We start from the raw sequence: 106,500 nt of genomic DNA on the forward strand, positions 1-106,500 counted from the left end.
GGTGCCGGTTTCTTCCTATGGCCATCGCGGACAAGGACACGCGGACACCACTCCCGAACGGAGCATGCCTTACTCCCTCCGCCGGGCCTAGCCTGCGGACAAAGACACAAGTGCGTCCGAAAACACCCCCCAGGAGCCCTCTATGACCGCTGTCCCGCAGGAGCGTCGCATCGTCACCGCGATCCCCGGCCCCAAGTCTCAGGAGCTGCAGGCCCGCCGCCTCGAGACGGTGGCCGGCGGCGTGGGCTCCGTGCTCCCCGTCTTCACGGCCCGCGCGGGCGGCGGCATCATCGAGGACGTCGACGGCAACCGCCTGATCGACTTCGGCTCCGGCATCGCCGTGACCTCGGTCGGCGCCTCCGCGGAGGCCGTGGTGCGCCGCGCGTCCGCGCAGCTCGCCGACTTCACGCACACCTGCTTCATGGTCACGCCGTACGAGGGCTACGTCGAGGTCTGCGAGGCGCTCGCCGAGCTGACCCCGGGCGACCACGCCAAGAAGTCGGCGCTGTTCAACTCGGGCGCCGAGGCCGTCGAGAACGCCGTCAAGATCGCCCGTTCGTACACCAAGCGCCAGGCCGTCGTCGTCTTCGACCACGGCTACCACGGCCGCACGAACCTGACGATGGCGCTGACCTCGAAGAACATGCCGTACAAGCAGGGCTTCGGTCCGTTCGCCCCCGAGGTCTACCGCGTCCCGGTCGCCTACGGCTACCGCTGGCCCACCGGTGCCGAGAACTGCGGCCCCGAGGCCGCCGCCCAGGCGATCGACCAGATCACCAAGCAGATCGGCGCCGACAACGTCGCCGCGATCATCATCGAGCCGGTCCTCGGCGAGGGCGGCTTCATCGAGCCCGCCAAGGGCTTCCTCCCGGCGATCGTGAAGTTCGCCAACGACAACGGCATCGTCTTCGTCGCCGACGAGATCCAGTCCGGCTTCTGCCGCACCGGCCAGTGGTTCGCGTGCGAGGACGAGGGCATCGTCCCGGACCTGATCACCACCGCCAAGGGCATCGCGGGCGGTCTGCCGCTCGCCGCCGTGACCGGCCGCGCCGAGATCATGGACTCCGCCCACGCGGGCGGCCTGGGCGGCACGTACGGCGGCAACCCGGTGGCGTGCGCCGGCGCGCTCGGCTCCATCGAGACCATGAAGGAGCTCGACCTCAACGCCGCGGCGAAGAAGATCGAGTCCGTCATGAAGGCCCGTCTGACGGCCATGCAGGAGAAGTACGAGATCATCGGCGACATCCGCGGCCGCGGCGCCATGATCGCGATCGAGCTGGTGAAGGACCCGGTCTCCAAGACCCCGTTCCCGGAGGCGGCCGGCGCGCTCGCCAAGGCCTGCCACGCCGAGGGCCTGCTCGTCCTCACCTGCGGCACCTACGGCAACGTGCTCCGCTTCCTGCCGCCGATCGTCATCGGCGAGGACCTGCTGAACGAGGGCCTGGACATCATCGAGGGTGCTTTCGCGGCCCTCTGACCGAACGTCAGTTTCGAAGGCCTAGAACGCCTGGACGCGGCGCCCGCCCCCTACCACCGGTAACGGGCGGGCGCTGTGAAGAAGCTGTGGGGGGCCGATGGCGGGAGCGCGTTCCCGCTGTCGGTCCCCCTTTCGCTGGCGTACGGTTTCTGCAGATGAGTGAGACAGACCGTTTCCGGGAGACCGGGGGCGACACCGGTACCGGGCTTCCCCAGCGCCGTACTGGTCATGCGTTCGCGCACACTCCTCGCAGATCGGACGGCCGTCCGCCCCAAACCCCCCGGGGCGAACGGCAACCCGGTCCGGGCGGCCGCCCCGGAACCATCCCCCCTGTTCCGGGGTGGCCGGCCATCCTCCCGACGGCCGTGTGCCTCGGCCTCTTCGCCCTGATCACCTGGCAGGTCCTGGTGTCGGGGCCGCTCCTGGTCCCGGACCACGCGCTCAGCCGCGCCCTCGTGCGCACCGTCCCCGACACGGTCACCGAGCGCCTCGCGGACCTGGGCAACGTCCCGGTCGCCGTCCCCGTCCTCGTGCTGGCCATGGCGTACGCCGCCTGGCGCGGCCGGCGCGTCGCCGCGCTCGCGGCCGGCCTGGCGATGGCCCTGCTGCCGGCGCTGATCGTCCCGCTCAAGGCCTGGACCGCCCGCCCGGGCCCGCTGGAGCCCTGGGCCTCCGGGTACTACCCCTCGGGCCACACGGCGACGGCCCTGACCGCCTACGTGGGCGCGGCGCTGCTCCTCGCCCCGTACACCCGCCGTCCCTGGCCGGTGGCGGCCGCCCTCACCCTGTCGGCGGCGACGGCCGCGGGCCTGGTCCTGCGCGGGTTCCACTGGCCCCTCGACGTGCTGGCCAGCGTCCTGCTGTGCGTGCCGCTGCTGCTGGGGGTGCGCCGGGCGGCCGGAGGCCGGGGCGGGAGCTGAGTCCCGGCCGCACCCGGGGGAGCCCGGTCCGCCGCCGGGGAGCGGCGGCGGCCGGGGCCCGCGGGGTCCGTGCGGTCAGGGCCTGCGGGGCTCCTCCGCCCGCGCCGCCGCGGCCTCGTGCAGCGCGAGCTCCAGCACCGCCGGGTCAGTGAGCGTGCCGCGCCCGTCCGGGACCTCCAGCCAGCGGACCCCGCCGGTCGCCCGGCCGGGGTACGGGACCACGATCCAGGTCCCGCGCCCGGCTCCCCGTACGCCCGTGCCGATCCAGCGGGCCGCCGTGCCCGGGGGCACGAAGAAACCCACCCTGGCGTCCTTGAAGTCGGCCAGCACCGGCCCGGGCGGACCGTACAGCAGGCGCAGCACGTCGAGGGCGGGCCGCCCCAGCTCCCCCGGCACGATCAGCACGTCCCACTGCCGGCCGGCCGGCAGCAGGGCGACCCCGAGGGGGTTGCGCTCCCATTCCCAGCGGCAGGCAGCCGGATCCGGTGCCGCCGAAACCAGCCATTCCACCGCGGTCCTCGCTCCCGGGAGCGTCATCGCCCGGCCTCCATCGTCTCGTTCTCGGTGTGGTTCTCACCGGGAGAGAGCGGGGCCGGGCGGGGCTATGACGCGGGTTGCGTTACTCCGTGGAGGTGAAGCGCATCCGGGCGGACCGCGGGCGTGCGCCGAGGCGTACGCGCGTGCCGGCGTACGCGTGTGCGCGGGGACGTACGGGGGGTCAGCTGTCGAAGCCGAGCCCGAGGCGGTCCAGCGTCCTGAGCCACAGGTTGCGGTGGCCACCCCGGGCGTCGGCGCGGGCCAGCGACCACTTGGTGAGGGCGATCCCGGTCCAGGCGAGGGGCTCGGGCGGGAACGGCATGGGCTTGGACCTCACCATCTCCAGCCGGGTGCGCTCGGTGGAGAGGCCGTCGAGCAGGTCCAGCATCACGTCGGCGCCGAAGCGGGTGGCCCCCACGCCCAGGCCGGTGTACCCGGCGGCGTAGGCCACCCTGCCGCGGTGCGCGGTGCCGAAGAAGGCCGAGAAGCGGGAGCAGGTGTCGATGGCCCCGCCCCAGGCGTGGCTGAAGCGCACCCCCTCCAGCTGCGGGAAGGCGGTGAAGAAGTGCTCGGCGAGCTTGAGGTAGGTCTCGGGGCGGTGGTCGTACTCGGAGTCGAGCTTCCCCCGGTAGGGGTAGACCGCGTCGTACCCGCCCCACAGGATCCGGTGGTCCCTGGTGATCCGGAAGTAGTGGAACTGGTTGGCGCTGTCGCCCAGTCCCTGGCGGTTCTTCCACCCGATCGAGGCCAGCTGTGCCTCGTCCAGCGGCTCGGTCATCAGCGCGTAGTCGTAGACCGGGACGGTGAAGGGGCGGATCCGGCGCACCAGCGACGGGAAGATGTTGGTGCCCAGCGCGACCCGGCGGGCGAGGATCGTGCCGTAGGGGGTCTCCACCGTCATCCCGGCGCCCGCCTGCGCCAGGTTCAGGCCGCGCGTGTTCTCGTAGATCCGCACGCCCTGCTCCAGGCAGGCCCGCTTCAGGCCCCAGGCGAGCTTCGCCGGGTTGAGCATGGCCACGCCGTCGCGGTCCCACAGGCCCGCGAGGAAGGTGGGCGAGTCGATCTCCGCGCGCAGCTCCTCCCCCTCCAGCCACTCGGAGCCGGCGCCGAGGCCCAGCCGGCGGGCCTGCTCGTGCAGTTCCCGCAGCTCCTCGACCTGGTGCGGCTCGGTGGCCACGTCGATCTCGCCGGTGCGCTCGAAGTCGCAGTCGATGCCGTAGCGGGCGACGGCCTCCTCGATGGCGTCGAGGTTGCGGGCGCCCAGCTCCTCCAGTTTGGCCAGCTCACCGGGCCAGCGGGCCAGGCCGTTGGCCAGGCCGTGGGTGAGGGAGGCCGCGCAGAAACCGCCGTTGCGGCCGGAGGCGGCCCAGCCCGCCTCCTTGCTCTCGATCAGTACGACGTCCCGTCCGGGGTCGCGCTCCTTGGCGAGCAGCGCGGTCCACAGGCCGCTGTAGCCGCCTCCGACGACCAGCAGGTCGCAGCGCTCGTCGGAGGTGAGGGCCGGCTGCGGAGCCGGGCGGCCGGGGTCGTCCAGCCAGTACGAGACCGGCTTCGCTTCGGAAAGGGATTTCGCAACACTACGCATGGCGACTGGGGCCATGTCTTCCAACTCCCTACGGGATCTACTTCGGTTGTGCCTTCTTGCGGCGGTTGCCGGCCCACTGGCCGGCGAGGACCACCAGCACCGCGATGAGGAACATCGCCGTGCCGATGACGTTGATCTGGACGGGCGTACCGCGCTGGGCCGATCCCCACACGAACATGGGGAAGGTGACGGTGTTGCCCGAGTTGAAGTTGGTGATGATGAAGTCGTCGAAGGAGAGCGCGAAGGACAGCAGCGCGCCCGCCGCGATTCCGGGGGCCGCGATCGGCAGGGTGACCCTCAGGAAGGTCTGCGCCGGTCCGGCGTAGAGGTCGCGGGCGGCCTCCTCCAGGCGCGGGTCCATCGACAGGACGCGTGCCTTGACGGCGGCGACGACGAAGCTGAGGCAGAACATCACGTGGGCGATGAGGATGGTCCAGAAGCCCAGCTGGATGCCCATGTTGAGGAAGAGGGCGAGCAGCGAGGCGGCCATCACGATCTCGGGCATGGCCATCGGCAGGAAGATCAGCGAGTTCACCGCACCGCGCGCCCGGAACCGGTACCGGACCAGCGCGAAGGCTATGGCGGTGCCGAGGACCGTGGCGCCGATGGTGGCCCACAGGGCGATCTGGAGGGAGAGCGCGAGGGAGCCGCACAGGTCGGCGACCCCGCAGGGGTCCTTCCAGGCGTCGAGGGAGAACTCCTGCCAGGCGTAGTTGAACCGTCCGGTGGGGTTGTTGAAGGAGAACACCGTCACGACGACGTTCGGCAGGATCAGGTACGCGAGCGTGGCGAGGCCCGCGATGACCACGAGATTGCGGCGGAGCCAACGCATCAGACCAGGTCCTCCGTCCCCGCTCGGCGGATGTAGATGGTGACCATGATCAGCACGATGGCCATGAGGATGAAGGACAGCGCGGCCGCTGTCGGGTAGTCGAGGATCCGCAGGTACTGCGACTGGATGACGTTGCCGATCATCCGGGTGTCGGTGGAGCCGAGCAGTTCGGCGTTCACGTAGTCGCCGCTCGCCGGGATGAAGGTGAGCAGGGTCCCGGAGACCACGCCCGGCATCGACAGCGGGAAGGTGACCTTGCGGAACACCGTGGCGGGGGTGGCGTACAGGTCGCCCGCGGCCTCGTGGAGGCGGGTGTCGATGCGCTCCAGCGAGGTGTAGAGCGGCAGGATCATGAAGGGGAGGAAGTTGTAGGTCAGGCCGCAGACCACCGCGAGCGGTGTGGCCAGGACCCGGTTCCCCTCGGTCATCCCGAGCCAGCTGGTGACGTCCAGGAAGCCCACCGCGTCGAGGGCGCCGACGACCGGGCCGCCGTCGGCCAGGATCGTCTTCCAGGCCAGGGTGCGGATCAGGAAGCTGGTGAAGAAGGGGGCGATGACGAGGACCAGCAGCAGGTTGCGCCAGCGGCCCGCCTTGAAGGCGATCAGGTAGGCCAGCGGGTAGCCGAGCAGCAGGCACAGCGCGGTCGCGGTGCCGGCGTAGAGCAGGGAGCGCAGGAACTGCGGGAGGTACTCGGTCAGGGCGTCCCAGTAGGTCCGGAAGTGCCAGGTGACCTCGAAGCCCTCTTCGAGCGAGCCGGTCTGCACCGAGGTGGAGGCCTGGTAGATCATCGGCAGCACGAAGAAGACGAGCAGCCACAGGATGCCGGGGAGCAGCAGCCAGTACGGGACCAGGCGCTTCTTCAGGGCCGCCCGGTGGACCGGGGGCCCGGCGGGCGCGGGGGCCTCGGGGGGCGCCGCGGTGGCCGTCATGCGCCCTCCTCGACCGTCTCGATGCCGGCCTCTATGTCCTGGGCGGCGTCCAGGCCGAAGCTGTGCTCCGGGTTCCAGTGCAGGACGACGTCGGCGCCGGGGACGAGGCGGCTGTCCCGCTCGATGTTCTGGACGTACACCTCCAGGCCCGGGCAGACCTGGCTGTCGATGACGAACTGGGTGGAGACGCCGATGAACGAGGAGTCGGCGATCTTGCCCGCGACCTTGTTGCGGCCGGCCGCGACGGCGGACTCCTCGGCCGCCGGGACCAGGGAGATCTTCTCGGGGCGCACGCCCACGAGGAGCTTTCCGCCCGCGCGGGGCGTGGTCGAGCACCGGGCGGCGGGCAGCCGCAGCGTGGTGCCCGAGGCGGAGACGGTCACGTCGGACCCGGTGGACTCGACGGAGGCCTCGATGAGGTTCGAGGTGCCGAGGAAGTTGGCGACGAAGGTGGTGCGCGGATTCTCGTACAGCTCGGCGGGGGCGCCCATCTGCTCGACGCGGCCGCCGTTCATCACGGCGACCGTGTCGGCCATGGTCATGGCCTCTTCCTGGTCGTGCGTGACGTGGACGAAGGTGATGCCCACCTCGGTCTGGATCCGCTTGAGCTCCAGCTGCATCTGGCGGCGCAGCTTGAGGTCGAGGGCTCCCAACGGCTCGTCGAGCAGGAGGACCTGGGGGTGGTTGATGAGGGCGCGGGCGACGGCCACGCGCTGCTGCTGCCCGCCGGAGAGCTGGTGCGGCTTCTTGCGGGCGTGCTCGCCGAGCTGGACGAGGCCGATCATCTCGTCGACCTGCTTCCTGACGGAGGCGACACCGCGGCGGCGCAGGCCGAACGCGATGTTCTCGAAGACGTCCATGTGCGGGAACAGGGCGTAGCTCTGGAAGACGGTGTTCACCGGGCGCTTGTACGGCGGCAGGTGGGTGACCTCGCGGTCGCCGAGGCGGATGGTGCCGGTGGAGGGCTCCTCCAGGCCGGCGATCATTCGCAGGGTGGTGGTCTTCCCGCAGCCCGAGGCGCCGAGCAGGGCGAAGAAGGAGCCCTGGGGGATGGTGAGGTCCAGCGGATGCACCGCGGTGAAGGAGCCGTAGTGCTTGCTGATCCCGGCGAGGCGTACGTCGCCGCTCGCGGTCTTGTCGGTCATGGGCCTGGGCCTTCGGTGGTGTGTCGGGGGAAGGGGACGGACGGGGCGCGGGTGGGGGTGCCGGTGCGTGGGCCCGGTCAGGCGCCGATGAGCTTGGCGAACTTCTCCTCGTACGCCGTCTCTTCCTCGCTGGTGAGGGAGCGGAAGGCGTGGGCCTTGGCTGCCATCTCCTTGTCCGGCACGATCAGCGGGTTGTCCGCGAGCGCCGGGTCGATCTTGGCGAGCTCTTCCCTGACGCCGTCGACGGGGCAGACGTAGCTGATGAACGCCGCCAGCCGGGCCGCGACCTCGGGCTGGTAGTAGTAGTCGATGAGCTTCTCGGCGTTGGCCTTGTGCCGGGCCTTGACGGGGACCAGCAGGTTGTCGCTGGAGGTGATGTATCCGGCGGCGGGGATCGCGTACTTGATGTCCGGGTTGCCGGCCTGGAGCTGGATGACGTCGCCCGCCCAGGCGAGACAGGCCGCCAGGTCGCCCTTGTCGAGGTCGGCGGTGTAGTCGTTGCCGGTGAAGCGGCGGATCTGCTGGGTGTCCACGCCCTTCTGGAGGCGGCCGATCGCCGTGTCGAAGTCCGCGGTGGTGAAGTTCGCCGGGTTCTTGCCCTGGTCGAGGAGGGTCATGCCGACGCTGTCGCGCATCTCGGTGAGGAAGCCCACTCGGCCCTTGAGCGAGGGGTCGTCGAGGAGCTGGGTGACGGAGTCGACCTTCTTGCCGTCGGTGGCCTTGGAGTTGTAGGCGATGACGGTGTCGATACCGGTCCAGGGGTAGCTGTGGGCGCGGCCCGGGTCCCAGTCGGGGTTGCGGAACTGCGGGATCAGGTTGGCGTAGGCGTGCGGGAGGTGGGAGGGGTCCAGCTTCTGCGCCCAGCCGAGGCGGATGATGCGGGCGGCGAGCCAGTCGGTGACGACGATCAGGTCCCGGCCGGTGTCCTGGCCGGCCGCGAGCTGCGGGCGGATTTTGCCGAAGAACTCGACGTTGTCGTTGATGTCCTCGGTGTACTTGACCTGGATCCCGGTCCGCTTGGTGAACTCTTCCAGCGTGGGACGGGTCTTCTCGTCGTCGCCGGTGTCCATGTACTCGGTCCAGTTGGAGAAGACGATCTCCTTCTCCTTGTCCGAGTGGTCGTCGGACGCCACGGCGCCGCCCTCCCGCTTGGCGGGCGGGATGCCGCAGGCGGTGAGGGCCGAGAGGCCGCCCAGGGTGAGCGCCCCGACACCGGAGGCGCGCAGCAGCGAGCGGCGGGTGAGGGCGCCCCGTCCGCTGCTGAGGCTGCGCCGCATCGCGGCGGTCTGCGCCGCCGAGAGGCGGTCGGGCTCGAACTGCTCCATACGCGTTGCCCTTTCGGGAGGAATGGCCACTGGTCAGACGGCCGGCTTCTGTCGGTCCCCGAAGATCGTGCGGTGCCAATCCTTCGCGGCCACCGCAGTATTGTCGAACATCACATGCTTGACCTGCGTGTACTCCTCGAACGAGTAGGCGCTCATGTCCTTTCCGAAGCCGCTCGCCTTGTAGCCGCCGTGCGGCATCTCGCTGATGATCGGAATGTGGTCGTTGACCCAGACGCAGCCCGCCTTGAGCTCGCGGGTGGCGCGGCCCGCCCGGTAGAGGTCGCGGGTCCAGGCGGAGGCCGCGAGACCGTACGGGGTGTCGTTGGCCAGGGCCAGGCCCTCGTCGTCGGTGTCGAAGGGCAGGACCACCAGGACCGGGCCGAAGATCTCGGACTGGACGGCCTCGCTGTCCTGCGCGGCGTCGCGGATGAGGGTCGGCCGGTAGTACGCGCCCGCGGCGAGGCTGGTCCCCCCTTCCCCGGTCCGCGGGATCTCGCCGCCGGTGACGACGGTGGCGTAGGAGCGGGCGCGCTCGACGAACGCGGCGACCCGGTCGCGCTGGGCGTGCGAGACGAGCGGGCCGAGGTCGGTGGCCGGGTCGAAGGGGTCGCCGAGGCGGACGGTCTCCATCAGCTCGGCGACACGCGCCGTGAAGGCGTCGTGGAGGGGGCGCTGCACGTAGGCGCGGGTGGCGGCGGTGCAGTCCTGGCCCGTGTTGATGAGCGAGGCGGCGACCGCGCCCTGGGCGGCGGCCTCCAGGTCGGCGTCGTCGAAGACGACGAAGGGCGCCTTGCCGCCGAGCTCCAGGTGTAGCCGCTTGACGGTGGCGGTCGCGATCTCGGCGACCCTCCTGCCGACCGCGGTGGAGCCGGTGAAGGAGGTCATCACCACGTCGGGGTGGCCGACGAGGTGCTCGCCGGCGTCGCGCCCGGCGCCGGTGACGATGTTGACCACGCCGTCGGGGATCCCCGCCTCCTTGGCCGCCTGGGCGAACATCAGGGAGGTCAGCGGGGTGAGCTCGGCGGGCTTGAGGACGATCGTGTTGCCCGCGGCAATGGCCGGGAGGATCTTCCAGGCCGCCATCTGGAGGGGGTAGTTCCAGGGGGCGATGGAGCCGACGACCCCGATGGCCTCCCGGCGCACGTAGGAGGTGTGGTCCGCCGAGTACTCGCCGGCCGCCTGGCCCTGGAGGTGGCGGGCCGCGCCGGCGAAGAAGGCGGTGTTGTCGATGGTCCCCGGCACGTCGAACTCCGTCGACAGCCTGAGCGGCTTGCCGCACTGGAGGGACTCGGCGTACGCGAAGTCCTCCGCCTGCTCCGCCAGTACGCCGGCCAGCCGGTGCAGGGCGTCCGAGCGCTCACCCGGAGTGGCGGCCGACCACGCCGGGAAGGCCCGCTTGGCGGCGGCCACCGCCTCGTCCACGTCCGCCGGGCCGGCCAGCACGTACGTGAGCACCTCCTCGCCGGTGGCGGGGTCGACCACGGTGTGCGACCGCCCCGAGGTGCCGGAGCGAAGCCGTCCGTCGATGTACTGCGCGCCGTCTGCGAAGCGGTCCTTGACCTGGAAGCGGTTACCCATCGCTCTCACGCTCTCCGTAGCTACAGCTCGAATTGAGTGCCGATCCTGGCAGAGGCGATCCCCCGCGCCAAGGGATTCCGTTGTTGCCTTTTGATCACGCGACGGAATCGGTCGACCAAATGTCGAGGCATCCCCGAAATCCCGTACGGAGTGTCCGTGGTCACTGCGACACTCGCGTGCATGGACATGTTGGACACGCTGATCGAGCAGGTCAGCCGGGGTCAGCGGGTGAAGTACCTGCCGTTCTGGGGGCACCGGCCGCGGCCCGACGGGAGGCTGGGGCCGAGCTGCCTGAGCCAGTGGTGGCCGTCTCCCTTCACGGTGGGTGACGTCCGCTACGCCACGGCCGAGCACTGGATGATGGCCGGGAAGGCGCGCCTGTTCGCAGACGCGGAAGCCGAGCGCGCCGCGCTGGAGGCCGGCAGTCCGGCGGCGGCGAAGAAGGCCGGACGGCTGGTGCGCCGGTTCGACGAGACGGTCTGGGAGCGGGAGCGGTTCGCGCTGGTCGTGGAGGGCAGCGTGCACAAGTTCGGCTCCGACCCGGCGCTGCGCTCCTACCTGCTGGGCACGGGGACGCGAGTGCTGGTCGAGGCGAGCCCCCTGGACCGGGTCTGGGGCATCGGGCTCGCCGCCGATGACGAGCGGGCGCTCCAGCCCGCCCGCTGGCGCGGCCTGAACCTGCTGGGCTTCGCCCTGATGGAGGCCCGGGAGCGACTGCGCGCGGAGGGGGCGTGACGCGGCGGCGTGTGGCGGCCGTCATCGTGCGCGACGGCCTCCTGCTGATGGTGCGCGAGCGGCATCGGGGGGCGTCCGGGCTCCATGACGGGGCGGAGTACTGGACGCTGCCCGGGGGCGGAGTGGAGCCCGGGGAGGAGATGGAGGCGGCGGTCCGGCGGGAGGTGGCCGAGGAGACGGGGCTGCGCCCCCTGGAGGTGCGGTACGCCTTCGAGGCGCCGTACCCGTCGGGGTGGACCACCTGCTTCCGGGTGGAGGTGGCGCCCGGGGATCCGGTCCTGGGGGTCGACGGGGACCTGGAGTGCCCGTGCCCCCGGATGGTGGGGCTGTCCTGGGTCCCGCTGACCCGCGCCGCCCCGGACGGGCCGTACATGGTGCCGACGCTGCTGTCGGCCGCCCCGCTCTGACCCGGAGGGGCGCAGCCGGGCGGCCCAGGGGCCGGAGTGCGGCTGCCGCTCAGACCCGTTCGCGGGACGTGTCGATCTGGGACACGGAGGAGGGGGAGTCGCTGCCGCCGTCGTAGTCCTCGAGTTCGGGAACGAGGAAGACGAGCAGCGTCATGCCTATGCCGAGCACGACCCCGACCGCGCCGAGGATGATGCCGGCCAGGGCCACACCGCCGTTGGTGGCTTCGCCGCGGGCGGCCTTGCCCCGGCCCAGCGCCCCGAAGACGATCGCCGCGATACCGAGGGCGATCGGGCCGACCATGGTGGCGCAGACGAACACCGACAGGATGCCGAGCACGAGGGCGGTGATCCCGAAGCCGTTGCTCGCGGGTGGCACGGCGTACGGGTACGGGTATCCCGGCCCGCCCGGATATCCGGGGTACCCCGGGTGACCGGGCTGGCCCGGGTAGCCGGGATAGCCCGGCGGTACGGGCGGGCCCGGGTAGGCGTACGCGCCGCCGGCCGGCTGCGCCGGGTACCCGTACGCGGACCCGGGGGCCGGCGGCCGCGGGTACGGAGCGGCGGCCGGCGGGACCGGCTGGGGCGGCGGATACCCGGAGGGGTCGGGCGCCGGGCTCGCGCCGGGCATGCCCGCCACCGTCGGCTGATCGTGCACCGGCGGCACCGGCGGGGCCGGCTGCGCCCCCGGCTGCTTCTCCGGGCCGGCCGCCGGCCGCTCGGGCGGCGCCCACGGGTCCCTCGGTTCAGGGCTGTGGTCGGTCATACGGCGCCCCCCTCTCTCGTACGGCCATGCTAAGCGCTGCCGCCGACACCGCCGGGGCCTGCCTACGATGAGGCCGAACCGCCCGACCCGTGTCCTCCCGGAGGCCCCCATGCCCGACCTGCACCCCTTCATCGCGGGGCTGCCCAAGGCCGAACTCCACGTCCACCACGTCGGCTCGGCGTCCCCGCGCATCGTGGCCGAACTCGCCTCCCGCCACCCCGACTCGAAGGTCCCCACCGACCCCGAGGCGCTGGCCGACTACTTCACCTTCACCGACTTCGCCCACTTCATCGAGGTCTACCTGTCGGTCGTCGACCTGGTCCGCACCCCGGACGACGTCCGCACCCTCACCTTCGAAGTGGCCCGTGACATGGCCCGGCAGAACATCCGCTACGCCGAACTCACCATCACCCCCTACTCCTCCACCCGCCGCGGCATCGACGAGCACGCCTTCATGGAGGCCATCGAGGACGCCCGCAAGGCGGCCGAGACCGAGCTCGGCGTCATCCTGCGCTGGTGCTTCGACATCCCCGGGGAGGCCGGCCCCGAGGCCGCCGCCGAGACCGCCCGCCTCGCGGTCGACCTGCGCCCCGAGGGCCTGGTCTCCTTCGGCCTGGGCGGCCCCGAGATCGGCGTCCCGCGCCCCCAGTTCAAGCCGTACTTCGACGCGGCCCGCGCCGCCGGGCTGCACAGCGTCCCGCACGCGGGCGAGAGCACCGGGCCGGAAACCATCTGGGACGCCATCCGCGTGCTGGGCGCCGAGCGCATCGGCCACGGCACCACCGCCCCGCAGGACCCGGAACTGCTGAAGTACCTGGCGGACAACCGGATCGCGGTGGAGGTCTGCCCGACCTCCAACATCGCCACCCGCGTGGTGACCGACCTCGACCGGCACCCCGTCAAGGAGATGGTGGCGGCGGGAGTGCTCGTCACCATCAACAGCGACGACCCGCCGATGTTCGGCACCGACCTCAACAACGAGTACGCGGTGGCCGCCCGCCTCCTCGGCCTCGACGAGCGCGGCCTCGCGCAGCTCGCCAAGAACGCCGTCGAGGCCTCCTTCCTGGACCCGGCCGGCAAGGCGGAGCTCGTCGCGGAGATCGACGCGTACACCGCCGAATGGCTCGCCCGCTGAGCCCACTTGATCCCCGCGCCCCCGAGAATGGGACGCATGAGCAACCTGACTGCCGTCGGTCACCGCGGCGATCCCTACCGGTTCCGTGAGAACACCCTCGCCTCCGTCCGCTCCGCCTTCGCCCGGGGGGCGGACGCGGTGGAGGTCGACGTGCGGCTGACCCGCGACGGCGTGCCGGTCCTGCTCCACGACGAGACGCTGGAGCGGCTGTGGGGGCACGACGTGCGGCTCGACGCCGTCACGGCGGCCCAGTTGAAGGAGCTCACGGACGGCCGGGTCCCGACGCTGCGCCAGGCACTGACGGAGGCCGGGGCCGAGGACGGACGGCTGATGATCGACCTGCCGGGTGCCTCGTACGAGACGGTGAAGACCGTCGTCGGCCTGGTGCGCGAGTGCGGGGCGCGCGACCGTACGTACTACTGCGCCGGGCCGAACACCATGCTGGCGGTCCGCGCCGCGGACCCGGGCGCGGAGATCGCGCTGACCTGGACCACCCTGTCGCCGCCGCGCCGCGTGCTGATCGACGCCGTGGCACCGCGGTGGCTCAACTACCGCTTCGGCCTGGTCAGCCGGGAGCTGACGCAGGCCCTGCACCGGGACGGGCTGCTGGTGTCGGCCTGGACGGCCGACACCAAGCGGTCGATGCGCCGCCTGCTGCGGGCCGGGGTGGACTCCGTCACCACGAACCGGGTGGACGCGCTGGCCGCCGTACGGGCCGAGCTCGGCCGGTGACCCGCCCGCCGGGCGGAGGGCTGCGCGGGCGGGTGCTGCGGGCAGACCCGCGCCGGCAGGACCTGGGGCTGGCGCTGCTGGTGCAGGTGGCGACGACCATCCCGTTCGTGGTGCCCCGCGACCCGCAGCATCCGCCGGCCACCTGGACCGCGTACCTGGTGACGACGCTGGGCACGCTGCCGCTGGTGTGGCGGCGGCGGGCTCCGGTGACGGCGGTGTTCGGGGTGATCGCGGCGGGCTCCGTCTACCAGCTGGGCCTGGACGGTCCCGGGCAGCCGCTGCCGTACGCCGGGCTGATCTGCGTCTACACGATCGCGCTGCTCAGCCCGGCGCGGGTGCGGCTCGTCATGGGCGGGCTCCTGACGGTGGTGATCGCCGTCTCCGTGGCGCTCAACACCGGGTCGGCGCGGGAGCTGCTGTTCTCACTGTTCGTCTTCGCGGCGGCCTTCGCACTGGGGCGGCTCCAGGCCACCCGGCAGGCCTACACCGCGGCCGTGGAGGACCGGGCGGCGCAGCTGGAGCGGGCGAACCGGGTCGAGGCCGAGCAGGCGGCGGCCCGCGAACGGGCCCGAATAGCCAGGGAGATGCACGACATCCTCTCGCACGCGGTCAGCATCATGATCGTGCAGGCGGAGGCCGGGCCGGTGGCGGTGCGCGCGGCCCCGGCCCGGGCGGAGGCCGCGTTCGAGGCCATCGCCGAGACGGGGCGGGACGCGATGGCGCAGCTGCGGACGATGCTGGGGGTGCTGCGGGCGGAGGAGCCGGCGGCGGCCCCGCGTGCGCCGCAGCCGGGTATCGGGGAGCTGCCGGTGCTCCTGGACCGGGTACGGGCCGGCGGGCTCACGGTGTCGTACGGACGGACGGGTGCGGTGCGCGACCTGCCGGCGGCACTGGAGGCGACGGTGCACCGGGTGGTGCAGGAGGCGCTGACGAACGTGGTGAAGCACGCGGGGGCCTCGCTGGTGGAGGTACGCCTGGAGTACGGGGTGGACGCGCTGACGGTGACGGTCACGGACGACGGCCGGGGCCCGGCGCCCACCGCGGGCGGAGGGCACGGGCACGGGCTGATCGGGCTCCGTGAGCGGGCGGCGGCGCACGGCGGGACGGCGCGGACCGGCCCGGGGGCGGGCGGGAGGGGCTTCACGGTGCGGGTGACCCTGCCGGCCTCGGTAGCCTCGCCGCTGGATGTGGGAATTGACGATCCGTGTGGTGGTGGCCGACGACCAGGAACTGGTGCGCAGCGGCTTCGCGATGATCCTGGACGCCCAGGAGGACATCGAGGTCGTGGCGGAGGCCGGCGACGGGGCGGCGGCGGTGGCGGCCGTGGAACGGCTCGCGCCGGACGTGGCGCTGCTGGACGTCCGGATGCCGGTGCTGGACGGGATCGAGGCCTGCCGGGCGATCTCGGCGGGCAGTGCGTGCCGGGTGGTGATGCTGACGACCTTCGACTCGGACGAGTACGTGTACGAGGCGCTGCACGCGGGGGCGAGCGGCTTCCTGCTGAAGGACGTGCGGCGGGACGACCTGGTGCACGCGGTACGCGTGGTCGCGGCGGGCGAGTCGCTGCTGGCGCCCTCGGTGGCGCGGAGGGTGATCGAGGAGTACACGGCGGCGACGGCCCGGCCGTCCGTTCCCGCGCTCGCCGCGGAGCGGCTGGAGGTGCTGACCGCGCGGGAGCGGGAGACGCTGCTGCACCTGGGACGGGGGCTGTCGAACGCGGAGATCGCGGCGGCGTTGGTGGTGAGCGAGCACACGGTGAAGTCGCACGTGGGGAACGTGCTGGCGAAGCTGGGGGTGCGGGACCGGATCCAGGCGGTGATCTGCGCGTACGAGACGGGGCTGATCGCGGCGGGCGCCGGGTTCTCTCCCTCGGGGGTTTCTCCCTCCGGCGAGGGAGGGCGCGGCGTGTCGGATCCCTCGAGCCGGTGAGTTGTCGTACCGCTGAAGACCCCCTCTCGTTGGTGATCCGCGACTGCTCCCGTGACCCGCAGCATTGAGGTCATCGGGGCAGTCGGCCCCGCGGAACGGACCGCACACAGGGGGAACCGTCATGCAGGCACGTACGCGCACGCTGATCGCCGCCGCTCTGGTCTTGGGAGCCGCCGCCGGACCGGTGGCCGCCGCGCAGGCCGCTCCGGCGCCGGCGCCCGTCTCGGCGGGCGTCGCCCCGCCCTCCTTCACCACGCCGCCGGACGCGGCGGCCCTGGAGAAGGCGATCGCGGGTGTCGGGGCGCGGAACGAGGACGCGACGGCGGCTCTGGTCCGGGTGGGCGGTACGAGCGGCGGCTGGCGCGGCAGCTCGGGCGTCGCCGACGTCCGCAGCGGGCGCGCCGCGATCGAGAACGCCCGCTTCCGGGCCGGATCGGTGACGAAGACCTTCACGGCGGCGGTGGTGCTCCAGCTCGCCGCGGAAGGCCGGGTGGACCTCGACCGGCCGGTGCAGGAGTTCCTCCCCGGGCTGCTGCCGGGTGGCCCGGGCGGCTTCAAGCCGGTCAAGGTGCGGGAACTGCTGGACTACACGAGCGGCCTGCGGTCCGCCGACGGCCCCGGAGACTCCTTCGAGGACGAGTACGCGCACCGGTTCGACGTGGTCGACCCGCGGGCGCTGATCGCCAACGCGGTGGCCAAGGGCCCCGAGTACGACCCGGGCAAGAAGCAGCGCTACAGCAACATCCACTACACGGTGCTGGGCGTGCTGATCGAGAGGCTGACGGGGACGACGTACGAGCAGGCCGTGTCCGACCGGATCACCAAACCGCTGGGCCTGCGCCACACCTCGTTCCCGTCCCGTACCCAGAACCGCATACCCGGCGCGCACAACCACGGCTACCAGGCGGTGGAGGGGGCCGACCGGAGCCGCTCGCTGGTGGACGTATCGGAGTGGAACTCCTCCTCCAACTGGGCCGCCGGGGACCTGATATCGACCACGGCGGACCTGGAGCGCTTCACGGTGGCGCTGTTCGGCGGCAAGGTCGTCCCGAAGGCGCAGCTCGAGGAGATGTTCACGGTGCCCGACGTGCCGGACGCCGCGAGCGAGACCGGGGCGCACGCCGTGCAGACGGCCGGCATGAAGGAGTTCCTCCTGGCGGACGGCACGAAGGTCTACGGCAAGACGGGGGCGCGCCACGGCTACAGCACGGTCATCGGCGGCACCCGCGACCTGTCCCGCACCCTCGTCTACTCGGTGAACTCCACCGACGCCAAGGGACCGGACATGAACCGGGTGACCTACGGCATCGTCGGAGCGGCGTTCGCCAAGTAGCCGGTGCAGCCGAGTCGGTGCCGCCCGAGTCGGTGCCGCACTCTCCCCGGGGGCGTGTCCGGCCGGACCGTCGTCACAGTCCGACGATCGCGTTCCGGCATCTGGCGAAGGAGGGGTGTTCGGCGGAGGAGATGTCCCGGGTGACGGCGTGGTGCGCGCATCGCCTCGTCGGGGAAGATCAGCGGGTTCTCGGCCAGTCGGGCGGTCTATGGACGAAGCGGGCGGCCATCCAGTCGCTGACCACGACCAGGTCGTGGCCGGTCGCCTGGTGGTTCCTCATGGCCGGGCCGACCTTGCCGAAGAACTCGTCGTTGTCGTTGACCTCCTCGGTGTAGCGGACCGCGATGCCGGTCCTGCGGGTGAAGGCTTCCAGCGTCGGACGGCTCTCCTCGTCCTGGTCGCCGGTGTCGATGTAGAGCGGCCAGTTGGAGAAGGCGAGGGCGCGGTCGCGGTCCGAGAGGTCCCGTTCCCCGCGCCGGTCCTCCGGGACGTACGCGGCGGGCACACCGCAGCCGGCCAGGGCGGCGAGCAGACCACGGCACCGAGGCCGCGCGGCGCCGCGCGGCGGGAGACGAGTTCAGGCATGGCCTCGCCCTCGGACAGCACGAAGGGGCGGGCAACAGACAAGATGTCCACTGCCCGCCCCGTCGGGGTCCTGCGGTGATCAGTGCGCCGCCGCCGGTGCGACGGCCGCGGATCAGGCGTCGAGCGAGGTCATCACGTGCTTGATGCGGGTGTAGTCCTCGAAGCCGTAGGCGGAGAGGTCCTTGCCGTAGCCGGACTTCTTGAAGCCGCCGTGCGGCATCTCGGCGACGAGCGGGATGTGGGTGTTGATCCACACGCAGCCGAAGTCGAGGTTCTTGGACATGCGCATGGCGCGCGCGTGGTCCTTGGTCCAGACGGAGGACGCGAGGGCGAACTCGACGCCGTTCGCGTACTCGAGGGCCTGGGCCTCGTCGGTGAAGGACTGGACCGTGATGACGGGGCCGAAGACCTCGTTCTGGATGATCTCGTCGTCCTGCTTGAGGCCGGAGACGACGGTCGGGGCGTAGAAGTAGCCCTTCTCGCCGACCCGGTGGCCGCCCGCCTCGACCTTGGCGTGGGCGGGGAGGCGCTCGATGAAGCCCGCGACCTGCTTGAGCTGGTTCGGGTTGTTCAGCGGGCCGTACAGCACGTCCTCGTCGTCCGGCTGGCCGGTCTTGGTGTCGGCGGCGGCCTTGGCGAGCGCGGAGACGAACTCGTCGTGGACGGACTCGTGGACGAGCACGCGGGTGGCGGCCGTGCAGTCCTGGCCGGCGTTGAAGTAGCCGGCGACCGCGATGTCCTCGACGGCCTTGGCCAGGTCGGCGTCCTCGAACACCACGACCGGGGCCTTGCCGCCGAGCTCCAGGTGGACGCGCTTGACGTCCTTGGAGGCGCTCTCGGCGACCTGCATGCCGGCGCGCACCGAGCCGGTGATGGAGGCCATCGCCGGGGTGGAGTGCTCGACCATGGCCTTGCCGGTGTCACGGTCGCCGCAGACGACGTTGAAGACGCCCTTGGGCAGGATCGAGTCGATGATCTCGGCCATCAGCACGGTCGAGGCCGGGGTGGTGTCCGAGGGCTTGAGGACGACGGTGTTGCCCGCGGCGATCGCCGGGGCGAACTTCCACACGGCCATCATCATCGGGTAGTTCCACGGCGCCACCTGGGCGCAGACACCGACCGGCTCACGGCGGATGATCGAGGTCATCCCCTCCATGTACTCGCCGGCCGAGCGGCCCTCGAGCAGGCGCGCGGCGCCCGCGAAGAAGCGGATCTGGTCCACCATCGGGGGCAGTTCCTCGCTGGCCGTCAGGGCCAGGGGCTTGCCGGTGTTCTGCGACTCGGCGGCGACCAGCTCGTCGGCGCGCGCCTCGAAGGCGTCCGCGATCTTCAGCAGCGCCTTCTGGCGCTCCGACGGCGTGGTGTCGCGCCAGCCCGGGAAGGCGGCCGCGGCGGCCGCCATGGCGGCGTCGACGTCGGCCTGGCCCGACAGCGGGGCGGTGGCGTACACCTCGCCGGTCGCGGGGTTGACCACGTCGGTGGTCCGCCCGTCAGCGGCGTCCTTGAACTCCCCGCCGATGTAGTTGCGCAGACGACGCAGTTCGGTGGTCACTACAGCCACTCTCCTGATCACATGTCCAACGAATGAGACGACCTGCCAAGCGTAGCCCCTCCGTCGACGCTTTCGACAGAGCCAGACGCCACCACCTACGAAATCCGTGTAATCGAAGACCCACCACAACGGATTTCATCGATTACGGGTTGCGGAACAGACGACTCCTCGTGCACAGTGAGGTCGTGGTCAGTCGAAGCGCAGATTCCAGGAACAGACAACCGTCCCCTTCGGTCGATGCTGTGTCCCTGGCGATCATCGAGCAACTGCAGGAGGACGGCCGCCGTCCCTATGCATCGATCGGCAAGGCCGTGGGCCTGTCCGAAGCGGCGGTGCGCCAGCGCGTGCAGAAGCTGCTCGACCAGGGCGTCATGCAGATCGTCGCCGTGACGGACCCGCTCACCGTGGGCCTGCGGCGTCAGGCAATGGTCGGCATCAACGTCGAGGGAGACCTCGACCCGGTGGCCGACGCCCTGACCGCCATGGCCGAGTGCGAGTACGTCGTGATGACCGCGGGGTCGTTCGACCTGATGGTGGAAATCGTCTGCGAGGACGACGACCACCTGCTCGAAACGATCAACAAGAAGATCCGCACGCTCCCCGGCGTGCGATCAACCGAAAGCTTCGTTTACCTGAAGCTGAAGAAGCAGACCTACATGTGGGGAACTCGATAGCCCGTGAGCCAGGACCTCTCCAAAACCGCGTACGACCACCTGTGGATGCACTTCACCCGCATGTCGTCGTACGAGAACGCGCCCGTCCCCACCATCGTGCGGGGTGAGGGCACCTACATCTTCGACGACAAGGGCAAGCGCTACCTGGACGGTCTCGCCGGACTGTTCGTGGTCAACGCCGGTCACGGCCGCAAGGAGCTGGCCGAGGTCGCCTACAAGCAGGCGCAGGAGCTCGCGTTCTTCCCCGTGTGGTCGTACGCGCACCCCAAGGCCGTCGAGCTCGCCGAGCGCCTGGCCGACTATGCCCCGGGCGACCTGAACAAGGTCTTCTTCACCACTGGTGGAGGCGAGGCCGTCGAGACCGCCTGGAAGCTCGCCAAGCAGTACTTCAAGCTGAAGGGCAAGCACACCAAGTACAAGGTCATCTCGCGTGCGGTCGCCTACCACGGCACCCCGCAGGGCGCCCTGTCCATCACCGGCCTGCCGGCACTGAAGGCCCCCTTCGAGCCGCTGGTCCCCGGCGCGCACAAGGTGCCCAACACCAACATCTACCGCGCCCCGATCCACGGCGACGACCCGGAGGCCTTCGGCCGCTGGGCCGCCGACCAGATCGAGCAGCAGATCCTCTTCGAGGGCCCCGACACCGTCGCGGCCGTCTTCCTGGAGCCCGTCCAGAACGCCGGCGGCTGCTTCCCGCCCCCGCCCGGCTACTTCCAGCGGGTGCGCGAGATCTGCGACACCTACGACGTGCTGCTCGTCTCCGACGAGACCATCTGCGCGTTCGGCCGCCTCGGCACGATGTTCGCCTGTGACAAGTTCGGCTACGTACCGGACATGATCACCTGCGCCAAGGGCATGACCTCGGGCTACTCCCCGATCGGCGCCTGCATCGTCTCGGACCGCATCGCGGAGCCCTTCTACAAGGGCGACAACACCTTCCTGCACGGCTACACCTTCGGCGGGCACCCGGTGTCCTCCGCAGTGGCCATCGCCAACCTCGACATCTTCGACAAGGAAGGCCTGAACCAGCACGTGCTGGACCAGGAGGGCAACTTCTTCGACACCCTGAAGAAGCTGCACGACCTTCCGATCGTCGGCGACGTCCGCGGCAACGGCTTCTTCTACGGCATCGAGCTCGTCAAGGACAAGGTCACCAAGGAGTCCTTCACGGACGAGGAGACCGAGCGCGTGCTCTACGGCTTCCTCTCCAAGGCGCTCTTCGACAACGGCCTGTACTGCCGCGCCGACGACCGCGGGGACCCGGTCATCCAGCTGGCCCCGCCGCTGATCGCCGACCAGGGCACCTTCGACGAGATCGAAGGCATCCTGCGCTCGGTGCTCACCGAGGCCTGGACCAAGCTCTAACCGGTCCGGAGCCGCACTGGCCCGAACACACGGCCCGGATCCTCCGTTCGAGTAGAACGCGGGGATCCGGGCCGTGTGCTGTCAGCATCCAAGACGTTCATCCCATTACATCTCCATGCGGCGCCAGTGACCGAAAGGGCTCCGCTTCGTTCCCCCGGACGGAGGTGTACGCCATGGTGGCTCCACCGGACAAGGCCCGGCACGACCATGCCCCGCCGCAGGACGACCTGCTCTGGGCCCGGTCCCTGCACTACTCCCACAGCGGTACGCCCGGCCTGATCGGTGTCTCCGCCGGAGTCCGCCAGGGCGAGATCCTCGCCGTGACCGGCCCGCGCGGCTGCGGCAAGAGCACCCTGCTGCGCTGTCTGGCCGGCCGGCTGCTGCCCGAGCAGGGCGAGGTCTGGTTCAACAGCGTCCCCGTCCACACCCTCGGCGCCGCCGCCCGCGAGCGCCTGCGCCGCGACCGGTTCGCCTGGCTCGGGCCCGAAGCACAGCTGCTGCCCGAGCTCAAGGTCTGGGAGAACGCCGCCCTGCCCCTGCTGCTCGCCGGCACCCCCCACCGCGCCGCCCGCCGTACCGCCTGCGCATGGCTGGAGCGCCTCGACCTCGACGTCTTCGCCCGCAAGCGCCCCGGCGCGCTGAACCGCGGCGAAGCCCAGCGGGTCGCCCTGGCCCGCGCCCTGATCGCCGAGCCCGCCGTCCTCTTCGCCGACGAGCCCACCGCCCCGCTGCACCGGGCCGAGCGCACGCTGCTGCTGCGCACCCTCACCACGGCCGCCCGCTCCCACGGCATCACCGTCCTGCTCGCCACCCACGACGAGGAGACCGCGGCCGCCGCCGACCGCCGTCTCGCCCTGCTCGACGGCCGCCCGGCAGGCGCCGCGGCCGCCGGCCCGACGACGGAGGACCAGGCCGCGTGCTCCCTCTCCGCCTAGTACGCGGCTCCCGCCCCCTGGTCCAGCTGCGCAGGCTGCTGGTCGCGGCCGCCTCCGCCGGCAGCGGGTTCCTCCTGCTGTACGTCCTCGCGGAGGCGACGGCCGTGCCCGCGGGATCGTTCCCCCGGCTGCTGTGGGCGCTGGTGCCGCTCGCCGCCACCGTGCAGTTCGCCGTCGCCGTCGCCCGCACCGACCCCGCGACCCGGCCCCGCGACGGGCTCGACGCCGCCGGGCTGGGCCCCGTACGGCTCACCCTCGTCGCGGCCGTCTCCACCGCCATCGCCTGCGCCCTCGGCGGCGCCCTGGCCCTGGCGGCCTTCCTCCACCTGCGGGGCGACCTCGCCGGACTGCCCTTCGACGGCGCCGCCGCCCGGCTGCTGCACGCCGACCGGCCGCTGCCGGTGGCCGCCGCACTCACCCTGCTGGCCCTGGTCCCGCTGACGGCCGCCACCGCCACCGCCCTGGCCCTGCGCCCCCGCCCGCCGCACTCCGGGCTGGCCCCGCAGACCGGCGTGCCGTGGGGGGTGGCGCTCACCGCCTGCGGGCTCGCCGCCCTGGCGTACGCCCGGCCGGCCGGAGCCGCCGTGCCGGCGGGCTGCGTACTGATCACGGTCGGGCTCGCCCTCGCCGGGCCCGGCCTGGCCTACGCCTGCGGGACCCTGGTGCAGTCACTGCGGCCGGGCCCGCTCCGGCTGCTGGCCGGGCGCGGGCTCCAGGAGGAGGCGCCCCGGCTGGGACGGCCGCTCGGAGTGCTCTGCGCCGTCGGCGCGGCCGCCCTCACCGCCCTCGCCCTGCGCGGCCAGGGCGAAACGGTCACCCCGCTCGGGCCGCTGACCGGCCCCGCCGCCGCCCTGGTGGCCCTGTGCGCGGCCGGGACCCTGCTCTTCTCGGCCGTCGAGGCCCGGCAGGCCCGCTCCGCCCAGCGGGCGGCGCTGGCCGGGCTCGGCACGCCGGGCACGGTGCTGCGTACCGCCGTGGCCCTGCGGGCGGTCGCGCTCCTCGGGGCGGCGGCGGGACTCGGCTGGGGTGTGGCGCAGCTGACGTCACTGGCGCTGACCCGCTGAGACGGCCGGCCCTTAGGGTGGGCCGAATGGTCAACGCAGACATCGAGATCGAGACGCTCGCCGAATTCGACCGGGTCGTCGCCGGCCGCTCACTGAGCGGCTACCGGATCCAGTCGCTCAACCTCCTGGAGCGGACCTTCGCCCTGCTGTCCGCCGACACCTCGGCGGCCGTGTTCCTGGGCTGCGCCATGGAGCCCGACGCCTCGGTGAAGGTCCGCGCGGACGGCGCCCTCGTCTTCCCGCCGATACCGGACCTGCCGTTCAACCCGTACCGGGGTCTGCTGTACACCGCCGAGGAGCTGTTCGCCGGACTGGACGAGGGCTACGGGGCGACCCCTGACGCGCGGACGTACGCCTGGTTCCAGGAGGCCGGGTCCGACGGCGACGTGTTCTCCTCCATGCTGCGCTCCCTCCACGACGACGCCGTCTCCGACGCCCTCGACGAACGCCTCGCCGGGTCCCGCGTCGTCGGTGTGATGGGCGGCCACGCCATGGCCCGGGGCGGTACGGCCTACCGCGGCGCGGCCGGTCTGGGCCGGGCCCTGTCCCGGTCCGGCCTGACGGTCGCCACCGGCGGCGGCCCCGGCGCGATGGAGGCCGCCAACCTCGGCGCGTACCTGGCGCCCGCGCCCGACGAGGCGCTGACCGAGGCGCTGGAGCTGCTGGCGGAGGTGCCCTCCTTCAGCCCGTCCGTCACCGACTGGGCGCGTGCGGCCTTCGCCGTGCGCGAGCGCTGGCCCGCGGGCGGCGACTCGGTCGGGATCCCCACCTGGTTCTACGGGCACGAGCCGCCGAACGCCTTCGCGGGGCAGATCGCCAAGTACTTCGCGAACGCCACCCGCGAGGACGGGCTGCTCGCCCGGTGCGACGCGGGCGTGGTCTTCCTGCCGGGCGCCGCCGGCACCGTGCAGGAGGTCTTCGACAACGCGACGCCGAACTACTACGAGTCGCGGTCCGAGCCGGCCCCGATGGTCCTGGTGGACCGTGCCCACTGGACCACCCGCCTGCCCGTGTGGCCGCTGCTGCGGGAACTGGCGCGGGGCCGGGCGATGGAGTCCCGGATCGCGCTGGTGGACTCGGTGGACGAGGTGCCGGACGCGCTCGCGGCCATGGCCTGAGCCCCGGACGGGCAAAGAACCGGTCAAAAGAAATCCCTTCCCGAGGCAACTTCCCGGCCGGATACGACGTCTGGCAGAGGTACCGCCTTTTCACCTGCCAGACGTTGAACGGAGCCCTCTGTGCTCATAGGCCTGCTGACCGCTGTCGCGGCGTCCATCTGCTACGGCACGGGCTCTGTCCTGCAAGCCGTGGGCTCGCGCCGCGCCGCCCGGATGTCCCCCGAGGCCGCCGGGGTGACCGCCCACGGCGGACCTAACCTGACCTCCACCGCCAAGGCCGCGATGACCTGGGAGTTCATCGTCGGCACCATCCTGGACTTCGTGGGCTTCGGACTGGGCGCGCTGGCGGCCCGCATGCTGCCCCTGTTCCTCTCCCAGACGGTGATCAGCGCCAACCTGGTGATCACCGCCATCCTCAGCGTGAAGATGCTGGGCATCCGCCTCACCCGCAAGGAATGGACCTCGATCGGGGTCGTCTGCGCGGCTCTGGTGCTGCTGGCGACCGCCGCCGGCCACGAGGGCGACCACTACGCCCCGATGTCCACGCACTGGTGGCTGCTGGCCGTGACCCTGGTGATCATCGTCGGCGGCACGGTGGCCGTGCGCTTCCTCGGCGGCCGGGCCGCGATCCTGGCGGGTCTGCTGTCGGGTCTGGCCTTCGGCGCGCTGGGCGTGGGCGTGCGCATCCTCGACGGCGTGGACCCCTTCGACCCGGTCACCTTCATCACGGACCCGGCGCTGTACGCCATCCTGGTGGCGGGCTTCGGCGGCATGTACCTGCACACGGTGGCCCTCCAGATCGGCTCGGTGAACGGCGCGACCGCCGCCCTGGTCGTCGGCGAGACGGTGCTTCCGGGAGCGATCGGCGTCCTGTGGCTCGGCGACGCGTCCCGCCCGGGCCTGGCGTGGCTCGCGGTGACCGGCTTCCTCCTGGCGGTCGCCGGCGCCGTCGCGGTGGCCTGGTACGGCAACCACGACGGGGCCGAGGAACCCGCCGAGGAGCCGGTTCCGGCACCGGTGGCCTGACCGGCGCTGATCGCTCCGCCGGGTCCCCGTACGCGGTGACCCGGCGGATACCGCCCGCCGGAGAGACGCAGGGCCCCACGAGCCGAGCCCGACGGCCTCCGGCGTCAGCCCCGCGGGAGGACGACGACCTCGGACGGGCTGAAGGCCACCGCGACCCGGTCCCCCACGGCCGGCGCGGCGGCCAGCTCGCACTCGGCGTCGAGCACCGGCCCCGACGCGGGCCTCAGCCGCAGGGCGACGTGCGTGCCGCGGAAGGTGCGGGACTCCACCACGCAGTCCAGGCCCGCCGCGCACAGCACCACCCCCGCCGGACGGATCAGCAGCCGCTGCTCCCCCTCGGGCGTGCCGGCCGGGACGGGCACCCGGCCCCACGCGGTGGCGGCGGCGGCACCCGCCACCGTCCCCGGGACCACGTTCTCGAAGCCGAGGAACCGGGCCACGAACTCCGACGCGGGCCGCTGCCACACTTCCAGCGGGGTCCCGGTCTGCGCGATCCGCCCGTCCCGCATCACCACCACCCGGTCGGCCAGCGCGAAGGCCTCCCCCTGGTCGTGGGTGACGGCGAGGACGGTGGTACCCAGCCGGGAGAAGAGCCCCTGGAGCTCGACCACCAGCCGCTCGCGCAGCCCCCGGTCCAGCTGGCCGAGCGGCTCGTCGAGCATCAGCAGCCGGGGCGAGGGGGCCAGTGCCCGGGCGAGGGCCACCCGCTGCTGCTCGCCGCCCGACAGCGAGGAGACGGCCCGCCGCTGGGCCCCCGGGAGCCCGACCAGTTCCAGCAGCTCCGCGACCTGGGCCTCGTACGACGCCTTCGCGGAACGCGAGCGGAACCCGGACCCCGCGCGGAGCCCCGCCTGCGGGCCCCGCATGCGCAGGCCGAAGGCGACGTTCCCGCCGACGTCCCGGTGCGGGAACAGCTGGTGATCCTGGAACATCAGGCCCACCCCCCGCCGGTGCACGGGCACTCCGGCCTGGTCGGCGCCGCCGAGCAGCACCCGCCCCCCGGACACCGGCTGGAGCCCGGCCACCACCCGCAGCAGGGTGGACTTGCCGCTGCCGCTCGGCCCCAGCACGCACACGGTCTCGTGCGCGGCGACCTCCAGGTCGACCGCGTCCACCACCGCCCGGTCACCGAAGCGGACCGAGACCCCTTCGAGCTGGAGCAGGGTCATCAGAACTCTCCCGAGGTCTTGTCGGGTCGCAGCCGCTCCAGCACCAGCAGGGACACCGCGCACACCAGCATCAGAATCGTGCTCAGGGCCATCGCCTGCCCGTAGTTCATCTCCCCGGCCCGCCCCAGCAGCCGTGCCACGGCCACCGGCAGCGTCGGGCGGTCCGGCCGGGCGATGAAGACGGTCGCGCCGAACTCGCCCAGCGAGACCGCGAAGGCGAAGCCCGCCGCGATCAGCAGCGCCCGCCGCACCAGCGGCAGGTCCACCTCCCGCCAGGCCCGAAGCGGCGAGGCCCCGAGCACGGCCGCCGCCTCCCGCAGCCGGCCGTCCACGGCCCGCAGCACCGGCAGCATGGTCCGTACGACGAAGGGCACCCCGACCAGCGCCTGCGCCAGCGGCACCAGGATCCACGAGGTCCTGAGGTCCAGCGGCGGCTCGTCCAGGGTGATCAGGAACCCGAAGCCCACGGTCACGGCGGACACCCCGAGCGGCAGCATCAGCAGCGCGTCGAAACCGCGTACGAAGCGGCCCGCGCGCCGGGTCAGGGCGGCGGCCGCGAGCCCGCCGACGACCAGGGCGATGGCGGTGGCGGCGAGGGCGTACTGGAGGGAGTTCCAGACGGCCTCCAGCGGCGGCACCAGAAACGTTCCGCCGCCGGAGCCCGCGTCCTGCAACGCCCGGTAGAAGCCGAAGCCGTAGCCGCCCGGCGCGTCGAAGGACCGTTCCACCAGCACGGCCAGCGGCGCCACCACCAGCAGGACCACCGACAGCAGCACCCCGCCCAGCAGGCCGCGCTGTCCCCAGCCGCGCGGCGGGCGCGCGGTGTGCGCCGGGTCCACGAGCCGCAGCGCGGTCTCCCGCCGGCGCACCGTGCGGGCGTGCACGGCGAGGACGGCGGCGATGGCCGCGAACTGGACCATCGTCAGCACGGCTGCGGTCGGCAGGTCCAGCAGCTGCGCCGTCTGCCGGTAGACCTCCACCTCCAGGGTGGCGTACGCGGGCCCGCCGAGGATCTGCACGACGCCGAAGGAGCTGAAGGTGAACAGGAACACCATCAGCGAGGCGGCGGCCACCGCCGGCGCGAGCGCGGGCAGCGTCACCCGCCGCCACGCCGTGATCCGCCCGGCGCCCAGCACCCGGGCGGCCTCCTCCTGGCGCGGGTCCAGCTGCGCCCACAGCCCGCCGACCGTCCGTACGACGACGGCGTAGTTGAAGAAGACGTGGGCGAGCAGGATCGCCCAGACGGTGGTGTCCAGCCGCACGCCCCACAGTTCGTCGAGCAGCCCGCCGCGCCCGACCAGCGCCAGGAAGGCACTGCCGACGACCACCGTCGGCAGGACGAAGGGGACGGTGACCAGCGCGCGCAGCAGCTGCTTGCCGGGGAACTCCAGGCGGGCGAAGACGTACGCGCCCGGCAGCGCGAGGAGCAGGGTGAGGGCGGTCGAGGCGAGCGCCTGCCAGGTGGTGAACCAGAGCACGCCGGCGATGTCGGGCCGGGCCAGGACCTCGCCGATCCGGCCGAACTGCCAGCCCGCGTCCGTCTTGAGCCCGCGGCCGACGATCGCGGCCACGGGAAAGGCGAAGAACACTCCGAAGAAGGCGAGCGGCACGGCCATCAGAGCGAGTCTGACGGCCGTGGCGCGCCCGCCCTCCGTGGGGAGGCGCTCTACTTCACGAGCGAGGACCACGTCTTGACCCACTGCTCACGGTTCTTGGCGATGGTCTCCGGAGCGACGTTCTCCGGCTTCTCGACCACCACGCCGTGCTTCGTGAACAGCTCCGGCAGCTTCGCGTCCTTGACGACCGGGTTCACGAACATCTGGAGCGGCATGTCCTCCTGGAACTTCTTGGAGACCAGGAAGTCGATGAGCGCCTTGCCGCCCTCCTCGTTCTTCGCGCCCTTCAGCAGGCCCGCGAACTCGACCTGGCGGAAGCAGGTGCCCGTGGCGACGCCCGTCGGGGCATCGGCCGGCTGCGGCTCGCCGTAGAGGACCTCGACCGGCGGGCTGGAGGCGTAGGAGACGACCAGCGGTCGGTCGCCCTTGGCCTTCTTGCCGCCGGCGGAGCCGGAGAAGCGCTCGTTGTAGGCCTGCTCCCAGCCGTCGACGACCTCGACGCCGTTGGCCTTGAGCTTGCTCCAGTAGTCCTTCCAGCCCTCCTCGCCGTACTTGCCGACGGAGGCGAGGAGGAAGCCGAGGCCGGGCGAGGAGGTCGCGGCGTTCTCGGTGACGAGGAGGTTCTTGTACTCCGGCTTGACCAGGTCGTCCAGCGTCTGCGGCGGGGCGATCCTCTTGTCGGCGAAGTAGGCCTTGTCGTAGTTGACGCAGATGTCGCCGGAGTCGACCGGGGTGACCCGGTGCTGCTGGTCGAGGACGAACTCGGGCTTCACCGTGTCCAGGCCCTTGGCGTCGTACGGGGTGAAGATGCCGTTGTCGAGGGCCCGCGAGAGCAGGGTGTTGTCGACGCCGAAGAAGACGTCGCCGCGCGGGGATCCCTTGGTGAGGATCTCCTGGTTGAGGGCCGCGCCCGCGTCGCCGGACTTCAGGACCTTGACGGTGTAGCCGCTCTGCTGCTCGAACTCCTTGAGGACCGTGGCGGTCACGTTGAAGGAGTCGTGGGAGACGAGCGTGACCGTCTTGGACTTGGGGGCGCCGGTCGCCTCGGACGTGTCCTTGCCCTCGCCGCCGCCGCAGGCGCCGAGGGTGGTGACGCCGAGCGCCGCCGCGAGCGCCGTGCCCGCGATCTTCCTGGTGGTGCTCACTGGTGTATTCCTCCTGGGATGACCAGGAGAAGACGCGGCCCCGCCCGGCGCTCTTCGCGAGCGGTCGCCGGGCAGGGCGCAACAGCTTGAGTGGTGACCGAACTTCCTACCCCGAATGACCGGGGCGAGGTTCAGAGGGTCTGCGGATGACGGGTACCGCACTCTCAGCGCTGTGGCGCTCCCCTGTCGGAATATGCAATTGGTTCGGCCACAGGGTACCCCGTGGCCGAATCGGGCAGGCCGCTGTCCGGAATGCAGCCGGAATCTATCGTTCCGAGGCGGCGAGCTGGCCGCAGGCGCCGTCGATCTCCTGGCCGCGGGTGTCGCGGACGGTCACGGGCACGCCGTGGCGGGCGATCGCCTCGACGAAGGCCTTCTCGTCCTCGGGGCGCGAGGCGGTCCACTTGGAGCCCGGCGTCGGGTTCAGCGGGATCAGGTTGACGTGTACGCGCTTGCCCTTGAGCAGGCGGCCGAGGAGGTCGCCGCGCCAGGCCTGGTCGTTGATGTCGCGGATCAGGGCGTACTCGATGGAGATGCGGCGGCCGGACTTCTCCGCGTACTCCCAGGCCGCGTCGAGGACCTCGCGGACCTTCCAGCGGGTGTTCACCGGGACGAGGGTGTCGCGCAGCTCGTCGTCCGGGGCGTGCAGGGAGACCGCGAGGCGGCACTTGAAGCCCTCGTCGGCGAAGCGCAGCATGGCCGGGACCAGGCCGACGGTGGAGACGGTGATGCCGCGCTGCGAGAGGCCGAGGCCGTCGGGCTCGGGGTCGGTGAGGCGGCGGATGGCTCCGACGACGCGCTTGTAGTTCGCCAGCGGCTCGCCCATGCCCATGAAGACGATGTTGGACAGGCGGGCGGGGCCGCCGGGGACCTCGCCGTCGCGCAGGGCGCGCATCCCGTCGACGATCTGGTGCACGATCTCGGCGGTGGAGAGGTTGCGGTCCAGGCCCGCCTGGCCGGTCGCGCAGAACGGGCAGTTCATTCCGCAGCCGGCCTGCGAGGAGATGCACATCGTCACCCGGTCCGGGTAACGCATCAGCACGGACTCGACGAGCGTGCCGTCGTGCAGCTTCCACAGGGTCTTGCGGGTGGTGTCGTCGTCACAGCTGATGTGCCGGACGACGTTCATGAGCTCCGGGAGCAGCTCCTGCTGGAGCTTCTCGCGCGAGGCCGCCGGAATGTCGGTCCACTCGGCCGGGTCGTGCGCGTAGCGGGCGAAGTAGTGCTGGGAGAGCTGCTTGGCCCGGAACGGCTTCTCGCCGATCGCGGCCACCGCCTCCCGGCGCTCGGCCGGGGTCAGGTCGGCGAGGTGCCGGGGCGGCTTCTTGACCCCGCGAGGGGCGACGAAGGTGAGCTCACCCGGAGCGGGACGGGGGGCCATGCGGTACTCCTCAGTACGACGGGGTGGGGGTCACCCCGCGCGTGCAGGGCCGGTCCGCGGCTCGGCCGCTGGACGGAAAGGGCGCGCCGCGTGAACACGGCGCGCCCTCCAGGATAACCCGGCCCGGACCCGTCAGCCGGTGGTCCGCCCCCTGGCCCGCGGCCCCGGAGCGACCGCTCAGCCGGTACCGACGAACGCCGCCAGCAGCAGCCAGACGACGGGAGCGGTCGGCAGCAGCGAGTCGAGCCGGTCCATGATGCCGCCGTGGCCCGGGAGCAGCGTGCCCATGTCCTTGATGCCCAGGTCACGCTTGATCATGGACTCGCCGAGGTCGCCCAGGGTGGCGCTGACCGCGACGGCGAGGCCGAGCAGCAGGCCCTGCCACCAGGCACCCCCGTCGATCAGGAACTCCATGCACAGGGCGCCGGCCGCCATCGCGAAGGCGACCGCTCCGAAGAGCCCCTCGCGGGTCTTGCCGGGGCTGATGCGCGGGGCGAGCTTGGTCTTGCCGAAGCGCCAGCCCACGGCGTAGGCCCCGGTGTCGCTGACCACGGTCAGGACCAGGAAGGTCACCACCCGCTGCGGACCGTCGTCCGGGGTCAGCAGCATCGCGACGAACGTGGCCAGGAAGGGCACGTAGAACGCCGCGAAGACGCCCGCGGTGACGTCCCTGAGGTAGTCCTCGGGCGGCTCGGTCATCCGCCACACGAGGACGGCCAGCGCGGTGAGGGCCATGGCCACCCACGCGCCCTCGGCCCCGCGGACGTATCCGGCGATGATCATCGCCGCTCCGCCGACCGCGAGGGGGACCAGCGGGGCCTTGATGCCCTTCTTCTCCTGGAGCCGGGAGGTGAGCTCCCACAGGCCGACCACGATCGCGACGACGATGACGCCGACGAAGACGGCCTTGACGATGAACAGCGAAGCGAAGACCACCGCGCCGAGGCCTACGCCGACCCCTATGGCGGCACGCAGATCCCGCCCCGCGCGCTTCTTCGGCGGCGGGGGCGAGGCGTCCTGCGGGGCCTGCGGTGGCGGAGGCGGGGGGCTGGGCATGGGCTCCTGCAACGGCGTCTCGGCGCGGAACGGGGGGCCGCCGGCGAAGGCGGCCCCCCGATCGCGTGCGTCCCGGTCGTCGAAGGCACGGCCGGCGGCATCGGGCACGATGGGCATGGGCGCAGTGTGCGGGCCCACCAGCGCATCGTATGCGGGACCCGCCGGAACCGGCTCCGCGGCCCAGGGAGAGTCGTTCATCAGACCTCGAGGAGCTCGGCTTCCTTGTGCTTGAGCAGCTCGTCCACCTGCGCGACGTACTTCGCGGTGGTGTCGTCGAGCTCCTTCTCGGCGCGGCGCACCTCGTCCTCGCCGGCCTCCTTGTCCTTGACCAGCTTGTCGAGGGCGTCCTTGGCCTTGCGGCGCACGGAGCGGATGGAGACCTTGGAGTCCTCGGCCTTGTTCTTGGCGACCTTGATGTACTCCTTGCGGCGGTCCTGCGTCAGCTCCGGGAAGGTCACCCGGATGATGCGGCCGTCGTTGCTCGGGTTGACACCGAGGTCGGAGTCGCGGATCGCCTGCTCGATGTTGCGCAGCGCCGAGGCGTCGAACGGCGTCACGATCGCCATGCGCGGCTCGGGCACGGCGAAGGAGGCGAGCTGGTTGATGGGCGTGATGGCACCGTAGTAGTCCGCCACGATCTTGTTGAACATCGCCGGGTGCGCACGGCCCGTGCGAATCGCGGCGAAGTCTTCCTTGGCGACGACGACGGCCTTCTCCATCTTCTCCTCGGCCTCGAGGAGGATTTCTTCGATCACCACGTGCTCCTGCATGTCAGATATGGATGGTTCAGGCGGGCGCGGGCGGTCCGGGCCGCCCGGACCGGGCCCCTGCGGGCCCGGCTCGGTGTGCTCAGACCCGGGTGCCCTGGTCGCTCACGAGCGTGCCGATCTTCTCACCCTTGACGGCGCGGGCGATATTGCCCTCGGCGAGCAGCTCGAAGACCAGGATCGGCAGCCGGTTGTCGCGGCACAGCGTGATGGCCGTGGCGTCGGCGACCTTGAGGTCCCGGGACAGCACCTCGCTGTACTCCAGCGCGTCGAACTTCACGGCGTCCGGGTTGGTCTTCGGGTCGGAGTCGTAGACCCCGTCGACGCCGTTCTTGCCCATGAGGAGGGCCTCGGCGTCGATCTCCAGGGCACGCTGGGCGGCCGTGGTGTCGGTGGAGAAGTAGGGCATGCCCATACCGGCGCCGAAGATGACGACGCGGCCCTTCTCCAGGTGGCGCACGGCGCGGAGCGGGATGTACGGCTCCGCGACCTGGCCCATGGTGATGGCGGTCTGGACGCGGCTGTCGATGCCTTCCTTCTCCAGGAAGTCCTGGAGGGCGAGGCAGTTCATGACGGTGCCGAGCATGCCCATGTAGTCGGACCGGGCCCGGTCCATGCCACGCTGCTGAAGCTCGGCGCCGCGGAAGAAGTTGCCGCCGCCGATGACGATCGCGATCTCGGCGCCGTCGCGGACCACGGCCGCGATCTCGCGGGCGATGGCGTGCACGACGTCGGGGTCGACACCCAGTCCGCCGCCGCCGGAGAAGGCTTCGCCGGACAGCTTCAGCATGAAGCGGCGACCCTTCTTCTCGTGGTCGCTCTTGTCGTCGGATGCGGTGTGGGGGTCCACGCCCTGATTCATGGAGATCTCCTCGTGCACATACGAAGAAGGCCATTGCCGGTGGGTCCTCGCGGTTCCCTCTGGGGCAATGGCCTCCTCGTCAGATCTGCGGTCGTCCTGCGCGGGCACGGACGACTGCTTCAGACCCTATAGGGGTCCGGTGTCCGTCGCGTACGGACGGACTCAGATGCCGACCTTGATGCGGGTGAAGCGCTTCAGGGTGACACCGGCCTCGTCCAGAACCTTCTGGACGGACTTCTTGTTGTCCAGCGCGTACGGCTGGCCGAGGAGCGTGACGTCCTTGAAGAAGCCGTTGACGCGACCCTCGACGATCTTGGCGATCGCGGCCTCGGGCTTGCCCTCGGCGCGGGTGACCTCTTCGGCGACGCGACGCTCGGACTCGACGACCTCGGCCGGAACGTCCTCGGCGGTCAGGTACTTCGGCGCGAAGGCGGCGATGTGCTGGGCGATGCCCTTGGCCAGCTCGGCGTCGGCCTTGTCCAGCTCGACCAGGACACCGATCTGCGGGGGCAGGTCGGGCATGGTGCGGTGCATGTAGGAGGCGACGAAAGCACCCTCGTACTGCGCGAAGCGGTCCAGGACGATCTTCTCGCCGAGGTTGGCGTTGGCCTCGTCCACGAACGCCTGGACGGTCTTGCCGGCCTCGATCTCGGACGCCAGCAGCGCCTCGATGTCCGCGGGCTTGGTCTCGGCCACGTGGGCGGCGAGCTGGTCGGCGACGGCCAGGAACTTCGGGCTCTTGGCCACGAAGTCGGTCTCGCACTTGAGCTCGAGGAGCACGCCGGAGGTGGCGTCCTCGGCGATCAGGGAGGTGACGGCACCGTTCTCGGCGGAACGGCCCTCGCGCTTGGCGACACCCTTCAGGCCCTTGACGCGCAGGATCTCGTTGGCCTTGGTGACGTCGCCGTCGGCCTCGACGAGCGCGTTCTTGCAGTCCAGCATGCCGGCGCCGGTGAGCTCGCGGAGCTTCTTGACGTCAGCGGCGGTGTAGTTCGCCATGAGTCTGTGATTCTCTCTCGAAGTCGTAGATCTACGGGTGAACAGCGGAGGAGCGCGCTCGTGGCGCGGCTCCCCCGCCGTCATCGTCCGTGCTGCGAATGCCCGGCGGATGAACGCCGGGCACTCTCAGTGGGTCAGGCCTGCTCGGCGGCCGGAGCCTCGGCCGCGGGGGCCTCGGCAGCCGGAGCCTCGGCCTCGGTGGCCTCGGCGGCCGGAGCCTCGGCCGCGGGGGCCTCGGCGTCGGCCTTCTTCTCGCCCTCGAGCAGGTCGCGCTCCCACTCGGCGAGGGGCTCGGCGGCGGCCTTCTCGCCCGGCTTCGAGTCACCGGTCGCAGCGCCGGAGCGGGCGATGAGGCCCTCGGCGACGGCGTCGGCGATCACGCGGGTGAGCAGGGTGACGGAACGGATCGCGTCGTCGTTGCCCGGGATCTTGTAGTCGACCTCGTCGGGGTCACAGTTGGTGTCGAGGATCGCGACGACCGGGATGTGCAGCTTGCGCGCCTCACCGACGGCGATGTGCTCCTTCTTGGTGTCGACGATCCAGACGGCGCTGGGAACCTTCGACATCTCGCGGATACCACCGAGGGTCTTCTCCAGCTTGGCCTTCTCGCGGGAGAGGACCAGGAGCTCCTTCTTGGTGAGACCCGAGGCGGCGACGTCCTCGAAGTCGATCGCCTCAAGCTCCTTCAGACGCTGGAGGCGCTTGTAGACGGTGGAGAAGTTGGTGAGCATGCCACCCAGCCAGCGCTGGTTGACGTACGGCATGCCGACGCGGGTCGCCTGCTCGGCGATGGCCTCCTGCGCCTGCTTCTTCGTACCGACGAACATGATGGAGCCACCGTGCGCGACGGTCTCCTTCACGAACTCGTAGGCGCGGTCGATGTACGACAGCGACTGGAGCAGGTCGATGATGTAGATGCCGTTGCGCTCGGTGAAGATGAAGCGCTTCATCTTCGGGTTCCAGCGACGGGTCTGGTGACCGAAGTGGACGCCGCTCTCCAGCAGCTCCCGCATCGTTACGACGGCCATGGCCATCTCCTTGGTTTCTCGGTTTGGTTCCTGACGCCCCGCCGCGCCCTGCCCCTGGAGGGACCGAGAGACGCTTTCACCTGACCGGAACCGGCCGGCGCTGGGGCGTGCGAAGTCGACCCGGTGACCCGGATCGCCACAAGAAGTGTACGGGACCCGGCGGTATGCGGGTGACGCCGTTGTCCACACCCCGTCGGCCGTCCACAGGCGCGAACCCGTCACGCCGCCCGCGCGGGATCCTGCGGGGCATGACGAAACTGCTGCTCATCCTGCTCCTGGCCCTGCCCCGGCCACTGCCCGGGCCGCCGTCCCCCGCCGTGCCGGCGGCCCCGGGTCCCGCGTCCGCGGGGCCCGGCGTACCGGTGCACGGGGCGGCGGGCCTGCGCGGGGCGCCACGAGTGCGCCCCCTGCCCGCGCCGCTGTCCGTGGCGCGCTGGTGGGATCCGCCGCCCACCCCGTACGCGGCCGGGCACCGCGGTGTGGACCTGTCGGCGCCGGCCGGGGCGCAGGTCCGGGCCGTGGGTCCCGGGCGGGTGCACTACGCGGGGCGGGTCGCGGGGCGGGGGGTGCTCTCGCTCACCCTCCCGGGCGGCCTGCGCACGACGTACGAACCGGTCCGGCCGCTGGTCGCGGAGGGGGAGACCGTCGCGACGGGCCAGGTGGTGGCCGTGCTCACGGAGGGCTCGCACTGCCCGGGCCCCTGCCTGCACTGGGGCCTCCTCACGGGCGAGGACACCTACCTCGACCCGCTGACCCTGCTCCCCCCGCCCACACCGCGACTGCTCCCGGCCGCCGCCGCGGGGGCTCCCTAGACGGCGACGCCCCTCAGCACCATGGCGACGGCCGTCTCGGTGATCACGGCCGGGTCCTCGGCGGCGCCGAGCTCGATGCGGCGGGCCGCGGCGTCCACGACGCCCTGGAGCAGCATCGCGGACAGGCGGGGCTCCGCCAGCCCGAGGGCGCCCAGGGCCTCGACGATCATCGCCACCAGGCCGCCGTGCGCGGCGCGGATCTTCTCCCGCGCGCCCCCGTCCAGCTCGCCGGCGGAGATGGCGACCACCGCGCGGTGGCGGCGGTCCCCCACCAGCCCCAGCTGGGTGCGCACGTACGCCTCGATCTTCGCTTCCGGGGTGGGCTCCCGCTCCATCGCCGCCTCGATCTCGGCGGCCCACACGGGGAAGTCCACCGCGCACAGCTCTTCGACGACGGCCGCGCGCGACCGGAAGTACTCGTACACGGAGGACCGGGCGAGCCCGGTCCGCTCCGCGAGGGCGGGGAAGGTCAGGGCTTCCGTCCCGCCTTCGGACAACAGGGCACGGGCGGCGTCCAACAGGGCGCCGCGCTGCATCGACCGGTGCTCGGCCACGGAGGCCGCTCGAATCCTGGGCACGTCACCACTGTACGGAGGTCCCGCAAGGCCTGTCCGCCGCGCTCCGGACGCCGCGGCTCAGCGGCCGACGTCGGCGAGCTTGGCGCGCAGCTGGAGGACGGACTTCGTGTGGATCTGGCTGACCCGGCTCTCGGTGACGCCCAGGACATTGCCGATCTCGGCGAGGGTCAGGCCCTCGTAGTAGTAGAGGGTCACCACGGTCTTCTCCCGTTCCGGGAGGGTGTTGATGGCCCGCGCGAGCAGGCGGCGCAACTCCCGGTCCTCGGCCACCTCGACCGGGTTGTCGGCGGCGGTGTCCTCCAGGGTGTCCATCAGGGAGAGGCGGTCGCCGCCCTCCCCGCCCACGTGCAGCAACTCCTCCAGGGCGACCACGTTGGCCAGGGACAACTGGCTGAAGACCGTGTGGAGTTCCTCCACCGCGATGCCCATCTCCCCCGCGACCTCGCACTCGGTGGGGGTGCGGCGCAGCTGGGCCTCCAGCGTCGCGTAGGCGCGTTCCACGGCCCGCGCCTTCTGCCGCACGGAGCGCGGGATCCAGTCCAGGGCGCGCAGCTCGTCGATCATCGCGCCGCGGATCCTGGTGATGGCGTACGTCTCGAACTTGATGGACCGCTCGATGTCGAACTTCTCGATCGCGTCGATCAGGCCGAAGACCCCGGAGGAGACGAAGTCGGCCTGTTCGACATTGGGCGGCAGGCCCACGCTGACCCGGCCCGCCACGTATTTGACCAGGGGCGAGTAGTGCAGGATCAGCTGCTCCCGCAGCCGTTCGTCGCCCGAGTCCTTGTATGAGCGCCAGAGCACCTCCAGGGACGAGGGCGCGGTGGACCGCACGCTGCGACGAGCAGCGGGGGGAACCGCGGCGCGGTCGGACCCTGAGGTGTGCTGGGGCATGCTTCGCCTTTGCCGGAGCGGGATTCCTTGGGAGCGTAGCGTGACGGAAGTGTCGCGGTGCGCGAAGAGTACGGGATGGCGCAGGGGCGCAGCGGCGTCCGTCCTCGCGCGGGCGGCCCGGGACCGGCGCCTCGCGCACGGTCCCGGCGAGCGCCACCGGGAGGACCGCGTCTGTCATCGCCGTCACTCTTTCACCGGAACGCACCAGGTCAACGACCGCCTCGCCGGTCGGCTCCGGAATGCACCCCCTCTCGCGACGTCCGCGGGGTCAACCGCCAGCCGTCGCCCTGCCGTTCGACGAACCCCAGAGAGTGAAGTTCGTACAGTCTGCCGATGACCTCATCCGTGCCCGTGGCCGCGGCGAGGGCGATCTCCTCCAGGCCCGCCGGGCGGCCCGCCGGGAGCGCTTCGAGGACCCGGGCGGCGCCGGGCTCCAGCAGGTCCCGGGCGAGGACCGGGCCTCGGCGTACGGGGGCCAGCTCGCCCATGGCTCCGACCAGTTCGACGATCTCGTCGGCGTCGGTGACGAGCACCGCCTCGCCGCGCAGCAGCTCGTGCACCCCGGCCGAGAGGCCGCTGGTGGCGGGTCCGGGGACGCCCATGGTGAGGCGGCCCAGCTCCTGTGCGCGGCGGGCGGTGACCAGGGAGCCGCTGCGGTGGGCGGCCTCCACGACCACGGTCCCCCGGGTGAGGGCCGCGATGACCCGGTTGCGCAGGACGAACCGGCTCGGAGTCGGATGGGTCCCGGGCGGCAGCTCGCCCAGCACCAGCCCCTGGCGGGTGATCCGGCCCAGGAGTCCGGCGTGGCCGCGCGGGTAGGCCACGTCCGCCCCGCAGGCCAGGACCGCCGCCGTGGCGCCGCCCGAGGCGAGGGCTCCCCGGTGGGCGGCGCCGTCGATCCCGTACGCCGCCCCGGAGACGACCACCCAGCCGCGCTCGGCGAGCCCGGCGGCCAGGGTCTGCGCCATGTGGGCGCCGTACGGGGTGCACGCCCGGGCCCCGACCACGGCGACCGACCGCAGGGCCCAGGTCCGCAGGTGGGGCCGGCCCCGCAGCCAGAGCCCGACGGGCCGGGCGTCGCCGAGGTCGTCCAGCTGGGTCGGCCACTCCGCCGAGCCGGGGCAGACGAACCGGCCACCCGCCCCGGCGGCGCTCTCCAGGTCCCGCAGGGGCTCCGCGGCGGCGGCCCGCCTGCGGTATCCGGCCAGCCGCTCGGGTCCCACCCCGGTCAGCGTCCCGGACTCCGGCTCGGGGCCGGTCAGGAGCCGTATCAGGCCGGCGGCCCCGAGCTCCCGGATCCAGCGCCCGCCGTGCTCGTCCCCCGGCTCCAGCACCCGGGTCAGCGCGGCCCGGGCCAGGTGCTCCGGGTCGTACCCGGCGGCGCTCACGACCCCGCCCCCATGGCCTGGGCCGCACCCCGGGCGATCCCGGTGCGCAGCTCCAGCGCGACGGCCGCGTCCAGGGCGTCGGGGCGGTCGCGGCCCCGCAGGTCGGCGACGGTCCAGGCGACCCGCAGCACCCGGTCCAGCCCCCGCGCGGTGAGCAGTCCGCGCTCCATGTCGCGCTCGGCCAGCGCCAGGGCCCCCGGCCCCGCGGGCCAGCGGGTGCGCAGCTCGTGCCCGGGCACCTCCGAGTTGAGCCGCCACGGGGTGTCGGCGAGCCGGGCGGCCGCCCGGTCCCGGGCCTCGCGGACGCGGTCGGCGACGGCGGCGGTGGCCTCGCCGCGACCGCCGCGGCCCAGCAGGTCGGCTCGGGTGACCGGCTCGACCTCGACCCGCAGGTCGACCCGGTCGAGCAGCGGCCCGGACAGCCGGGCCTGGTAGCGCCGGATCACCGAGGCGGGGCATTCGCAGCCGGACCCGTGCAGGGTGTGGCGGCCGCAGGGGCAGGGGTTCGCCGCGAGGACCATGAGGAAGCGGGCGGGAAGCCGTACCACTCCGGCGGCCCGGGCGATGACCACGTGCCCGGCTTCGAGGGGCTGCCGCAGGGCGTCCAGCACCTTCCCGCTGAACTCCGCGGCCTCGTCCAGGAAGAGCACCCCCTTGTGCGCCAGGGAGACCGCTCCGGGCCTGGGAATTCCGGCGCCGCCGCCGACCAGCGACTGCATGGTCGCGGAGTGGTGCGGGGCGCAGTACGGGGCCCTGCCGACGAGCGGTTCGCCGGGCGGCAGGATTCCCGCGACCGAGTGGACCGCCGTCACCTCCAGGGAGTCCCGTCGGGTGAGCGGCGGCAGGAGCCAGGGCAGCCGCTCGGCGAGCATCGTCTTGCCCGCGCCCGGGGGCCCGCTGAGGAAGAGGTGGTGGCCCCCGGAGGCCGCCACCTCCAGGGCCCGGCGGGCGCCGTGCTGCCCGGCGACGTCGGCGAGGTCGGGGAAGTCCGCGGCGTCACCCCGGCCCGAGAGGCCAGTCCCGAGCCCGGCGCCGGGCACGACCAGCCCGGCGAGCATCGGATCCGGGCGGCCGGTGTCCTGGGGCGGCTCCTCCTCGGGCACCTCCCCGCCGGTCAGCACCGCGATCAGCTGCCGCAGGCTGCGCACGCCCAGCACCGAGACGTCCGGGACGAGGGCGGCCTCGGCCGCGCACTGCTGCGGCACCACCACCTGCCGGTAGCCGGCCTCGGCGGCCGCGAGCACGGCGGGCAGGATCCCCCGGACGGGGCGCACCCGGCCGTCGAGGCCCAGTTCCCCGATGAGCACGAGGTCGGCGATCCTCACGGGGTCGACGACCTCGGCGGCGCCCAGGACGGCCGCGGCCACGGCCAGGTCGAAATGGGCGCCGGCCTTCGGCACGGACGCCGGGCTGAGTCCGACCGTGAGCTTCTTCTGCGGCCACGGGGCGCCGGAGTTCACCACCGCCGCCCGTACCCGGTCGCGGCTCTCCACCAGGGTCTTGTCGGGCAGCCCCACCAGGGTGAAGGCGGCCACCCCCGGCTCCAGATCGGCCTGTACCTCCACGAGTACGCCCTCGACGCCCACCAGGGCCACGGAGCAGGCCCGCGCGAACCCCATCAGGCCACCCCCCTGACGTGCTCCACCACGGGCGCCCCGCGCCTCGGCAGCAGGACTCCGACCAGGTCGATCCGCACCCCGCCCGGCGGCGGCCCCCCGTGGTCGGCGAGCCAGCGCCCGGCGAGCCGACGCAGCCGCTCGGCCTTGCCGGCCCGGACGGCGGCCATGGGGTGTTCGAAGCCGCCCGCGCGGCGCGTCTTGACCTCGCACACGACGAGGGCGTCCCCGTCGCGGGCGACGATGTCGATCTCCCCGGTCCGGCACCGCCAGTTCCTGGCGATCACCGTCATCCCGGACTCGGTCAGCCTCCGCGCGGCGAGCTCCTCGCCGTACCGCCCCAATGCCCGCTGTGCCACGCTCTTCGCGTCCATCCGGCACCACCTCCGGCACCGACGGTCCCGCGTCCCGGCCCACCGTGCGGATCTTGGTGGACAACCCGGGCGTTGTGGATATCCGGCTCACCCGCGAGGGTGAGCCGGCCCGTGGATCAGCCGGGGAGGTCGCCGCCCGGCAGTTCGAGGTCGTTCTTGTTGAGTTCTTCGATGTTCACGTCTTTGAAGGTCAGCACGCGGACCTGCTTGACGAAACGGGCCGGACGGTACATGTCCCAGACCCACGCGTCCGCCATGGAGACCTCGAAGAACACCTCGCCCTGGACCGAGTGCACCTGCATCTCGTAGTCGTTGGTCAGGTAGAAACGTCGCTCGGTCTCGATCACGTACTTGAACAGCCCGACGACGTCGCGGTACTCCCGATAGAGCTTCAGCTCCATCTCGGTCTCGTACTTCTCGAGGTCCTCGGCACTCATGGCATCTTCCCCTTCAGCCGTGCGTCCCCCTATTGTGCGCCAGCGTCGTACGCCCCTAAACGATTTCCGGGGCGAGGACCACCGGAGCGCCCGGAGGACCGTCGTCGAGCAGCGTCCGGAGCAGCTCGGCCAGTCTGGTCGGGTACACCGTCTCACGGGCCGCGAGGAGTTCCTCGGAGGTCCACCACCTGGCTCCCGTGACGCTGCGCCGCTCCAGCTCCGTGAGACCGCCCGTCTCGGTGGCGGTCTGGGCGGTGCGCGCCAGGAAGTACCACTCGTCCTGCTCCCAGCGCCTCCCGTCGAAGGGAAAGGCGCAGTACCGGTGCCACAGCACCGGCCCCAGTTCCACCTCTGTGATCCCGGTCTCCTCGGCGAGTTCGCGCAGCGCGGCCTGCTCGCGGGTCTCGGTGCCCTCCAGACCGCCCCCCGGGGTGAACCACCAGTCGTCGGCGGGGTCGTCCGGTTCGAAGCCGTGCAGCAGCAGGATCCGGTCCTCGGGGTCGAGCAGGATCACCCGGGAGACCTTCCGCGGGGGCGTCCCGGACGGCTCAGCGGCCATGGGAGCCCGCCCGCCCGCGCCCGCGCCCCATGAGCCGCGCGAGCGGCCCGTAGGCGGCGCCCAGCAGCACCAGCGCCGCGCCGGCCAGCACCGCGGTCACCTGGAGCCGCAGCGGCCCGGGAGCGGAGATCCCGCCGGGCAGGGCGGCGAAGATCCGCGGCCGCTCCAGCATCGTCATGGACGGCCACGCCACGGCGTCGACCCGGGCCTGGACCGCCGAGCGGGGCACCGTCCCCTGGCCGGCCTCCTGGAGGTGCGCCCGGGAGTCCAGGGACCCGCCGCGCCGGTCACCCATCAGGAAGAGGTTGCCCTCGGGCACCTTCACCTCGAACGAGGTGCTCCCCGCGGCCGCCGCCCCGTCGCCCTCACGGTCCACGTAGGGCTCGTCCAGCGGCGCGCCGTTCACGGTCACCCGGCCGCCCTGGCCGCAGCAGGCGACGGTGTCGCCGCCGACGGCCACGACCCGCTTGACCATGGGGGAACTGCTCCACACGGTGTCAGTGAAGACGACGACGTCGCCGCGCCGCACCTCGGCGCCGTCGATCCGCTGGGCCAGCACCCGGTCGCCCGGCCGTACGGTCGGCACCATCGAGTCCGTCGGCACCGTGTACGGCTGGTACACCAGCGCCCCCCAGCCGAAGCCGCCGAGGAAGAGCACGAAGCCGATGGCCACGGCGATCCCCGACAACGTGTTGCCGAGGCCTCCGTGGCCATCCCTGCGCGTGCGTGTTGCCTGCGTTCCGCCCATTGCGGCGCCCCCATGCTCGGAGATCGTCGACCTGGGCGGCACCCTACCGGGCGGTACGCCCCTTGGTCAGCCTCCGCCGGCGCCACAGGACGACGGGGACGGCCCCCGCGAGCCCCAGGGCGGCCGGCGCGATCCCGGCCGGGCCCACCCCGCTCGCCTGCGGCGAGTGCAGCGGCGCCGGGGGCTGCTTGCCGATGCCCGGCTGGTCGAAGGTGTCCGGGACGGGGAGCGTGGACCAGCGGGTGACCGGCCACGCCACGACCACGGCCCGGCCGACGACCTCCTTGACCGGGACGAAGCCCTGGGTGGAGTCCTGCTGGTGGTAGCGGGAGTCCTGGGAGTTCTGGCGGTGGTCGCCCATCACCCAGATCTTGCCCTTGGGCACCGTGATCGGGCCGAACGGGAAGTCGTCGCAGGCGGAGTTGCCGGGGAAGATGTACGGCTCGTCGAGCGCCTTGCCGTTGACGACGACCGGTCCGCCCTTCTTGCACTCCACCGTGTCCCCGCCGATGGCGATGGTCCGCTTGATCAAGTCCTTCTCGTCGGCGGACGGCATCAGACCGATCTTGCTGAGGATCTGCTGCGCGATGTTGGGCTCCGGGGTGGGCTCCCCGGCCAGCCAGTTCGCGGGGTCGTGGAAGACCACGACCTCGCCGCGCTCGGGCTCCGAGCCGAACCACGGGGTCAGCTTGTCCACCAGCACCCGGTCACCGCGCTGCAGGGTGTTCTGCATCGAGTCGGACGGGATCGAGAACGCCTGCACCAGGAAGGTCTTGATCAGCAGGGCCAGCAGCAGGGCGATACCGATGAGGAGCGGGAGCTCCTTCCAGAAGGAACGCTGCGGCCTGCCGGCCTCGGCGTCCTCCTCCCCGGTCTCGTGCCCGACGGCGTCGTCCGGCCGCTCCTCACCCTCATCGCGTCCGGATCGTGCGCCTACCGCCACATCCCCCACATCCACTCCTCACTCGGAAAACCGCCGCCCGCACCGGGATCAGACGCGGGCCCTCCCCTCCCTAACGATCGGGAGTTCCCTAAGGCGCGGGAGACCAAGGCCACACTATGCGAACGGCGCGCCCCGGCGGCGCCGACCGGGCCCGCGCCGCCGGCCGCCGCGTACGGGATCCGGCACCGACAGGAAGGTCGCCGGCTGGTCGAGTCCGCGCCAGTGACCGAACGGCCAGGCGATCACGACCGCCTGCCCGACCACGCCCTTCTCGTCGATGGTGCCCTCGAAGGCCTCGTCGAGGTGGTAGCGGGAATCGGCCGAATTCGCGCGGTGGTCGCCCATCACGAAGAGCCGCCCGGCCGGTACGCGCACCTCGAACCGGATCTCGGAAGGAGCGTTGCCGGGTGACACGTAAGGCTCATCGAGCGGCGCTCCGTTGACGGTCACCCGGCCCCGGCCGTCGCAGCACTTGACGGTGTCCCCGCCGACACCGATGACCCGCTTGATCAGGTCCTGCTCGTCCGCCGAGGGCAGCAGCCCGATGAAGGTGAGGACCTGCTTGACCTGCCTGACGCCCGCCGGGTCCGGAGCGGGCCTCGCGGCCTCGCCCTTGAGCCAGCCGCCCGGGTCCCTGAACACGACGACGTCGCCCCGCCGGATCTCCGACCCGAACCAGGGGGTGAGCTTGTCCACCAGCACCCGGTCGCCGATCCGGATCGTCTGCTCCATCGAGCCGGACGGGATGAAGAACGCCTGCACCAGGAACGTCTTGAGCACGAGGGCTATGCACAGCGCGACCGCCACCAGCAGCGGCAGCTCGCCCACCCGGCGCGTACGCCTGCGCCGGCGCACCCTGCGCGCCAGCCGGCGCCGCTCGGCCCGTCCGCCGGGCTCCGCGCCGTCGTCGGCGCCGGGCGCCGGCGCGGGCGGCACGGAAGCCCCCGACGCCTCCCGCGCGGGCGGCATCGCCTGCCTCGGCCGGGACCTGCGCCGCGGCCGCTCCGGCTCGGGTTCCCGCTCCGGCTCGGGCCGGCGTCCGCCCCTCGGGCGGCCCCGGCTACCCATGCGGGCCGTCCCCGGTCCGCGCCCCCGGCACCGGGCCCCAGCGCGACACGGGCCAGCCGATCCAGTCGGCCCGCCCGATCACCTTCTCGACCGGGACCATCCCGCCACCGGGCTCGCCCAGGTGGTCCCGGGAGTCCCGGGACTGGGAGCGGTGGTCGCCCATGACCCACAGGGTCCCCACGGGGACGGCTATCCGGAAGGGCACCTTCGAGGCGGAGTCCCCGGGGTACAGGTACGGCTCTTCGACCGGGGCCCCGTTGACCTGGATCCGGCCCCCCTGGTCGCAGCACACCACGTCGTCCCCGCCGACGCCCACGACCCGCTTCACGAAATGGGTGTCCGAGGGCTCCGCGAGCCCGAGCGCCGAGAACGCCCCGCGCACGGCGTCACCGACCGGGTTCCCGCCCGCGGGTTCGCGTACGAAGGACCCGGCACCGTCGAAGACCACCACGTCCCCCCGCTGCGGCACGGCGCCGAAACGGTACGCCAGCTTGTTGACCAGGACCCGGTCGCCCACCTCCAGGGTCGGCTCCATGGAACGGCTCGGGATCTGGAAGGGCTGGACGACGAAGTTGGCGAGGAGCAGCAGGAAGACGGCGCACACCGCGCCGAGCAGTCCGGCCCGCCGCCAGGAACGCGAACCGGCACCGGCACCGGCACCAGACCCGGACCCGGACCCGGACCCGGAAAAAGCAGAACGCGGCCGCCCCTCCCCCTGCTCGGGGGAGGAGTGGCCGCGTGGTGTGAGCTCTGCTTCGGTGTCCATCGGGTGCGAGCCTATCCGCCCGCCCCCGGGACCCGGAGGGGAGATCAGCGGTCGCGCTTCTCCTTGATCTTCGCGGCCTTGCCGCGGAGCTCACGGAGGAAGTACAGCTTGGCGCGACGCACGTCACCGCGGGTGACGAGCTCGATCTTCTCGAAGATCGGGGAGTGGACCGGGAAGGTGCGCTCCACGCCGACGCTGAAGGAGACCTTGCGGACGGTGAAGGTCTCGGAGACGCCAGAGCCCTGGCGACGGATGACAACGCCCTTGAACTGCTGGATACGGGAGCGGTTGCCCTCGATCACGCGGACGTGCACGTTGATGGTGTCACCGGGGCGGAAGGCCGGGACGTCCGTGCGCAGGGAGGCGGCGTTGACGCCATCGAGCAGGTGAGACATGTTGTTCGTCTGCTTTCTTCGCACGACGCCACAGGTCGCCGGTGCGGGTTTCCGGAGAGAATTCGGGAGCCGTGGCACTCCCCGTACGACGATCCCCCTGTGGCAGGAGCGTACGGAAGCACACAGCAGCCGCCTATTCTTCCACGGCCTCCGGCCTGCGCCAAAATCGGCCGTCCCCGGACGGCTTCCAGCCCAGGATGCTGAGGAGCTCGCGGTCCTTCTTGTCGAAGGCGGAGGCCTCGCAGCGCTCGATCAGGTCGGGGCGGTTCCGCGCGGTGCGGCGGAAGGCCTCGTCGCGGCGCCAGCGGGCGATCTTCCCGTGGTGGCCGCTGAGCAGCACCTCGGGGATGCCCCGGCCCCGCCACTGCGGCGGCTTGGTGTAGACGGGTCCCTCAAGGAGGTTGGCCATCTCGCCGGGGGCGAAGGAGTCGTCCCGGTGCGATTCGGCGTTGCCGAGCACGCCGGGCAGCAGCCGGGCCACGGCCTCGGTGACGACCAGTACGGCCGCCTCCCCGCCCGCCAGGACGTAGTCGCCGATGGAGACCTCGTAGACCGGCATGCGCGTCGCGTACTCGTCCATGACGCGGCGGTCGATGCCCTCGTACCGGGCCGGCGTGAAGATCAGCCAGGGGCGCTCGGAGAGCTCGACGGCCAGTTCCTGGGTGAAGGGCCGGCCGCTGGGCGTGGGCACCACCATGACCGGGCCGTGCGCGCCGGACTCGTAGCCGTCGGCGAGGACCGAGTCGAGGGCCTCTCCCCAGGGGTCGGTCTTCATGACCATGCCCGGACCGCCGCCGTACGGGGTGTCGTCGACGGTGTTGTGCCGGTCGTACGTCCACTCCCGCAGGTCGTGCACGTGTACGTCGAGCTGCCCACGGGCCCTCGCCTTGCCGACGAGGGAGACGTTCAGCGGCTCCAGGTACTCGGGGAAGATCGTGACGACGTCGAGCCGCATCAGTCGTCGTCCCCGGACTTCTCGGCGCCCTCGGTGTCCGCTGCCGCGGCCTCGTCACGCGCCGACGCGACCTCGGCGCGGTCGTCGATCAGCCCGGGCGGCGGGGTGATGACGCAGCGCTGCTCCTCCAGGTCGATCTCGGCGACGATCTCCCCGACGAAGGGGATCATGACCTCGCTGCCGTCCGGGCGCTCGACGATGAAGAGGTCCTGCGAGGGCAGGTGCGAGATCTCGGTGATCCGGCCGATCTCGGTGCCGTCCTCGAGTACGACGTCCAGGTCCATGAGCTGGTGGTCGTAGTACTCGTCCTCCTCCTCGGGCAGTTCCGCCGGGTCGACGTCGGCGATCAGGAGGGTGTTGCGCAGCGCCTCGGCGCCGGTGCGGTCCTTGACGCCCGCGAAGCGGAGCAGGAGCCGGCCGCTGTGCACCCGGCCCGTCTCGATGGTCAGCGGACCCGCCGACGCCGGTTCGGTCCGCAGCACGGCGCCGGGCGAGAGCCGCAGCTCCGGCTCGTCGGTCCGCACCTCGACGGTGACCTCACCCTTGATCCCGTGGGCGCGGCCAACCCGCGCGACTACCAGCTCCACCTTTAACTCCTGTTCGGAACGACAACGGGCCGGGGCGGGCACGTATGCCCTCCCCGGCCCGTGCCGGTGTTCAACTGCTCAGCGGACCTGGTCCACGTCGACGAGGTCGACGCGGATCCCCCGGCCGCCGATGGCGCCCACGACGGTACGCAGAGCACGTGCGGTGCGGCCGTTGCGACCGATCACCTTGCCGAGGTCGTCGGGGTGCACCCGGACCTCGAGCACCTGTCCGCGGCGCAGGTTGCGCGAGGCGACCTGCACGTCGTCGGGGTTGTCCACAATGCCCTTTACGAGGTGCTCAAGAGCCTCCTCGAGCATGCTCAGGCCTCGGTCGACTCGGCGGCGGCCTCAGCCTCGTCCGCCTTCTTGTCGGCCTTCTTCTTCTGCGTGATGGCCTCGCCCTTGCCCTCGCCGATGCCCTCGAGGGCCTTGGCGAACTCGTCGAAGGAACGACGCTTGTCTTCCTTCGTCGCCGGCTGCAGCAGCGGCGCCGGGGCCGGGAGGCCCTTGTGCGCCTGCCAGTCACCGGTGAGCTTCAGGATGGCGAGGACGGCCTCGGTGGGCTGGGCGCCCACGGACAGCCAGTACTGCGCGCGCTCGGCGTTGACCTCGATGCGCGAGGGGTTGTAGGTCGGCTGGTAGATGCCGATCTCCTCGATCGCGCGACCGTCCCGGCGGGTGCGGGCGTCGGCGACGACGATGCGGTAGTGCGGGGAGCGGATCTTACCGAGGCGCTTGAGCTTGATCTTGACTGCCACTGGAGTGGTGTCTCCTGAACTTGACGTGGTTGGGCACTTGAGATGCCACGTGGGGTTGCGGTACTCGGGTGCCCGATGGACGCGTCAGCCGGAGGAGAGAGGGGTCCTATGCGACTGTCGAGTACAGCTGCCCATTGTGCCACATGCCCGCGTCCCGCCCGACAGGCGGGATGCGCCGCCCCGCCCCGGCGGGACGGTCCGGTCGCCGGGTCCGTACGGCCGCCCCGCGGCCGCCCCCGGCCCGGTCCGGGCACGTCACCGCCCCGCCGGGGGGCGTCGCGTCAGGAGGCGGCCGCGATGGCGGCCTCGGGGATCCGGAAGGGCTTCATGCAGCCGCCGCACACGATCGGCGCCTGAGCCAGCACGGAGGGGACCACCCGGACGTTGCGGCCGCAGTCGCAGACCGCCTTGACCCGGACGCCGCCGCCCGAGGAGCCGTGCCGGGCGGCCGGACCCCGGAAGCTGCGCTTGGTGTCGGCCGAGGTGGCCGCCGTATGCGCCTTCAGGGCGCGCTGGAGCCGCTCGATGGTGGGACGGTAGCGCCTCTTGGCCTCGGGATTGAGGGTGACCAGGGAGAACCCGCTGCTGGCGTGCGGCTCCTCGGAATGGTCCAGCCCCATCTCCTCGGCGATCGCGAGGAATCTGCGGTTGTGGTAGCGGCCGGCGCGCGAGGTGTCGCGCACTCCGCGGGCGGCCGCGATGCCGTGGACTGCCTCGTGCAGCAGTCGCTCGAAGGAGAGCTCGGCGCCGCAGGCGGACGAGGACTCTCCGATCAGGGACTCGGGCGCGGCAAGGTCAGGCAGCTCGGGGTGGTACCGCTGAATGTCGGCCCACGCCTGCGCCAGCTCTGCGGCGAGAACAGGTGGTGTCGTGCTCACGTCGTGACAACGAGCTGGGGTGCCCCGGTGTTCCGATTCCGGGCCATTCCAAATTTTTTGCACGTACCAGTCAGTTCAGTCTGATGCGTCCTAGCGAGGACGGGTGCGCATATCCCCGGATGAGTCGGTACGTAACGAGGGGTATCGACGCCGACGCCCCCGGAGTGCGGGCCGGTGCCGCACGCCAGGGGCGTCAGGGGAAATCAGTAGGAACGCGCGACGATCGCGAGCGTACCGGGGGCGTCGTCGGCCACCGGGACCGACCCGTCCTCGGCGATCAGGCAGCGGACCGAGACGGCCTGCTCGCCCAGCTTGGCCTCGCCCTCGGGGCCGAGGTCGGCCCACGGGATGCGCGCCCAGCCGCCCGCGATCGCGGCCTCGGCGGCCTCCTCGATCGTGGTCACGTCGCTGGTACGGGACTCCCGGCGCTCGCGGGACTCGCGCAGCAGCTGCGCCTGGTCCTCGTCGAGCACCTTGGGCAGCAGGTCGGCGAGGGCGTCGATCTGCACCGGGCTCTTCCCGCCCGGGATCCGGCGGGCCAGCATCGCGGTGCCGGCCTCCAGGTCGCGGGGGCCGATCTCGATGCGCACCGGTACGCCCTTGAGCTCCCAGTCGACCGCGCGGCGGCCGAAGGGGGTGTCGACGCGGTCGTCGACGTGGACGCGGATGCCCGCGGCCTTGAGCTGGGCACCCAGCTCGCGGACCTTCGCCACGGCCTCGTCGCCCTTGATCGCCATGACGACGACCTGGACGTGCGCCAGGCGCGGCGGCACCCGCAGGCCGTTGTCGTCGCCGTGGGACATGATCAGACCGCCGACCATGCGGGTCGAGACGCCCCACGAGGTCTGCCAGACCAGCTCCTGCCGGCCCTCCTTCGAGAGGTACTGGGTGTTGAAGGCCTTGGCGAAGTTGGTGCCGAGCTCGTGGCTCGTACCCATCTGGAGGGCCTTGCCGTCACCCATCATGCCCTCGAGGGTGAGGGTGTTGATGGCGCCGGCGAAGCGCTCCTTGGCGGTCTTGCGGCCGAGCACGACGTCGATGCCGAGCACGTTCGTCATGAAGTCGCCGTAGACGTCGCGGTGGATGCGGGCGGCGTAGTCGCGGGCGTCCTCGTACGTGGCGTGGGCGGTGTGGCCCTCCTGCCAGAGGAACTCGCTCGTACGGAGGAACACGCGGGGGCGCATCTCCCAGCGCACCACGTTGGCCCACTGGTTGATCAGCAGGGGCAGGTCCCGGTAGCTCTGGACCCACTTGGAGAAGTAATCGTTGATGATCGTCTCGGAGGTGGGCCGGACGACGACCGGCTCTTCCAGCTCCTTGCCGCCGCCGTGGGTGACGACCGCGAGCTCGGGGGCGAAGCCCTCGACGTGCTCGGCCTCCCTCGTCAGGTACGACTGCGGGATGAACAGCGGGAAGTACGCGTTCTGGGCGCCGGCGTCCTTGATACGGGCGTCCATCTCCTGCTGCATCCGCTCCCACAGGCCGTAGCCGTACGGACGGATGACCATGGTGCCGCGGACCGGACCGTTGTCGGCCAGCTCGGCCTTGTTGATCAGATCCTGGTACCAGCGGGGGAAATCCTCCGCCTGCGGGGTGAGAACGGGTGCCTTTGCCATGGCGCGAATGGTACGGCGCCGGGCGGGTCGAGCGTGAATCGGGTGGCGCGCTCCTCTGGACGCGGGGGCGAATGGGGAGTTCCCTGGCAACGGGGGCATGGGGGCGACACGGAATCAGGAGCGCTCTTTCGATGACACCGACGCCGACGGCGACGCTCGCCGCCCGGGACTGGGCGGAGATCCAGGAACGGATGCTGGTACCGCTGTACGAGGCGGTCTACGACCGGCTGGAGATCGGGCCGGGTGACCGGCTGCTGGGCCTCGACTGCGGGGCCGGGTTGGCCCTGCTGCTGGCCGGCGGGCGGGGTGCCGCCGCCACCGGCGTGGAGGCGGATCCGGCCCGCCGGGCGCTGGCCCGCGAGCGGCTGCTGGAGGTGGTGCCGGTTCCCCCGGTGCCCCCCGCGCGGCCCTACGACGTCCTGCTGGCCTTCGCGCCCTCCCCGGGTGCCCTGGCCGCGGCCCTGCCGGCGGTCCGGCGGGGCGGCGCGGTGGTGCTGGCCGGCTGGGGCCCGCCGGAGCGGTGCACGGTGCCGGCGGTGCTGGGCGGCGGCCCGGCGGCCCTGGACCTGGACGCGCTGGCGGCGCGGGCGGGGCTGGTCCCCGACGGGTCGGGGCGGGTGTTCTGCCCGTTCGGGTACGCGGACGTGGACAGCGCGGTACGGGGCCTGCTGTCGACCGGGCTGTACGGCGCGGCGGATCCCGGCCAGGCGGAGAAGGAGCTGTCGGAGGCCCTTCACCCGTACGAGCGGGCCGACGGCGCCGTCTGGCTGCCGAACATCTTCCGCTACGTCGTCGCCCGCGTGGCCTGACCGGGGGCGCCGCCCGCCTCTCGGGGCGGGGGCGCCGCCTACTTCGCGAGGCGGGGGATGCCGGCCGCCGCGTACGCCGCCTGCTCGTCCAGGGTCTCGGCCGCCAGGAGGGCCTCGGCCAGGGCGTCGAGCTTCGGCCGGTGCTCGCGCAGCAGGCGACAGGCCTCCTCGTAGCACTCGTCCACGATCCGCCGCATCTCGTGGTCGACGGTGTCGAGGGTGGTGGGGGCGGCGGACAGGCCGTACGGCCCCTGTCCGTCGGACGGGATGGCGGTCAGCTTGCCGACGCGATCGCTCATGCCCCAGCGGCCGACCATCCCCCGGACGATGTTGGTGACCTGTTCGAGGTCGTTCTCCGCGCCGGTGGTGACCACGTGGTAGACGGTCTCCTCGGCCGCCATGCCGCCGAGCGCGCCGATGATGCGGCCCCGGAGGTACTGCTCCGTGTACGCGTACCGGTCCGCGTCCGGGGTGGAGAGGGTGACGCCGAGGGCCCGGCCCCGGGGCACGATGGTGATCTTGCGTACGGGGTCGGCGCCCGGCTGGAGCATGCCCAGCAGGGCGTGGCCGCTCTCGTGGTAGGCGGTGCGGCGCCGCTCCTCCAGCGGCATCACCAGGGGCCGTTCCGCGCCCAGCTGGACCTTTTCCAGGGCGTCGGAGAAGTCCGCCTGGCCGACTTCCCGCTGCTTGCGCTTGACGGCCAGCAGCGCGGCCTCGTTGGCCAGGTTGGCGAGCTCGGCCCCGGTCATCCCGGGGGTGGTCCGGGCCACCTGGGCGAGGTCGACCCCGGGGGCGAGCGGGATGTCGCGGGTGTGGATGCGCAGGATGGCCTCGCGGCCGCCGCGGTCGGGCGGGGAGACCACGACCGTGCGGTCGAAGCGGCCGGGCCGGGTCAGGGCCGGGTCGAGGACGTCCGCCCGGTTGGTGGCGGCGAGGACGACGACGCCCTCGGAGCCGGAGAAGCCGTCCATCTCGGTGAGGATCTGGTTGAGGGTCTGCTCGCGCTCGTCGTGGCCGCCCATGGCCGCGCCGCCGCCGCGCACCCGGCCGATGGTGTCGATCTCGTCGATGAAGACGATGGCGGGGGCCACCTTGCGCGCCTCGGCGAAGAGCTCCCTGACCCTGGAGGCGCCGACCCCGACGATCATCTCGATGAACTCGGACGCGGACGCGGAGAAGAACGGCACCCCGGCCTCGCCCGCGACCGCCCGCGCGAGCAGGGTCTTGCCGGTGCCGGGCGCACCGGCGAGGAGGACGCCGCCGGGCATCCGGGCGCCCATGTCGCGGTAGCGCTGCGGGTTTTTGAGGAAGTCGACGACGTCGTTGAGCTCGCCCTCCACCTCGTCGATGCCGGCGACGTCGTCGAAGGTGGTGCGCGGGGCGCCGGCCTGCAGTTCCACGGGCTTGGGCGGACCCTTGCGGCCCAGCCCGCCCATCCCGCCCATCGCCGATCCCATCCGGCGGGCGATGAACAGCCACAGGCCGACCAGGAGCAGCATCGGGGCGAGCGAGATGAGCAGGTTGGCCAGGAAGCTGCGCTGTACGACCACCGGGGAGGCGGTGACCGTGACGCCCTTGGCCGTGAGGCTGGACCACAGCTGGTCGTCGGCGAAGGCGGGCCGCTGGGTGACGAACTTGGTGTAGTCGCCCTTTCCGCCGGGAACGGGCCGCTCGCTCTTGAGCTGTCCCTGGATGGCGTCGCCCTTGGAGTAGATCTTCGAGACGTTGCCGTCGCCGACCTGCTTGCTGAACTCCGTGTACGAGATCGTCGGCTCGTCGCCCTCGTTGTAGAAGGACAGCACGAGGTTGGTCAGCAGGAAGACGATCAGGGCGGCGAGCACCAGTCCGCGCCAGCCGCCGCCGGGCATCTTCCGCTTGGCGGGCGGGGCGGGCGGGGCGCCCTCCGAGCGCCAGGGGGTGTCGGCCCGGTCGCGTGGCGGTACGGGGGTGGGGCTGGGCACGTGGGCCTCCTTATGCCGTCCTCCCGGCCGACCATAAGCGACAAAGCGCCCCACTGCGCGCGCAGACGGGGAGGGCCCCGGTCGCCTGGCGCCCGGGGCCCTTCGATGTCCGCTTGCGCGTCCCTTACTTCATGAACTTCTTGAACTCGTCCGGCAGGTCGAAGTCCTGACCCGGCTGCCCGCCGCCGGCGGGGAGCCCGAACGGGCTGCCGCCCGCGGCCGGAGCGCCGGGCTGCGGGCCCTGCTCGCGGCGGGCCGCGGCGGCGGCCTCCTCTTCCTTGCGCTTCATCGGGTTGCCGCTCTTGCGCTTGCCCTTGGCCTGCTTGACCTGCTTCTTCTGCCGGCCGGGGCCGCCGCCCATGCCCGGGATGCCGGGCATGCCGGGCATCCCGCCGCCCTGGGCCATGCGGGACATCATCTTGCGGGCCTCGAAGAAGCGCTCCACGAGCGACTTCACGGCGCTGACCTCGACACCGGAGCCCTTGGCGATACGGGCGCGGCGCGAGCCGTTGATGATGTGCGGGTCCTGGCGCTCGGCCGGGGTCATCGACTTGATGATCGCGGCGGTGCGGTCGACGTCCCGCTCGTCGATGTTGTTGATCTGGTCCTTGATCTGGCCCATGCCCGGCAGCATGCCGAGGAGCTTGGAGATGGAGCCCATCTTGCGGACCTGCTCCATCTGGGCCAGGAAGTCGTCGAGCGTGAACTCCTTCGGCCCCTTCGCCAGCTTGGCCGCCATCTTCTCGGCCTCGGCCTGGCTGAAGGTCTTCTCGGCCTGCTCGATGAGGGTGAGCATGTCACCCATGTCGAGGATCCGGCCCGCCATGCGGTCGGGGTGGAAGGCGTCGAAGTCGTCGAGCTTCTCGCCGTTCGAGGCGAACATGATCTGCTTGCCGGTGACGTGCGCGATGGAGAGCGCCGCACCGCCGCGGGCGTCGCCGTCGAGCTTGGACAGCACCACGCCGTCGAAGCCGACGCCGTCGCGGAAGGCCTCGGCGGTGTTGACCGCGTCCTGGCCGATCATGGCGTCGACGACGAAGAGGATCTCATTCGGCGAAACCGCGTCACGGATGTCCGCGGCCTGCTGCATCAGCTCCTGGTCGATGCCGAGGCGGCCGGCGGTGTCGACGATGACGATGTCGTGCTGCTTGGCACGGGCGTACTCGACGGAGTCCTTGGCCACCTGGACCGGGTCGCCGACGCCGTTGCCGGGCTGGGGGCCGTAGAAGCCGACGCCGGCGCGCTCGGCGACGATGCCGAGCTGGTTGACGGCGTTGGGGCGCTGGAGGTCGCAGGCGACGAGGAGCGGGGCGTGGCCCTGCCCCTTCAGCCAGAAGCCGAGCTTTCCGGCGAGGGTGGTCTTACCGGCACCCTGGAGACCGGCCAGCATGATCACGGTGGGCGCGGTCTTGGCGAAGCGCAGCCGGCGAGTCTCACCGCCGAGGATCGTGACGAGTTCGTCGTTCACGATCTTGAGCACCTGCTGGCCGGGATTCAGCGCCTTGCTGACCTCCTCGCCGCGTGCCCGCTCCTTGACGTTCGCGATGAACGAGCGGACGACGGGGAGGGCGACGTCGGCCTCAAGGAGAGCGATACGGATTTCCCGCGCCGCCGCGTCGATGTCCTGCTCGCTGAGGCGCCCCTTGCCACGGAGGCCCTTGAAAGTATTCGCCAGGCGGTCGGAGAGAGTATCGAACACGGCGCTCGTTGGTCCTTGGGGGTCGGGGGCGGTGGATCGCCCTCCAGGGTATCCGGCCCCGCAAACGAATCGGCCTCGCCCGCCGGATTCGGCGGGCGAGGCCGGTGGCCCCGGAGACCGGGGAGCACGCCGTGCCCCCCTTCACCGCGTGCCGCCCGGGCGGATCACCCCCACGGGTGCGGTGGTCACGGGCGTCACGCCAAGGCCGCCTCCACCCGTGCGGCCAGGGCGGCGGCCTCGGGCGGGAGGAGGGGTTTGCCGTCGCCGTCGACGACGTACACCGTGTCCACCGCGTTCGCGCCCAGCGTCGAGACGTGCGCGCTGCGCACCCGTACCCCCGCCGACTCCAGGGCCCGGCCGATCCGGTGCAGCAGCCCCACCGCGTCGGGCGCCCGCACCTCCACGACGGTGGCAAGGGAGGAGACCTCCGGCACCACCGTGACCCGGGGCGGCGGCGGGACCACGCCCCGCCGCCGGGGGTACGCCGCCTCGCGGGCGGCCAGCTTCGCCGGGACGTCCAGCGTGCCGTCCAGCGCCCGGACCAGGTCGGTCCGCAGCTGGGCGGCCTGCGGCAGCGCCCCGTACTCGGCCGCCACCCGCCAGCGCAGCACGATCACTTCGCCCGTCAAACCCGACGGCTCCAGGAAGCGCAGGTCGGCGGCCCGCACGGTCAGCCGGTGCAGCGCCAGCACTCCGGACACGGCCGGCAGCACCCCGGGCTGGTCCGGGACGGCGACGACCAGCTCGACCCCGACGGCGTCGTCCTCCTCCTGGCGGGCGTGCAGCGCGAGCACCGGCTCGCCCGTGCGCAGCGCCTCGACCGCCAGGCGCTCCTGTTCGGTGGTCGGTATCTCCGGCTCGGTGCCGGCGGGCGGGGTGCCTCGCAGCACGGCGGCGACCCGCCCCACGAGGTCGGCGACCAGCGAGCCCCGCCAGGTGCTCCAGGCGGCCGGGCCGGTGGCCAGGGCGTCGGCCTCCGTCAGGGCGTGCAGGACCTCCAGGGTGGAGAGGGAGCCGACGGCGTCCGCGACGGCCCGTACGGTCGCCGGGTCGTCCAGGTCGCGGCGGGTCGCGGTGTCCACGAGCAGCAGGTGGTGGCGTACGAGCGTGCCCAGCACGGCGACGTCCTCCGCGTCGAAGCCGACCCGCCCGGCCATGTCGCGGGCGATGGTCTCACCCACCAGGGAGTGGTCGCCGGGCCAGCCTTTGCCGATGTCGTGCAGCAGGGCCGCCATCAGCAGCAGGTCGGGGCGGCCCACGCGGCGGGCCAGCGCCGAGGCCCGCACCGCCGTCTCGATCAGGTGCCTGTCCACCGTCCAGGTGTGCACGGGGTTGTGCTGGGGGCGGCAGCGCACCCGCTCCCAGTCGGGGAGCAGTCGGCTGATCAGCCCCTCGGCCTCCAGCGCCTCCCACACCCCCACCATCGGCTCGCCCGCCCCCAGCAGGGTCAGCAGCTGCTCCCGCGCCTCCGCCGGCCACGGCACGGGCAGCGGTCTGGCCTGCGCCGCGAGCCGCCGTACGGCGTGCAGCGAGACGGGCAGGCCCGCCTGCGCGGCGGCCGCCCCGAACCGCAGGGGCAGTACGGGGTCCCGCTCGGGCCGCGCGGCCAGCGCCAGTACGGCCTCCCCGTCGGACTCCACCACCCCGTCGGCCAGCGGCGCCCGCTCGGGTGCCGCCGTGGCCCGGTTCCCGAGCAGTCCGCGCAGTCTCGGCCGGGCGGCCCGGGCGCGCAGTACCCGCCCGACCTCCCGCCAGGTGACGTCTGCGGCGTACGCGATCACCCGGGCGGCCTCGTACACCTCGCGCAGCAGCGCGTCGGCGTCGAGCAGTCCCAGCCGGGCGGCGACCTGGGGCTGTTCCTGGAGGGCGAGCCGGTCGGTGGCCCGGCCAGTCACCAGGTGCAGCGCGTCGCGCGCGTCCAGCAGCCGCCGCCGGGCCTCGGCCAGTCCCTCGCGCGGGGCGTCGGCCAGCCAGGACGCGGCGACGGCCCGCAGGACGGTGGCGTCGCGCAGGCCGCCGCGCGCCTCCTTGAGGTCGGGTTCCAGCAGGAAGCGCAGCTCCCCGGCCCGCTCGGCCCGCTCCCGGCACAGGGCGTGCAGCTGCGGGAGCCGCTTGGCGGCCTGGTTGCGCCAGTCGGCGAGCACCGAGGTGCGCAGCCCGGCCAGGAGTCCGGCGTCTCCGGAGACGAGCCGCGCGTCGAGCAGTCCGAGGTGGGCCTTGAGGTCCTCGGCGGCAGTCTTGCGGGCCTCGCCGGGGGTGCGTACGGAGTGGTCGAGGGCCAGGCCGAGGTCCCACACGGGGTACCAGAGCCGGTCGGCGAGCGCGCTCAGTTCGGCGGGGCGCGCCTTGCCGTCGTGGAGCAGCAGCAGGTCGAGGTCGCTGCGCGGGGAGAGGTCGGCGCGTCCGTAGCCGCCGACGGCGACGAGGGCGGCGCCCCGTACGCCGGTCTCCCGTGCGGCCCGCGCGAACTGTGCGTTCAGCCATTGGTCGGTCAGCCCGGAGAGGGCGGAACGCCGGGAGGGCCCGGACCGCGACTCCTCCTGGAGGAGTCGCAGCCGGGCCGCGGCGTAGCCGCCGGGACCGGAGCCGGCCGGGTCGTCCTGCGTGGTCTCTTCGACGCTCGTCACCCGGGGCTCCCGTCGTCTAGAGCGCGTCGGCGCCGCGCTCGCCGGTGCGGACCCGGACGACCGAGTCCACGGGGACGCTCCACACCTTGCCGTCGCCGATCTTCTCGGTCCGGGCGGCGCTGACGATGACGGAGATGAGCTCTTCGGCCTCCTCGTCCTCGACGAGCACCTCGATGCGGATCTTCGGTACGAGGTCCACGGTGTACTCGGCGCCGCGGTAGACCTCGGTGTGGCCGCGCTGGCGTCCGTAGCCGCTGGCCTCGGAGACGGTGAGGCCCTGGACTCCGAAGGCGTGGAGGGCTTCCTTGATCTCGTCCAGCTTGTAGGGCTTGACGATGGCGGTGATCAGCTTCATGCGTCGACCTTCTTGTGCGCGGCGGCTGCGGGGGCGGGTGCGGCGGTGTTCCGTGCGGAGATCCCGCCGCCGGCGCCGCTGAAGTCGTAGGCGGTCTCGGCGTGCTCGACCTGGTCGATGCCGGAGACCTCGACGTCCTCCGCGACCCGCATGCCCATGGTCCTGTCGAGGAGGAAGGCCAGGATCGCGGATACGACGAGGGAGTAGGCGAGGACGGCGAAGACCCCGATGGCCTGCTTGCCGAGCTGCTCCAGTCCGCCGCCGTAGAAGAGGCCCTTGGCCTCGGACTGGACGCCGCCGGTGGCGAAGAAGCCGACGAGCAGGGAGCCGGCGATGCCGCCGACCAGGTGGACGCCGATGACGTCGAGGGAGTCGTCGTAGCCGAACTTGTACTTCAGGCCGACGGCCATGGCGCACAGCACACCGGCGATGGCGCCGACGGCGATCGCGCCGAGCGGGCTGACGGAGCCGCCGGCCGGGGTGATGGCGACGAGGCCGGCGACGGCGCCGGAGGCGGCTCCGAGGGTGGTGAAGGAGCCGTGGCGCAGCTTCTCGTAGGCGAGCCAGGCGAGCATGGCGGCGGCGGTGGCGACCTGGGTGTTGACGAACATGACGGCGCCGACGCCGTCGTCGTTGCCGAGCCAGGATCCGGCGTTGAAGCCGAACCAGCCGAACCACAGCAGGCCGGCGCCGAGCATCACGAGGGGCAGGCTGTGCGGGCGCATCGGGTCCTTCTTGAAGCCGACGCGCTTGCCGATGACCAGGATGACGCCGAGGGCGGCGGCGCCGGCGTTGATGTGGACGGCGGTGCCGCCCGCGAAGTCGATGACGCCGAGCTCGAAGAGCCAGCCGCCGGAGCCCCACACCCAGTGGGCGACGGGGAAGTAGACGACGGTGACCCACAGGGCGGTGAAGAGCACCCAGGCGCTGAACTTGACGCGGTCGGCGAGGGCGCCGCTGATCAGGGCGGGGGTGATGACGGCGAACATCAGCTGGAAGACGGCGAAGACGTAGACCGGGATGGTGTAGCCGTCCCACAGCTCGGTGAGGCCGATGCCGCTGAGGCCGACGTAGTCGGAGTTCCAGCCGATCAGCGAGCCCGTGTCGGTGCCGAAGGCGAGGCTGAAGCCGTAGAGGACCCAGAGGATCGTGACGATCCCCAGGCTGATGAAGCTCATCATCAGCATGTTGAGGCTGCTCTTGACGCGGACCATGCCTCCGTAGAAGAAGGCGAGTCCCGGGGTCATCAGCATGACCAGGGCGGAGCAGATGAGCATGAACCCGGTGTTCGCGGCAGACAGGGTCGGGGCGTCTGCTGCGAGGGTCGTGATGGCTGATGCCATCGGCGTCTCCTCGTCGTCGGTACGTTCGCGTGCGGGCGATCGTGGGAAACCTGAGCGGCGGCGTAAGGGCTGGCCGGTTATTGGCCCTGAGATTCGCGCAGGAGGGTTTCCGGCGGCGCCGCTGGGTGTTTCGCGCCGATGACGAAGAGGTCTGGCGTGTTACGCCTCCATGAACCGGTGAAGTGCGGGTCCGGTCGGGGTCATGTACGGGTCAGGAGCGGGTCGGGGCCGGGTCAGGGGCTCGCCCGCACCGGGAGCGGGCTCAGACGGCCTCGGCGGCCTCGGGCAGCCGGGAGGCGAGGAGGTCGGTCAGCCGGACCACCTCGGCGACGTCCCCGTATTCACGGGCGGCGGTGTCGACGGTCTTACGGAGCCGGGTGTTCACCCGTTCGGACCGTACCTTTCTCGCCACGTCGAGGGCCTGGTCCACGAGGACGGTGGCCTGTTCCGGCTCGCGCTGGAGCAGGTGGACGGTGGCCATGCCGATGAGGTTCAGGGCGTACGAGCGCTGGTGCTCCTCGTCCTTGGCGAAGAGCTCCACGGCCCGTTCCATCACCGGTTCGGCGAGGGAGGCGTAGGTGGGGCTGCGCCCGGCGACGTAGGCCAGGTCCCGGTAGGAGTGGGAGTTCTCGCCGTTGAGCTCCGCCTCGGAGAAGAAGCGGATCCAGTCCGGTTCGGGCTCGGCGTCGAAGCCGACGTCGGAGAAGGTGTCCTCGGCCATGCGCACGGCCCGCTTGCAGCGGCTGGGCTGGCCCATGTTGGCGTAGGCCCGGGCCTCCATCGCGTACAGCATGGCCTGGGTGCGCGGTCCGGCGCAGTCGCGGCTGCCGTACTGGGCGAGGTGGATGAGCTCCAGCGCGTCCTCGGGGCGGCCCAGGTGGATCATCTGCCGGCTCATGCCGGACAGGATGTACGAGCCCAGGGGCTTGTCGCCGGCCTCCTTCGCGGCGTGCAGGGCGAGGACGAAGTACTTCTGCGCGGTGGGGTGCAGGCCGATGTCGTAGCTCATCCAGCCGGCGAGCTCGGCCAGTTCGGCGGCGACCTTGAAGAGCCGCTTGGCGACGGGGGCCGGGTGGCTCTCCTGGAGCAGGTCGGTGACCTCGTGGAGCTGGCCGACGACGGCCTTGCGGCGCAGTCCGCCGCCGCACTGGGCGTCCCACTGGCGGAACATCACCGTGGTGGCTTCGAGGAGGTCGAGCTCCGGCTCGGACAGCCGGGGCGGCCGGTGTCCGCCGAGAGCGCCCGACGGCCCGCTCTCGGGGCGCGGTCCGAGGTCGGCGGCCGGGGCCGGGACGAGCCAGCGCTGCATGGGCTCGATGAGGGCGGGGCCGGCGGAGAGGGCGAGCGAGGTCCCGAGGAAGCCCCGGCGGGCGAGCATCAGGTCGCTGCGGGAGAACTCGCTGAGCAGTTCCACGGTCTGCGGGCCCGCCCAGGGCAGGTCGACGCCGGACACGGAGGGGGTCTGGTGGGCGGTGCGCAGGCCGAGCTGTTCGATGGCGACGACGGAGCCGAAGCGCTCGGAGAAGAGCTCCGAGAGGATGCGCGGCACGGGCTCGCGGGGCTGTTCACCGTCGAGCCAGCGGCGCACCCGGGAGGTGTCGGTGCTGATGTGGTGGGCGCCCATCTGCCGGGCGCGGCGGTTGACCTGGCGGGCGAGTTCGCCCTTGGACCAGCCGCTGCGGACGAACCACGAGGTCAGCTGTTCGTTCCGGACAGCGGATTCGCCGCTCGCTCCGCTTGCGCCGTTGCCGCCCACTGGAACGCCCCCATCCGCATCGCCTCTTCACACGAAACCCTGACCGGTGTGGCCGGCGTGACCTGGGACCTTCACAGGTCCTCCACCGATTGCCTCCGGCATACCCACGGATGGGCCTGCCGACCGGCTTCGTGCACCGAAAGTAATCCTACGATCACCCCGTCAGCGAGGTCGATTCGGGAAACGCCACCATTCGCCACCCCTTTGAATGAACTCGTCGGCGGCCGGGCGCGATTCACTTGACACCAAGGCGAAACGGCAATGGTTGGACTGGAGTGCGCTCGGGGCGTGCGCGGCGAGGAGTGCGCCGGGCGTCCTCGGCGGAAGACGCGCCCCACCCGGCCTCCGACAGGTCTCGCCGACGTCGTAACCACCGGCGCGTCCGACCCGTTGGAGGGGGCATGGGCATGGGCTTCACGATTGGCGGCAGCCGCAGCACCAAGGAGTTCCGTTCCGGCGTCCGGCGCCGCGGGCGGACCGCGGAGTGCACGACGGTGGCGGAGTACACCGGGCTCTGGGGCTGGGACGCCGTCCCCGGGGCCCGCGCCGCGGGTCCGGGCCGCGACTGCTCCTGCGGTCATACGAACTGCGCCGCGCCGGGGGCGCACCCGCTGGACTTCGCTCCGACCGTCCCGGGAGGCGCCACCCTGGACGAGGTCTCCGAGATCTGGGGCGAGTATCCGGGCGCGGCGATCATGCTCCCGGTCGGCCGTGCCTTCGACGTCATCGAGGTCTCCGCCGAGGCCGGGCGGCGCGCCCTGGTCCGGCTGGAACGGATGGGCCTGCCGCTCGGGCCCGTGACGGCGACCCCGGACGGCCGGGCCCAGTTCTTCGTCGCCCCGGGCGCCGCCGCCGAGCTGCCGGAGCTGCTGTACCGGATGGGCTGGGACGACGCCGATCTGGACCTGCGCGCCCTGGGCCGCGGCGCCTTCCTGACCGCCCCGCCCTCCGACCGCGCGGGCCTGGGCCCGGCGGCCTGGCTGCGCGGGCCCGCGCTGGACAGCGCGGGCGGCCCCCCGCAGGCCCGGCTGCTGCTCGGCACCCTCGCCTACACCTGCCACCGCTTCCGCCGCTGACGGCCCCGCCCACGGCAGTGCCCCCGGGTCCTGGACGGACGCGGGGGCACTGGTCTGCGTAGATCCTCGGGACGGATCCTCCGGCGGCGGTGGCCGCCTCAGTCGCCGATGAGGGCGTCCACGAACGCCTCCGGCTCGAAGGGGGCCAGGTCGTCGGGGCCCTCGCCGAGGCCGATGAGCTTGACCGGGACGCCCAGCTCGCGCTGGACGGCGACGACGATGCCGCCCTTGGCCGTGCCGTCGAGCTTGGTCAGCACGATGCCGGTGATGTCCACGACCTCGGCGAAGACGCGGGCCTGGGTCAGGCCGTTCTGGCCGGTGGTGGCGTCGAGGACCAGCAGCACCTCGTCCAGCGGGCCGTGCTTCTCCACGACGCGCTTGACCTTGCCGAGCTCGTCCATGAGTCCGGTCTTGGTATGCAGCCGGCCGGCGGTGTCGATGAGCACCACGTCGGCGCCCTCGGCGATGCCCTCCTTGACCGCGTCGTAGGCGATGGAGGCGGGGTCGCCGCCCTCGGGGCCGCGGACGGTACGGGCGCCCACGCGCTCGCCCCAGGTCTGGAGCTGGTCGGCGGCGGCGGCGCGGAAGGTGTCGGCGGCGCCGAGCACCACGCTGCGGCCGTCGGCGACGAGCACCCGGGCGAGCTTGCCGGTTGTGGTGGTCTTGCCGGTGCCGTTGACGCCGACGACCATGACGACGCCGGGGGTGTCGGTGCCGCTCTCGGTCTTCACGGCACGGTCGAAGTCGGTGCCGACCAGGGTCAGCAGCTCCTCCTTCAGCAGGGTGCGCAGCTCGGCGGGGGTGCGGGTGCCGAGCACCTTGACCCGTTCGCGGAGCCGGTCCACCAGCTCCTGCGTCGGCGCGACACCGACGTCGGCGATCAGGAGGGTCTCCTCGATCTCCTCCCAGGTGTCCTCGTCGAGGTGCTCGCGCGACAGGAGCGTGAGGAGCCCCTTGCCGAGCGAGTTCTGCGAACGGGCGAGCCGCGCGCGCAGCCGGACCAGACGGCCGGCGGTGGGCTCGGGCACCTCGATCTCGGGCGCGGCCGGGGCGGCCTCCGCTACGGGCGCTTCCGCGACGGGGCTCTCGGGGGCCGCGGTCTCCGTCTCGGGGAGCACGACCTCCTCGATGGTCCGGCGCGGCTCTTCGACCGTCGGTGCGGAGTCCTCCCCCACCTGCGGTTCGGCGGGCGGGGCAGTGATGGTCGGCGTGGCCGGCGGCGCCGTGGGGGGCAGCTGCTTCTTCTTGCGGCTGCTGACCACGAGGCCGCTGATCGCGCCGACCGCGACCAGGGCGATGACTACGGCAAGGATGAGGATTTCCATAACGCTCCCAGTATCGGCCACGGCGGCCCCGGAGCCCGGACCTCGGCGGCCGTACCGGGCCCTAAGCCCCTATTTATGGTTTTCGGCGCAAATCTACGATGATGGGCGGCACTCCCCCGTCCCCGCACGCCCCACGGAGCAACCGCATGCCCGCCGAGCCCGCAGCCGGCGCGATACCGGCCCCCGCCGAGACCGCAGCCCAGGCCACCGGCAAGACCGCAGCAGAGACCCGCGGGCTGGAGCCCGTGCCCGACGCCGAGCGCACCGGCCGCGTGCGCGAGCTGGTCCCGACCTGGGTCGCCGCGAACATCAGCGTGCTGCTGCTCACCATGGGCGCCGGGCTGGTGATCTTCAACGGGCTCAACATCTGGCAGGTGCTCGTCGTCGCGCTCGCCGCGCCCGTGGTCTCGTACGGGATCGTCGGCCTGATCTCCATCGCAGGGAAGCGCGGCGGCGCGCCGGGCATGGCGCTCTCGCGAGCCGTCTTCGGCCAGCGCGGCAACCTCTTCCCCGGCGCCCTGATCTGGGTGGCGCGCTGGGGCTGGGAGACCATCAACGCGGTCAGCGGCGCCTACGCCGTACTGACGGTGCTCGACCTGCTGTTCGGCGTGAAGAGCAACACCGCGCTCATCGTCGTCACCCTGCTCTTCTTCGTGGGCTGCACCTTCGTGGTCTCGGGGCTCGGCATCAACGCGCTGCGCGTCTGCTCGAAGTGGTCGACGTACCTCTTCGGCGGCTTCAGCGTGCTCGTCCTCGGCTACCTGCTCTTCACCACCGACTGGTCCGCCGTCTTCGGCAAGCCCGCGGGCTCCACGGCGATGATGGTCGCGGGCATCGGCACCATCGCGGCGGGCGGCATCAGCTGGGTGCCGTCCGGCCCGGACTTCACCCGCTACCTGCCCCGCACCGCCTCCGCCCGGGGCATGGTCGGCGCGACGATCGGCGGTGCGGGCGTGGTGGTCCTGCCGATGGTGCTGATGGGCGCGGTGATGGCCGTCGGCACGCCGGACCTGGCGAGCGCGCAGGACCCGGTCTCCTTCATCGGCGAACTGCTGCCGACCTGGATCGCGGTGCCCTACCTGCTGATCGCCCTGATCGGGATGCTGTTGATCAACTCGATGTCGATGTACTCGGCCGGCTTCACCGCGCAGACTCTGGGCATCAAGGTGCCGCGCACGTGGGCAGTCAGCGTCAACGCCGCCATCAGCCTGGTCTTCGGCTTCCTGCTGATGGTGGTGGCGACCAGCTTCTTCGGTTCGTTCATCTCCTTCCTGACCCTGCTGGCCGTGGCGTTCTCCGCCTGGATCGGCGTCTTCGGCGTGGACATGCTGCGCCGCACCTCCTACGACGGCGCCGCGCTGCTGGACACGACGCCCGGCAGCGCCTACTGGTACCGGGGCGGTTTCGCCTGGCAGGCGATGACTGCCTGGGGCGCGGCCCTGGTGGCGGGGCTGCTCTTCACCAAGGTGGACTGGTTCAGCGGGCCGCTCGCCTCGACCTGGATCGGGCGGAACGGCCTCGGCTGGGTGACCGGCATCCTCGTGTCCGCCGCGCTGTACGCGGTACTGCCGCGTACCCCGGCGCCGGCGGCGCCGGTGTCCGGTGGGGAGCCCGAGCCGGCCGGAACCCTGTCCAACTGACGCTGCGTCAGCTAAGGTCCCCCCTCGCCCGCCCCGCCGCATCCGGCGCAGGGGCGCATCCGGCGAAGGGGGACCCTTCCATGCCCATCACCGTGGTCCGGTTCAACCTCGTCGACCCTGACGGCACCCCCGAGAGCCTCGGCGCCCGCTACAAGGCGGCGCTGGAGATGGCGCAGTACGCGGACGACCACGGGATCGACACCGTCCAGACGGAGGAGCACCACGGCGTCCCCGACAACTGGCTGCCCTCCCCCTTCGCCTTCGCCGGCGCGGTCTTCGGCGCCACCCGCCGGATCGCGGTCACCGTCTCGGCGATCATCGGGCCGCTCTACGACCCCCTGCGGGCCGCCGAGGAGATCGCGGTGCTCGACCTGCTGAGCGGGGGCCGGCTGGTCACCGTGGCGGGGATCGGCTACCGGCCGGAGGAGTACGCGCGGCAGGGCGTGGAGTGGGGCCGGCGCGGCCGGCTCCAGGACGAGCTGCTGGAGACCCTGCTGAAGGCGTGGACCGGCGAGCCGTTCGCCTTCCGCGGCCGGACGGTACGGGTCACCCCGCGCCCCTTCACCCGGCCGCACCCGCTGCTGCTGGTCGGCGGCAGCTCCAGGGCGGCGGCCCGCCGGGCGGCGCGGCTGGGCCTGCCCTTCTTCCCCAGCGCGCACCTGCCGGAGCTGGAGGCGTACTACCGGGAGCAGCTCGCGGAGCACGGCACGGAGGGCTTCTGCATGATGCCCGCGGCCGAGACCCCGCTGCTGCACGTCGCGGAGGACCCGGACCGGGTGTGGGCGGAGCACGGGGCGCGCTTCCTGCACGAAGCGGCCACGTACGCCTCGTGGCAGTCCGAGGGGATCCGCAGCGCCGTACGGTCGGCCGCGCGCTCGGTGGAGGAGCTGCGCGCGGAGGGCGTCTACCGGGTCCTGACCCCGGAGCAGGCGGTGGCGTACGCCCGCGCCGCGGGCGAGGCGGGGAACCTCGTGCTGCACCCGCTGTGCGGGGGCATGCCGGTGGACGAGGGCCGGCGCAGTCTGCGGTTGCTGTGCGAAAAGGTGCTGCCCCGGCTCAAGGACTGAGCCGGGGCAGCACCGCGGAGGGAGGGGTGGTGGCGGGGAGTTGTTACCCCATCTCCTCCAACGCCTTGCCCTTGGTCTCCGGCACCCACTTGAGGATGAACGGGATCGAGAGCGCGGCGAAGACCGTGTAGATGACGTACGCGCCGGACAGGTTCCAGTCCGACAGGTTCGGGAAGGTGACGGTGATGACCCAGTTGGCGACCCACTGGGCCGCGGCGGCGACGCCGAGGGCGGCGGCCCGGATCCGGTTCGGGAACATCTCGCCGAGCAGCACCCAGACCACCACGCCCCAGGACAGGGCGAAGAAGAGCACGAAGGCGTGCGCGGCGATCAGGGCGACCGTGCCCTGGGTGTCGGGCATGGAGATGCTGTCGCCGGTGCCGGTCTTGTACGAGAAGGCCCAGGCGCAGAGGCCGAGGGAGACGGCCATGCCCGCCGAGCCGATCAGCGCGAGCGGCTTGCGGCCGATCCGGTCGACGAAGATCATCGCGATCACCGTGCCGATGATGTTGATGATCGACGTGGTGAAGGAGTAGAGGAACGAGCTGGTCGGGTCGATGCCGACGGACTGCCACAGCGAGGAGCTGTAGTAGAAGATCACGTTGATGCCGACGAGCTGCTGGAAGACCGAGAGGCCGATGCCGATCCAGACGATGGGCATCAGGCCGAAGCGGCCGCCGAGCAGGTCCTTGAAGGTGGACTTGTGCTCGGAGTGCATGGCCGCCTCGATCTCGGCGACGCGCGCGTCCAGGTCGACGTGCGCGCCCTCGACCTCGGCCAGCACCTTCCGCGCCTCGGCGGTGCGGCCCGCGGAGATCAGGAAGCGGGGGGACTCGGGGATGACGAAGGACATCAGCCCGTAGAGCACGGCCGGGACCACCATCACGCCGAGCATCCACTGCCAGGCCTCCAGCCCGCCGACCTTCCCGCGCTGGTCACCGTCGGCGAGGTTGAGGATGCCCCAGTTGACCAGCTGCGAGATGGCGATGCCGATGACGATGGCGGCCTGCTGGAAGGAGGCCAGCCGGCCCCGGTAGGCGGGCGGGGACACCTCGGCGATGTAGGCGGGGCCGATGACGGACGCCATGCCGATGCCGAAGCCGCCGATGACGCGCCACATGGCGAGGTCCCAGAGCGCGAACGGGAGGGCCGAGCCGATGGCGCTCGCCGTGAAGAGGACGGCGGCGATCTGCATGCAGCGGATACGGCCGATCCGGTCGGCGATGCGGCCCGCGGTGGCGGCGCCGAGCGCGCAGCCGATCAGCGCGGCGGCGATCACCTGGGCCAGCGCGGCCGACCCGATGTCGAAGCGGTCGCGAATGGCGACGACGGCCCCGTTGATGACGGAGCTGTCGTATCCGAAGAGGAAACCGCCCATCGCGGCGGCCGCGGTGATGAAGATGACGTGCCCGAGGTGGTCGGGCTGGGACGCGCGTCCGCCGCCGGGTGCCGGTGCCTGCGCTGTGCTGCTGCTCAAGGTGTGCTCCGTGGGGGGTTTGTGTCCGTTCTCCTCAGTGGCGCACAGGTCAAGATCGGGCACCACTGGAAGGCGGGAGGCAGCACAGAGCCTATGTGTTCATTTCCTGAAGTCAATAGGTGATGTGAAGGTCTCATTAAGGTTGAGCGAGGGATCTTGATTTCATTTCTTGAAGTACCAGGTGGCTCAGCGGAGCCGCTGGCTGATCACCTTCGAGACTCCGTCGCCCTGCATCGAGACGCCGTAGAGCGCGTCGGCCACCTCCATCGTCCGCTTCTGGTGCGTGATGACGATCAGCTGCGAACTCTCCTGGAGCTCCTCCATGATGCGGATCAGCCGCTGGAGGTTGGTGTCGTCCAGGGCCGCCTCGACCTCGTCCATCACATAGAACGGGCTGGGCCGCGCCTTGAAGATGGAGACCAGCAGCGCCACGGCCGTCAGCGACCGCTCGCCGCCCGACAGCAGCGACAGCCGCTTGACCTTCTTGCCGGGCGGCCGGGCCTCGACGTCCACACCGGTGGCCAGCATGTCGTCCGGGTCGGTGAGCACCAGACGCCCCTCGCCGCCGGGGAACAGCCGCGAGAAGACCCCCTCGAACTCCCGGGCGGTATCGCGGTACGCCTCGGTGAAGACCTGCTCGACCCGCTGGTCGACCTCCTTCACCACTTGAAGGAGATCAGCCCGGGTCTTCCGCAGGTCCGCCAGCTGCTCGCTCAGGAACTGGTGGCGCTCCTCCAGCGCCGCGAATTCCTCCAGGGCCAGCGGGTTCACCTTGCCCAGCTGCTGGTAGGCCCGTTCGGCCGCCTTCAGCCGCTTCTCCTGCCGGGCGCGGTCGAAGGGGCCCGGCCGGTTGCGGGGGTGCTCCGGATCCTCCGGCAGCACCTCGCCCTCGGCGGGCGGGGACGGCGGAACCGGCTGGTCGGGCCCGTACTCCGCCACCAGAGCGGCCGGATCCACCCCCAGCTCCTCCAACGCCCGCGCCTCCAGCTGCTCGATCCGCAGCCGCTTCTCCGCGCCGAGCACCTCGCCCCGGTGCACGGAGTCCGTCAGCTTGTCGAGCTCGCCCTTGAGGTCACGGCCCCGGCCGCGGGCCTCGCCGAGCTCCTGCTCGCGCAGCCCCTTGGCCTGCTCGGCGGCCGCACGCTCCAGCTCCGCCCGGCCGATGGACACCTCCAGGTGCGCCAGCAGCTGCCGCGCCCCGTCGGCGACGGCCCGGCCCACCTCGGCCTCGTACCGCCGGCGCTCCCGGCGCCGCTCCGCGCGCGCCCGGGCCTCGCGTTCGGCGCGGGCGCCCCGGTCCAGCGCGTCCGCCCGGCCGGCCAGACCCTTCACCCGCTCCTCGTGGGTACGCAGCTGGAGGCGGGCCTCCATCTCGGTCTGCCGCGCGTTCGCCCCGTCGGCGGAGAGCCGGTCCCGGGCCGAGGTGTCGGGCTCCTCCGCCAGCGGCAGCTCCTCCGCCACCGCGAGCCGCTCCGCGCACTCCTCCACGTCGGCCCGCGCCCGCTCCAGCGCCTCCTGGGCGGTGGCCGCCGCCCGGGCACTGCGCTCGGCCTCGCCCAGAGCGCCCTTCGCTTGCCCGGCGAGCCGGCCGAGCTGCTGGGCGACCCCGGCCCGGGCCCGCTCCCCGGCCCGGCGCCGCTCCGCCAGCTCCTCGGCGAGGGCGGCCGCCTCGGCGTGCCGCCGCCGGGCGCCCTCCTCGGCCGCGGCCAGCTCCCGGCACTCGCCGTCCAGCCGCTCCAGTTCCGCCGCCGCCTCGTCGACGGCGGCCTGCACCTCGATCAGGCTGGGCGCGCCCGCCGAGCCGCCGTGCGCGAGGTGGGCGCCGAGCACGTCCCCGTCGGCGGTCACCGCGACCAGGTCCGGCCGCGCGGCGACGACGGCCTCGGCTTCCTCCAGGCTCCCGACCACCACGTGCTCCCGCAGCACCCACGCCACGGCCCGCCGCACCTCCTCGTCCCCGTGGACGAGCGAAGCGGCCTCCAGGTACGCGGGCGTCCCCGCCGCCACCGCGGGCGCCGTCGTCGTCCGGGGCTCGGGGCCCGGCCCGCACGGGAGCGGCTGACCGGCGCGGTGGGCGGCGGGGCCGGGCTGGGCGGCGGGCTGGGCGCTTCCCTCGACGGCGGTCCCGGCACCGGCCTCGGGGCCGCGGGCCTGCCCGGGCAGGCCCGCACCGCCCGGGGCGGCGGGGGCCGCCGGGGCCTGCCCCGGAATCACGGCGGCGGGCGGGGCGATCAGGAACGTCGCCCGCCCGGCGTCGGCCTCCCGCAGGTGCCGGATCGCACCGGCCGCCGCCCCCGCCGAGGCCACGGCCACCGCGTCGGCGGCGGAGCCCAGCGCGGCGGCCACCGCGGCCTCGTACCCCGCAGCCACCGTCACCCGCTCCGCCGCCGGTCCCAGCAGCCCCGCCAGCCGCTCGCGCGCGGCCAGCAGCGCCCCCGTGCCGTCCTTGCGCCGCAGCCCCAGCGCGAGCGCGTCCCGCCGCGCCGATACGGCCGCACGGGACCGCTCCGCCGAGGCCAGCGCCCGCCCGGCCGCCGCGAGCTCGGCCTCCGCCCCCGTCAGCCCGGCCTTCGCCGCCTCGTACTCCTCCTCCGCCGAAGGGTCCTCGAGCCCGCCGACCTCCGCGGCCAGTTCCTCGTACTCCTCCCGCGCGGCCACCGCCCGGGCCTCCGCCTCGTCCCGGGCCGCGACGAGCCGCTCGATCTCCGCCTGCGCGGCGCCCGCCCGCGACCGGGCCGCCCCCAGCCGCCCGGTGAGCCGGGCCAGTTCCTCACGCCGGTCGGCGATGGCCCGTGCGGCGTCCCGCAGCCGCCGCTCTTCCTCGGCGAGGGCCCGCTCCAGCCCGGCCCGGTGCGCGGCGGTGTCCTCCAGCGCCCGTTCGGCCGCCTCCAGCGCGGCGGTCAGCTCCGCCTCCTGCTCCCGGATCCGCGCGGCCTCCCGCTCCATCTCCTCGGGGTCCCGGCCGCGCCGCTCCTCCTCCACGGGCGCGGAGGCGCTCCTGACCCGGGCCTCGGCCAGGGAGGCCGTCCCGCGCACCCGCTCGGCCAGCTGCGACAGCTCGTACCAGGTCTGCTGGGCCCGCTGGAGCCGGGGCGCGAGGCGGCGTACCGATTCCTCCAGCTCGGCCTCCCGGCGCAGCGCGTCCGCGAGGTCCCGCTCGGCGGACTCCTTGCGCTCCTTCAGGGCGGCCTCGTCGGCGATCTCCGCGTCCAGCGCGCTCCGCAGCGCCACCAGGTCGTCGGCGAGCAGCCGCAGCTTCGCGTCGCGCAGGTCGGCCTGGATCACGGCGGCCCGGCGGGCGACCGCCGCCTGCCGGCCCAGCGGCTTGAGCTGACGGCGCAGTTCGTCGCTCAGGTCCTGCACCCGCGCGAGGTTGGCCTGCATCGCGTCGAGCTTCCGCAGCGCCTTCTCCTTGCGCTTGCGGTGCTTCAGTACGCCCGCGGCCTCCTCGATGAAGGCGCGCCGGCCCATCGGATCGGCGTGCAGGACGGAGTCGAGCTGCCCCTGTCCGACGATGACGTGCATCTCGCGGCCGATGCCGGAGTCGGACAGCAGCTCCTGGATGTCGAGGAGCCGGCAGGTGTCACCGTTGATCTGGTATTCGCTGCTGCCGCCGCGGAACATGATCCGCGTGATGGTGACCTCGGCGTAGTCGATCGGGAGCGCGCCGTCGGAGTTGTCGATGGTGAGGGAGACCTCGGCCCGTCCGAGCGGCGGGCGTCCCGTGGTGCCCGCGAAGATGACGTCTTCCATCTTTCCGCCACGCAGGGATTTGGCTCCCTGCTCCCCCATGACCCAGGACAGCGCGTCCACCACGTTGGACTTGCCGGATCCGTTCGGGCCGACGACGCAGGTGATCCCGGGTTCGAAGCGCAGGGTGGTGGCCGAGGCGAAGGATTTGAAGCCACGCAGGGTCAGGGACTTGAGGTGCACGCCGCCGGACTCTACCTTTCGCGTCCGGTTTCACCCATGAAGGTGCAGGGCAGATCAGACGTTGGAGGGATCACTCCCCCACCTGGCCCAATGGCCCCGCAAGACGCGGCGCGGGCGGCCCGGCGGAGGTCCGGTGGAAAGAAAGAAGGGACGCCGAGGCGTCCCTTGCAGATCATTCGGGGCTGGAATCGAGTGACGGGAGAGAGCGGATCAGGTGAGCGCAGGCTCCGCCTGGGGTACGTCGATCTCGATGCTGTCGAGCAGCGAGTCACCGTGCTGAGCGGCGGCCGCCGTCAGAGCGTCGTTCTCGGACTGGATCCGCCCGAGCTCGGACTCGAGGTCCTGGACGCGCTGCTGGAGCCGTCGCATCTCGGCGAGGAGTCGCGGGTCGGAACCGCCGACGTAACCGAGAAGCGCCTTTGCCATGATGGATGGTCCTCCACACTGAGTGACCGACCGAAGCGGTGTGGGTCGTGAGGGAATCGCACCCGCGGATGTCCGGCAGCGACGGACAATCACTGCACTAGCCAGTGCCACCACTGCCAAACAGCTCGGGTGCGCGGGGCTTCCAGCGTCTCACCAAAAAGTTTGACGGTCAACACGATCACGCCCCGTATCGGCGGGCGGCCCGGTCCGCGCGAGGGGCGGAGAGATCAACCTCGTGTCCGAGCCTTCCACGGATCGACCGCCGCGGCAACGTCTCGGCGGCGAATGCGCAGATCCGACCGGGTGCCGGCGTTCCGGACCGCGAATCGGTCCGTGACCGGCCGCCCGGTCACCGGATCTCGAAGCCGTCGTAGCCGCCGCGCGGTGTGCCCCAGATCTCCGTGACCCCGTCCACCCGTCCGGGCGTGTCGCCGGAGCGGAGCCATTCCAGGAGCCGGTGGCAATTCTCACGTTGACCTTCCGCCACGACCTGCACTCGGCCGTCGTCGAGGTTCAGCGCGAAGCCGGTCATCCCGCCGATCTCCAGAGCATTGGCCCTGGTGAACCAGCGGAAGCCCACTCCCTGTACACGGCCGCGCACCCAGGCGGTCATACGGACGTCTTCATTCATGCATGAACGCTAACCGGGCCGGGCGTTTGGGGGCTCCACGCCCCCCTTGGCCCATCGGCTACAGTCCCCCACCAATGAGTCACCCGTTCGGGTGAGCAAAGTTTGATCTTGCAAAGGGAAGGCACGGCACCCATGGGACGCCACCGACTCCACGCCGCACCTCGGCGCGGCGCCAAGCGCACCGCCGTGCGCACCGGGCTGCTCGGCGCGTCCGTGGCGGCGGCCCTCGGTACCGCGGCCGTGACGACCGGGTTCGTCCCGGTCGGCGGCTCCTTCCCGTACGTCGGCACGGGCGCCGGTGAGAAGACGCAGGCCCGCGCCGAGCCCTCGCCCGCCGCCTCCGGCAAGCGGGCGGAGCAGCCGAACGGCCTGGCGAACCTCTCGGGGCGGGCCTCCTCGGCCCCGGCGAGCGCGCCCCCGGGCACCCCCTCGGCCTCTCCCACCCCGTCGGCGTCTCCCTCCCCGTCGGCGTCGCCGACGGCCTCCGCCTCCCCGTCCCCTTCGGCCTCCACGAAGGCGCCGGAGCAGAGCACCCCCAAGCCGGCGGCCCCGAAGCCGGCGGCACCGAAGCCCGCCGCCCCCAAGCCCCCCGCGGCGCCCAAGCCGGTGGCGCCGACGGCCGCCGATGGGCACTCCGCCGAGGAGGCCGAGGTGCTCGCCCTTGTGAACCAGGAGCGCGCCCAGGCCGGCTGCGTACCGGTCCGGGCGAACCCGCCGCTCGCGGCGCTGGCCGGCGCCTTCAGCAAGGACATGGCCGTACGGGGCTTCTTCGACCACACCGACCCGGACGGGAACTCCCCCTGGCAGCGGGCCCAGAACGCGGGGATCTCCGGTATGGGCGGCGAGAACATCGCGCGCGGCCAGGGGGACGCGAGTTCCGTGATGCAGGCCTGGATGAACAGCCCGGGCCACAAGGCGAACATCCTCAACTGCGAATTCCGCACCCTGGGCGTCGGTGTCCACTTCGGCTCCGGCGGCCCCTGGTGGACCCAGGAATTCGGCTTCTGACCGGCCCGCCGAGGGCCGTGCCGTAGACCCGGCCGGCCCCGCGAGGCCACGCGATGGGCCGGCCGGGCAGCCGTCAGACGGCGGCCGCCGCCAGGGCCGCCCGGCCCGCCACGACCACGCGGGTGTGCTCGGCGACGCGCCGGCCCAGGTGCTCGGCGGTGGCGAGGTCGGCCTTGTGGACGCCCTCGGGACCCTCGTCCGCGTTGGTCTGGGCCGCCGCGCCGGAGGAGAACCCGAGGCGGTTGAGGTCGTACTCGCTGCCGGTGGTGGAGTTCCAGCCGGGCTTCAGGCCCAGGCTGACCCAGCTCATGCCGTGCTGGGAGGCCAGCATCTGGAAGAACTGCAGGGTGTTCAGCTTGTCTCCGGCCTTGGAGGCGGAGTTGGTGAAGCCCGCGGCGACCTTGTCGTGCCACACGTCACCGAACCAGCGCTTCGAGGTGGCCTCGGCGAAGACGTGGAAGGCGCCGGAAGCGGTGCCCATGTAGGTGGGCGAGCCGAAGACGATCGCGTCCGAGCCGTCCAGCAGCGCCCACTCGGCCTCGGTGATCTCGTCGACCTTGATCAGGTGGACCGTGGCGCCGGTGGCGGCGGCTCCCGCACGCACGGCTTCGGCGACGACGGCCGTGTGCCCGTAACCGGAGTGGTAGGCGATCGAGACGACGGGGGCGGGGACGTTCGCGGACATGACGGTTCTCCTCGAAAGCGTGGGGCGCCGAGTGCGACCGGCGCGTGGCGCATGGCTGCGCCCGAGGAAAGAGAAGCACTAACTTTTAGAAAGCGCAAGCAGACAGTTAGCGCTACCCGGGGGTACGCTTGCGGTATGGAGAACCCAGCCTGTACCGAAGCCGACCAGGCCGACCTGCCGTTCGACGTCTTCGCGCGCGCCTGCCCCTCGCGGGAAACCCTGGAGCACGTCACCGGGCGCTGGGGCAGCCTCACCGTGGGCGCGCTGCGCGAGGGCCCCTGCCGCTTCAACGAGCTGCGCCGCCGTGTCGACGGCGTGAGCGAGAAGATGCTCTCGCAGACCCTGCACGCCCTGGAGCGCGACGGCATCGTCCTGCGCGAGGCGCAGCCGACCAACCCGCCCCGCGTCGACTACGAGCTGACCCCCCTGGGCCGGGAGGTCGCCGACCGGCTGCTCGCCCTGATCCACTTCCTCGAGGGCAGCATGGACGAGGTACTCGTCTCGCGGGGGGCCTACGACGCGGCGCGCGGCGGCCGCTGACAGCGCGGGCAGAAGTAGCTGGACCGGTTCATCCACGCCCTCCGCCGCATCGGCGTACCGCAGCGGCGGCAGGGCTCGCCCTCGCGCCCGTACGCGTCGAGGGAGCGGTCGAAGTAGCCGGACTCGCCGTTCACGTTGACGTACAGGCTGTCGAAGCTGGTCCCGCCGACGGCGAGCGCGGCGTTCATGACCTCGCGGACATGGCCGAGGAGTTCCGCGCTCCGGGGGCGGGTGAGGGTGGCGGTGGGGCGCTCGTAGTGCAGCCTCGCCCGCCACAGGGCCTCGTCGGCGTAGATGTTGCCGACCCCGCTGATCAGCGACTGGTCCAGCAGCGCCCGTTTGACGGTGGTGCGCTTCGCGCGCAGCGCCAGGTGGTAGGCCCCCTCGTCGAAGAGCGGGTCCAGCGGGTCGCGGGCGATGTGGGCGATCACGTCCGGCAGGCCCTCGTCGCTGCCGGGGACGGTCTCGTGCAGTGAGAGCCCGCCGAAGGTGCGCTGGTCGACGAAGCGCAGCTCGGTGCCCGTGTCGTCGGCGAAGCGCAGCCGGATGCGCAGGTGCTTCTCGTCGGGGGCTGCGGCCGGCTGCACCAGCAGCTGCCCGCTCATCCCGAGGTGGCCGAGGACGGAGAGCTCGCACCCCTCCAGGGGCAGCCACAGGTACTTGCCCCGGCGCCGCGGCGTCCCGATGGTCCGGCCGGCCAGGCGCGCCGCGAAGTCGGGGCCGCCCGCGAGGTGCCTGCGGACGGCCCGGGGGTGGAGCACCTCCACCGCCTCGACGGTCCGCCCGGCCACCCAGCGCTCCAGGCCGCGCCGCACCACTTCGACTTCGGGGAGCTCGGGCATGGTGTTCCTCCTGGATGGGGCGTCGAACAGGAAACCCCGCCGCACCGGGGTGCGACGGGGTCACTGCGGAAGGGGAGCGGTCAGGCGTCCGGCACCGGATCGGCGGGCGTCGGCGCCCCGTCGTCCTGTGCCGGCGCGGCGACGGCTGCGGCTTCCGCCGCCTTCCGTTCGTCCGCGGCGGTGCGGATGCCGCGCCAGGCGGACTCCGCGGCCTGCTGCTCCGCTTCCTTCTTGCTGCGGCCGGTACCGGTGCCGTACGAGACACCACCGACGCGGGCAGCAGCTGTGAAGGTCTTCTCGTGGTCCGGTCCCGTCTCGGTGACCAGGTATTCCGGTACGCCGAGGCCCTCGGCCGCCGTGAGCTCCTGGAGACTGGTCTTCCAGTCCAGGCCGGCACCGAGGTTGGAGGACTTCTCGATGAGCGGGTCGAAGAGCCGGTGGACCAGCTCCGAGGCCGCGTCGAGGCCCTTGTCGAGGTAGACCGCGCCGATCACCGCTTCGAGGGTGTCGGCGAGGATGGAAGCCTTGTCCCGGCCACCCGTGCCCTCTTCGCCCCGGCCGAGCCGGATGAAGGAGCCGAGTTCGAGGCCGCGCCCGACCTCCGCCAGCGCACGAGAATTGACCACCGCGGCCCGCAGTTTGGCCAGCTGGCCTTCCGGCAGATCGGGGTGGGTGGTGTACAGCGTGTCCGTGACCACCAGGCCGAGCACGGAGTCCCCGAGGAACTCCAGCCGCTCGTTGGTGGGCAGACCGCCGTTCTCGTACGCGTACGAACGGTGGGTCAGCGCACGCACCAGAAGGGCGGACTCGAGTTGGTACCCGAGCCGCCCTTCCAGAAGCGTGTGGGACGAGGCCGCGTTGTTACTGTCTGCCTGCTTCTCAGCGTTGGACAGCTCAGACATTGCGCCTCTCACCAGCCGCTCAGACCTCGAGGACCTGGCGCTTGTTGTAGGTGCCGCAGCTCGGGCACGCGATGTGCTGGAGCTTCGGCTCCTGGCAACGCTCACACGAAACCAGGGTGGGGACCGCAGCCTTCCACTGCGACCGGCGGTGGCGCGTGTTGCTGCGCGACATCTTCCGCTTCGGAACAGCCACGGCTACTTCTCCTGCTTCTCGGCGGCGCTCTGAACGTCGTCAGATGCAGTGCCGCTCATGTTGTCCTTCTCGTCGTCCTGATCGGTCACGACGAGTTCCTGCAAAGCCGCCCAACGGATGTCGACGGCGTCGTGGTGGTGCTCCGGGTCGTCGTTCAGGCTGAGCCCGCAATCGGGACACAGTCCGAGACAGTCCTCCCGGCACACCGGCTGCATCGGCAGTGCGAGCACCACCGCGTCACGCAGCACGGGTTCGAGGTCGAACAAGCCGTCCTCGAGGAAGAGCATGTCCTCGTCGTCCTCGGCGTCGTCGGCCGGCTCCGCCTTGGCGCGGCCCCGGTCGTCGGCGTCAGGGTACGAGAACATCTCCTGGAAGTCCGCCTTGAGCTCGCGCTCGACGGTCTCCAGACACCTTACGCACTCCCCCACCGCCGATGCACGGACGGTGCCTGTGACAAGCACCCCTTCCATGACCGACTCGAGACGGAGGCTGAGCTTCAGCGGGGCGCCCTCCGGCACTCCGATGACGTCGACGAGACCGAAGTCCGCCGGCGCCGCGATCTCGCGGGACAGCCGCTGCATGGCGCCAGGACGCCGCCCCAGCTCGTGCGTGTCGAACACGAGGGGGTTGCGGTGGTCGAGGCGGGTGTTCAGGGCCGTTCCTGCTTTCACAGATCGCTGAAGATCAAAGATTCCGCCGCTCACGGGCAGCATGGATCGCGACGCATAGGCGCGACCGAACAGCCAGGATACCCGGCGCTTCGCCCTGAGCCCAATCCGGCCCTAACGCCCCTGCTCGTACTGGCGCAGCTGGTCCAGGTTGATCATGCTCGTGTCGAAGAAGCTGGTCTCGTCGAGGGCGGGCCGCGGGGGGTGCTCCGGCTGCTGGTACGCCGCGTAGGGGTCGGGCTGCTGCTGGTAGCCGCCGTACGGGTCCGGCTGCTGCTGGTAGCCCGCGTACGGGTCCTGGTAGGCGTAGCCGTCCTGCTGGGGGTGGACCGGCTGGCCGGGGTACGGGGCCGCGTAGGCCGCGGCGCAGGTGTCGTACGCGGGCTCCGGCCGTTCCGGGAACGGCAGCGGTCCGGGGCCCGGCTCCGCGAGGCCGGCCAGGAAGTCCGCGTCGCTGGACGGCCGGATCCCCTGGGGTCCGGCGGCGTCCTGGGCCGCCATGTGCGCGCCCAGGTCGTCGGCGGGGGCCCGGCCCAGGAGCTTCTGCCGGCCCCGTCCGACGGCCTCCAGGGTCTTGGCCAGCACCGCCTCGAAGGTCGCCAGCTTCCGGTCGACGTACGCGTCCGCCTGCTCGCGCCGGATCCGCGGGTCCGGGCTGGGCTCGGGGGCGTCGGTGTCGTCGGAGCCGGTGGGGTCCTGCCCGCCGGCTCCCGGGCCGCGGCCCAGGAGCTTCTCGCGGCCGCGGTCGACGGAGCCGATGGTCTTGCTGAGCACGACCTCGAAGTTGGCGAGCTTGCTGTCGACGTACTCGTCGGCCTCGGCCCGGATCTCGGCGGCCTCCCGGCGGGCTTCCGCCAGGATCCGTTCGGCCTCGCCCCGCGAGCGGCGGGCGATCTCGGTGTCGGAGATCAGGGAGCCGCGCTGCGCGTGCGCGGACTCGATGATGCGCTCCGCCTCCCGGCGGGCCTCCTCGACCATCTGCTCGCGCCCGCCGATGAGCTCACGGGCCTGGGCGAGCGAGCCCGGCAGGGCCTGGCGTACCTCTTCGAGCCACGCGAGGAGTTCCGCGCGGTTGATCACGCAGGAGGCCGACATCGGCATGGAGCGGGCGCCGCCCACGGCCGCGACGATCTCGTCCAGCTTCTTCTGTACGTCCATGGGGGGCTCGCGCTCTCTCTGCCTCGGACTGACGAGACGACTGTAGGGCCACCGGACGCACGGGCGGGACGAGCCGGCGAACCCCGGCCCGTCCGCCCCCGGGTCACTTCGCGCGCAGCCGTTCGACCAGTGCCGCGTGGACGTGCGCGGGCAGCAGGTGGGCGACGTCGCCGCCCCAGGCGGCGACCTCCTTGACCAGGGAGGACGACAGGAAGCTGTAGGTGGGGTTGGTCGGCACGAACAGGGTCTCGACCCCGGAGAGGCCCATGTTCATCTGGGCCATCTGGAGTTCGTAGTCGAAGTCGCTGACGGCGCGCAGGCCCTTGACGATGGCGGGGATGTCCCGCTGCTTGCAGAAGTCGACGAGCAGTCCGTGGAAGGACTCGACCTCGACGTTGCCGTAGTCGGCGGTCGCCTCGCGGATCATGTCGATCCGCTCTTCGACGGTGAACAGCCCCTTCTTAGACTGGTTGATCATCACGGCGACGTGCACGACGTCGTAGAGCCTGGAGGCCCGGCCGATGATGTCGAGGTGCCCGTTGGTGATGGGGTCGAACGACCCCGGACAGACGGCGCGGCGCAACTGAACTCCCTCGGTCTCCCGTGCGGGCATCATGAGTCTTCGCTGGTGAAGGCGGCGCGACCGTACCAAAGGGTGCCTTCGCCGTACTTGCGCGAACGCAGCGGCTCGAACCCCTCCGGCCACGGGAACGGACCGCTCCTGGTGCTGCGCTCCACGGTGACGAGCGCATCGCCGGTGAGCCAGCCATTGGCCCGGAGTGTGAGCAGGATCTCGCCAAGATCGCCGTGCTCGACGGCGTACGGCGGGTCCAGGAAGACGATGTCGTACGGGTCCCCGGGCGCGGCGGCGGCCACGACCTGCTCGGCCTTGCCCGCCCGGAATTCGGCGCCGGGCAGGCCCAGGGTCTTGATGTTGTCCCGGATGGCCTTGGACGCCTTGGCGTCGGCCTCGACCAGCAGGGTGTGGGCGGCGCCCCGGGAGAGGGCCTCCAGCCCGACGGCGCCGGAGCCGCCGTAGAGGTCGAGCACCCTGGAGCCTTCGACTCCGTGCAGGGACTCCCAGGTGGAGAAGAGCCCTTCGCGCATCCGGTCGGAGGTCGGGCGGGTGCCGGTGCCGGGCGGCACGGCCAGCCGCCGGCCGCCGGCGGTGCCGGCGATCACGCGGGTCATCTGGGGTCCTTCGCTGGGCGGTCGGGGGAGGTCCTGCGACCTCCGTCTGGCCTCCAACGATAGGTCGTGCGCCTCAGCCCTTCTCCAGGTACTGCTCGCGCTCGGTGTCCAGCAGGGCGTCGAGGGCGGTGCGCAGCCCCGGCAGGTGCTCCAGGCCGGGGTCGGCGGCGACCACGCGGGCGGCCTCCTCCCGCGCCTGGGCGATGACTTCCTCGTCCTCGATGACGGCGAGCATGCGCAGCGAGGAGCGGACACCGGACTGGGCCTGCCCGAGGACGTCGCCCTCGCGGCGCTGTTCCAGGTCGATCCGGGAGAGTTCGAAGCCGTCGAGGGTGGCGGCGACGGCGGCGAGCCGGGCGCGGGCGGGGCTGGCCTCGTGCATCTCGCTGACCAGCAGGCACAGACCCGGAGCGGATCCCCGGCCGACGCGGCCGCGCAGCTGGTGGAGCTGGGAGACGCCGAAGCGGTCCGCGTCCATGATCACCATGACGGTGGAGTTGGGGACGTTCACCCCGACCTCGATGACGGTGGTGGCGACCAGCACCTTGACCTCGCCGGAGGCGAAGCGGCGCATGACGTCGTCCTTGTCGGCCGGGTCCATGCGTCCGTGCAGGACCTCGACGGACAGTCCGGCGAGGGGGCCGCGGGTGAGCTGTTCGGCGATCTCCAGCACGGCCAGCGGCGGGCGCTTCTCGGCCTCGTCCTCGGCGGAGGCCTTCTTCTTGCCCTTGGGTTCGTCCTCGCCGTCGCCGATGCGCGGGCAGACCACGTAGGCCTGGTGGCCGTTCTCCACTTCCTCGCGGACCCGTTCCCAGGCGCGGGCGAGGAAGTGCGGCTTGTCCTTGGCGGGTACCACGTGGGTGGCGATCGGGGAGCGGCCGGCGGGCAGCTGGTCGAGGACGGAGGTCTCCAGGTCGCCGAAGACGGTCATCGCGACGGTGCGCGGGATCGGGGTGGCGGTCATGACCAGCAGGTGCGGGGGCTGCTTCCCCTTGGAGCGGAGCGCGTCGCGCTGCTCGACGCCGAAGCGGTGCTGTTCGTCGACGACGACCAGGCCGAGGTCGTGGAACTGCACCTTGTCCTCGATGAGGGCGTGCGTGCCGATGACGATGCCCGCCTCGCCGGTGACCAGGTCGAGCAGGGCCTGGCGGCGGGCGGCGGTACCCATGGAGCCGGTGAGCAGCACCACCTTGGTGCCCTGGTCGGAGCCGCCCAGCATGCCGCCCTCGGCGAGTTCGCCCATCATCTCGGTGATCGAGCGGTGGTGCTGCTGGGCGAGGACCTCGGTGGGCGCGAGCATCGCGGCCTGTCCGCCGGAGTCGACGACGGCGAGCATGGCCCGCAGGGCCACCATCGTCTTCCCGGAGCCCACTTCGCCCTGGAGGAGGCGGTGCATGGGGTGGCTGGTGGCGAGGTCGTCGAAGATCTCCTGGGAGACGGTCCGCTGGCCTTCGGTGAGGGTGAAGGGCAGTTTGGCGTCGAAGGAGTCGAGGAGGCCGCCGGGGGCGGCGCGGCGGGCGACCGCCGGGAGCTGGGAGTCCGCGTGCCGGCGGCGGGCCAGCGCGACCTGGAGGACGAAGGCCTCGTCCCACTTCAGGCGCTGACGGGCGTCCTCGACGTCGGCCTTGGTGGCGGGCCGGTGGATCTTGAGGAGGGCCTCGGGGAGCGGGACCAGTCCGCGGCCCTCCCGCAGGGCGGGCGGCAGCGGGTCGACGGCCTCCTGGGCGCGGGGCAGTACGGCGTCCACGCATTTGGCGATCTTCCAGGACTCCAGCTTGGCGCAGGCCGGGTAGATCGGGATCAGCCGGCCGGCGAAGGCGGTGGCCGCGTCCCGGTCGGAGGCGTCGGCGCCGAGGGGCTCGTACGCCGGGTGCGCGAGCTGGAGCTTGTGGTTGAAGCGGGAGACCTTGCCGGCGAACATGGCGCGGCTGCCCGGCAGCAGTTCCTTGTGCGGCTTGTGGACGCCCGCGCCGAAGAAGACCAGCTGGAGGCGGCCGCTGCCGTCGGTGATGGTGACTTCCAGGCGCTTGCCCCCGCCGCGGCTGCCCTGGTAGGTCAGCAGGCGGGCGTCGGCGACCTGGGCGACGACGGTGACGTGCTCGTCGAGCTGGTCGGCGAGGTCCGCCAGCGAGGTCAGCTCGCCGCGCTCGGCGTACCGCCGGGGGTAGTGGTGGAGCAGGTCCAGGGCCGTGTGCAGGCCGAGCTGCTCGGCCAGCACCTTGGCGGTGGCGGGGCCGAGGGTCTTCTTGAGGTCTTCGTCGAGCGCGGGCACGTGTTCCATTGCACACCATCGCGCTGACAAGCCGGCTATTCGACTCCGATGAGCAGGGGTGCCGACCAGCGGCCGCCGCGGTAGGTGACGGTGTCGACGGCCAGGTGCGCGTGCTGGACGTAAGCCTCCAGGCGCGCGGCGAGGGTGTCCGGCACCTCGGGTCCGAGGACGAGGGTGACCAGTTCGCCGCCGGAGCCGAGCATCCGTTCCAGGACGGCCTCGGCGGTCTCGGGCAGGCCGGCGCCGATGACGGCGACGTCGCCGTCGATGAGCCCGAGGACGTCCCCGGCCTGGCAGATGCCGGCGGAGGTGAAGGACTGCCGTTCGGCGACGGCGAGTTCCCCGTAGCGGGTGGCGCCGGCGGCCGCGGTCATGGCGACCACGTCCTCGTCGAAGCTGGCGTCCGGGTCGTGCACGGCGAGGGCGGCCAGGCCCTGGACCGCCGAGCGGGTGGGGATCACGGCCACCCGTACCCCCTCGGCACGGGCCCGCTCGGCGGCGGCCGCCGCGGCGGCGCGGGGCTCGGGGCCGCCGGGCAGCAGGACCACCTCGCGGGCGTGGGCCCGGCGTACGGCGTCGAGCAGTTCCAGGACGGCGGGCGGTTCCCCGGGGCGGGTCAGCACCGCGGTGGCGCCGGCCTCGTCGCACAGGGCGGCCAGGCCCTCCCCCTGGACGACGGCGACCACGGCCCGCTGGGTGCGGGGGGCGGTGGCGCGGCGGCGCTGGTCGCCGAAGTGGGTGATGCGGATCCGGTACGGCCGGCCGGCTTCCACCCCGGCCTCGACGGCCGCCCCGGGGTCGTCGACGTGCACGTGGACGTTCCACAGCCCGTCGCCGCCGACCACCACGAGGGAGTCGCCGAGCCGGTCGAGGCCGGCGCGGAGTCCGGCGACGGCCTCGTCGGAGGCCTCCAGCAGGTAGATCACCTCGTACGCGGGACCGCCCTGGTCCAGGTCGCAGGGCTCCGGGTCCAGCGGTACGGGTACGGGTACGGCGGGGCCGCGTACCGGGTCGGGGGCGGGTTCCCGGCCGGACAGCGCCTGCCACAGGGCCCCGAGTACGGCGACCAGTCCGCAGCCCCCGGCGTCGACCACTCCGGCCTTCCGCAGCGCGGGCAGCTGCCCCGGGGTCTCGGCGAGGGCGGCCCGGGCCCCCTCGTACGCGGCTCGGGCGACCTCGGCGGGGGCGGCCCCGGTCCCGGCGGCGGCCGCGGCCCGCGCGGCGGCGCCGGCGACGGTGAGCATGGTGCCCTCGACGGGGTGCGCGACGGCCCGGTAGGCCTCCTCGGCGGCGCGGCCGAGGGCCCGGGCGAGCAGCGGGCCCGGGCCGTGGCCGCCGGGGTCGGCGCCGAGGACGTCGGCGACTCCGCGCAGCAGTTGAGCGAGGATGGTCCCGGAGTTGCCCCGGGCGCCTATGAGGGCGCCGTGCGCGTAGGCCCGTACGGCCTCGGCGAGGGAGGCGGGTCCGGCTGTGCGGTCCGTCACTCCGGCGAGGGACTCGTCCAGGGCGCGGTCGGCGGCCTCGGCGGTGAGGTAGAGGTTGGTTCCGGTGTCGGCGTCGGCGACGGGGTAGACGTTGATCGCGTCGATGTCCTCGCGGGCCCGGCCCAGTGCGGCCAGGGCCAGTGAGCTCCAGGTGCGCACGGCTTCGGCGTCCAGGGTGTGCGGGCCAGGCTCGTGCGCCACCGGGCGTTCCTCCTTGTGCGGGCCAGGGTTCACCGCAGGGTAACGAAGGGAGCCCTCCGCTCGGGGGGCCCGGGGCGGAGCCGGGCCCCGTCGTGGTAGTTTTCTCGGACCCAAGCAGTCGTTGTATGCTGCTCAGGTTGCCCGTCGAGAGTCGGGTCATTCGTCCGGCAAGCCACTTCAGATCTCTGATTACGGTGTGCCGGATTCCACCGTAATTGCATCTGAAGTCTTGGAGTGACCTGTGGCTGCCAACTGCGACGTTTGCGCCAAGGGGCCGAGCTTCGGCAACAACATCTCCCACTCGCACCGCCGCACCTCGCGTCGCTGGAACCCGAACATCCAGCGCGTCCGTGCCGTGGTCAATGGGACGCCGAAGCGCCTCAACGCCTGCACCTCGTGCATCAAGGCCGGCAAGGTCTCGCGCTGACGCCTCCCGTCGTCGTAGCGCAGCCCTTTCCGGTTGCCAAGAAGGCCGGTTCACCTCTGGTGAACCGGCCTTTTGCCTTGTCCGGGCCCTGGTGGGCCGCCTCCTGACACCGGGAGGCGGCCCGGGTCAGCGCCACCGCCAGGCGTGGTCCACCGGTCCGATGCCCGCGCCCAGCGCGAAGCCGGCGGCGATGGCGCCGGTGACGTACTCCTTGGCCGCCGTGACGGCCTCCGGGACGGTCCGGCCCTTGGCCAGGCCCGCCGCGATCGCGCTGGCGAGCGTGCAGCCGGTGCCGTGGGTGTGCCGGTTGTCGTGCCGGGGCGCGCGCAGCCACAGCTCCTGGGAGCCGTCGCTCAGCAGGTCCACGGCCTCGTCGCCGTGCGCGGTGAGGTGGCCGCCCTTGATCAGCGCCCAGCGGGGGCCGTAGCCGAGGATCGCGTCGGCGGCCCGCCGCATGTCGTCCTCGGTCTCCACGGCCAGCCCGGTGAGCTGGGCCACCTCGTCCAGGTTGGGCGTCGCCACCGTGGCCCGGGGCAGCAGTTCCCGGCGTACGGCGTCCAGCGCCGAGGCGGCGAGCAGCGCGTCCCCGTGCTTGGAGACCCCGACGGGGTCCACCACGGCCGGCGCCGGGGTGTCCGCCAGCAGCCGCGCCACCGTCTCCACCAGTACGGCCGAGGACAGCATCCCGGTCTTGACGGCCCGCACCCCGATGTCGTCCGCCACGGCCCGGTACTGGGCCGTTACGGCCTCGGCGGGCAGCTCCCAGATCCCCTTCACGCCGAGCGAGTCCTGGGCGGTCACGGCGGTGATCACGCTCATGCCGTGCACGCCGAGCGCCAGCATGGTCTTGAGGTCGGCCTGGATGCCCGCGCCGCCGCCGGAGTCGGATCCGGCGACGGTCAGGCACGCCGGCGGGACGGCACCGGAGGCGCTCACGGGGTTTCCCCGCCGGCCGGGTCGGCGCCGAAGTGGTCCCAGCCGCCGGTGCTGGTCCAGGGGGCGCCGTCCACGGTCACCTGGGGCAGCGCGGAACGGTGCTGGACCGACCCGATGACCTTCCAGCGGGCCGGGAGCTTCACGTCCGGCGGGAAGGTGGCCACGATGGCGTGGTCCTCTCCCCCGGTGAGCACCCACTGGAGCGGGTCCACGCCGACGGCCTGCCCGATGTCGTGCATCTGGGTCGGGATGTCCACGGCCCCCGAGCGCACGTCGATGCGGACCTTGCTGGCCTCGGCGATGTGCCCGAGGTCGGCGATCAGGCCGTCGCTGACGTCGGTCATGGCGGTGGCGCCGAGCCCGGCGGCCGCGGGGCCGGCGTGGTAGGGCGGTTCGGGGCGCCGGTGCGCCTCGACGAAGGCCCGCGGGGAGCGGAAGCCGCGCGAGAGCACCGCGAAGCCGGCCGCGGACCAGCCGAGCCAGCCGGTGACGGCCACGACGTCCCCGGGCTGGGCGCCGGAACGCAGGACGGGCTCGTGGTTGCGCAGGTCCCCGAGGGCCGTGATGGAGACGGTGATGGTGTCTCCCCGGACGACGTCGCCGCCGACCACGGCGGCGCCCGCGACCTGGCACTCGTCGCGGATGCCGTCCATCAGCTCGGTGGGCCAGGTGACCGGCAGCTCGGCCGGGACGACGAGGCCGAGCAGCAGCGCGGTGGGCACGGCGCCCATGGCGGCGATGTCGGCCAGGTTCTGCGCGGCGGCCTTGCGGCCGACGTCGTACGCGGTGGACCAGTCGCGGCGGAAGTGCCTGCCCTCGAGCAGGATGTCCGTGCTGGCCACGACCCGCCGGTCGGGGGCCGACACCACCGCGGCGTCGTCGCCGGGTCCGAGCCGGACCGCCGGGGTGGTGGTGAGCCGTGAGGTGAGCTCCCGAATGAGCCCGAACTCCCCCAGCTCGCCCACAGTGCCCTTCATCGCTGTGCCCCTTCTTGGCAAGTCCGCTTGCGGTCGCGAGCCGTCACAGCTCTGGGTACCGTCAACAGATAGGTCAACTTCTGCTCTGCGTACGCCCCGCTGTGCGTGGCGCCGGGCCCCCGGGTCTCCCCGTGGCACGCGGCGACGCGGTACCGTGGCGTCCCTTCTTCCCCGGGCCCGCCCGATGTCCCCGGGCCCATCCGAAGGTTAGGGGAAATGATCCTCGTGGCCGCCCTGGAGGTTCCGTGGTACAGGCGTACATCCTCATCCAGACCGAGGTGGGCAAGGCGTCGGTCGTCGCCGAGTCCATCTCCAAGATCGCGGGGGTGATCCAGGCCGAGGACGTGACGGGGCCGTACGACGTGATCGTGCGCGCCCAGGCCGACACCGTCGACGATCTCGGCCGCATGGTGGTCGCCAAGGTCCAGCAGGTGGAGGGGATCACCCGCACCCTGACCTGCCCGGTGGTCCATCTGTAGCCCCCGTCTAGTCTTGGCCGGTGATGTCATTGCTGCACCGCCGGCCCCTCCGTGTACTGGCCCTGCCGGCCGTGCCGGCCTTCCTGGCCCTCGCGGGCTGTGCCCCGGCGGATTCCGGAGGCCGGGTGGATCCGCCGCCCGCTCCGCCCGCCGCGGTCGCGGAGCTCTGTGCCGCTCTGCACGAGGAGCTCCCGGAAACGGTGGACGGACTGGCGCGGACCCCCACCTCGCCGGAGTCGGATCTGACCGCCGCGTGGGGCGGCTCGGCGATCGTACTGCGGTGCGGTATCCCCAAACCCCCCAAGATGGCGGATCCCCAGCAGGACGGCGTCGAGGTCAACGGCGTCGCCTGGCTGGTGGAGAAGCCCGAGGAGGGCGGTCTGCGGTTCACCACCGGGGCGAGGCTGGCGTACACGGAGATCCGGGTCGCCAAGGAGCATGCCACGGATGCGAGCGTGCTGGTCGGTCTGTCCGCGGCCGTGGCCAGGACCGTCCCGGTGGGGATCTCCTCGTACTGACCGCGGGGGCCGCCCGGTCCCCCGCCGCGCGCACACCGCCGCCCGCCGGGTTTCCTCCCAGCGGGCGGTCGGCTGTACGGGGCCGGACGAGCGGCTACGTCGTCTCTTTCGGGTCTTGCCGGTCAAGCCCGCGGCGTCTGGTGCGGTGCCTCGCGAGGCGGAGGCACAGCGCGCGTACTGGACGTACTCGGCTGTGCCGACAACGCGGCGAGGTGCCGTGCCAGGCGTCGCGGGTCTGGGGGCACCTCCCAGCGGTAGCTGGGGAGCAAGATCCGGAAGAGACGGCCTGGGCCCAGTCGTCAAAGTCGCGCCTGGCCCGCGGCGTCCGGCGCTGCTTTGACGACAGGACCTAGCGCAGTCCGGTGGAGCGGCGCAGGGCCGCCTGGATCAGGAGGTCCACCAGCTCCTGGTACTCGATGCCGGACTCCTGCCACATCCGCGGGTACATCGAGATCGGCGTGAAGCCGGGCATGGTGTTGATCTCGTTGATGACGAAGTCACCGTCCTCGGTGAGGAAGAAGTCGGCGCGCACCAGGCCCTCGCAGGACGCGGCCTCGAAGGCCTCGATCGCGAGCCGCTGCACCTCGGCGGTCTGCTCCGGGGTCAGCGGGGCGGGCACGATCCCGGACGCGGAGTCGATGTACTTCGCCTCGAAGTCGTAGAAGTCGTGGCTGGAGACCGGGGGGATCTCGGCGGGGGCGCTGGCGCGCGGCCCGTCCTCGAACTCCAGGACGCCGCACTCGATCTCGCGGCCGCGCAGCAGCGCCTCCACGATGATCTTCGGGTCGTGGCGGCGCGCCTCCTGGACCGCCGCGTCGAGCCCGGAGGGGTCGTCGACCTTGGTGATGCCGATGGAGGAGCCGGCCCGGGCGGGCTTGACGAACAGCGGCCAGCCGTGCTCGCCGGCGAAGTCCAGGATCTTCGCCTTGGCCGCGGCCGGGTCGGCCTCCCACTCGCGGGGGCGGATGGTCACGTACGGGCCGACGCGCAGCCCGAAGGAGGTGAACACCCGCTTCATGTAGTCCTTGTCCTGGCCCACGGCCGAGGCGAGGACGCCGGAGCCGACGTAGGGGATCCCGGAGAGCTCCAGGAGGCCCTGGAGGGTGCCGTCCTCGCCGTAGGGGCCGTGCAGGACGGGGAAGACCACGTCGACCTCGCCCAGCGCCTTGGGGACGCTGCCCGGCTCGGTGTAGACGACCTCGCGGCTGGCGGGGTCCACGGGGAGCACGACGGTGCCCTCCGGGGACTCCCGCAGCGTCTCGACGCTCGGGAGCTGCCGGTCCGCGATGGCCATGCGCTCGGGCTCGTCGGCGGTCAGGGCCCACCGGCCGTCCGTGGTGATGCCGATGGGCAGCACCTCGTACTTGGCGCGGTCGATGGAGCGCAGCACCGCGCCCGCCGTGACGACCGAAATGGCGTGTTCCGAGCTGCGGCCGCCGAACACGACGGCCACGCGGGGCTTGCGGCCCTGCTGCTCAGGGGTCTGGGGGAGGTTCTCGCTGCTCATATCGCCACGAGGGTACCCGCTCACACGTCCGGAACAGAGTCAGCGGCGTTCCGGTTTGGCGCTGCGCCCCATCAGCTCCTTCAGCGCGACCAGTGGGGGCTTGCCGTGGTGCACGATCTCGACGACCGTGTCGGTGATCGGCATGTCCACTCCGTACCGCCGTGCCAGATCTGCCACGGACTGGCAGGACTTGACCCCTTCCGCGGTCTGGCTGGTGACCGCGATGGTCTCGGCCAGGGTCATTCCGCGGCCCAGGTTGGTGCCGAAGGTGTGGTTGCGGGAGAGCGGCGAGGAGCAGGTGGCGACGAGGTCGCCGAGCCCGGCGAGGCCGGAGAAGGTGAGCGGGTCGGCGCCCATCGCCACGCCCAGACGGGTCGCTTCGGCGAGTCCTCGGGTGATGAGGGAGCCCTTGGTGTTGTCGCCCAGACCCATGCCGTCCGCGATGCCGACGGCCAGGCCGATGACGTTCTTGACGGCGCCGCCGAGCTCGCAGCCGATGACGTCGGTGCTGGTGTACGGCCGGAAGTACGGGGTGTGGCAGGCGGCCTGGAGGCGCCGGGCCACGGCCTCGTCCACGCAGGCGACGACGGAGGCGGCGGGCTGCCGGGCGACGATCTCGCGGGCCAGGTTGGGGCCGGTGACGACGGCGACGCGCTCGGCGGGGACCTTGGCCACCTCCTCGATGACCTCGCTCATCCGCTTGGCGGTGCCGAGTTCGATGCCCTTCATCAGGGAGACGAGGACGGTGTCGGGCTCCAGCAGCGGGCCCCATTCGGCGAGGTTGCCGCGCAGGGTCTGGGAGGGGACGGACAGCACGGTGAAGTCGGCGCCGCGGGCGGCCTCGGCGGGGTCCGTGGTCGCGCGGAGGTTCGCCGGGAGCTCCACTCCGGGGAAGTAGTCCGGGTTGGTGCGTCCGGTGTTGATGGCGTCGGCCACCTCCCGGCGGCGGGCCCACAGGGTCACTTCGCAGCCGGCGTCGGCGAGCACCATGCCGAAGGCGGTGCCCCAGGAACCCGCCGAGAACACGGCGGCCTTGACGGGACGTGTCACTTCTTGCCCTCCCCCGCGGCCTTGCGCCGCTGTTGCGCCCTGGCCTTGCGGTGGTCGTACGGCTGCGCGGGCGCGCTCTGGCCCCGCAGCTCTTCCAGGAGCTTGGTGATGTCGGCCATGATGGCCTCGGTGGCGCCCTTGAGGACCTCGGGCGTGGGCTCGCGGTCGTAGTAGGCCGAGAGGTCCACGGGCGGTCCGGCGAGCACCTGGAGGGTCTTGCGGGGGAACAGCCGGACCTTCTTCTCCTTGGCGTAGGGCGGCATCGCGAGATTCGCGCCCCATTGGGCCACGGGAATGACGGGGGCCTTGGTGATCAGCGCCACGCGGGCGACGCCGGTCTTGCCGGCCATCGGCCACATCTCCGGGTCGCGGGTGAGGGTGCCTTCCGGGTAAAAGGCCACGCATTCACCGCGCTCGACCGCGTCCACGGCCGCCCGGAATGCGTCCAGGGCGTTGGTGGTCTCGCGGTAGACGGGGATCTGACCGGATCCGCGCAGGATCATGCCGACGAAAGGCACCTTGAAGAGCCCTGCCTTGGCGAGCAAACGCGGCACCCGGCCGGTGTTGTACTGGAAGTGCGCGTAGGAGAGCGGATCCAGATACGAGTTGTGATTGACGGCGGTGATGAATCCGCCCTCGGCCGGAATGTGGTCCATTCCCCGCCAGTCCCGCTTGAAGAGCACTACCAGCGGCGGTTTTGCGATGACCGCCGCCAGGCGGTACCAGAAGCCGATTCTGCGGCGGGACACTCGGACACCTTCCTCTAGGACCGGTGCGGGGCTTGGGCACCTCGGCGCCGGACAAGTGTCGCGCCGGGTCCGGTCTCTGTCGAGGACACCGTACGCCCCGCTCGCACCACGAGGCCCCCCTGCGGCCGCTCGGGGGCGACAATGGGCCGAGTGATGACCGGGTCATGACCTGCCGATGGGTCGGGCGGGTGCCGCAGCGCACCGGAGGGAAGGGGGCCGCCACGAACGCCGCATGGAGCCTGGTGGTCCCCCTGAAGCCCTTGGCGCTGGCGAAGAGCCGTCTAGCGGCGGCCGTGGGCGCGTCCCGGCCGGGGCTCGCGCTGGCTTTCGCGCAGGACACCGTGGCGGGGGCGCTGGCCTGCGCCTCGGTCGCGGATGTGGTGGTCGTCACGGACGACGCGGTGGCGGGCGCGGAGCTGGCGCGGCTGGGGGCGCGGATCCTGCCGGACGTTCCCGGCGCGGGGCTCAACGCGGCGCTGGACCACGGGGCGCGGGCGGTGCGGGCGGGGCGGCCCGGGGCGGCGGTGGCCGCGATGAACGCCGATCTGCCGGCGCTGCGGCCGCCGGAATTGCTACGTGTGCTCGATATCGCGGGGCAATTTCCCCGGGCATTTCTGGCGGATGCGGCCGGGATCGGCACCACCTTGCTTTCCGCGGGCCCCGACGCGGAATTGGCACCTTCGTTCGGCGGCCCCTCCCGAGCCCGGCATTCGGCCTCGGGCGCGGTGGAAATAGCCCTCGCGGGCGTGGAGAGCGTACGCCGGGACGTGGACACGGGGGCGGACCTGCGGACGGCCCTGGCCCTCGGGGTGGGGCGGCACACGGCCCGATACAGTTCCCGTATGCAGGCGACCGCGTACACGTACGACTCCCAGACCCGCAGCGGCAGCGTGCTGCTGGACGACGGCACCCCGGTGCCCTTCGAGGCCGCCGCCTTCGACGCGGGGGGTCTGCGGCTGCTGCGGCCCGGGCAGCGGGTGCGCATCGAGACGGAGGGCGAGGGCCCGTCGCTGCGGATCACGCTGGTGACCCTGCAGACCTTCTGAGCCCCGTCCCGGATCCGCCGCCGGGCTCCGGCCGCGGCAGGACGCACCGCGGGCCGGCTTCCCCGGGTGGGGAAGCCGGCCCGGCGTGTGTAACCCGTGCCCTTACTTCTTGCGGGCGGTGGTCTTCTTCGCGGTGGCCTTGCGCGTCGCCGTCTTCTTGGCGGGCGCCTTCGTCGCGGTGGCCTTCTTGGCCGCCGGGGCGGTCTTCTTGGCGGTGGCGGTGGTCTTCTTGGCCGCCGTCGCCGTCTTCTTGGCCGGGGTGGCCTTCTTGGCCGTCGCCGTGCCCGTGGCCTTCTTCGCGGCCGTGGTCTTCGCGGCGGTCTTCTTGACGGTCGGCGCGGCCTTCTTCCCGACGGCCTTCTTCGCCACGGTCTTCTTGGCGGCCGTGGTCTTCGCGGCGGTCTTCTTCGCCGTGGTGGCCTTCTTCGCGGCGGCCTTCTTGACCGTGGCGGAGGCGCCGCCGGTCAGGCTGCCCTTCGGGGCCTTCTTCACGGCGACCTCGTCGCCCTTGGGGAGCTTCTTGGTGCCGCTGACCAGGTCCTTGAAGCCCTGACCCGCGCGGAAACGGGGGACGGAGGTCTTCTTGACCCGGACGCGCTCACCCGTCTGCGGGTTGCGGGCGTAGCGGGCCGGACGGTCGACCTTCTCGAACGAGCCGAAGCCCGTGACCGAGACCCGGTCGCCCGCGACGACCGCGCGGACCATGGCGTCCAGTACCGCGTCGACGGCGTCCGCGGCCTGCTGGCGGCCGCCCAGCTTGTCGGCAATCGCTTCTACGAGCTGCGCCTTGTTCACGTCTTCCCCTTCGGAGACATCGCCAGAACGAATGTGTTCAAGCTTATTTCGCACGTTAGGCGGATATATACCGCAAATCAAACACGAAACGGGCTAATCACCCTAGTGCCGCAACGATGTAGGCCGTTACGGAGTTCCTTCGCATCAGTCGCCTTCAGGGAATCGACCCTCGTCGAGGTCCTTCATCAACCTGTCCAGGCGCCTTGCCGCATCGGCCAGATCGTGCTTCGCCGCGGCAGTGACGACCAACAGCTTCCGGGACAGCGTCATCCTTACGCCCTCCGGGACTTGCAGTGCGCGCACCCTTGCGTGTGCTTCTTTCAACCGGTCCGCGACGAGTTCGTAGAGCTCGAGTTGACTGTCGCGTTCCATGCACAGATTGTGCCATCTGGGGCGAGTTGTCGCCTCACGGGGCCTCAACATACGGCTGTGCCCCCCGCCGGAAGGCGGGGGGCACAGTGTTGCCGATGTGATCACCCAAAGGTGAATAAGCGCTGATCAGGCTGGAATCAGTGGCGAATCGTGCGGGGCTTGAAGGCCGGACGGCCGCTTTCGTACGCGTCGATGTCGGCTTCGTTCTGAAGGGTGAGCGAGATGTCGTCCAGGCCCTCCAGCAGACGCCAGCGGGCGTTGTCGTCGAGTTCGAACTCCGCCTCGATGCCTTCGGCTCGGACCTGGCGGTCGACGAGGTCGACGGTGATCTCGGCGGTGGGGTCGGCCTCGGTCAGCTCCCACAGCCGGTCGACGGTCTCCTGCGGCAGGACGACGGTCAGCAGACCGTTCTTCAGCGAGTTGCCGCGGAAGATGTCGGCGAAGCGGGAGGAGATGACCGTCTTGAAGCCGAAGTTCTGCAGGGCCCAGACGGCGTGTTCGCGCGAGGATCCGGTGCCGAAGTCGGGACCGGCGACCAGGACCGTCGCGCCCGCCCGCTCGGGACGGTTGGTGACGAACTCCGGGTCCTTGCGCCAGGCCTCGAACAGCCCGTCCTCGAACCCGTCACGGGTGATCTTCTTCAGCCAGTGGGCGGGGATGATCTGGTCGGTGTCGACATTGCTGCGGCGCAGCGGAACGGCCCGGCCGGTGTGGGTGGTGAAGGCTTCCATGGTTCAGACTCCGGCGGTGACGGGGGCGTCGGACAGGTCGGCGGGAGAGGCCAGATGGCCCAGTACCGCGGTGGCGGCGGCCACCTGGGGGGAGACCAGGTGGGTGCGTCCGCCCTTGCCCTGCCGGCCCTCGAAGTTGCGGTTGGAGGTGGACGCGGAACGCTCGCCGGGGGCCAGTTGGTCGGGGTTCATGCCCAGGCACATCGAACAGCCCGCGTGCCGCCATTCGGCGCCGGCCTCCTTGAAGACCTTGTCCAGGCCCTCCTCCACGGCCTGCAGCGCGACCCGCACCGAGCCCGGGACGACCAGCATCCGTACGCCGTCGGCGACTTTGCGGCCCTCGATGATCCCGGCGACGGCGCGCAGGTCCTCGATGCGGCCGTTGGTGCAGGAACCTACGAAGACGGTGTCGACCTTGATCTCGCGCAGCGGCTGTCCGGCCGTCAACCCCATGTACTCCAGGGCCTTTTCGGCGGCGAGGCGCTCCGAAGCGTCCTCGTACGAAGCCGGGTCGGGGACGTTGGCCGACAGCGGCGCGCCCTGGCCCGGGTTGGTGCCCCAGGTGACGAACGGCGACAGCGAGGCCCCGTCGATGACGACCTCGGCATCGAATACCGCGTCCTCGTCGGTGCGCAGCGTCTTCCAGTAAGCGACCGCCGCGTCCCAGTCCTCGCCCGTCGGGGCGTGGTCGCGGCCCTCCAGGTAGTCGAAGGTGGTCTGGTCGGGGGCGATCATGCCCGCGCGGGCGCCGGCCTCGATCGACATGTTGCAGATGGTCATGCGGGCTTCCATCGAGAGCTTCTCGATGGCCTCGCCGCGGTACTCCAGGATGTAGCCCTGGCCGCCGCCCGTGCCGATCTTGGCGATGATCGCCAGGATCAGGTCCTTGGCGGTGACGCCCTCGGGCAGCTCACCGGTGACGGTGATCGCCATCGTCTTGGGGCGGGCCAGCGGCAGGGTCTGGGTGGCCAGCACGTGCTCGACCTGGCTGGTGCCGATGCCGAAGGCCAGCGCGCCGAACGCGCCGTGCGTGGAGGTGTGCGAGTCACCGCAGACCACGGTCGTGCCCGGCTGGGTCAGGCCCAGCTGCGGGCCCACGACGTGGACGACGCCCTGCTCGACGTCACCCAGGGAGTGGAGGCGGACGCCGAACTCGGCGCAGTTCTTGCGCAGCGTCTCCAGCTGGGCCCGGGAGACCGGGTCCGCGATCGGCTTGTCGATGTCGATGGTGGGGGTGTTGTGGTCCTCGGTGGCGATGGTGAGGTCCAGACGGCGGACCTTGCGGCCGGCCTGGCGCAGACCGTCGAAAGCCTGCGGGCTGGTCACCTCGTGCAGCAGGTGGAGATCAATGAAGAGGAGATCGGGCTCGCCCTCGGCGCGCCGGACGACGTGGTCGTCCCAGACCTTCTCCGCGAGTGTCCTACCCATCGCTTTCCCTCCGGCCGGCCGGTTGTGCCGGCGCTTCTTTAGAGATCTGGTGCGCCTGATCGCCCGCTACCCCACCCGCGGAACGACGGCTCGGACCCAGTGGTTCGTGGACCCGCACATACAGACTCGCTCGTTCTTGGAAAATTTGAACTTGCGTTTCACAGTGTGAGACGCGAATATCGTTTCATGGACAACTCTAGCGGCGTCGGCGTTCTCGACAAGGCAGCTCTGGTACTGAGCGCACTGGAGTCCGGTCCGGCCACCCTCGCCGGGCTGGTCGCGGCGACAGGGCTCGCACGACCCACGGCACATCGCCTGGCCGTGGCACTGGAACACCACCGGATGGTGGCGAGGGACATGCAGGGCCGGTTCATCCTCGGTCCGCGGCTGGCAGAGCTTGCCGCCGCGGCCGGCGAGGACCGCCTGCTGGCAACGGCCGGACCGGTGCTCACGCACCTCCGTGACGTGACGGGCGAGAGCGCGCAGCTCTACCGTCGTCAGGGCGACATGCGCATCTGCGTGGCGGCCGCCGAGCGGCTGTCGGGCCTGCGGGACACCGTCCCGGTGGGCTCCACCCTCCCGATGAAGGCGGGGTCGGCGGCGCAGATCCTGATGGCCTGGGAGGAGCCCGAGCGGCTCCACCGCGGTCTGCAGGGCGCGCGCTTCACGGCCACGGCCCTGTCCGGCGTACGGCGCCGCGGCTGGGCGCAGTCGATCGGCGAGCGGGAGCCCGGCGTGGCGTCCGTCTCGGCGCCCGTACGCGGCCCCTCGAACCGGGTGGTGGCCTCCGTGTCGGTCTCCGGGCCGATCGAGCGCCTGACCCGCCACCCGGGGCGCATGCACGCCCAGGCCGTCATAGACGCGGCCGCCCGTCTCACGGAGGCCCTGCGCCGCTCCGGCTGAGCCGTCCGAGGCCGTAGACCTCCACCACTCCAACCCCCGGGTCCGGGGGCGCGTACGACGCCGCACACGTCCGAACTCGCGCCTCCGGGCCCGCACTTGCGTCCGGCACCGGTCGGCCCTCCGGGGCTCCGGAAACACGGGAGAGGCCCTCCGCGATGATCGCGGAGGGCCTCTCCTCTTGTACCCCCGACCGGATTCGAACCGGCGCTACCGCCTTGAGAGGGCGGCGTGCTAGGCCGCTACACAACGGGGGCTAGCTTTACTGCGGTACTGCGCTGGGCTACCAGGACTCGAACCTAGAATAAGGGAACCAGAAACCCTCGTGTTGCCAATTACACTATAGCCCAATGGTCTAGACCTGCCAGACCTTGGTACCCCCGACCGGATTCGAACCGGCGCTACCGCCTTGAGAGGGCGGCGTGCTAGGCCGCTACACAACGGGGGCCCTAGCGATCCTGCATCAAGATCTCCGGGAGCGACCCTGGAGATCCCGCGGGAAGGATCTGTACCCCCGACCGGATTCGAACCGGCGCTACCGCCTTGAGAGGGCGGCGTGCTAGGCCGCTACACAACGGGGGCAAAGCACTGCGTCACTGCTGCACTGCGCTGGGCTACCAGGACTCGAACCTAGAATAAGGGAACCAGAAACCCTCGTGTTGCCAATTACACTATAGCCCACCGAACTTCAAGACCCTGAGGGCCTTTCGTTTGGTAAGCGCCTCCGTGTCCGGCCTTTCGGCCCGCCCGGGCGGCGCAGAAAGAACATTACCGGATGCCTGACCGTGCTCCAAAACGGGTATCCGCAGCCAGGAGCTCGGGCAGCCGGTCAAGTCCCTCGATCCGGTGCACCGCGGCGGGGCCCGGCCCCCGGCCCCCGTCCCGGTCGAGCCAGAAGGCCGTCAGCCCGGCGTCCCGCGCGCCCCGCGCGTCGATCTCCGGCTGGTCCCCCACGTAGGCGACCTGGCCCGGAGGCAGCCCCAGCGCCTCGCAGGCGGCCAGGAAGGCGGCGGCGTCGGGCTTGCTCACACCCAGCTCGGCGGCGCAGACCAGCACCTCGAAGCGGTCGCGCAGCCCGAGGTGGCGCAGCTTGGGGTCCTGGTTGGCGGCGGAGGAGTTCGTGAGCACCCCGTGCCGGTGGGTGCCGGCGAGGGCGTCCAGGACGGGCAGGACGTCCGGGAAGAGGACCCAGGCGGCCTTGTAGTGCTCGACGTAGCTGTCGAACCAGGCGTCGGCCCGCGCCGCCGTCAGGGCGGGCTCCCCGAGGAAGTCCCGGACCCTGTCCTGCCGCTGGCCCTGGAAGGTGACCTCGCCCGCGGCGAAACGCGCCCAGTGGAGCTCCGTGAGCCTGCGCCAGAGCGCGAGGGCCTCCGGAGGGGATCCGTACCGCTCCGCGAGCCCCTCGGCGCGCAGGTGGGCGGCCAGGCCGGCCGAGTCGGCGCCGGTGTAGTCGAAGAGGGTGTCGTCGATGTCCCACAGCACGGCGCGGATCGGCATGCGGCCGAGCCTACGCCGCGTCGTCCCCGGGCGTGGGCACGACGAAGAAGTCCGTCACGAAGCAGGTGATCGCGCCGTCCGCGTCCCGTCCGATCCAGGTCGGGTAGTGGCCGTCGCCCCAGCCGGAGCCGAAGGCCACCAGGCCGTGACCGTGCTCACCGGTGACCAGATGCGGGCCGGGGCCGTGGCCGTCCTCCTCGAAGGCGTCCCAGAGCGGGCCCTCGTCGCCCTCGCATTGCGGGAAGGAGTCGTCGGCGGCCGGGTCGTAGAAGCAGCCGGTGCCCGCGTCCACCCCGTAGCCGAAGTACGCGTCGTCCTCCAGCCGGGACGGGTCCTGGCCCTCGGTGACGGCCATCTCCCAGGTCACCGTCGCCGTGTCCCGGATCACCAGCCGGGCGGCCGCCGTGCGCAGGTGCGGGCGGCCGCCGGGGTCCGCGCCGGGAGCGGTGAAGGTGGCCACCGCCGTTTCGGCCCGGTAGCGGCCGGGGGCCACCTCGGCGGTGAAGGGCGCCGCCCATCCCCCGCCCAGGCTGGTGAAGGGGTCGCAGGCGGTCACCCGGCCGCTGGGGAGCCACAGGTCGCCGGCGACGGCCACGGCGAGGGTGCCGCGCTCGCCGCCCGCGAGGACGAAGGAGTGGCCCGGCGTGAAGTACCGGTCGAAGTCGGGGGCGGTGAGGGGCATGGGACGGCCTTCCGTGGAGCGCGTGATCGGCTGCACGCAGCCTAGAGGCCCCCTCCGACGACGCGTGGGGGCGGCAGCCGGGTCGGCCGCCGCCCCCACGGGGTGGTGCGGGTCAGGCGGAGAGCTTCGCCAGGGCCGCGTCGATGCGGGCCAGCGAGCGCTCCTTGCCGAGGATCTCCAGGGACTCGAAGAGCGGCAGGCCGACGGTGCGGCCGGTGACGGCCACGCGGACGGGGGCCTGGGCCTTGCCGAGCTTGAGGCCGTGGGCCTCGCCGGCCGTCAGGACGGCCTGCTTGAGGGACTCCGGGTCCGACCAGTCGGCGGCGGAGAGGTTCTCCCGCGCCGTGGTCAGCAGGGCCGCCGGGTCGCCCTTCATGGCCTTGTCCCAGGACGCCTGGTCCTCGACGGGCTCCTTCAGGAAGAGGAAGTCCACGTTCGCGGTGATGTCCGAGAGGACGGTCACCCGGGTCTGGGCGTGGGGCGCGATCCGGGCCCAGGCGTCGGCGTCGAAGTCCTCGGGCGCCCAGTTGGCGTGCGGGGCGCGCAGCCACGGGGCGCAGGCGTCCGCGAAGGCCTTCGGGTCCATCCGGCGGATGTGGTCGGCGTTGATCGCCTCGCACTTCTTGAGGTCGAAGCGCGCCGGGTTGGCGTTCACGCCGTCGATGTCGAACTTCGCCACCATCTCCTCGATCGAGAAGATGTCCTGGTCCTTGGAGAAGGACCAGCCGAGGAGCGAGAGGTAGTTCAGCAGGCCCTCGGGCAGGAAGCCGCGCTCGCGGTAGAGGTTGAGCGAGGACTCGGGGTCGCGCTTGGAGAGCTTCTTGTTGCCCTCCCCCATCACGTACGGCAGGTGCCCGAACTGCGGGACGCCGGTGGCGATGCCGAGCTCCATGAGCGCCTTGTAGAGGGCGATCTGGCGCGGGGTGGAGGACAGCAGGTCCTCGCCGCGCAGGACGTGCGTGATCTCCATCAGCGCGTCGTCGACCGGGTTGACCAGCGTGTACAGCGGGGCGCCGTTCGCGCGGACGATGCCGAAGTCCGGCACGTTCTCCGGGGTGAAGGAGAGCTCGCCGCGGACCAGGTCCGTGAAGGTGATGGTCTCGTCGGGCATCCGGAAGCGCACGATCGAGGTGCGGCCCTCGGCCTCGTACGCGGCCACCTGCTCGGCGCTCAGGTCGCGGCAGTGGCCGTCGTAACCGGAGGGCTTGCCGGCCGCACGGGCGGCGTCGCGGCGCGCGTCGAGCTCCTCGGTGGTGCAGTAGCAGTGGTAGGCGTAGCCGCCGTCCTGGAGGCGCTGGGCGACGTCCTGGTAGATGTCCATGCGCTGGGACTGGCGGTACGGGGCGTGCGGGCCGCCGACCTCGGGGCCCTCGTCCCAGGTGAAGCCGAGCCAGCGCAGCGAGTCGAGCAGCTGCTCGTACGACTCCTCGGAGTCGCGGGCCGCGTCGGTGTCCTCGATGCGGAAGACGAACGTACCGCCGTGGTGGCGGGCGAACGCCCAGTTGAAGAGGGCGGTCCGGACCAGGCCCACGTGGGGGTTGCCGGTCGGGGAGGGACAGAAACGTACGCGGACGTTCGCGTTAGCCACGCTTGATCACCTTGTTGGTGAGAGTGCCGATGCCTTCGATGGTGACGGCGACCTCGTCGCCGACGTTGAGGGGGCCGACTCCGGCCGGGGTCCCCGTGAGGATGACGTCGCCCGGGAGCAGCGTCATGGCCTCGCTGATGTGCACGATCAGGTCCTCCACGGAGCGGATCATGTCGCTGGTGCTGCCGAGCTGGCGCTGCTCGCCGTTGACCGTGCACTGGACGGCCAGGCCCGCGGAGACCGCCGCCGGGTCGAGGCCGGTCTCGATCCAGGGGCCGAGGGGGCAGGCGCTGTCGAAGCCCTTGGCCCGGGCCCACTGCTGCTCCCGCTGCTGGACGTCGCGGGCGGTGACGTCGTTGGCGCAGGTGTAGCCGAGGATCACGTCCTTGACGCGTTCCTTCGGCACCTCGCGGCACATGCGGCCGATGACCACGGCGAGCTCCGCCTCGTGGTGCACCTCCTGGGAGAAGGAGGGGTACACGATGGGGTCGCCCGGCCCGACCACGGAGGTGGAGGGCTTGAAGAAGGTGACGGGGGCCTCGGGACGGCCCTGGTCGTCGAAGACGGAGTTGCCGAGCTCCGCCGCGTGCTCCGCGTAGTTGCGGCCGATGGCCACGACCTTGTTCGGGAGCACGGGCGGCAGCAGCCGGACCTTGCTCAGCGGGACCTTCGTGCCGGAGAGCTCGAAGTCCGCGAACGGGATGCCCTTGATGATGTCGAGGACGAGCTCACCCTCGGCGCCGGGGGCAGTGCTGCCCTCGACCGCGCCGAACGCGACATTGCCGTCGATGGAGAACCTGGCGATGCGCACGTGTTGCGTCTGCCCCTCTGTATGTCCGCTGGCTGGAGTCTGCGGACCCCAGGCTAACGCGGTGGGCGGCGACGCTCCGCGCTCCTTTACGCAGCCACTACTGCGGAGGGACTACTGTGCCGCGGCGGCAGGCGCGTCCATGAGGACGGTGCGGCGGGGGTTCGCGGTCTGGGTCGGCAGCTCGACGGAGTGCTCCGGGGTGGCCGGCGCCGCCTGCAGCTCCTCGGCGTCCTTCAGGTGCGCGAGCGTGGTGCGGCGGGGGTTGGCTATGTTGCGGAACATCTGCGTCGTCTTCATCGGAGTTTCGGGCCCTCGGGTCGCTTCGTGGGATGAGGGTTGTCGGATGCGCCGGACGTGGCGCCAACCCTTTAACAGGCAAGGCTAAACATCCGAATCCCCCACTCAACCGGTAAGTAATGGCCACACTCGTGTGAGTTTGCTCACCAGCGAGCGGGCAATACGGGCATAACAGGCGGTCAATTGCGACCGCCGAAACGGACATTGCGCCACTGAATGCGCCATTCCGCTCCTGATCATCTCGACTGGGACACCTTGTCGGACAGCAGCTTTGGTTGACGTAAGTCCGTTTCCTCCCTATAGCGCCTCCACGTCGAGTAGCCCATTCATCACAAGCCGTGACCGGCTCGCCGGGGCGACACGCGCACCTTGTTGGAGATCCCCCACTGTGCTGGAATTCGCGGGACCGCCGCGGGTATCAGCCGGCGCGCAGGTGGCGCAAGAGAGCGCCGCGCGCGGCGGCAACGGAGAGGGAGACGCGCCGGTCACCGACGACCACCACGGGGCCGTCAGTGCCCCACGACTCGACACCGTTCCGCCGCTCACCCGGCGGGGCGCCTGGTCCAGAGGTTGCGACGCTAGTGCAGGGACGATTCAAGAGGGATGGCAGCGCTGCGGCGGAGCAGGAGCCGCGCGGCGGGATTGACCGTGGCTCCTCGCCCCAGCACGCCCAGAACCGCGGGCCGGCTGCCGAAGGAGCGGGACCCGACACCTCCTCGGTGAAGGCGAAGGGCCGCGGCAGGTCCGGCAAGGCCCCGAAGCCCGGCAAGGCCGTCAAGCCGGGCAGGGCCAAGGGCAAGGCCGAGTCGCCCGAGACCGAAGAGGCGATACCGAAGGCCCCCACCGGGCCCGGTTCCCGTCTCGCCATGCAGAACTGGCGCATCAGCACGCGACTCGTGTCGCTGCTGACCCTGCCCGTCGTCGCCGCCACCACGCTCGGTGGTTTCCGTATCAACGACTCGCTCGAGGACATCCAGCAGCTCGAGCACATGCAGCTGCTGACGACGATGACCCGCCAGGCGACCAGCCTCGCCGCCATGCTCCAGGAGGAGCGCGACAAGTCGGCCGGTCCGATGTCGCTCGTCAAGGACGGCAAGGCCAACAGCCTCGTCGAGGGCGTCCGCGACCAGACCGACGCCGCCGCCAAGGCCTTCGCCGCCGCGACCGACAAGGTCGACAACGCGGAGGACAAGGACGAGACCCTCAAGTCGATCCGCAACAACATCCTCCAGATCGGCCGCCAGCTCACCGGCATCGAGGACATCCGCAAGAAGGCGTACCAGAACGGCGCCCAGCAGACCGTCACCGAGTACAACGCGCTGATCGTCTCGCTGCTCTCGCTCTCGCAGGACATGGCCCAGGCCACCTCCAACCCCGAGATGATCAAGCGCACCCGCGCCCTGGCGGCGTTCTCGTCCGCCAAGGAGTACGCCTCCATCCAGCGCGCGATCATCGCCGCCTCGCTCCCCGAGAGCGGCGACAAGCAGGGCAAGCTGGAGGAGAACGACCGCCTCTACGCCCTCTCCGCGCTGCGCGGTGAGAGCCAGGCGAAGAAGACCTTCGAACTCGTCTACCAGGGCAAGCCCGAGGAACTCCTCAGCGCGCTCGGCGACGGCAACTCCGAGATCGGCAGCGCCGACCACTACGCCCGCCGCGTGCTGAGCACCCAGGGACAGTTCGTCAAGGAGAAGAACCGCTCCTGGATGGACTGGTACGACGCCGACGACACCAAGATCCGCGCGATGCAGACGATCGAGCTGTCGCTGCTCGAGGACATGGAGCAGAAGGCCCGCGAGCTCAAGAGCGAGTCGCAGCAGGACGCCATCGTCAACGGTGCCCTGATCCTCCTCGTCCTCGGTGTCTCCCTCATCGGCGCCTTCGTCATGGCCCGGTCCATGATCCGCTCGCTGCGCCGCCTCCAGGACACCGCGACGCGCGTCGCCCAGGACCGTCTGCCCGAGCTCGTCAAGCAGCTCTCCGAGACGGACCCGCACGAGGTGGACACCTCCGTGGAGTCCGTCGGCCTGCACACCCGCGACGAGATCGGCCAGGTGGCCGCGGCCTTCGACGACGTGCACCGCGAGGCCGTCCGCCTCGCCGCCGAGCAGGCCCTCCTCCGGGGCAACGTCAACGCGATGTTCACCAACCTCTCGCGCCGCTCCCAGGGCCTCATCCAGCGTCAGCTCTCGCTCATCTCCGAACTGGAGTCGCGCGAGGCCGACCCGGACCAGCTCTCCTCGCTCTTCAAGCTCGACCACCTCGCGACCCGCATGCGCCGTAACGGCGAAAACCTCCTCGTCCTCGCGGGCGAGGAGCCGGGCCGCCGGTGGACCCGCCCCGTCCCGCTCGTCGACGTGCTCCGCGCCGCGGCGTCCGAGGTGGAGCAGTACGAACGCATCGAGCTGGCGGCGGTGCCCGGCACCGATGTCGCCGGCCGCGTCGTCAACGACCTCGTGCACCTCCTCGCGGAGCTGCTGGAGAACGCCACCTCGTTCTCCTCCCCGCAGACCAAGGTCAAGGTCACCGGTCACGCGCTGCCCGACGGCCGCGTGCTCGTCGAGATCCACGACACCGGCATCGGCCTCTCCCCCGAGGACCTCGCCGCGATCAACGAGCGGCTCGCGTCGCCGCCCACCGTGGACGTCTCGGTGTCCCGCCGGATGGGTCTGTTCGTGGTCGGCCGCCTGTCCCTGCGACACGGCATCCGCATCCAGCTGCGCCCCTCCGACTCGGGCGGTACGACGGCCCTCGTCATGCTCCCGGTGGACGTCGCCCAGGGCGGCAAGAAGCCGGGCCCGATGCCGGGTGCCGGCGGCGGCCAGGGCGGTACCGGCGGCGCTCCGGGTGCTCCCGGCGGTCAGCAGCCCTCCGTGCCCGGCGCGGGCGTACGTCCCCCCGTGGGCGCCGGCCAGCAGCGCGGCCAGGTCTCCGGGGGCGGCCAGCGCGCCGCCCTGCCGGGGCGCGACGGCGCGCCCGGCTCCCAGCAGCAGGGCCCGCAGGGCCAGGGTCCGCAGGGCCAGGGTCCGCGTCCGCAGGGCGGTCCCTCCGCCCCGACGGGCCAGTCGCAGGGCCAGGGCGCCTTCGGCGGCGGCGCGCCGCTGCCGGCCCGCGGTCAGAGCGGCGCTCCGCAGGCGCGGCCGGCCGGCGGTCCCGGCGGCTTCCCGCAGCAGGGCGGTCCCGGCGGCTTCCCGCAGCAGGGCGGTCCGCAGGGCGGGTTCCCGCAGCAGGGCAACGGCTTCGAGCGGCCGCAGCCGCCGCAGGGCCAGGCGCAGCAGCACCAGCAGCCCCAGCCCCCGCAGGGCCGGACGCCCCAGCAGCAGCCCGGTGCCCCCGTCAAGCGCAGGCGGCCGCAGCTGCCGGCGCGCGACGGTGCCGCGCGTCCGGAGCTCCCGGGCGCGGGCGGCCCGGCCGCCGGGGTCCCGCAGGGCACCAGCTGGGGCTCCGCGGCCCAGGGCGGCCAGGAGGTCCCGCGCGGGCACGACGAGCTGTCGGGCCCCGGCTCCACGGCGGAGTTCGCCCGCCCCGACTTCAACGCCCCGCCCCCGCAGGCCGCCGGCGGCCCCGGCAACAGCACCACCGGCCAGTTCGAGCGCCCGCAGCCCGCGGGCCCGCTGGACCCGGCCTCCACCGGCCAGTTCGCCCGCCCGGGCGGCCCCGGTGCCGGCGGCTACGGGGAGCAGCAGCAGGGCCGGCAGCCCGGCGGTTACACCCCCGCGCCGGCCCCGCGCGCCGAGGCCCCGCGCCTCCCGCAGGCGTACCAGCCGGAGGCGCTGCCGCCGGCTCCGGCGCACAGCGGCCCCGAGTCGCGCAGCCCGATCTTCGAGTCGCTGGAGTCGAACTGGTCCCACCAGGGCGGGCGGCAGTCCGCCGGGCAGGGTCCCGCCGTACCCCAGCAGCCGCACCAGTCGCAGCAGGCGGCACCGGTCGCACCCGCCCCGCAGCGGCGCGGCCAGGAGTCCGCGGCCGAGCCGGCCGCGGCGGTCACCGGCAGCAGCCCGACGGTCAGCTGGAAGTCGTCCCCGAACGACGAGCTGGTGCGGCAGGCCGAGCGCGTGCGCCAGCCCGCGGCCGGCGGGATCACCACCTCGGGTCTGCCCCGCCGGGTGCCGCGTGCGAACCTCGTGGCCGGTACCGCCCAGCAGCAGGCCGACACCCAGGCCGGCCCGCAGGTCTCGCGCGCCCCGGACGACGTCCGCGGCCGTCTCACCAACCTCCGTCGCGGTATCCAGCAGGGTCGCCAGGCCGGCACCACCGGCCCCGCGACCGGGAGCTACCACATCGACCCCACTTACCAGCAGGAGCGATAGTTGAGTTCGATGAGCCAGGCGGCGCAGAACCTTAACTGGTTGATCACCAACTTCGTGGACAACACCCCCGGGGTGTCCCACACCGTGGTGGTCTCCGCCGACGGACTCCTTCTGGCCATGTCCGAAGGTTTCCCCCGTGACCGCGCCGATCAGCTGGCGGCCGTGGCCTCCGGCCTGACCTCGCTGACCGCCGGTGCCTCCCGGATCTTCGAGGGCGGCGCCGTCAACCAGACCGTTGTGGAGATGGACCGCGGGTTCCTCTTCCTGATGTCCGTCTCCGACGGATCCTCGCTGGCCGTGCTCGCGCACCCCGAGTGCGACATCGGCCTCGTCGGCTACGAGATGGCCCTCCTCGTGGACCGCGCCGGCAACGTCCTCACCCCGGACCTGCGCGCGGAGCTCCAGGGAAGCCTGCTCATCTGACACCCCCTCCCCGGCCGGACGGTACTTCCGGCCGGGGAACCGGGTCCGCACACCCGGAATCCAGTACCCCCCGACAGGCCGTCATGTCCCCCCACCGGCCGCCCTGTCAGACGGCACGCTGACCACTGCTGTCCAGCCCGGAGGATCAATGACCCCGCCCCCCGCCTACCCCGACGCGTACGGAGATTCGTACTCGGAAGGCGACCAGCCGCTCGTCCGCCCGTACGCGATGACCGGCGGCCGGACCCGTCCGCGCTACCAGCTCGCCATCGAGGCGCTGGTCAGCACGACGGCCGACCCGATGCACCTGTCCGGCCTGCTGCCGGAGCACCAGCGCATCTGCACCCTGTGCCGCGAGGTGAAATCGGTCGCGGAGGTCTCCGCGCTGCTCTCGATGCCGCTGGGCGTCGCCCGCATCCTCGTCGCCGACCTGGCGGAAGCCGGCATGGTGGCCATCCACCAGCCGGGCAATGGAGAGGCCGGCGGAACGCCGGATGTAACGCTGCTCGAGAGGGTTCTCAGTGGACTTCGCAAGCTCTGACGGCGGAGCGGCTCCGCGCTCCACCACCTCCGCGAAGATCGTGGTGGCGGGCGGCTTCGGCGTGGGCAAGACCACGTTCGTCGGCGCGGTCTCC

99 protein-coding genes, 5 tRNA genes, 4 pseudogenes and 1 riboswitch are annotated in these 106,500 nt (G+C 72.1%); of the genes and pseudogenes, 31 read left to right on the forward strand and 77 right to left on the reverse strand.

What is annotated here, in order from left to right; translation table 11 throughout:
- Window positions 1-142: 142 nt before the first annotated feature.
- Complete coding sequence (gene gabT, locus ACFY7H_RS25215; RefSeq protein ID WP_388941913.1) at window positions 143-1,477, forward strand: 4-aminobutyrate--2-oxoglutarate transaminase; 1,335 nt, start codon at window positions 143-145, stop codon at window positions 1,475-1,477.
- 365 nt (window positions 1,478-1,842) lie between these two features.
- The gene (locus ACFY7H_RS25220) at window positions 1,843-2,397 is read left to right on the forward strand and encodes a phosphatase PAP2 family protein (protein WP_388941915.1); all 555 of its coding nucleotides are present in this window, start codon (window positions 1,843-1,845) and stop codon (window positions 2,395-2,397) included.
- Between the two features lie 75 nt (window positions 2,398-2,472).
- Here the strand turns inward: ACFY7H_RS25220 and ACFY7H_RS25225 are convergent, their stop codons facing one another.
- The 7 genes from ACFY7H_RS25225 to ACFY7H_RS25255 form a co-directional block, all read right to left on the reverse strand.
- Entirely contained in the window at window positions 2,473-2,934 is a 462-nt protein-coding gene (locus tag ACFY7H_RS25225) for a hypothetical protein (RefSeq protein WP_388941917.1), read from the reverse strand.
- 181 nt (window positions 2,935-3,115) lie between these two features.
- Complete coding sequence (locus ACFY7H_RS25230) at window positions 3,116-4,534, reverse strand: NAD(P)/FAD-dependent oxidoreductase (protein ID WP_388941920.1); 1,419 nt, start codon at window positions 4,532-4,534, stop codon at window positions 3,116-3,118.
- 22 nt (window positions 4,535-4,556) lie between these two features.
- Window positions 4,557-5,351 (reverse strand): ABC transporter permease, encoded by a 795-nt coding sequence (locus ACFY7H_RS25235; protein ID WP_388941923.1) that lies wholly within the window; start codon window positions 5,349-5,351, stop codon window positions 4,557-4,559.
- On the reverse strand, window positions 5,351-6,280 hold the full coding sequence (locus ACFY7H_RS25240) for an ABC transporter permease (protein ID WP_388941926.1): 930 nt from the start codon (window positions 6,278-6,280) through the stop codon (window positions 5,351-5,353). The genes ACFY7H_RS25235 and ACFY7H_RS25240 overlap by 1 nt, the downstream gene beginning before the upstream one ends.
- A complete protein-coding gene (locus tag ACFY7H_RS25245; protein ID WP_388941929.1) occupies window positions 6,277-7,425 on the reverse strand; it encodes an ABC transporter ATP-binding protein in 1,149 nt (382 codons plus the stop codon). The genes ACFY7H_RS25240 and ACFY7H_RS25245 overlap by 4 nt, the downstream gene beginning before the upstream one ends.
- 77 nt (window positions 7,426-7,502) lie before the next feature.
- Entirely contained in the window at window positions 7,503-8,750 is a 1,248-nt protein-coding gene (locus tag ACFY7H_RS25250) for a spermidine/putrescine ABC transporter substrate-binding protein (RefSeq protein WP_388941931.1), read from the reverse strand.
- 33 nt (window positions 8,751-8,783) lie between these two features.
- Entirely contained in the window at window positions 8,784-10,328 is a 1,545-nt protein-coding gene (locus tag ACFY7H_RS25255) for a gamma-aminobutyraldehyde dehydrogenase (protein WP_388941934.1), read from the reverse strand.
- 180 nt (window positions 10,329-10,508) lie between these two features.
- On the opposite strand from ACFY7H_RS25255, the gene ACFY7H_RS25260 reads away from it, so the two are divergent.
- Both ACFY7H_RS25260 and ACFY7H_RS25265 read left to right on the forward strand, forming a co-directional pair.
- Window positions 10,509-11,063, forward strand: a complete 555-nt coding sequence (locus ACFY7H_RS25260; protein WP_388941937.1) for an NADAR family protein — start codon at window positions 10,509-10,511, stop codon at window positions 11,061-11,063.
- Window positions 11,060-11,470, forward strand: coding sequence for an NUDIX domain-containing protein (locus tag ACFY7H_RS25265; RefSeq protein WP_388941939.1), 411 nt, complete (start codon window positions 11,060-11,062; stop codon window positions 11,468-11,470). The genes ACFY7H_RS25260 and ACFY7H_RS25265 overlap by 4 nt, the downstream gene beginning before the upstream one ends.
- Before the next feature lie 49 nt (window positions 11,471-11,519).
- Here ACFY7H_RS25265 and ACFY7H_RS25270 read toward each other — a convergent pair whose 3' ends face one another.
- Window positions 11,520-12,233: a DUF4190 domain-containing protein gene (locus ACFY7H_RS25270; RefSeq protein ID WP_388941942.1), complete on the reverse strand. Its 714-nt coding sequence runs from the start codon at window positions 12,231-12,233 to the stop codon at window positions 11,520-11,522.
- A 109-nt stretch (window positions 12,234-12,342) separates the two neighbouring features.
- Here ACFY7H_RS25270 and ACFY7H_RS25275 point away from each other — a divergent pair, with 109 nt between their 5' ends.
- The 5 genes and pseudogenes from ACFY7H_RS25275 to ACFY7H_RS25295 all read left to right on the forward strand — a co-directional run bounded on the left by ACFY7H_RS25275 (window position 12,343) and on the right by ACFY7H_RS25295 (window position 17,362).
- Window positions 12,343-13,368, forward strand: coding sequence for an adenosine deaminase (locus tag ACFY7H_RS25275; RefSeq protein WP_388941945.1), 1,026 nt, complete (start codon window positions 12,343-12,345; stop codon window positions 13,366-13,368).
- A 27-nt stretch (window positions 13,369-13,395) separates the two neighbouring features.
- Complete coding sequence (locus ACFY7H_RS25280; RefSeq protein WP_388941948.1) at window positions 13,396-14,100, forward strand: glycerophosphodiester phosphodiesterase; 705 nt, start codon at window positions 13,396-13,398, stop codon at window positions 14,098-14,100.
- A gap of 20 nt (window positions 14,101-14,120) precedes the next feature.
- Window positions 14,121-15,278 (forward strand): annotated as a pseudogene (locus tag ACFY7H_RS25285) (sensor histidine kinase); the annotation flags it as partial.
- 16 nt (window positions 15,279-15,294) lie between these two features.
- Window positions 15,295-16,029: a response regulator gene (locus ACFY7H_RS25290; protein ID WP_388942155.1), complete on the forward strand. Its 735-nt coding sequence runs from the start codon at window positions 15,295-15,297 to the stop codon at window positions 16,027-16,029.
- Window positions 16,030-16,150: 121 nt separating this feature from the next.
- A complete protein-coding gene (locus tag ACFY7H_RS25295) occupies window positions 16,151-17,362 on the forward strand; it encodes a serine hydrolase domain-containing protein (protein ID WP_388941951.1) in 1,212 nt (403 codons plus the stop codon).
- Between the two features lie 211 nt (window positions 17,363-17,573).
- On the opposite strand, the pseudogene ACFY7H_RS25300 reads toward ACFY7H_RS25295, so the two are convergent.
- Both ACFY7H_RS25300 and ACFY7H_RS25305 read right to left on the reverse strand, forming a co-directional pair.
- A pseudogene (locus ACFY7H_RS25300) lies at window positions 17,574-17,947 on the reverse strand (spermidine/putrescine ABC transporter substrate-binding protein); the annotation flags it as partial.
- Between the two features lie 112 nt (window positions 17,948-18,059).
- Window positions 18,060-19,499 (reverse strand): gamma-aminobutyraldehyde dehydrogenase, encoded by a 1,440-nt coding sequence (locus ACFY7H_RS25305; protein ID WP_388941954.1) that lies wholly within the window; start codon window positions 19,497-19,499, stop codon window positions 18,060-18,062.
- 170 nt (window positions 19,500-19,669) lie between these two features.
- Between ACFY7H_RS25305 and ACFY7H_RS25310 the strand changes: the two genes are divergently transcribed.
- From ACFY7H_RS25310 to ACFY7H_RS25335, 6 genes are all read left to right on the forward strand, one after another.
- Complete coding sequence (locus tag ACFY7H_RS25310; protein WP_007266859.1) at window positions 19,670-20,173, forward strand: Lrp/AsnC family transcriptional regulator; 504 nt, start codon at window positions 19,670-19,672, stop codon at window positions 20,171-20,173.
- Between the two features lie 3 nt (window positions 20,174-20,176).
- A complete protein-coding gene (locus ACFY7H_RS25315; protein ID WP_388941956.1) occupies window positions 20,177-21,538 on the forward strand; it encodes an aspartate aminotransferase family protein in 1,362 nt (453 codons plus the stop codon).
- A gap of 173 nt (window positions 21,539-21,711) precedes the next feature.
- Window positions 21,712-22,473 (forward strand): ABC transporter ATP-binding protein, encoded by a 762-nt coding sequence (locus ACFY7H_RS25320; protein WP_388941959.1) that lies wholly within the window; start codon window positions 21,712-21,714, stop codon window positions 22,471-22,473.
- On the forward strand, window positions 22,455-23,537 hold the full coding sequence (locus tag ACFY7H_RS25325; RefSeq protein ID WP_388941962.1) for a hypothetical protein: 1,083 nt from the start codon (window positions 22,455-22,457) through the stop codon (window positions 23,535-23,537). Before ACFY7H_RS25320 ends, ACFY7H_RS25325 begins: the two co-directional genes overlap by 19 nt.
- Before the next feature lie 26 nt (window positions 23,538-23,563).
- Window positions 23,564-24,655: an LOG family protein gene (locus tag ACFY7H_RS25330; protein WP_388941965.1), complete on the forward strand. Its 1,092-nt coding sequence runs from the start codon at window positions 23,564-23,566 to the stop codon at window positions 24,653-24,655.
- 120 nt (window positions 24,656-24,775) lie between these two features.
- Window positions 24,776-25,681, forward strand: coding sequence for a hypothetical protein (locus ACFY7H_RS25335; protein WP_388941968.1), 906 nt, complete (start codon window positions 24,776-24,778; stop codon window positions 25,679-25,681).
- Window positions 25,682-25,785: 104 nt separating this feature from the next.
- On the opposite strand, the gene ACFY7H_RS25340 is transcribed toward ACFY7H_RS25335, so the two are convergent.
- The 9 genes from ACFY7H_RS25340 to rpsB form a co-directional block, all read right to left on the reverse strand.
- Entirely contained in the window at window positions 25,786-26,850 is a 1,065-nt protein-coding gene (locus tag ACFY7H_RS25340; protein ID WP_388941971.1) for an ABC transporter ATP-binding protein, read from the reverse strand.
- Window positions 26,850-28,466, reverse strand: a complete 1,617-nt coding sequence (locus tag ACFY7H_RS25345) for an ABC transporter permease (protein WP_388941974.1) — start codon at window positions 28,464-28,466, stop codon at window positions 26,850-26,852. The genes ACFY7H_RS25340 and ACFY7H_RS25345 overlap by 1 nt, the downstream gene beginning before the upstream one ends.
- Before the next feature lie 50 nt (window positions 28,467-28,516).
- On the reverse strand, window positions 28,517-29,611 hold the full coding sequence (locus ACFY7H_RS25350) for a thiamine ABC transporter substrate binding subunit (RefSeq protein WP_388941977.1): 1,095 nt from the start codon (window positions 29,609-29,611) through the stop codon (window positions 28,517-28,519).
- A gap of 85 nt (window positions 29,612-29,696) precedes the next feature.
- Window positions 29,697-29,806: riboswitch (TPP riboswitch) on the reverse strand.
- A 70-nt stretch (window positions 29,807-29,876) separates the two neighbouring features.
- Complete coding sequence (rlmN, locus tag ACFY7H_RS25355; protein ID WP_388941981.1) at window positions 29,877-30,992, reverse strand: 23S rRNA (adenine(2503)-C(2))-methyltransferase RlmN; 1,116 nt, start codon at window positions 30,990-30,992, stop codon at window positions 29,877-29,879.
- A gap of 177 nt (window positions 30,993-31,169) precedes the next feature.
- A complete protein-coding gene (locus ACFY7H_RS25360) occupies window positions 31,170-32,246 on the reverse strand; it encodes a phosphatidate cytidylyltransferase (protein ID WP_388941984.1) in 1,077 nt (358 codons plus the stop codon).
- A complete protein-coding gene (gene frr / locus ACFY7H_RS25365; protein ID WP_243630638.1) occupies window positions 32,246-32,803 on the reverse strand; it encodes a ribosome recycling factor in 558 nt (185 codons plus the stop codon). The genes ACFY7H_RS25360 and frr overlap by 1 nt, the downstream gene beginning before the upstream one ends.
- A gap of 94 nt (window positions 32,804-32,897) precedes the next feature.
- Window positions 32,898-33,677, reverse strand: coding sequence for a UMP kinase (gene pyrH, locus ACFY7H_RS25370; protein WP_388941988.1), 780 nt, complete (start codon window positions 33,675-33,677; stop codon window positions 32,898-32,900).
- Between the two features lie 162 nt (window positions 33,678-33,839).
- Complete coding sequence (gene tsf, locus ACFY7H_RS25375) at window positions 33,840-34,676, reverse strand: translation elongation factor Ts (RefSeq protein WP_388941992.1); 837 nt, start codon at window positions 34,674-34,676, stop codon at window positions 33,840-33,842.
- Between the two features lie 134 nt (window positions 34,677-34,810).
- A complete protein-coding gene (rpsB, locus tag ACFY7H_RS25380; protein WP_388941995.1) occupies window positions 34,811-35,704 on the reverse strand; it encodes a 30S ribosomal protein S2 in 894 nt (297 codons plus the stop codon).
- A gap of 248 nt (window positions 35,705-35,952) precedes the next feature.
- Between rpsB and ACFY7H_RS25385 the strand changes: the two genes are divergently transcribed.
- The gene (locus ACFY7H_RS25385) at window positions 35,953-36,516 is read left to right on the forward strand and encodes a peptidoglycan DD-metalloendopeptidase family protein (protein WP_388941997.1); all 564 of its coding nucleotides are present in this window, start codon (window positions 35,953-35,955) and stop codon (window positions 36,514-36,516) included.
- Here ACFY7H_RS25385 and ACFY7H_RS25390 read toward each other — a convergent pair.
- The 18 genes from ACFY7H_RS25390 to proS all read right to left on the reverse strand — a co-directional run bounded on the left by ACFY7H_RS25390 (window position 36,513) and on the right by proS (window position 51,076).
- Window positions 36,513-37,070: a TetR/AcrR family transcriptional regulator gene (locus ACFY7H_RS25390; protein WP_388942158.1), complete on the reverse strand. Its 558-nt coding sequence runs from the start codon at window positions 37,068-37,070 to the stop codon at window positions 36,513-36,515. The genes ACFY7H_RS25385 and ACFY7H_RS25390 overlap by 4 nt on opposite strands.
- A gap of 81 nt (window positions 37,071-37,151) precedes the next feature.
- Window positions 37,152-37,988 (reverse strand): RNA polymerase sigma factor WhiG, encoded by an 837-nt coding sequence (gene whiG / locus ACFY7H_RS25395; protein WP_388942000.1) that lies wholly within the window; start codon window positions 37,986-37,988, stop codon window positions 37,152-37,154.
- A 209-nt stretch (window positions 37,989-38,197) separates the two neighbouring features.
- A complete protein-coding gene (gene dprA / locus ACFY7H_RS25400; protein WP_388942002.1) occupies window positions 38,198-39,376 on the reverse strand; it encodes a DNA-processing protein DprA in 1,179 nt (392 codons plus the stop codon).
- Entirely contained in the window at window positions 39,373-40,995 is a 1,623-nt protein-coding gene (locus ACFY7H_RS25405) for a YifB family Mg chelatase-like AAA ATPase (RefSeq protein ID WP_388942005.1), read from the reverse strand. The genes dprA and ACFY7H_RS25405 overlap by 4 nt, the downstream gene beginning before the upstream one ends.
- Window positions 40,995-41,366 carry a YraN family protein gene (locus tag ACFY7H_RS25410; RefSeq protein WP_388942007.1) on the reverse strand — a complete coding sequence of 124 codons (372 nt, stop codon included), beginning with the start codon at window positions 41,364-41,366 and terminating at the stop codon, window positions 40,995-40,997. The genes ACFY7H_RS25405 and ACFY7H_RS25410 overlap by 1 nt, the downstream gene beginning before the upstream one ends.
- A gap of 116 nt (window positions 41,367-41,482) precedes the next feature.
- The gene (locus ACFY7H_RS25415) at window positions 41,483-41,803 is read right to left on the reverse strand and encodes a DUF2469 domain-containing protein (protein ID WP_388942009.1); all 321 of its coding nucleotides are present in this window, start codon (window positions 41,801-41,803) and stop codon (window positions 41,483-41,485) included.
- A gap of 55 nt (window positions 41,804-41,858) precedes the next feature.
- Window positions 41,859-42,362, reverse strand: a complete 504-nt coding sequence (locus ACFY7H_RS25420; protein WP_388942012.1) for an NUDIX hydrolase — start codon at window positions 42,360-42,362, stop codon at window positions 41,859-41,861.
- Window positions 42,352-43,110, reverse strand: coding sequence for a signal peptidase I (gene lepB / locus ACFY7H_RS25425; RefSeq protein ID WP_388942014.1), 759 nt, complete (start codon window positions 43,108-43,110; stop codon window positions 42,352-42,354). Before lepB (ACFY7H_RS25425) ends, ACFY7H_RS25420 begins: the two co-directional genes overlap by 11 nt.
- A gap of 43 nt (window positions 43,111-43,153) precedes the next feature.
- The gene (gene lepB / locus ACFY7H_RS25430; protein ID WP_388942017.1) at window positions 43,154-44,062 is read right to left on the reverse strand and encodes a signal peptidase I; all 909 of its coding nucleotides are present in this window, start codon (window positions 44,060-44,062) and stop codon (window positions 43,154-43,156) included.
- Window positions 44,063-44,167: 105 nt separating this feature from the next.
- Window positions 44,168-44,989: a signal peptidase I gene (gene lepB / locus ACFY7H_RS25435; RefSeq protein ID WP_388942020.1), complete on the reverse strand. Its 822-nt coding sequence runs from the start codon at window positions 44,987-44,989 to the stop codon at window positions 44,168-44,170.
- A 124-nt stretch (window positions 44,990-45,113) separates the two neighbouring features.
- Complete coding sequence (lepB, locus tag ACFY7H_RS25440; protein ID WP_388942023.1) at window positions 45,114-45,887, reverse strand: signal peptidase I; 774 nt, start codon at window positions 45,885-45,887, stop codon at window positions 45,114-45,116.
- Window positions 45,888-45,931: 44 nt separating this feature from the next.
- Window positions 45,932-46,282, reverse strand: coding sequence for a 50S ribosomal protein L19 (gene rplS / locus ACFY7H_RS25445; RefSeq protein ID WP_030227407.1), 351 nt, complete (start codon window positions 46,280-46,282; stop codon window positions 45,932-45,934).
- 133 nt (window positions 46,283-46,415) lie between these two features.
- Window positions 46,416-47,237 (reverse strand): tRNA (guanosine(37)-N1)-methyltransferase TrmD, encoded by an 822-nt coding sequence (trmD, locus tag ACFY7H_RS25450; protein WP_388942025.1) that lies wholly within the window; start codon window positions 47,235-47,237, stop codon window positions 46,416-46,418.
- Window positions 47,237-47,824 carry a ribosome maturation factor RimM gene (gene rimM / locus ACFY7H_RS25455; protein WP_388942029.1) on the reverse strand — a complete coding sequence of 196 codons (588 nt, stop codon included), beginning with the start codon at window positions 47,822-47,824 and terminating at the stop codon, window positions 47,237-47,239. Before rimM ends, trmD begins: the two co-directional genes overlap by 1 nt.
- 78 nt (window positions 47,825-47,902) lie before the next feature.
- Window positions 47,903-48,142: an RNA-binding protein gene (locus ACFY7H_RS25460; protein ID WP_007266827.1), complete on the reverse strand. Its 240-nt coding sequence runs from the start codon at window positions 48,140-48,142 to the stop codon at window positions 47,903-47,905.
- Window positions 48,143-48,144: 2 nt separating this feature from the next.
- Entirely contained in the window at window positions 48,145-48,582 is a 438-nt protein-coding gene (gene rpsP / locus ACFY7H_RS25465; protein WP_125817063.1) for a 30S ribosomal protein S16, read from the reverse strand.
- 281 nt (window positions 48,583-48,863) lie between these two features.
- Window positions 48,864-49,460 carry a hypothetical protein gene (locus ACFY7H_RS25470; protein ID WP_388942032.1) on the reverse strand — a complete coding sequence of 199 codons (597 nt, stop codon included), beginning with the start codon at window positions 49,458-49,460 and terminating at the stop codon, window positions 48,864-48,866.
- A 203-nt stretch (window positions 49,461-49,663) separates the two neighbouring features.
- On the reverse strand, window positions 49,664-51,076 hold the full coding sequence (proS, locus tag ACFY7H_RS25475; RefSeq protein ID WP_388942034.1) for a proline--tRNA ligase: 1,413 nt from the start codon (window positions 51,074-51,076) through the stop codon (window positions 49,664-49,666).
- Window positions 51,077-51,207: 131 nt separating this feature from the next.
- Between proS and ACFY7H_RS25480 the strand changes: the two genes are divergently transcribed.
- On the forward strand, window positions 51,208-51,885 hold the full coding sequence (locus tag ACFY7H_RS25480) for a methyltransferase type 11 (protein ID WP_388942037.1): 678 nt from the start codon (window positions 51,208-51,210) through the stop codon (window positions 51,883-51,885).
- 38 nt (window positions 51,886-51,923) lie between these two features.
- Here the strand turns inward: ACFY7H_RS25480 and ftsH are convergent, their stop codons facing one another.
- The 6 genes from ftsH to ACFY7H_RS25510 all read right to left on the reverse strand — a co-directional run bounded on the left by ftsH (window position 51,924) and on the right by ACFY7H_RS25510 (window position 61,626).
- A complete protein-coding gene (gene ftsH, locus ACFY7H_RS25485; protein ID WP_388942040.1) occupies window positions 51,924-53,846 on the reverse strand; it encodes an ATP-dependent zinc metalloprotease FtsH in 1,923 nt (640 codons plus the stop codon).
- Window positions 53,847-53,970: 124 nt separating this feature from the next.
- Window positions 53,971-55,545, reverse strand: coding sequence for a signal recognition particle protein (ffh, locus tag ACFY7H_RS25490; RefSeq protein WP_388942044.1), 1,575 nt, complete (start codon window positions 55,543-55,545; stop codon window positions 53,971-53,973).
- A 194-nt stretch (window positions 55,546-55,739) separates the two neighbouring features.
- Entirely contained in the window at window positions 55,740-58,172 is a 2,433-nt protein-coding gene (locus ACFY7H_RS25495; protein ID WP_388942047.1) for a [protein-PII] uridylyltransferase, read from the reverse strand.
- A 16-nt stretch (window positions 58,173-58,188) separates the two neighbouring features.
- Window positions 58,189-58,527 (reverse strand): P-II family nitrogen regulator, encoded by a 339-nt coding sequence (locus tag ACFY7H_RS25500; protein WP_361610247.1) that lies wholly within the window; start codon window positions 58,525-58,527, stop codon window positions 58,189-58,191.
- Window positions 58,524-59,870 carry an ammonium transporter gene (locus ACFY7H_RS25505; RefSeq protein WP_388942051.1) on the reverse strand — a complete coding sequence of 449 codons (1,347 nt, stop codon included), beginning with the start codon at window positions 59,868-59,870 and terminating at the stop codon, window positions 58,524-58,526. The genes ACFY7H_RS25500 and ACFY7H_RS25505 overlap by 4 nt, the downstream gene beginning before the upstream one ends.
- Before the next feature lie 262 nt (window positions 59,871-60,132).
- Window positions 60,133-61,626, reverse strand: a complete 1,494-nt coding sequence (locus tag ACFY7H_RS25510; RefSeq protein ID WP_388942054.1) for a hypothetical protein — start codon at window positions 61,624-61,626, stop codon at window positions 60,133-60,135.
- A gap of 407 nt (window positions 61,627-62,033) precedes the next feature.
- Between ACFY7H_RS25510 and ACFY7H_RS25515 the strand changes: the two genes are divergently transcribed.
- Window positions 62,034-62,702: a bifunctional DNA primase/polymerase gene (locus tag ACFY7H_RS25515; RefSeq protein WP_388942057.1), complete on the forward strand. Its 669-nt coding sequence runs from the start codon at window positions 62,034-62,036 to the stop codon at window positions 62,700-62,702.
- Between the two features lie 98 nt (window positions 62,703-62,800).
- Here ACFY7H_RS25515 and ftsY read toward each other — a convergent pair whose 3' ends face one another.
- Window positions 62,801-64,027 (reverse strand): signal recognition particle-docking protein FtsY, encoded by a 1,227-nt coding sequence (gene ftsY, locus ACFY7H_RS25520; protein ID WP_388942059.1) that lies wholly within the window; start codon window positions 64,025-64,027, stop codon window positions 62,801-62,803.
- A gap of 146 nt (window positions 64,028-64,173) precedes the next feature.
- Between ftsY and ACFY7H_RS25525 the strand changes: the two genes are divergently transcribed.
- Both ACFY7H_RS25525 and ACFY7H_RS25530 read left to right on the forward strand, forming a co-directional pair.
- Window positions 64,174-65,667, forward strand: coding sequence for a cytosine permease (locus ACFY7H_RS25525; RefSeq protein ID WP_388942062.1), 1,494 nt, complete (start codon window positions 64,174-64,176; stop codon window positions 65,665-65,667).
- An 80-nt stretch (window positions 65,668-65,747) separates the two neighbouring features.
- Window positions 65,748-66,734, forward strand: coding sequence for an LLM class flavin-dependent oxidoreductase (locus ACFY7H_RS25530; protein ID WP_388942066.1), 987 nt, complete (start codon window positions 65,748-65,750; stop codon window positions 66,732-66,734).
- A 43-nt stretch (window positions 66,735-66,777) separates the two neighbouring features.
- On the opposite strand, the gene ACFY7H_RS25535 is transcribed toward ACFY7H_RS25530, so the two are convergent.
- The 4 genes from ACFY7H_RS25535 to ACFY7H_RS25550 form a co-directional block, all read right to left on the reverse strand.
- Window positions 66,778-68,211: a sugar porter family MFS transporter gene (locus ACFY7H_RS25535; RefSeq protein ID WP_388942069.1), complete on the reverse strand. Its 1,434-nt coding sequence runs from the start codon at window positions 68,209-68,211 to the stop codon at window positions 66,778-66,780.
- A gap of 186 nt (window positions 68,212-68,397) precedes the next feature.
- Window positions 68,398-72,144 carry an AAA family ATPase gene (locus ACFY7H_RS25540; RefSeq protein WP_388942072.1) on the reverse strand — a complete coding sequence of 1,249 codons (3,747 nt, stop codon included), beginning with the start codon at window positions 72,142-72,144 and terminating at the stop codon, window positions 68,398-68,400.
- A gap of 210 nt (window positions 72,145-72,354) precedes the next feature.
- The gene (locus tag ACFY7H_RS25545; protein WP_362457577.1) at window positions 72,355-72,570 is read right to left on the reverse strand and encodes a hypothetical protein; all 216 of its coding nucleotides are present in this window, start codon (window positions 72,568-72,570) and stop codon (window positions 72,355-72,357) included.
- A gap of 349 nt (window positions 72,571-72,919) precedes the next feature.
- Window positions 72,920-73,201 (reverse strand): acylphosphatase, encoded by a 282-nt coding sequence (locus tag ACFY7H_RS25550; protein WP_388942075.1) that lies wholly within the window; start codon window positions 73,199-73,201, stop codon window positions 72,920-72,922.
- 132 nt (window positions 73,202-73,333) lie between these two features.
- On the opposite strand from ACFY7H_RS25550, the gene ACFY7H_RS25555 reads away from it, so the two are divergent.
- A complete protein-coding gene (locus ACFY7H_RS25555; RefSeq protein ID WP_388942078.1) occupies window positions 73,334-74,209 on the forward strand; it encodes a CAP domain-containing protein in 876 nt (291 codons plus the stop codon).
- Window positions 74,210-74,282: 73 nt separating this feature from the next.
- Here ACFY7H_RS25555 and ACFY7H_RS25560 read toward each other — a convergent pair whose 3' ends face one another.
- Window positions 74,283-74,894: a flavodoxin family protein gene (locus ACFY7H_RS25560; RefSeq protein ID WP_388942081.1), complete on the reverse strand. Its 612-nt coding sequence runs from the start codon at window positions 74,892-74,894 to the stop codon at window positions 74,283-74,285.
- Window positions 74,895-75,029: 135 nt separating this feature from the next.
- On the opposite strand from ACFY7H_RS25560, the gene ACFY7H_RS25565 reads away from it, so the two are divergent.
- Entirely contained in the window at window positions 75,030-75,434 is a 405-nt protein-coding gene (locus tag ACFY7H_RS25565) for a winged helix-turn-helix transcriptional regulator (protein ID WP_388942084.1), read from the forward strand.
- Here ACFY7H_RS25565 and mutM read toward each other — a convergent pair.
- From mutM to ACFY7H_RS25610, 9 genes are all read right to left on the reverse strand, one after another.
- Entirely contained in the window at window positions 75,407-76,276 is an 870-nt protein-coding gene (gene mutM / locus ACFY7H_RS25570) for a bifunctional DNA-formamidopyrimidine glycosylase/DNA-(apurinic or apyrimidinic site) lyase (protein ID WP_388942087.1), read from the reverse strand. The two genes, ACFY7H_RS25565 and mutM, sit on opposite strands and share 28 nt — an antisense overlap.
- A gap of 80 nt (window positions 76,277-76,356) precedes the next feature.
- Complete coding sequence (rnc, locus tag ACFY7H_RS25575) at window positions 76,357-77,178, reverse strand: ribonuclease III (protein ID WP_388942090.1); 822 nt, start codon at window positions 77,176-77,178, stop codon at window positions 76,357-76,359.
- Window positions 77,179-77,197: 19 nt separating this feature from the next.
- Window positions 77,198-77,371 (reverse strand): 50S ribosomal protein L32, encoded by a 174-nt coding sequence (gene rpmF, locus ACFY7H_RS25580; protein WP_003965982.1) that lies wholly within the window; start codon window positions 77,369-77,371, stop codon window positions 77,198-77,200.
- 2 nt (window positions 77,372-77,373) lie between these two features.
- On the reverse strand, window positions 77,374-78,075 hold the full coding sequence (locus tag ACFY7H_RS25585; protein ID WP_388942093.1) for a YceD family protein: 702 nt from the start codon (window positions 78,073-78,075) through the stop codon (window positions 77,374-77,376).
- A 78-nt stretch (window positions 78,076-78,153) separates the two neighbouring features.
- Entirely contained in the window at window positions 78,154-79,197 is a 1,044-nt protein-coding gene (locus ACFY7H_RS25590; RefSeq protein ID WP_388942096.1) for a cell division initiation protein, read from the reverse strand.
- Between the two features lie 103 nt (window positions 79,198-79,300).
- Window positions 79,301-79,780 carry a pantetheine-phosphate adenylyltransferase gene (gene coaD / locus ACFY7H_RS25595; protein ID WP_388942099.1) on the reverse strand — a complete coding sequence of 160 codons (480 nt, stop codon included), beginning with the start codon at window positions 79,778-79,780 and terminating at the stop codon, window positions 79,301-79,303.
- 29 nt (window positions 79,781-79,809) lie between these two features.
- Window positions 79,810-80,388 (reverse strand): 16S rRNA (guanine(966)-N(2))-methyltransferase RsmD, encoded by a 579-nt coding sequence (gene rsmD / locus ACFY7H_RS25600; RefSeq protein ID WP_388942101.1) that lies wholly within the window; start codon window positions 80,386-80,388, stop codon window positions 79,810-79,812.
- Window positions 80,389-80,461: 73 nt separating this feature from the next.
- Window positions 80,462-82,669: an ATP-dependent DNA helicase RecG gene (gene recG, locus ACFY7H_RS25605; RefSeq protein ID WP_388942103.1), complete on the reverse strand. Its 2,208-nt coding sequence runs from the start codon at window positions 82,667-82,669 to the stop codon at window positions 80,462-80,464.
- Window positions 82,670-82,695: 26 nt separating this feature from the next.
- Complete coding sequence (locus tag ACFY7H_RS25610; protein WP_388942106.1) at window positions 82,696-84,345, reverse strand: DAK2 domain-containing protein; 1,650 nt, start codon at window positions 84,343-84,345, stop codon at window positions 82,696-82,698.
- Between the two features lie 241 nt (window positions 84,346-84,586).
- On the opposite strand from ACFY7H_RS25610, the gene rpmB reads away from it, so the two are divergent.
- On the forward strand, window positions 84,587-84,772 hold the full coding sequence (gene rpmB, locus ACFY7H_RS25615; protein ID WP_007266795.1) for a 50S ribosomal protein L28: 186 nt from the start codon (window positions 84,587-84,589) through the stop codon (window positions 84,770-84,772).
- Between the two features lie 126 nt (window positions 84,773-84,898).
- Here rpmB and thiD read toward each other — a convergent pair whose 3' ends face one another.
- Entirely contained in the window at window positions 84,899-85,708 is an 810-nt protein-coding gene (thiD, locus tag ACFY7H_RS25620; protein WP_388942109.1) for a bifunctional hydroxymethylpyrimidine kinase/phosphomethylpyrimidine kinase, read from the reverse strand.
- Window positions 85,705-86,685 carry a thiamine-phosphate kinase gene (locus ACFY7H_RS25625; RefSeq protein WP_388942112.1) on the reverse strand — a complete coding sequence of 327 codons (981 nt, stop codon included), beginning with the start codon at window positions 86,683-86,685 and terminating at the stop codon, window positions 85,705-85,707. The genes thiD and ACFY7H_RS25625 overlap by 4 nt, the downstream gene beginning before the upstream one ends.
- 245 nt (window positions 86,686-86,930) lie before the next feature.
- Between ACFY7H_RS25625 and ACFY7H_RS25630 the strand changes: the two genes are divergently transcribed.
- Both ACFY7H_RS25630 and ACFY7H_RS25635 read left to right on the forward strand, forming a co-directional pair.
- Window positions 86,931-87,164 (forward strand): Lrp/AsnC ligand binding domain-containing protein, encoded by a 234-nt coding sequence (locus tag ACFY7H_RS25630; protein ID WP_007266792.1) that lies wholly within the window; start codon window positions 86,931-86,933, stop codon window positions 87,162-87,164.
- A gap of 23 nt (window positions 87,165-87,187) precedes the next feature.
- Window positions 87,188-87,682 carry a DUF3515 family protein gene (locus ACFY7H_RS25635; protein ID WP_388942115.1) on the forward strand — a complete coding sequence of 165 codons (495 nt, stop codon included), beginning with the start codon at window positions 87,188-87,190 and terminating at the stop codon, window positions 87,680-87,682.
- 349 nt (window positions 87,683-88,031) lie between these two features.
- On the opposite strand, the gene ACFY7H_RS25640 is transcribed toward ACFY7H_RS25635, so the two are convergent.
- The 3 genes from ACFY7H_RS25640 to ACFY7H_RS25650 are packed head-to-tail and all read right to left on the reverse strand — an operon-like array spanning window position 88,032 to window position 90,988.
- Window positions 88,032-89,189, reverse strand: a complete 1,158-nt coding sequence (locus ACFY7H_RS25640) for a D-alanine--D-alanine ligase family protein (RefSeq protein WP_388942118.1) — start codon at window positions 89,187-89,189, stop codon at window positions 88,032-88,034.
- A gap of 39 nt (window positions 89,190-89,228) precedes the next feature.
- Window positions 89,229-90,239, reverse strand: a complete 1,011-nt coding sequence (locus tag ACFY7H_RS25645; RefSeq protein ID WP_388942121.1) for an NAD(P)H-dependent glycerol-3-phosphate dehydrogenase — start codon at window positions 90,237-90,239, stop codon at window positions 89,229-89,231.
- Complete coding sequence (locus ACFY7H_RS25650) at window positions 90,236-90,988, reverse strand: lysophospholipid acyltransferase family protein (protein WP_388942124.1); 753 nt, start codon at window positions 90,986-90,988, stop codon at window positions 90,236-90,238. Before ACFY7H_RS25650 ends, ACFY7H_RS25645 begins: the two co-directional genes overlap by 4 nt.
- Before the next feature lie 164 nt (window positions 90,989-91,152).
- Between ACFY7H_RS25650 and cofC the strand changes: the two are divergent.
- A pseudogene (gene cofC / locus ACFY7H_RS25655) lies at window positions 91,153-91,827 on the forward strand (2-phospho-L-lactate guanylyltransferase); the annotation flags it as partial.
- A gap of 309 nt (window positions 91,828-92,136) precedes the next feature.
- On the opposite strand, the gene ACFY7H_RS25660 reads toward cofC, so the two are convergent.
- The 4 genes from ACFY7H_RS25660 to leuC all read right to left on the reverse strand — a co-directional run bounded on the left by ACFY7H_RS25660 (window position 92,137) and on the right by leuC (window position 95,360).
- The gene (locus ACFY7H_RS25660; protein ID WP_388942127.1) at window positions 92,137-92,829 is read right to left on the reverse strand and encodes an HU family DNA-binding protein; all 693 of its coding nucleotides are present in this window, start codon (window positions 92,827-92,829) and stop codon (window positions 92,137-92,139) included.
- A gap of 144 nt (window positions 92,830-92,973) precedes the next feature.
- Complete coding sequence (locus tag ACFY7H_RS25665) at window positions 92,974-93,201, reverse strand: hypothetical protein (RefSeq protein WP_007266785.1); 228 nt, start codon at window positions 93,199-93,201, stop codon at window positions 92,974-92,976.
- Between the two features lie 137 nt (window positions 93,202-93,338).
- Entirely contained in the window at window positions 93,339-93,932 is a 594-nt protein-coding gene (gene leuD, locus ACFY7H_RS25670; RefSeq protein WP_388942131.1) for a 3-isopropylmalate dehydratase small subunit, read from the reverse strand.
- Window positions 93,933-93,935: 3 nt separating this feature from the next.
- On the reverse strand, window positions 93,936-95,360 hold the full coding sequence (gene leuC / locus ACFY7H_RS25675) for a 3-isopropylmalate dehydratase large subunit (protein ID WP_388942134.1): 1,425 nt from the start codon (window positions 95,358-95,360) through the stop codon (window positions 93,936-93,938).
- Window positions 95,361-95,546: 186 nt separating this feature from the next.
- On the opposite strand from leuC, the gene ndgR reads away from it, so the two are divergent.
- Entirely contained in the window at window positions 95,547-96,263 is a 717-nt protein-coding gene (gene ndgR / locus ACFY7H_RS25680) for an IclR family transcriptional regulator NdgR (RefSeq protein WP_007266782.1), read from the forward strand.
- Window positions 96,264-96,444: 181 nt separating this feature from the next.
- Here the strand turns inward: ndgR and ACFY7H_RS25685 are convergent.
- The 10 genes from ACFY7H_RS25685 to ACFY7H_RS25730 all read right to left on the reverse strand — a co-directional run bounded on the left by ACFY7H_RS25685 (window position 96,445) and on the right by ACFY7H_RS25730 (window position 101,135).
- Window positions 96,445-96,517 (reverse strand) — tRNA-Glu (locus tag ACFY7H_RS25685).
- A gap of 21 nt (window positions 96,518-96,538) precedes the next feature.
- Window positions 96,539-96,610 (reverse strand) — tRNA-Gln (locus ACFY7H_RS25690).
- A gap of 22 nt (window positions 96,611-96,632) precedes the next feature.
- A tRNA-Glu gene (locus tag ACFY7H_RS25695) sits at window positions 96,633-96,708 on the reverse strand.
- Window positions 96,709-96,769: 61 nt separating this feature from the next.
- Window positions 96,770-96,842, reverse strand: a tRNA-Glu gene (locus ACFY7H_RS25700).
- Between the two features lie 27 nt (window positions 96,843-96,869).
- A tRNA-Gln gene (locus tag ACFY7H_RS25705) sits at window positions 96,870-96,941 on the reverse strand.
- 87 nt (window positions 96,942-97,028) lie between these two features.
- Entirely contained in the window at window positions 97,029-97,757 is a 729-nt protein-coding gene (locus ACFY7H_RS25710; RefSeq protein WP_388942136.1) for an HAD family hydrolase, read from the reverse strand.
- Between the two features lie 10 nt (window positions 97,758-97,767).
- Complete coding sequence (locus tag ACFY7H_RS25715; protein WP_388942139.1) at window positions 97,768-98,439, reverse strand: DUF4241 domain-containing protein; 672 nt, start codon at window positions 98,437-98,439, stop codon at window positions 97,768-97,770.
- A gap of 112 nt (window positions 98,440-98,551) precedes the next feature.
- Window positions 98,552-100,027 carry a glutamate--tRNA ligase gene (gene gltX / locus ACFY7H_RS25720; RefSeq protein ID WP_388942142.1) on the reverse strand — a complete coding sequence of 492 codons (1,476 nt, stop codon included), beginning with the start codon at window positions 100,025-100,027 and terminating at the stop codon, window positions 98,552-98,554.
- Window positions 100,020-100,838, reverse strand: coding sequence for a fumarylacetoacetate hydrolase family protein (locus tag ACFY7H_RS25725; protein ID WP_388942145.1), 819 nt, complete (start codon window positions 100,836-100,838; stop codon window positions 100,020-100,022). The genes gltX and ACFY7H_RS25725 overlap by 8 nt, the downstream gene beginning before the upstream one ends.
- A gap of 111 nt (window positions 100,839-100,949) precedes the next feature.
- Complete coding sequence (locus tag ACFY7H_RS25730; protein ID WP_388942148.1) at window positions 100,950-101,135, reverse strand: hypothetical protein; 186 nt, start codon at window positions 101,133-101,135, stop codon at window positions 100,950-100,952.
- A 581-nt stretch (window positions 101,136-101,716) separates the two neighbouring features.
- Here ACFY7H_RS25730 and ACFY7H_RS25735 point away from each other — a divergent pair.
- The 4 genes and pseudogenes from ACFY7H_RS25735 to ACFY7H_RS25750 form a co-directional block, all read left to right on the forward strand.
- Complete coding sequence (locus tag ACFY7H_RS25735; protein ID WP_388942150.1) at window positions 101,717-105,442, forward strand: nitrate- and nitrite sensing domain-containing protein; 3,726 nt, start codon at window positions 101,717-101,719, stop codon at window positions 105,440-105,442.
- Window positions 105,443-105,451: 9 nt separating this feature from the next.
- Window positions 105,452-105,865 (forward strand): roadblock/LC7 domain-containing protein, encoded by a 414-nt coding sequence (locus ACFY7H_RS25740; RefSeq protein ID WP_007266776.1) that lies wholly within the window; start codon window positions 105,452-105,454, stop codon window positions 105,863-105,865.
- Window positions 105,866-106,013: 148 nt separating this feature from the next.
- Window positions 106,014-106,406: a DUF742 domain-containing protein gene (locus ACFY7H_RS25745; RefSeq protein WP_007266775.1), complete on the forward strand. Its 393-nt coding sequence runs from the start codon at window positions 106,014-106,016 to the stop codon at window positions 106,404-106,406.
- Window positions 106,387-106,500, forward strand: a pseudogene (locus ACFY7H_RS25750) (ATP-binding protein); the annotation flags it as partial. The gene ACFY7H_RS25745 and the pseudogene ACFY7H_RS25750, both read left to right, overlap by 20 nt.

Origin of the sequence: Streptomyces sp. NPDC012794, from assembly GCF_042901085.1 — a bacterium.
GTDB lineage: Bacteria > Actinomycetota > Actinomycetes > Streptomycetales > Streptomycetaceae > Streptomyces.

Coding starts and splice junctions, on each gene's coding strand:
- gabT (WP_388941913.1), top strand. CDS start 143: ATGACCGCTGTCCCGCAGGAGCGTCGCATCGTCACCGCGATCCCCGGC.
- ACFY7H_RS25225 (WP_388941917.1), bottom strand. CDS start 2,934: ATGACGCTCCCGGGAGCGAGGACCGCGGTGGAATGGCTGGTTTCGGCG.
- ACFY7H_RS25230 (WP_388941920.1), bottom strand. CDS start 4,534: ATGGCCCCAGTCGCCATGCGTAGTGTTGCGAAATCCCTTTCCGAAGCG.
- ACFY7H_RS25235 (WP_388941923.1), bottom strand. CDS start 5,351: ATGCGTTGGCTCCGCCGCAATCTCGTGGTCATCGCGGGCCTCGCCACG.
- ACFY7H_RS25240 (WP_388941926.1), bottom strand. CDS start 6,280: ATGACGGCCACCGCGGCGCCCCCCGAGGCCCCCGCGCCCGCCGGGCCC.
- ACFY7H_RS25245 (WP_388941929.1), bottom strand. CDS start 7,425: ATGACCGACAAGACCGCGAGCGGCGACGTACGCCTCGCCGGGATCAGC.
- ACFY7H_RS25250 (WP_388941931.1), bottom strand. CDS start 8,750: ATGGAGCAGTTCGAGCCCGACCGCCTCTCGGCGGCGCAGACCGCCGCG.
- ACFY7H_RS25255 (WP_388941934.1), bottom strand. CDS start 10,328: ATGGGTAACCGCTTCCAGGTCAAGGACCGCTTCGCAGACGGCGCGCAG.
- ACFY7H_RS25260 (WP_388941937.1), top strand. CDS start 10,509: ATGGACATGTTGGACACGCTGATCGAGCAGGTCAGCCGGGGTCAGCGG.
- ACFY7H_RS25270 (WP_388941942.1), bottom strand. CDS start 12,233: ATGACCGACCACAGCCCTGAACCGAGGGACCCGTGGGCGCCGCCCGAG.
- ACFY7H_RS25275 (WP_388941945.1), top strand. CDS start 12,343: ATGCCCGACCTGCACCCCTTCATCGCGGGGCTGCCCAAGGCCGAACTC.
- ACFY7H_RS25280 (WP_388941948.1), top strand. CDS start 13,396: ATGGGACGCATGAGCAACCTGACTGCCGTCGGTCACCGCGGCGATCCC.
- ACFY7H_RS25295 (WP_388941951.1), top strand. CDS start 16,151: ATGCAGGCACGTACGCGCACGCTGATCGCCGCCGCTCTGGTCTTGGGA.
- ACFY7H_RS25320 (WP_388941959.1), top strand. CDS start 21,712: ATGGTGGCTCCACCGGACAAGGCCCGGCACGACCATGCCCCGCCGCAG.
- ACFY7H_RS25330 (WP_388941965.1), top strand. CDS start 23,564: ATGGTCAACGCAGACATCGAGATCGAGACGCTCGCCGAATTCGACCGG.
- ACFY7H_RS25340 (WP_388941971.1), bottom strand. CDS start 26,850: ATGACCCTGCTCCAGCTCGAAGGGGTCTCGGTCCGCTTCGGTGACCGG.
- ACFY7H_RS25345 (WP_388941974.1), bottom strand. CDS start 28,466: ATGGCCGTGCCGCTCGCCTTCTTCGGAGTGTTCTTCGCCTTTCCCGTG.
- rlmN (WP_388941981.1), bottom strand. CDS start 30,992: ATGGCCCCCCGTCCCGCTCCGGGTGAGCTCACCTTCGTCGCCCCTCGC.
- ACFY7H_RS25360 (WP_388941984.1), bottom strand. CDS start 32,246: ATGAACGACTCTCCCTGGGCCGCGGAGCCGGTTCCGGCGGGTCCCGCA.
- pyrH (WP_388941988.1), bottom strand. CDS start 33,677: ATGAATCAGGGCGTGGACCCCCACACCGCATCCGACGACAAGAGCGAC.
- tsf (WP_388941992.1), bottom strand. CDS start 34,676: ATGGCGAACTACACCGCCGCTGACGTCAAGAAGCTCCGCGAGCTCACC.
- rpsB (WP_388941995.1), bottom strand. CDS start 35,704: ATGGCCGTCGTAACGATGCGGGAGCTGCTGGAGAGCGGCGTCCACTTC.
- ACFY7H_RS25385 (WP_388941997.1), top strand. CDS start 35,953: ATGACGAAACTGCTGCTCATCCTGCTCCTGGCCCTGCCCCGGCCACTG.
- whiG (WP_388942000.1), bottom strand. CDS start 37,988: ATGCCCCAGCACACCTCAGGGTCCGACCGCGCCGCGGTTCCCCCCGCT.
- ACFY7H_RS25405 (WP_388942005.1), bottom strand. CDS start 40,995: ATGGGGTTCGCGCGGGCCTGCTCCGTGGCCCTGGTGGGCGTCGAGGGC.
- ACFY7H_RS25410 (WP_388942007.1), bottom strand. CDS start 41,366: ATGGACGCGAAGAGCGTGGCACAGCGGGCATTGGGGCGGTACGGCGAG.
- ACFY7H_RS25415 (WP_388942009.1), bottom strand. CDS start 41,803: ATGAGTGCCGAGGACCTCGAGAAGTACGAGACCGAGATGGAGCTGAAG.
- ACFY7H_RS25420 (WP_388942012.1), bottom strand. CDS start 42,362: ATGGCCGCTGAGCCGTCCGGGACGCCCCCGCGGAAGGTCTCCCGGGTG.
- lepB (WP_388942014.1), bottom strand. CDS start 43,110: ATGGGCGGAACGCAGGCAACACGCACGCGCAGGGATGGCCACGGAGGC.
- lepB (WP_388942023.1), bottom strand. CDS start 45,887: ATGGACACCGAAGCAGAGCTCACACCACGCGGCCACTCCTCCCCCGAG.
- rplS (WP_030227407.1), bottom strand. CDS start 46,282: ATGTCTCACCTGCTCGATGGCGTCAACGCCGCCTCCCTGCGCACGGAC.
- trmD (WP_388942025.1), bottom strand. CDS start 47,237: ATGCGGCTCGACGTCGTCACGATCTTCCCCGAGTACCTGGAGCCGCTG.
- ACFY7H_RS25460 (WP_007266827.1), bottom strand. CDS start 48,142: ATGCTCGAGGAGGCTCTTGAGCACCTCGTAAAGGGCATTGTGGACAAC.
- proS (WP_388942034.1), bottom strand. CDS start 51,076: ATGGCAAAGGCACCCGTTCTCACCCCGCAGGCGGAGGATTTCCCCCGC.
- ACFY7H_RS25480 (WP_388942037.1), top strand. CDS start 51,208: ATGACACCGACGCCGACGGCGACGCTCGCCGCCCGGGACTGGGCGGAG.
- ACFY7H_RS25500 (WP_361610247.1), bottom strand. CDS start 58,527: ATGAAGCTGATCACCGCCATCGTCAAGCCCTACAAGCTGGACGAGATC.
- ACFY7H_RS25505 (WP_388942051.1), bottom strand. CDS start 59,870: ATGGCATCAGCCATCACGACCCTCGCAGCAGACGCCCCGACCCTGTCT.
- ACFY7H_RS25515 (WP_388942057.1), top strand. CDS start 62,034: ATGGGCTTCACGATTGGCGGCAGCCGCAGCACCAAGGAGTTCCGTTCC.
- ftsY (WP_388942059.1), bottom strand. CDS start 64,027: ATGGAAATCCTCATCCTTGCCGTAGTCATCGCCCTGGTCGCGGTCGGC.
- ACFY7H_RS25525 (WP_388942062.1), top strand. CDS start 64,174: ATGCCCGCCGAGCCCGCAGCCGGCGCGATACCGGCCCCCGCCGAGACC.
- ACFY7H_RS25530 (WP_388942066.1), top strand. CDS start 65,748: ATGCCCATCACCGTGGTCCGGTTCAACCTCGTCGACCCTGACGGCACC.
- ACFY7H_RS25545 (WP_362457577.1), bottom strand. CDS start 72,570: ATGGCAAAGGCGCTTCTCGGTTACGTCGGCGGTTCCGACCCGCGACTC.
- ACFY7H_RS25550 (WP_388942075.1), bottom strand. CDS start 73,201: ATGAATGAAGACGTCCGTATGACCGCCTGGGTGCGCGGCCGTGTACAG.
- ACFY7H_RS25555 (WP_388942078.1), top strand. CDS start 73,334: ATGGGACGCCACCGACTCCACGCCGCACCTCGGCGCGGCGCCAAGCGC.
- ACFY7H_RS25560 (WP_388942081.1), bottom strand. CDS start 74,894: ATGTCCGCGAACGTCCCCGCCCCCGTCGTCTCGATCGCCTACCACTCC.
- ACFY7H_RS25565 (WP_388942084.1), top strand. CDS start 75,030: ATGGAGAACCCAGCCTGTACCGAAGCCGACCAGGCCGACCTGCCGTTC.
- mutM (WP_388942087.1), bottom strand. CDS start 76,276: ATGCCCGAGCTCCCCGAAGTCGAAGTGGTGCGGCGCGGCCTGGAGCGC.
- rnc (WP_388942090.1), bottom strand. CDS start 77,178: ATGTCTGAGCTGTCCAACGCTGAGAAGCAGGCAGACAGTAACAACGCG.
- ACFY7H_RS25590 (WP_388942096.1), bottom strand. CDS start 79,197: ATGGACGTACAGAAGAAGCTGGACGAGATCGTCGCGGCCGTGGGCGGC.
- rsmD (WP_388942101.1), bottom strand. CDS start 80,388: ATGACCCGCGTGATCGCCGGCACCGCCGGCGGCCGGCGGCTGGCCGTG.
- recG (WP_388942103.1), bottom strand. CDS start 82,669: ATGGAACACGTGCCCGCGCTCGACGAAGACCTCAAGAAGACCCTCGGC.
- ACFY7H_RS25625 (WP_388942112.1), bottom strand. CDS start 86,685: ATGAAGGGCACTGTGGGCGAGCTGGGGGAGTTCGGGCTCATTCGGGAG.
- ACFY7H_RS25635 (WP_388942115.1), top strand. CDS start 87,188: ATGTCATTGCTGCACCGCCGGCCCCTCCGTGTACTGGCCCTGCCGGCC.
- ACFY7H_RS25640 (WP_388942118.1), bottom strand. CDS start 89,189: ATGAGCAGCGAGAACCTCCCCCAGACCCCTGAGCAGCAGGGCCGCAAG.
- ACFY7H_RS25665 (WP_007266785.1), bottom strand. CDS start 93,201: ATGGAACGCGACAGTCAACTCGAGCTCTACGAACTCGTCGCGGACCGG.
- leuD (WP_388942131.1), bottom strand. CDS start 93,932: ATGGAAGCCTTCACCACCCACACCGGCCGGGCCGTTCCGCTGCGCCGC.
- leuC (WP_388942134.1), bottom strand. CDS start 95,360: ATGGGTAGGACACTCGCGGAGAAGGTCTGGGACGACCACGTCGTCCGG.
- ndgR (WP_007266782.1), top strand. CDS start 95,547: ATGGACAACTCTAGCGGCGTCGGCGTTCTCGACAAGGCAGCTCTGGTA.
- ACFY7H_RS25710 (WP_388942136.1), bottom strand. CDS start 97,757: ATGCCGATCCGCGCCGTGCTGTGGGACATCGACGACACCCTCTTCGAC.
- ACFY7H_RS25715 (WP_388942139.1), bottom strand. CDS start 98,439: ATGCCCCTCACCGCCCCCGACTTCGACCGGTACTTCACGCCGGGCCAC.
- ACFY7H_RS25730 (WP_388942148.1), bottom strand. CDS start 101,135: ATGAAGACGACGCAGATGTTCCGCAACATAGCCAACCCCCGCCGCACC.
- ACFY7H_RS25740 (WP_007266776.1), top strand. CDS start 105,452: ATGAGCCAGGCGGCGCAGAACCTTAACTGGTTGATCACCAACTTCGTG.
- ACFY7H_RS25745 (WP_007266775.1), top strand. CDS start 106,014: ATGACCCCGCCCCCCGCCTACCCCGACGCGTACGGAGATTCGTACTCG.